We start from the raw sequence: 115,343 nt of genomic DNA on the forward strand, positions 1-115,343 counted from the left end.
AACCAAATCAAAACCATTTTCTACCAAAGGAATATAATTCTCTACAAATGCAGCACTCGCTGTATTATCAATCGCAATTAAATTCTCCATATTATGCTCATTGGCGTAAGCAATAACATCATTAATAGTATAAGAGAAACCGTTGGTTTGTATTTCATTACTCCAATTTGGCGTCACTCCGTCTTTATTCAACAAAACGCTTTTTGAATTCGCAATAGCAAAAACATTCAGTTTGATATCTTTTCGATTCTCAATAGCAACCGCTGATTCTAAAATTTGATTAATCAAAGTTCCTCCCACTAATCCATGACCAAAAACGGCAATATTAATTTTCTTAGCCACTCCAAAAATCTCTCCGTGAATTACGTTTAACGCTTTATTCAGTTCTGATTTTTTAACTACTAAACTCACATTTTTACCTGTAACCGTATTATTGAATAAAATAGGCACAATTTTATTGCGAATCAAAGCCGTGTAAGGTTTATGAAACGTACTCAAATCTTGTCCAATAATAGAAATTACCGAAACATCATCCGTAACTGAAATTTTATTAACATCCTTAGAATAGAAATCATTTTCAAATTCTTTTTCCAATTCAATCATTGCTTTAGTAGCTTCGCTAGAATTCACAACCAGACCAATTCCTCTTTCTGAAGAACCTTGAGAAATAATACTCACACTAATATCATTGTCTCCCATTACTCTAAAAATACGAGCATCAACTCCTGTTTTTCCAAGTAATCCGCGACCTTCTAAGTTTACCAAAGCTACGTTTTCTAAAACCGAAAGCGTTTTAATTCCTTCTTGATTTGACTTAGAGGTTATAAGTGTTCCTTTATTTTCGTTATTAAACGTATTCAAAATACGCAAAGGAATATTTTTTTCTAATAATGGAATTATCGTTTTGGCGTGCAAAATATTAGCACCAAAATTAGCCATCTCATTCGCTTCATTATACGACAAATGCTCGATTTTTTTAGCATCCAGAACCATCTCAGGATTGGCAGTATATATTCCGTCAACATGAGTGTAATTTTGTAATTCTTCGGCATTGATGTAATTAGCAATCAATGAAGCCGTATAATTACTTCCATTTCTACCTAAAGTAGTGGTTTCATTTTTGGAATTTGAACCAATAAAACCGGTAACAACCAAAACAGCATCTTTATTTTCTTTGAAAAATTGAATTACATTTTTCTTAGAAACTGCTTCTAAAGGTTGCGCATCACCAAAATTAGAATCGGTTATAATTAATTCTCTGGTATCAGCAAGTTTAGCAGGAATCCCTTTTTGATTCAACAAAAACACTAACAATTTAGCCGAAAGCAATTCGCCTTGAGCTAAAATTTGATCTTGAATCTTAGCACTAAAATCGCCAATCAAACTCACCCCTTCAAACAGTTTATCCAACTTAGCAAACTCCTGAGAGAAATCAACCGCATCAAAACCATCTTTTTGATAAGTTTTAAAACTTTCTAACAAAGGCTTGTAATTTCCATTTTTGGCAGCAATCATAAGAATATCATCCAACTCATCTGTTGCATTTCCTCTTGCAGAAACTACAATTGCAATTTTTTCTTCTTGCTTTATTTTACCAACAATAATATCTAAAACTTTGTTGATACCTTCGCCGTTGGCTAAAGATTTACCGCCGAATTTTACTACTTTCATCTGTTTTTTATTTTTAAAAACAACCTCTAACAAATTGTCTAGTTGTTCATATTCCATCAAAAAGGCATCGTGCCCGTGTTGAGAATCAATCTCACTATAGAATACATTATTTTTAAATTTTTTAATCTCATTGTAGGTCTCTCTATTCTCTTTTGCTGTAAAAAACAAATCCGAATTAATCCCTACAATGTATATATTAGCTTCCACTTTTGAAATAACGGCTTCTAATGACTCTCTATTGCGAGTAATATCAATGGTTTTCAACAATTGATTCATCATTTTATAAGCCGAAAGCTGGAATCTTTTTTCTAATTTTTCACCATGATAATTCAACCAACTTTCCACTTGGAAGGTTTCCAGTTTTTCAGTAGTATTTCTATTGAATTTTTCTTTAAAAGATTCTGGCGTTCTATAACATAACATGGCATGAATACGAGCATCTTCAATTGGTTTTTTAGAATTGTTAAGGATTTTTTCTTGTAAATAACAATTCGCAATTAACCAATCTGTCGATTTCCAATCGGTTGCGATAGGAATAAAGTTTTGTGCTAATTTAGGTTCCAAAGCCAAAATTTCCCAAGCAATTCCTCCTCCTACAGAACCGCCAATAAGCGCAAACAAATTATCAATTTTTAAAATACGAAGTCCCTCGATAAAAATTCGAGCAATATCCCTAGCCATAAAATCATGATAATTTTCAATGATATCAGAGTTAAATCCATTTCCTGGCACATCAAAAGCAACAATAGTGTATTTTCTAATATCAATGGTTTTATCAATTCCTACCAAATCATTCCACCAACCCGTTTCACCAATAACCTGTGAATTCCCAGTTAAAGCATGATTGATTAAAATAATAGGTGCTGTATGTAAAGGTGCACCAAAAACCTGATACGAAAGATTCAGATACGAATATTTCGCACCGTTTTCGGTAACAAAATTAGATATGGTAAGATGTAATGGTTTATTTTCCAATTTCAAATCTTTAAATAGGATTGATGATGGAAACATTAAAAAGAAAGCTCAAATAAACTAGAAGAATTTGCGTTGTTATCTTTCCACAGCTTGTGGTAGAATGCAGCACCTTCTTCGATGAATCGAAGGGTTGCTAAGGCATCATCGGGTCTAATCCCTCGTCCTTTCTTTATAACATTTCAATACGTTTATGAACTTAAAGCCACAAAGTAACTACTATTTTTTCAAACAAACAAATTTTGCTGATTTAGTTTTAAACCAGCCACTATAAAACAAACAAACGCAAGTCATCACTGAACACAAAATCCAGAAATCACCTGCGTTTGAAGCCTATATTTACAAAACGATATTTAGATAAACAGTGTTTCATTTTCTTTAGAATACATCAAAAACGTTAATGAATTAGATGCCTTTTTTTGATCTTTAATATCAGCATCCGCGTTAATACCAAATCTTGTGTTTGTTAACTCTATCCTACCTTCTTTTTCAGTATTGTTATTAGTCCTTATTTCTCTAATAAAGTCTAATGCTCTAGTGATCATTCTCCTTGTGTTCATGATGTTTAAATTTAATTTATTTGACTTATTCTTGTTTGTTATTTATTTTATTCTAAAATTTTTATTCTAAATAAAAAAACCCTTTTGGTTCGTGTACCAAAAGGGCTTATATAATTATAAACGATACTTTTGGATATCAACAGACTAGCATCTGTGCGCAAAGCACAGTTACCGAGAATTGTTTGTTTTTCTTATTGTTAATACTAACCATTGTTTCTATTTTTTAAATTTTATTATTTGTTTTAACAAAAAAGCCTCCTAAATTACTTAGGAGGCTTTTGCTATATATTTTAATCTTACTTTGAATAAAAAATTAAGCTATCGCACTCCTGCAGATTTCTTTAGATTGAACCATCGATTTTTTACAAATAATAAAATTCATTTTCCTTTTTATTTAGTGTGACAAAGATATAAATTATTCTTTACCACACATTCTTTTTTTCTGTTTTTTTTTCACTCAACAATACTAATTAACAGACAATTATACTTTTTTAACAAATCATATAAAAAACAAATCAAACAAGAGTCTTTTTCTCAGTAAATCCATAATGAATTTAACTTTATTCCACCCCTATGATTTGATATTCCAAAGATACTATCTAAATTCACATTTATTGTTAAGCTAACTTTAAATTAGATATTACAAATTGTTAAATACAGCTTCTAAATCCGCTTTTAAATCTTCAACGTTTTCTAAACCTACGGAAATACGAATTAAATCTTTAGAAACTCCCGAACTCAGCTGTTGCTCCTCTGTCAATTGTTGATGCGTAGTACTTGACGGATGAATGATTAATGATTTTGTATCTCCAATATTAGCCAACAATGAAAACAACTTGGTCTCATCAGCCACTTTTTTAGCAGCATCGAAACCACCTTTTAAACCAAAAGTCACTAAACCGTTTTGACCTTTCGGCAAATACTCTTGTGCTAAATTATAATACTTGCTAGATTTCAGCCCTGGGTAATTTACCCAAGCCACTTGCTCCTGATTTTCTAACCATTGCGCTAATGCCAGGCCATTTTCACTATGTCTTTGCACTCGAACCGACAAAGTCTCTAATCCTTGTATAATTTGAAAAGCATTAAACGGACTCAATGCCGCACCATAATCACGTAAACCTTCAATCCTTGCCTTAGCAATAAAAGCCGCCGCTCCTAAAGCCTCGTGATACACCAAACCATGGTATCCTGAATTTGGTTCCGTAAACTCTGGAAAACGACCACTACTCCAATCAAAAGTTCCGGCATCAATAATAGCTCCTCCTAACGAAGTTCCATTACCCGCTATGTATTTTGTTAAAGAATGAATTACAATATTAGCACCATGAGCAATTGGATTTAACAAATATGGAGATGCCACCGTATTATCTACCACAAATGGTACTTTTAGTTTTTTAGCTACTACTGCGATAGACTTCAAATCTAAAACATCCAACTTTGGGTTCCCTAAGCTTTCCACAAAAATTACTTTCGTATTCTCATTTGCAGCTTTTTCAAAATTAGCCGCATCCGATGGATCGACAAATGTGGTTGTAATTCCTAATCTTGGCAAAGTGGAACTAAACAAATTAAATGTTCCACCATACAAACTGTTTGAAGCCACAATATGATCTCCGGTTTTTAACATCGTCAACAAAGCGGTTGTAATTGCCGCAGTTCCCGAAGCAGTAACCACAGCTGCAATTCCTCCTTCAAGAGCCGCCAGACGTTGCTCCAGTACATCATTCGTTGGATTATTTAAACGCGTATAAATATAACCTGCTTCTGCTAATCCAAATAAATTAGCGGCATGTTCCGAATTATTAAACACATAGGAAGAGGTTTGATAAATTGGAACCGCTCTAGTTCCAGCATGTTTAGTTACGTCGTGTCCTGCATGCAATGCATTAGTTTCAAATTTTAAAGTACTCATGTTATTCTTTTTTAGTGTTAGTAATAATTATCATTTAAAAAAAAAGCCTCCCAGTTAATCGGGAGGCTTTGCTATAGTAATATATTTTAAGTTTAAGCAATAGTGTACCCGCAGAAAAATTTCTGTTTGCACATACACATTGTAGACTTATTGATTGTTTCCATTTTCTTAATTTTCGAATTCGAATTTCTTAACTTATTTTCAATTATGCAAATGTTTAATTTTAAATTAACATTTGTTCATCGTCTATTTATACCTTTTTAATCTATAAGATAGATGTTCTACTTTTTAAATTAAAAAAAAATTAGTTAAGATTCATTTACAATTCGAAAATGGTTTCATACCTTTGCACCTCAAAATACAAGAGGAAAAATTTGAACTGATTGCAACCTCTTCATAATGAACCTAGTTGATTATGAGTACTGAACATTTTCAGTAGAAAAAAAATGCTAAAGCAGAAACCCTCCTTTAGTCCTTTTTTGCAATTATTTTTTCCTCGCTTAATATTTAAAAAAATATATTATGGCTTATTTATTTACGTCAGAATCTGTGAGTGAAGGACATCCAGACAAAATTGCGGATCAAATTTCAGATGCATTAATTGACAATTTCCTGGCATTTGATGCTGATTCTAAGGTAGCATGCGAAACTTTAGTAACAACAGGTCAGGTAATCTTAGCTGGAGAAGTAAAATCAAATACTTATTTAGATGTACAACAAATTGCTCGTGATGTAATCAAAAAAATTGGATACACTAAAAGCGAATATATGTTTGAAGCGAATTCTTGTGGAATTCTTTCAGCTATTCATGAACAATCAGCAGACATCAATCAGGGTGTTGACAGAAAAAACCCTGAAGAACAAGGTGCTGGTGACCAAGGAATGATGTTTGGTTATGCTACTAACGAAACAGCAAACTACATGCCTCTTGCATTAGATTTATCACACAGCTTATTGAAAGAATTAGCAGAATTAAGACGTGAAAATAACGAAATCACTTATTTACGTCCAGATGCTAAAGCTCAAGTAACTTTAGAGTATAGTGACGACAACACACCTGTGCGTATAGATGCTATTGTAATTTCAACGCAACACGATGATTTTGACGAAGAAGCAACAATGCTTGCTAAAATCAAGAAAGATATTATCGAGATTTTGATTCCAAGAATCATAGCTAAAAATCCAGAACACGCTCATTTATTTAATGACAAAATCAACTACCATATTAACCCGACAGGAAAATTCGTTATTGGAGGACCTCACGGAGATACTGGTTTAACAGGAAGAAAAATTATCGTTGACACTTACGGTGGTAAAGGAGCTCATGGTGGTGGTGCTTTTTCTGGAAAAGACCCAAGTAAAGTAGACCGTAGTGCCGCTTATGCAACTCGTCATATTGCTAAAAATTTAGTTGCAGCTGGGGTTGCTGACGAAATTTTAGTTCAGGTATCTTATGCAATTGGAGTTGCTGAACCAATGGGTATCTTTATTGACACTTACGGAACCTCTAAAGTAAATTTAACCAATGGTGAAATTGCTAAAAAAGTAGAAGCTATTTTTGATATGCGTCCTTACTTTATCGAGCAACGTTTAAAATTAAGAAACCCTATCTACAGCGAAACAGCAGCTTACGGACATATGGGACGTACTCCCGAAGTAGTAACTAAAACTTTCTCTGCTCCTGGAGGAGAAGAAAAAACAGTAACTGTAGAATTATTTACATGGGAGAAATTAGATTATGTAGACCAAATTAAAACTGCATTTGGACTATAGTCCATTTATATCTTTACAAAACTAAAGTCATTCGTTTTTATGAGTGGCTTTTTTTATTGTAAAAACCAAAACAACCAAGTGAAATAAAGTTCTAAATCAATCTAATTTCCCACAACAAAGACTATTTTTTTTGCTATTTTTACAAAAAAGTAAAATACAAATTATAAAACGCTAACAACATAATGCACATAGCAGTAGCAGGAAATATAGGCTCAGGAAAAACCACTTTAACCGCTTTACTCTCCAAACATTTTAAATGGGAACCTCATTACGAGGATGTAGTAGACAACCCTTATTTAGATGATTTTTACCACCAAATGGAACGCTGGTCTTTTAATCTTCAAATTTATTTTTTGAACAGCCGTTTTCGTCAAGTAATGCAAATTCGCGAAAGCGGAAAAAAAGTAATTCAAGACAGAACCATTTACGAAGATGCTTATATTTTTGCCCCCAATCTTTATGCGATGGGATTGATGACTAATCGTGATTTTCAGAATTATTCGACTCTTTTCGAATTAATGGAATCTACGGTTAAAGCTCCTGACTTATTAATTTACCTCAGAAGTTCCATTCCTAATTTAGTAGGTCAAATTCATAAACGCGGACGCGAATACGAAAACTCCATTTCTATTGATTACCTGAGTCGTTTGAACGAACGTTACGAAGCTTGGATTCACACATACAACAAAGGAAAACTATTAATTATAGATGTCGATAAAATTAACTTTGTTGACAATCCAGAAGACTTAGGAAACATCATTGAACGCATCAATGCCGAATTGAACGGATTATTTTAAATCCAATCCTTCTTATATAAATATACAAAAGCCTCGAGAATTCGAGGCCTTTTTTTTTGTATAGTAGTATAAACAAACTATTTTAAAGCTTCTACCTTAGCTTTAACTAATTCAGACGAACCTTCAAAAATTTGACTTTTTTCTTTTCCATTTTCAATAGTAGTAACAGTCGCTTTTGAATTTCCCTTTTTCTCAATTATTTCGAATTTAACTTCTTTTTTTGACACTTTACTCGTTGCTATAAATTTACCATTGGCATCGTAATGCAACATACACATTTCTTTTTCTTCTGGCGTGCATCCCATCTCATCACACATTTTAGCACATTCCTCTTTGGTCATTTTGGCACAATTTGACATATCACATTTACCCACCATTGCTTCATTGGCATACGATTTCACAGTTGTTGTGCTTGTCATTGTTTGAACTTCAGAAAGATTGCCGTTCCCTAAAATTGGAGCTATCACTAATCCAATTAAGCAAGTTAACTTAATTAAAATATTCATGGAAGGCCCAGAAGTATCTTTAAAAGGATCCCCAACAGTATCACCTGTTACTGCTGCTTTATGTGCATCAGAACCTTTATAGGTCATTTCGCCATTAATCATTACTCCTGCTTCAAAAGATTTTTTTGCATTATCCCAGGCACCTCCCGCATTGTTTTGAAAAACAGCCCAAAGCACTCCGGAAACTGTTACACCAGCCATATAACCTCCAAGCATTTCGGCAATTAGCTGATTATTATCGCCATAGACTAATTTACCTAGTAAAACAATTGCTATTGGAAAACCAATAGTCAAAACCCCTGGCAACATCATTTCGCGCAAAGCAGCTTTGGTAGAAATATCAACACATTTAGCATATTCTGGTTTTGCCGTTCCTTCCATAATTCCAGGAATCTCCTTGAACTGACGACGCACTTCGTACACCATATCCATCGCTGCTTTCCCTACCGAATTCATAGCTAATGCAGAGAAAACTACAGGAATCATTCCGCCCACAAACAACATCGCTAAAACTGGTGCTTTAAAAATATTAATTCCGTCAATTCCTGTAAAAGTGACATAAGCAGCAAATAAAGCTAACGAAGTTAATGCCGCTGAAGCAATAGCAAAACCTTTTCCTGTGGCTGCGGTAGTGTTTCCAACAGAATCTAAAATATCGGTACGGGTACGTACTTCTTTAGGCAATTCACTCATTTCAGCAATTCCTCCTGCGTTGTCAGATATTGGTCCAAAAGCATCAATTGCCAATTGCATGGCTGTAGTAGCCATCATTGCCGAAGCCGATAATGCTACACCGTAAAATCCAGCCAAACTATAGGACACCCAAATAGCCCCTGCAAACAATAAAACCGTTGGAAATGTAGAAACCATTCCGGTTGCCAAACCTGCAATCACGTTGGTCCCAGCACCTGTACTCGATTTTTGCACAATTGCCATTACTGGTTTTGTCCCTAAACCAGTATAGTATTCTGTTACCGAAGAAATTACTCCGCCAACAATCAATCCAACTATTGTAGCATAAAAAACACGCATCGATGAAATTTCCTGGCTTCCTTCTCCAAAAAACTCCATTCTCATGGTTTCTGGCAACAAATATTGTACTAAAAAGAAACAACTCACAGCCGTTAAAACAATAGCGACCCAGTTTCCTTTATTTAATGCTTTTTGCACCTGTGCTTCCTTGGCATTATCATCAGTAATTTTTACTAATAATGTTCCAATAATAGAAAATAGAATTCCAAAACCGGCAATTGACATTGGCAATAAAATTGGACCAATACCTCCAAAAGCATCCTGAATATTTCCTCCCATATCTTTGATAACATAATTACCAAGAACCATAGCAGCTAAAACTGTAGCTACATAAGAACCAAACAAGTCGGCTCCCATTCCGGCAACATCCCCAACATTATCCCCAACATTATCTGCAATAGTTGCTGGATTTCGAGGATCATCTTCTGGAATTCCAGCTTCTACTTTTCCTACTAAATCGGCACCTACATCGGCCGCTTTGGTATAAATACCGCCACCTACGCGGGCAAACAAAGCAATAGACTCTGCACCTAAAGAAAAGCCTGCTAAGGTTTCAAGCACAACTGTCATTTCTTCTGTTGAAGTCCACGAACCATTCATGAAAAAATTATAGAAAAAGATAAAAAAAGAAGTCAAACCCAAAACAGCCAAACCAGCCACTCCTAATCCCATTACTGTTCCACCACCAAAAGAAACCTTTAAAGCTTGTGGCAAACTAGTGCGAGCAGCTTGAGTAGTTCGAACATTGGTTTTAGTCGCGATTTTCATTCCCATATTTCCCGCTAAGGCAGAAAAAAAAGCACCAACTATAAACGCAATTACAATTAACAAATGTGTTTTAACCCCGGGTAAAAAAGTAATCCCCGCTAAAACGATACTGGCAAAAAACACAAAAACTGCCAACAATCGATATTCTGCTTTGAGAAAGGCTAAGGCGCCTTCGTAAATATAATCCGAAATAGCGGCCATTTTACCGTCGCCGGCATCTTGTTTTAAAACCCAAGCTCTTTTTAAAAACATAAAAGCTAGTCCTATTAATGCCATAATCACAGGCACCCAAATCATAATTGTATTCATAAATTCGTTTTTGGTTAAGGTTAATAATCAACAGCATAGAAACGAATTTAAACAAAAAAAGCAATACTCTTATCGAATATTGCTTTTTTTATAAAATATAGGAGGAAAAATTATTTAATACTAAATAAGCCTTCCGGTTTGTTTTCAATTGCATTGAAACGATCTGTACACTCTTTAATGATTGCTTTAGCTTCCGCTAAATCTCCCCAACCTTCTACATCTACCTTTTTATTCTCAAGATCTTTGTACACTTGGAAGAAATGCTCGATTTCTTTTACTAAGTGAGGATTAATATCAGATAAATCATTTAATGAATTCCAAATTGGATCAGAAACAGGCACACAAATAATTTTCTCATCCGGTCCTTTATCATCAGCCATGTGGAAAACACCAATTGGTTTTACTTCCATAACACATCCAGGAAAAGTTGGCTCGTTAACCAAAACTAATACATCCAAAGGATCACCATCTAAAGCCAATGTTTCAGGAATAAATCCGTAATCAGCAGGATACATCATTGAAGAGAATAACATTCTATCAAAACGCATTCTTTTGATTTCGAAATCATATTCATATTTGTTTCTACTTCCTCTTGGAATTTCGATCAAAACATCGAAAGTGTTTATTTTGTCTGCAGTCATTTTATTTATTATCTTAAGTTGAATTTATTTGGGCACAAAAGTAATTTAATTCCTCATTTATAGCAAAACATTTCCATTTAAAAAGAAGAACTAAACTTTTACTGCTTTTTTCGTTATTTTTTAGAAATAGAAACCAAATGAGCCCTTTATAGAAAATTTCTGTGTATCGGGTGTATTCAAATAGTTTCCTCGCCAAGCAAAATCGATTCGGAATACCTTAAATATATTTCCAATTCCCGCACTGTATTCCCAATACACATCTTCTGGTGCCACGTATGTTAATCCCGAAGCATTAATAGCCCTATTAGCATCCGTAATCGTACCATAAACTGCTCTTGCTCCTACAATTTCTCTCCAGTTTAATTTTCGCATAAAGGGAATTCTAGAAAACAAACGTCCCTGAAAATTGTGCTCCCATTGCAAAGTAGCATATTGATCCGTAACGAATTCGTAGAAATTAAGATTACTAAAGGTATTTTCAATAGTAAAATAGGATTGATTCCCAGGAATTACACTCATTAAACCTAACGGTATTGTTCCAAATGTTTTTCCTAATTCTAAGGTAAGATTCGTGCGTCCTAATGGCCCAATAATAATAGGTTGCTTGTAATACAACTGTACTTTATCATAATCAAAATCACTATTAAACATCCCTTTAAATCCATGACTGTAATTAATATAAAAACGACTAAACGGACTATCAACATTACTTCTTTCTACACCAAAACCAATTGTTTTTCTGTTAGGCGTTAGTTCGACCTGAAAATTCACTTCAGATTGCTTCACATCACTTTTGGTCGTTGTATTAGTCGCATCAGTATAATAATCCAAACTAAATGTATCCGATGCCGACTCTAAAGTTCGATATGAAAAACCAGCTTGAAAAGTCAAGTTCTTAACTGGCTCAATTTCTATCGCCAAATTAGATAAATTTATATTGGTCAACTTGCCGTTACTTCCTGTCGAGAAAAGAGAAGAGGAAGCAAAACTTCTGCCCAAAACATCATTTGTTGTAGTTAAGCTGGCGCCAATTTGTTCTACATCCCGCCTATTTCCTCCTGAAATAATAATTCTATTTTTCTTATCCACCATCCATTTCCCAGATAAGCCATATTTGAATTTATTATCATCAAAACCATAAGCAGTATACCCTTGTAATCTCCAAGGATCATTAGGACCAAAATACGTTCTACCTCCAGTACGAATTCGGATTCCTTCCACCTGATTGTATCCAAATGTGGAAAATATAGGGCCATAATCAAAATGTCCAAATTGAATATAACCACTTCCTAGAATAGAAACTAAATTATACAATTGCCTGAATTTTTTAACCGTTTGTAAAGTATCCAGCATTTTATAAACACCTCTTTCGTCTTTATTTAAGTTTTCAAAACGGTTTTCCTCCCAGTATTTGTCTGATTTATTATAAACCTCATTATCAATATAATTGACTTCGTCTTTATAAAAAGAAGCTGGTTTTTCGATATTGAATTGATGATTTTGATATAAAGTGGTACGTTTTCCGTAAACTCCTTTGGATTGTTCTTTTTTATTCAAAGCAAAATCCGACATCATATAATCTCTAGTCAAAAGAAAAACAGAGTCATTTTCTACCTCAAATTCCTGCTCGATATAAATATCTTTTACCCAGTTAATATTAGCGCTTTTGGTCACTGCCATATTAATTTTTTTGATGGCAAAAGTGGTATCGTTCACCCAAAAATCCCCTTTAAAAGTCAGCTCGTTTTTTCGCCTTGGGTAAAACAAAATATTATAACACCATTTTTCACCAATAAAAGCACTGTCTTTCAAAATATAATTGTACACATCAATTCCTGTTTTAGACAATGGACTAGTAAAGCTCTTATCGAAAAAAGTCAAGTGATTGTTGTAAATATCATAATCAGAATACAAATCTTTTACAAAAGACAAAATTTGTTGGTTATCACTAAAGCCCGAATTCTTATTAGCTTTCAGTTTCTCTTTTACTTTATTTAATTTATTACTTCCATAAACATCCGATAAAGACTCATTGATAAAAATAGGCAAATAGGTTTTCCCCGTAACTCTTGATGTATCAATATGTTTAAAAACAAACTCCATTCCTTTAAACAACTTACTTTTCATAAAAGCACTATCAATAGTATTCATATCAAATTCTACTTTTTCGTACTTCTCCATTTGATACTGATCAAATTGATACAAGCCATTTTTTCGCTTTCTTTCCCAAATTTTTCTAAGGATATCTAATGCCGGATTGTTCTTTTTAGAAGTTTTACCGGTATAAATAACTACTTCTTTTAACTCTTCAGCATCTTTCAACAAGACTTTAAAATTATAATTCACCGCTTTATCTAAAGTAATTTCTCTATCCGAAAAACCTACTGAAGTAACCACCAATGTATTGTATGTTTTAGGCGATTCAATATAAAAACGTCCGTCTTCATTAGACATCACCCCTACATTAGAGCCTTTTAAAACAATATTTGCAAATGGAATCGGCTGATTAGATTTATCAACCACCATACCGCTCACTTTTGTTTGAGCAAAAATTGTTGAAAAAACAGACAATATAAAAACCAAAACTAGAAATAGGTATTTCTTATTCATATATGTTGACATTTATTGCTTCTCTTTTAGATCATTTAAGATACGCTATTTGATTATAAAGACAGTATCTGACTCATTCAAACATTTATTTTAAAAAAAAAGCTTCATCAAACTAACGTAAGATGAAGCCTTAATAGTATTTGCTATGTATTATTTATACATTACTTTCTTTACTGCCTTAACAACATCAGTTGCATTAGGCAACCAATCTTTCAACAATACTGGAGAGTAAGGTGCTGGAGTATCCGCAGTTGTAATTCTTTGAATTGGTGCATCTAGATAATCAAAAGCCTGTTCTTGAACAATATAAGTAATCTCAGAAGAAATACTTGCAAATGGCCATGCTTCTTCAAGAATTACCAAACGGTTTGTTTTCTTAACCGATTTTAAAATAGCTTCATTATCCATTGGACGAACCGTTCTTAAATCGATAATCTCACAAGAAATTCCTTCTTTAGCTAATTCATCAGCAGCAATAAAAGCTTCTTTGATAATTTTACCAAAAGAAACAATTGTAACATCCGTTCCTTCTCTTTTTACATCAGCAACCCCAATTGGAATTACATATTCACCCTCTGGCACTTCACCTTTATCACCATACATTTGCTCAGATTCCATGAAAATAACTGGATCATTATCACGAATAGCAGCTTTTAAAAGCCCTTTAGCATCGTAAGGAGTTGATGGAACAATTACTTTAAGCCCTGGCGTATTAGCGAACCAGTTTTCTAAAGCCTGAGAGTGAGTAGCTCCTAATTGCCCTGCAGAAGCAGTTGGCCCACGAAAAACAATCGGCACATCAAATTGTCCTCCTGTCATTTGACGCATCTTAGCAGCATTATTAATAATTTGATCAATACCTACCAAACAAAAGTTGAAAGTCATATATTCTACAATAGGACGACAACCGTTCATTGCACTTCCTACTGCAATTCCTGTAAATCCTAACTCAGCAATTGGAGTATCAATTACTCTTTTTTCGCCAAATTCAGCAAGCATTCCTTTTGAAGCTTTGTATGCTCCATTATACTCTGCAACTTCTTCTCCCATTAAATATATGGATTCATCGTGACGCATTTCTTCGCTCATCGCTTCGCAAATGGCCTCTCTAAATTGTATTGTTCTCATATTAATTTTGTATGTTGAATTTTCTGAAGAGCAAAAATAAATATTTTAAACCATTTAAAACACAAATTAACTTAAATAATCCGTCCTAAAATCTAACATCTTATAATAGGTATGTGAATATCTCTTATTTATCTTGCTATTTTACACTTATAAAAACAATAAAAAATGCAAGCTAAAAACCCGAAGTAGTTATTGATACCCAATTATTCGAAATATTATTCTAATTTTGTAACTCAATCTACGAAATTTATAAAATATCCAAACATGAAAATACTAGTTTGCATCAGTCATGTTCCTGATACTACCTCAAAAATCAATTTTACTAACGGCGACACCGAATTTGACACTAATGGTATACAATATGTAATCAATCCTAATGATGAATTTGGATTAACTCGTGCTATCTGGTTCCAAGAACAACAAGGAGCTACGGTTACCGTTGTCAATGTTGGTGGACCAGAGACCGAACCTACATTAAGAAAAGCTTTAGCAATTGGAGCTAATGAAGCTATTCGTATCAATGCTACTCCTACCGATGGTTTTTTTGTTGCTAAACAGCTAGCCGAAGTCATTAAAAATGGTGCTTACGATTTAGTTATTGCTGGAAAAGAGTCTTTAGATTATAATGGAGGAATGGTTCCAGGAATGATTGCTGGTATTTTAGAATATAATTTTCTAAATGCTTGTATCAACATTACAGTTGACGGTACAAACGTAACAGCAGTTCGCGAAATTGATGGAGGAAAAGAAACTGTTTCAACTTCATTGCCTTTAATCATTGGTGGACAAAAAGGAATTGTAGAAGAAAAAGATTTACGTATTCCAAACATGAGAGGCATCATGACTGCCAGAACAAAACCACTAAATATTGTAGAACCAACTGATGCAGCAGCAAACACTAAAGCAGTGAAATTTGAAAAACCTGCACCAAAATCAGCAGTAAAAATGGTTTCACCAGACAATTTAGACGAATTAATAGACTTATTACACAACGAAGCGAAGGTCATCTAGTGATCAGTTTTTAGTATTCAGTTCAAAAAATCTGAAATCTAAAATCGTTAATCTAAAATCTAAAATCATCATGTCAATATTAATATACGCAGAATCTGCAGAAGGAAAATTTAAAAAAGTAGCTTTCGAAATCGCTTCATATGCCAAAAAAGTGGCTGAAACATTAGGAACTACTGTAACTGCCTTAACCATTAATACAGAAAACGTTTCTGAATTATCAAAATACGGAGTTGATAAAGTCCTAAAAATTAACAACGACAAACTAGCTGGATTCAACGCTAAAGCTTATGCTGACGTTATCAAACAAGCGGCTCAACAAGAAAACACCAAACTAGTTATTTTGTCTTCTAGCACTGACAGCATTTACTTATCATCATTAGTTGCGGTAAATTTAGAAGCTGGATTTGCATCAAATGTAGTGGGATTACCTGTTAGCACTACTCCTTTTCAAGTAAAAAGAAATGCTTTTTCTAATAAAGCATTCAACATAACCGAAATCAATACCGATGTAAAAGTTATTGGTTTAGCTAAAAACTCTTATGGTCTTTTCGAAAATACTTCAAGTTTAACAGAAGAAGCTTTTAACCCAAGTATTAGCGACAATGATTTCGGAATTAAAGTAGAATCAGTAGAAAAAACATCAGGAAAAGTTTCTATAGCCGATGCCGATATTGTCGTTTCTGGTGGACGCGGATTAAAAGGTCCTGAAAACTGGGGGTTAATCGAAGATTTAGCCGCAATTCTTGGTGCTGCAACTGCTTGTTCAAAACCCGTTTCCGATTTAGGTTGGAGACCACACGGAGAACACGTAGGACAAACCGGAAAACCTGTTGCTACCAACCTTTATATTGCAATTGGAATTTCTGGAGCAATCCAACACATTGCCGGAATTAATGCTTCTAAAGTAAAAGTAGTTATCAACATTGACCCTGAAGCGCCTTTCTTTAAAGTTGCCGATTATGGAATTGTAGGTGATGCTTTTGATGTTGTTCCTAGATTAATTGAAAAACTAAAAGCATTTAAGGCGCAAAACGCATAATTTAATTAGCTTACAAAATATCTGTCCAATAAAATAAGATAATCGTATCTTTGCTTATTGGCAGATTTTTTAATTAATATTGCATCCTAAAATTTAGTCCAACAGAATTCAAAAAATAAAAAACCTACATTTTCATTTCAACAATTATGAGCTTAGTCAAATTATCCATAAAAGGAATTTCATACAGCCAAACACAAAATGGAGCCTATGCTTTGATTTTGAATGAAGTAGACGGCGAAAGAAAACTACCTATAGTCATAGGTGCTTTCGAAGCCCAATCCATCGCTATTGCTTTAGAAAAAGAAATAAAACCACCACGCCCGCTTACCCATGATTTGTTTAAAAATTTTGCCGAGCGTTTTGACATTGTAGTAAAACAAGTTATTATTCATAAATTGGTTGACGGTGTCTTTTACTCCAGTATTATTTGCGAGAGAGATAAAATCGAAGAAATAATAGACGCCAGAACATCCGACGCTATTGCATTAGCCTTGCGTTTCAACGCACCTATTTTTACGTACAAAAACATCCTTGATAAAGCAGGAATTTATCTAAAAACAAATCCTTCTGAAGCCGATAAAGAAAACCAAGTAATGGATGATGTAATTTCAAATCCAGAATCTTTTTCTACAGAAGCCGAAAGTGGAAGAGCTTACATCAAATACAGCTTACAAGAATTAAACGATTTATTAATTCAGGCTGTAGAACAGGAAGATTACGAAAAAGCAGCAAAAATAAGAGACGAAATTTCAAAAAGAGAATCATAATTGGTTAATTGTAGATTTGTTTATTCACATAATCGATTAAACAATTTACCGAATAACCGAATAACCGAATAAACAGTTATGAAGCAATATTTAGATTTAGTTAAACATGTGATGAAAAATGGCTGCCAAAAAGGCGACCGAACAGGAACGGGAACTAAAAGTGTTTTTGGATACCAAATGCGCTTTGATTTAAGCAAAGGTTTTCCGATGGTTACCACAAAAAAATTACATCTTAAATCAATAATCTACGAATTGCTTTGGTTTCTAAAAGGAGAGACAAATATTGGCTACCTTAAAGAACATGGAGTTAAAATTTGGGATGCCTGGGCTGACCAAAATGGAGACCTAGGTCCTGTTTATGGACACCAATGGCGTAACTGGAACAGTGAAGAAATAGACCAAATATCAGATTTAATTCAAGAATTAAAAACCAACCCTAACAGCAGACGCATGCTAGTTTCTGCCTGGAATCCATCAGTTTTACCTGATACCACAAAATCATTCGAAGAAAACGTTGCCAATAACAAAGCAGCTTTACCGCCTTGTCATGCTTTCTTTCAATTTTATGTTGCCGACGGAAAATTATCATGTCAACTCTACCAAAGAAGTGCTGATATCTTTTTAGGTGTTCCTTTCAACATTGCTTCCTATGCACTATTAACAATGATGATTGCACAAGTATGCGACCTAGAAGCAGGAGAATTTATCCATACTTTTGGAGATGCACACATTTATAACAATCATTTTGAACAATTAGAACTGCAATTATCGCGCGAACCAAAACCATTACCAAAAATGATTTTAAATCCAGCGATAAAAAACATCTTTGATTTTGATTATAACGATTTCACTCTCGTAGGTTATGAACCACACGAGACCATTAAAGGAAACGTTGCCGTTTAAAATAAAAAAGCGTTTTAGACTAAACCTCTAAAACGCTATTTTCTGTTCCTGCAAATTCATTCCATTTAAAAGCATCTGCCTCACTCTCGTTGATATATTCACCATCAACCAGGTATTTAAATTCGTAAGCGGCATCTTTATCTAAATCAAAAGCCCCCTTAAAAGTACCATTTTTTAATTTACTCAAAGCTCCTTCTTCAGGATTCCAATTGTTAAAATCTCCAACAACTGAAGCTTGAGTTGCTTCTTTAGCTTCGATAGAAAATGTAACTTTACAAACTGGCTTTGACTTTATAAATTGTTTCTTAATTGACATAACTGATTCATTTTTAGAATTATGAAACAAAGTAAATGATTTTAATTGAAGTAGAAATACCCCAAAGTAACTTTTAGGATAATGCTTAATAAAATGTTAAAATCTAGATGAATTGTCAAATATAAAAGGATTAATTTTTAAATAAACAAAAAAGCAAAGAGCTAAAATTTAAATATTCTCTAGCACTAATAGCCATTTCGAAATTAAATTTTATCTTTATAAACAAAAAAAATAACCTATGAAATCCGAACAACATGAATTATACGAATATGCCAGAAAACGTATAAAACAAAAAAAAAGGGTTTATTTTCATTTTGTTTTATTATTCTTAGCTAGCTTATTCTTATTTGTTTCAACCAAAGTTTTCAACTTCAACCAAGATGCAAATTGGCACATTTGGGCCATTACTTTTTGGTTATTTTTATTTATTTTACATTTTATAAAAGTTTTCATTACCGATCGTTTTATGAATAAAAATTGGGAAAGAGAACAAATTGACCGATTAGTAGCACTACAAGAGAAAAAAATAGCTGAATTAAACAGCCAAATCAACGAAGAACCTTCTACAAAATAAATACAAATGATTATAATGATTGCTGCTGCCGCAGAAAACAGAGCTCTTGGAAAAGATAACCAATTGGTTTGGCATTTACCCAATGATTTTAAACGTTTTAAAACCTTAACTACGGCTCATCATATCATTATGGGAAGAAAAACTTTTGAAAGTTTCCCTAAACCATTACCCAATCGCACCCACATTATTATTACCCGTCAAAAAGATTACAAAGCAGAAGGTTGTATTGTAGTAGACAGCATTGAAAAAGCAATAGAAAAATGTCCTAAAAACGAAAACGCTTTTATTATTGGCGGAGGTGAAATATACCAATTAGCAATGCCTTATGCTGATAAAATTGAGCTTACAGTAGTACATCATACTTTTGAAGCTGATGCCTTTTTTCCTAAAATAGATTTAGAAAACTGGGAATTAATTAGTAGTAGTTTTCAAAGTAAAGATGAGAAACATAAATACGATTACAGTTTTGATACGTATATTAAAAAACAAAAAACACCTCAATAAAAATGAGGTGTTTTTTTTGATTTCTATATCACAATGATGATAATGAATTGTGTTCTAACCTTGAAAAATAATTTGACATAACAATACCAAATTCGCAAATAACAAACTCAATCCCGAAACAAGAATGATTTTATTTGCGATTTTTCGAGAAAACATCTCAAAAAAGCCTTTAATACCAAATACCACGAAGATACTAAAGGAAATAAAAATTAAAATTTCCAAAAAAAAATTTAATCCTAAGAACGTATTTTGCGCTTTTAACCTAGTACCACTCTTAATAAAAGCAGCACCGTCAAAATAAATAACAAGAATAAATGATATTGCCAACGCAAAAGACAACCATTTAAGCTGAAGCATCCATTCTTTATTCATCATTGTTAAGAAATTCATTACGTAAAATTCGATATTTCATTTACACTAAACAATACCCACTTTTAGTGATATTTTAAAAAAGGAAAATCTGAATTGAAAGACAATTTGAATATAAACTTAAAAGGCATTATAGTATATTTGTCAAAATTTAAAAAAAATGGCAAAAAACATCACCCCATATAAAGACTCAGAATTAGGTAAAAAAGAACAGGTTGCAAAAATGTTTGACACTATTTCTGGAAATTACGATAATTTAAATCGTGTTATTTCTTTTGGCATAGATGTTAAATGGAGAAAAAAAGTATTAAAAATAGTTTCCAACACACAACCTGAAACTATTTTAGACATTGCAACAGGAACTGGTGATCTTGCTATTTTAATGGCCAATACTAATGCAAAAAAAATAACAGGCTTGGACATATCGGCCGGAATGCTGGAAGTAGGTGTAAAAAAAATTGCTCAAAAAAATCTTTCCAACAGAATTGAAATGATTTTAGGAGACTCTGAAAAAATACCCTTTGAAGACAACTATTTTGACGCAATAACAGTTGCATTTGGAGTTAGAAATTTTGAAAATTTAGAAAAAGGTTTAACTGAAATCTTACGCGTACTAAAACCTAATGGAACTTTTGTAATTCTAGAAACTTCGATTCCTGAAAAAACACCATACAAACAAGGCTATCATTTTTACAGCAAAAACATACTACCAATAATTGGCAAATTGTTCTCTAAAGATAATGTTGCTTATGGCTACCTATCAGAATCGGCGGCCGCATTTCCTTATGGAGAAGCCTTAAACAATATTTTAAGAAAAATTGGGTTTATAGATGTAAAAGCGATGCCACAAACTTTTGGAGTAGCAACCATATATACAGCATCAAAAAAATAACCTAAGCTTACTTAAATGAAAAAAATAGTCGTTTTTATCTTACTCCTACTCTCTTTCAGAGGACATTCGCAGTCAAAAGGAATGTTTAGTAAAGACCCTATTATCAATTTAGAGAATTTCCAAAAACAACGTTTGTATTTTGGATACTACTTAGGTTTCAATTCTTTTGATTTTAAAATAGATTACAAAACTGTTGGACCCGATATTCAAGTAAAAAAAACTACGGGGTTTAATGTTGGAGTTGTTGCCGATTTAAAACTACAGGAATATATCAACCTGCGTTTTGAACCCGGTTTGTATTACACCAAAAGAACCTTAAACTATCCTAATTTTACACGTGAAATTGATGCGTTAAGAGACGTTAACAGCACCTATATACATTTTCCTTTGCTATTAAAATTCTCTTCGATGCGAACGGGTAATATTCGCCCTTATTTAGTAGGTGGATTATCAACCACTTTAAATTTATCTTCCAACTCAAAATCAATTGATGATAATTTGCAACAAAAATTCAGAGTAAAATCTTGGACAACCAATTATGAAATAGGTTTTGGAATTGATTTTTTCTCCGAATATTTCATCTTTTCTCCTTCCATTAGAGGATGTTTTGGACTTAAAGACGAACTTATTAGAGACAAAGACCCAAACAGTCCCTGGACCAGCAATATTGATTCTATGAAAAGCAGAGCTATCTTAATCAACTTTACTTTCCACTAAGAACTAGGCTAAATTTCGTTTAAATTCACTCAGAATAATTCCTGTTGCAGTAGCAACATTTAAACTTTCCGCTTGTTGTAAATCGCCAAAACGAGGAATCGAAAGTCTATTTTTAATAATAGCTTCCATAGCTTCCGAAATTCCATTGGCTTCATTCCCCATTATAATAATACCTTCTCGAGGCAAATTAGCTTTATAGATATTTTCACCATCCATAAAAGTACCAAAAACATCTTGGTTGGTTGTAGAAATATAATCGTATAAATCTACATAAGAAACATTCACTCTGGTAATAGAACCCATTGTGGCCTGAACTACTTTAGGATTATAAATATCAACAGTTTCTTTAGAACAAATCACTTGTTGTATTCCAAACCAATCACACAAACGCAAAATAGTTCCTAAATTACCTGGATCTCTTACATCGTCTAAAGCAATTATTAATCCCTTCTCTTCAATTGCTTTTTCCTGGGGAATTTTAAAAACAGCTAAACAACTATTAGGAGTCGCTAAAGCACTTATTTTCTTCAAATCATTTTCGTGAATTAAGGATTTTTTACTCCCTAAAACATCTTCAAAATCGTACTGTGTAGTATACAAATGTTCTAATTCAAAATTAGACTGCAAAAGCTCCTGAATTACTTTTACACCTTCGGCAAAAAATAATTGATTGCTTATTCTATACTTTTTCTGTTGTAAACTAGTTATAAGTTTTATTTGGTTTTTACTAACCATAAAAATATGTACTTTTGATTTAAATATTTTAGACCTCTTGAAAAAAATTTCAACAAAAATATCACTATTTATTCTAATAGGAATAATAATATCTGCCTGTAACGCCGAAAAAAGAGTTCCAGATGGAAAACAGCTCCTTGCAAGCAATCAAATATTAGTAAATAGTAAAAAAATTAACGACGAAGACGTACACAATCAACTGTACCAAAAACCCAACGGAACTTTACTAGGATATCGTTTACGTCTAAATTTATACAATTTAGCCAATTTAAATCCGGATTCTACTTACCAAGCTAAATTTAAAAATCATCCAGGCAAATACGAACGTAAAGCAAAATGGCTTTCAGCCAAACAAGTGGATCGTTTAGGAAAATCATTTTGGTATCACGGCATACATGATTTCTTAAAAAAAACGGGAGAGCCACCTGTGATTATCGACTCTACAAAAACTCAAAAATCTGTTTCCAGACTTAAATACTATTATTTTAACAATGGTTTTTTTGATGTAGCCGTCAATTCAGAACACGATACTATCAGCTTAAAAAGAGGAAAAATAAAATATGAAATCACAACAAAGAAAGCTTACTTTCTAGATTCTATTAAAGCCACAATTAGCTCGCCTGCTCTAGATTCTTTATACGCTAATGCTAAAGAAAATGCTATTATACAATCGGGACATCAATACAAAACCATTGATTTCTCTGATGAAAAAAACCGCCTTGCTAATTATTTTAGAAATCATGGCGCCTATTACTTTCAGCCTACTTCCATTGTTTTTGACATTGATACCATAGGTAAAAAACACAAAGCCAATGTCAATGTAAACATTAATGACTACAGTTATCAAGACAATGATTCAACTAAGACTGAGCCTTTTAAATTATACAAAATAAGCAGTGTAGATATTTATACAGACTACACCCCTAACACCAGTAAACAAAACATTACTGACAGCATTACTTATGAAAACTTCAACCTTTACAGCAGAGAGAAACTAAAATACAAACCTCATGCCATTACAGATGCTATCTTTATAACCAAAGGAACGTCATTTGCCGATTACAAAACGGTATTAACCTCGAGATATTTAACCAATCTTAAAATATTTAATCCACCAAGTATTCAATATGAAGTGGACACTAAAGACACGCTAAACAATTCGTTGATAGCCAAAATTTATTTAACCCCAAGAAAAAAATACAGTTTTCAGGCTTCTTTTGACCTTACTCATTCTAACATTCAAGACATTGGTATCTCATTTAGTCCATCGTTAACTATACGAAATATTTTTAATGGTGCCGAAACTTTAGAAATTTCTACAAGAGCAAACATAGGTTCTTCAAAAGATTTGGCAAACCCAAACAATCAATTCTTCAACGTATCAGAATATGGTGTGGATTTCAAACTGAATTTCCCTAGAATATTTATGCCTTTTTCTACCGAAAAAATCATCCCAAAAAGCATGATTCCGTCTACCCTAATTGGAATTGGTTATGCTACGCAAAAGAACATCGGATTGGATAAAGAAAATGTAACAGGAACCTTCTCTTACAATTGGAATCCTAAACGAAATAACACCGCTCGTTTTGACCTCTTAAACATCCAGTTTGTTCGCAACTTGAATTCTCCCAATTACTTTAACGTTTACGGATCTTCCTATAATGCGCTGAACGAAATTGGAAAAATATACAATACCAACCCCGATTATTTCAATAACAGTACCGATAAAGATTTAATTATAGAATCGGGAACAACTGGTTTTACCAAAGATGTTTTAACAGGAAACACCCCATTAACTCCATCTGACTCCGATTACAAGGAAGTAAAAAGTATTGAAGAAAGAAGAATTCGACTCACTGAAAACGATTTTATTTTAGCTACAAATTTTTCATTTAGCAAAACCACAAAAACCGATTTAGCCGATAATAACTTCTATCTTTTTAAAACTAAAATCGAATCAGCTGGTTCTATATTATCATTAATTTCAAATGCTACCAACCAAAAAGTAAATCAAAATGGCAATCATGAATTCTTTAATTTAGAATATTCAGAATACATAAAAACTGAATTTGATTACATCAAACATTGGGATTTAAGCAAGGAAAAAGTATTAGCCGTTAGAACCTTTTTTGGTATCGCCATTCCTTTTGGGAATTCTGATTACATTCCGTTTTCCCGAAGTTATTTTTCTGGAGGTTCCAATGATAACCGTGCATGGCAACCCTATAGTTTAGGCCCTGGACGTAGTGGCGCTACTAATGATTTTAACGAAGCTAACATGAAAATAGCCTTAAGCACCGAGTTTAGATTTAAAATCTTAGGTGATTTAAAAGGCGCTTTATTTGCCGATGCTGGAAATATCTGGAATGTTTTTGACAATGTAACGGACGAAAAGTCAACTTTTAATAATTTTGCAAGCTTAAAAGATACCGCTTTAGGTTCCGGATTTGGACTTAGATATGATTTAAGTTTCTTTGTTGTCCGATTTGATTTTGGTTTCAAAACCTACAATCCAGCCGATGAAACAGGCAAAAAATGGTTTAGAGATTACAATTTTGGACACTCTGTTTTAAATTTTGGAATAAATTATCCGTTCTAATCCTAATAAATTCTTATTTTTGCGGTCTTAATCTAAAAACAAAAATCTAACACTAAAAACAAAGAACAACATGGCACACAACATAAAAGCAGGTGTAGCAACTGGAGATCAAGTACAAGAAATTTTTAATTATGCAAAAGAAAAAGGCTTTGCACTTCCTGCGGTAAACGTTACAGGTTCTGACACTATCAATGGTGTTTTGGAAACTGCAGCTAAATTGAATGCCCCAGTTATTATCCAATTTTCAAACGGAGGAGCACAATTTAATGCAGGAAAAGGACTTTCTAACGCAGGTGAAAAAGCAGCTATCGCTGGAGCAATTGCAGGAGCAAAAGCAATCCATACTTTAGCAGAAGCATACGGAGCAACAGTAATTTTACATACTGACCACTGCGCAAAAAAATTATTACCTTGGATTGACGGTCTATTAGACGCTTCAGAAGAGCACTTTGCTGCAACTGGAAAATCTTTATTTAGCTCTCACATGATTGACTTATCTGAAGAGCCAATTGAAGAAAACATCGAAATTTGCAAAACTTACCTAGCAAGAATGAGCAAAATCGGAATGACATTAGAAATCGAACTTGGAATTACAGGTGGAGAAGAAGATGGTGTTGATAACTCTGATGTTGATAGTTCAAAATTATACACTCAACCAGAAGAAGTAGCTTATGCTTACGAAGAACTTTCTAAAGTAAGTCCTAAATTTACAATTGCTGCAGCTTTTGGAAACGTTCACGGGGTTTACAAACCAGGAAACGTAAAATTAACTCCAAAAATCTTGAAAAACTCTCAAGATTTCGTACAACAAAAATTCAACACTGGACACAACCCTGTTGACTTTGTATTCCACGGAGGATCTGGTTCAACTTTAGAAGAAATTAGAGAAGGAATTAGCTACGGAGTTATCAAAATGAACATTGATACTGATTTACAATTTGCTTTCACTGAAGGAATTCGTGATTTCATGGTAAACAATATTGACTACTTAAAAACTCAAATTGGTAACCCAACAGGTGCTGACGCTCCAAACAAAAAATATTACGATCCAAGAAAATGGTTACGTGAAGGAGAAGTTACTTTCAACGCAAGATTGGAACAAGCTTTTGCTGACTTGAATAACGTAAATACGCTTTAATTTTTAGGTTACGATTGCAGATTATAGAATCCTTTGTGGTATCTTTAATCTGCAATTTTAAATCTTAAATCTAAAACACTCAAAATGGCCTGGTTTAAAAGACAAGAAAAAGGAATCACAACTCCTACCGAACAAAAAATGGATGTGCCAAAAGGACTTTGGTACAAATCTCCTACTGGAAAAATTATTGATGCAGAAGAATTAGAACGCAATTTATTTGTTAGTCCTGAAGATGGTTTCCACGTGAGAATAGGCAGTGCTACTTATTTTGAAATCTTATTTGACAACAATGAATTTACAGAATTAGACCCTAACATTACTTCAAAAGATCCTTTGCACTTTGTGGACACAAAGAAATATGCAGATCGTTTGAAAGACGTTATGGAGAAAACCAAATTAAAAGACGCTGTTCGTACTGCTGTTGGTAAATCTAAAGGAAAAGATTTAGTGATTTGCTGTATGGATTTTGCCTTCATTGGTGGTTCTATGGGAGCTGTTGTAGGAGAAAAAATTGCCAGAGGAATTGATTATGCAATCAAACACAAATTACCATTTGTTATGATTTCTAAATCAGGTGGAGCCAGAATGATGGAAGCTGCTTATTCTTTAATGCAGTTAGCAAAAACATCTGTTAAACTTGCCCAACTTTCTGAAGCTAAATTACCTTACATTTCATTGTGTACCGATCCAACTACTGGAGGAACAACTGCTTCTTACGCTATGTTAGGAGACATCAACATTGCTGAACCCGGAGCCTTAATTGGTTTTGCTGGACCACGTGTTGTAAAAGACACTACAGGAAAAGATTTACCAGAAGGTTTCCAGACGGCTGAATTCCTTTTAGAGCACGGTTTCTTAGACTTTATCACGGCTAGAAAAGAGTTGAAAGACAAGATTAACTTGTATATTGATTTGATTCAAAATAATGAAATTAGATAGTTTTTCAAGTTTCATAAAACATATTAAATCGCATCTTGATAGCTATCGGGATGCGATTTTTTTTATCTTTATTTTAAATCATTCGAATATGAAAAGAATAGTCATAGGAATTATTGTTTGTTTGCTTTTTGCAAATTGTATTAAAAAAGAAAAGATTGCATCAAAAAGAAACTCTTACATTATCTCTTATGAAGACAAAAAACTCCAAAATTGCTATGATTCAATAGACAAAAAAAGCAAAATACCCCCTCCTCCTCCTCCACAAAAAGGGTTTTACGCAGAACATCAACTTATTATTGATAAAAACGACAATCTGTTTTTCTATCAAAACAAATATTTTATAAACTTTTGCAGCTTTGGACAAGAAAACGATACACTTCCACATTTTAAAGATTTACATCCAAAGGATTTTATCAAAATCCCTCAAAACAGTTTAAATGATTTTTTAACGGAAAACATTTTGTCTAAAGAAAAAGACAGACAAATTTTAATTATCGCATCGCAAAATGACACCATAAAAAACACCGCTTTCTTAGACTTTTTAAAACACAACAAAATTCCAACCTATCTCATTAGAAGAACAACACAAGAAGAAGACACAGTGCTTCACTACAAAAAAACCGAAAAATATTATTATTCAAATGAAATTAAATGGGACACAACAAGAATCAAACTCCCACATAAAACAAATTAAAACTTATTTGAGCCCCCCATGCTGACGCATGCATCTTACTTGTACACACAAAGAATTCCAATACTAAGCAGAATTTGATAATGAGATTGCTTCGTTCCTCGCAATGACTCTGCAATCTAAAACTACATCCCCGTTCTAATCGCTTCCACAGGATCTAATTTAGAAGCTGAAATAGCCGGTAAAATTCCAGAAATCAAACCTATAATTCCAGCTAATCCAGTTCCCAAAAGAATATTAAACATACCCAATACAAATTCAAAATCCAAGGCTTTGGTTAAACCAACAGCAATTCCCCACACCATCAATAATCCAATTACTCCACCGATAACCGATAAAATAATCGCTTCGAATAAAAACTGAAACAATATAAATCGATTCTTGGCTCCTAATGATTTTTGAATCCCAATTAAATGAGTACGCTCTTTAACCGAAACAAACATGATATTGGCTATTCCAAATCCACCAACTAATAGTGAAAATCCACTTATCACCCAGCCTCCTAATTTCATACTTCCGATGATTCCATCTATAAAATCAGTAAATCCAGAGAAAACATTAATAAAAAAATCATCCATTTCCCCTGCTTTAATTCCGCGATAAGCGCGCAACTTTTGGGAAATTTCAGCCTTATAAGCCTCCATATCTACACCGTCAACAGGCTTAAAAATAATAACATTAGTAAGCGAAGTATTATTATCTCCAAATTTTTGTCGGATAAAATTAACTGGAATAAAAGCAGAAGTATCGTTATTGTTGTTAAAAAGACTGGCTCCTTTTTTAGCCAAAACACCAATCACTGTAAAACGCTGCCCATAAACCCTAACATTTTTCCCAATTGGATTCAAATCATCAAATAAATTAGTCGCAATATCATTTCCTATCACAATAACCTTTGCTCCTGAATTTGCTTCCGACTCTGTATAGAAACGTCCTTTCTCAAACTCCAAACCCTGAATATCAATAAACTCCTGAGAAACAGAAACCATATTCACATCACTCACTACCTTGGAATCATACTTAATATTTTCTGTTTTGGTAAAAATTTGATAGCCTAATTCGGCTGTATTATTCATTGCACCTTTCAAATAAACATACTCATCGTACTTTACATTTGGAAAATGATCTCTTTTCCATTTTGGAATATCCGAGGGACCAAACGAAAATTTCATCAAGTAAATGGTGTTCTTATCCAAACCACTCAAATCACTGGTTATTTTTCTATCCAAAGAATCCACTGCAGCCAAAACCGCAATGATAGAAAAGATTCCAATTGTTACTCCAAGTAGAGAAAGCAAGGTTCTTAATTTATTATTTCGCAGTGCATTGATAGCAAAAGCAAAACTTTCTTTCAACAATCGAAGATATAACAACATAAAAACATTTTTTAATAAGGTAAAATTCTGTAAATAATTTTCAAAAACCTAATATAAAATTCTTTTAACACAATAAAATACAGCTATTTCACTCATATTAAAAAAAAGTTTATTAAATATAAATTATCTCATTTCTAGATAGCTACTTTTCACATTAAAAAACTATTTTTGCATTTTATAATTTAAACTATTCATGAGCACATCAAAAACAATTCAATCTGCATTAATTTCGGTATTTTCGAAAGAAGGTCTTGAGCCTATTGTTAAATTATTACACAGTCAAAATGTAACTCTATACTCAACTGGAGGAACAGAAGACTTTATAAAAAATTTAGGCATTCCTGTTGTTGCTGTTGAAGACATTACTGCATTTCCTGAAATTTTAGGTGGAAGAGTAAAAACATTACACCCAAAAATTTTCGGAGGAATTTTGAACCGTCAGGACAATGAAAGTGATGTTCAACAAATGAAGGAATTCAACATTCCTCAGATTGATTTAGTTATTGTAGATTTATATCCATTTGAAAAAACAGTAGCTTCTGGAGCCAGCGAACAAGATATTATTGAAAAAATCGATATCGGTGGAATCTCATTGATTCGCGCAGCTGCTAAAAACTTTAAAGACACCGTAATTGTGCCATCTATGAACGAATATGCTTTGTTCTTAGACATGATTACAAAACAAAACGGAGCAACTACCTTAGAAGATAGAAAATTATTAGCCACTAAAGCATTCCACGTTTCTTCACATTATGACGGAGCTATTTTTAGCTATTTCAACACTGACGAAACTATTTATAAAGCAAGTATTGCTGATGGCCAAGTATTACGTTACGGAGAAAACCCACACCAAAAAGGATTTTTCTTTGGGGATTTTGACGCAATGTTCAAAAAATTACACGGAAAAGAATTATCATACAACAACTTATTAGATGTTGATGCGGCAGTGAATTTAATTAACGAATTCAAAACTGACGGACCTACATTTGCTATATTAAAACACAACAACGCTTGCGGATTAGCTTCCAGAAATACAATTTCCGAAGCTTATTTAGCAGCATTAGCTTGCGATCCAACTTCAGCTTTTGGAGGAGTTTTAATTTCAAATACTAAAATCGATGTTGCAACAGCAACTGAAATCAATAAATTATTCTGCGAAGTAGTGATTGCTCCTGCTTATGAAGAAGAAGCTGTAACTATCTTACAAGAAAAGAAAAACAGAATTATTTTAGTTCAAAATGATATTGAATTACCACAAAAACAAGTTCGCACTTGTCTAAATGGATTGTTAATTCAAGAAAGAAACAACATTACAGACAATAAAAAAGATTTAACTACCGTTACCACTACAAGTCCAACAGAACAAGAAATTGAAGATTTAATTTTTGCTTCTAAAATCTGTAAAAATACCAAATCAAACACAATTGTTTTCGCTAAAAACGGAACCTTAATTTCATCTGGTACAGGTCAAACTTCAAGAGTTGATGCACTACAACAAGCGGTTGAAAAAGCGAAACACTTCGGATTTGATTTAACTGGGGCATCAATGGCAAGCGACGCGTTTTTCCCATTTCCAGACTGTGTAGCTCTTGCAAAAGAAGCTGGAATTACAGCTGTAATTCAACCAGGAGGATCAATTAAAGATCAATTAAGTATCGACTATTGTAACGAAAATAATTTGGCAATGGTATTTACAGGGACACGTCATTTCAAACATTAATTTGACTAACTTTGTACGCTCCTAATTTTTAACTTTTAAACCCCTAAAAATCGTATGGGATTTTTTGATTTCATGACCGAGGATATTGCGATAGACCTTGGTACCGCTAATACACTAATCATACATAATGATAAAGTTGTCATTGATAGTCCGTCAATCGTTGCTAGAAACCGAATAACGGGTAAGATTATTGCGGTTGGTAAAGAAGCCAACCTAATGCAAGGTAAAACACATGAAAACATTAAAACCATTAGGCCTCTAAAAGACGGTGTAATTGCTGATTTTGATGCTTCGGAACAAATGATAAAAATGTTTATCAACAGTATCCCTGCATTGAAAAAAAGAATGTTTACTCCGGCTTTAAGAATGGTGGTTTGTATTCCTTCAGGAATTACTGAAGTTGAGATGCGTGCTGTAAAAGAATCTTGTGAAAGAGTAAACGGAAAAGAAGTGTACTTAATTCATGAACCAATGGCAGCGGCTATTGGTATTGGAATTGATATCATGCAACCAAAAGGAAACATGATTGTTGACATCGGAGGTGGTACTACTGAAATTGCAGTAATTGCCTTAGGAGGAATTGTATGTGATAAATCGGTAAAAATTGCTGGTGATGTTTTCACAAATGATATTGTTTATTACATGCGTACACAACACAACTTATTTGTAGGAGAAAGTACTGCTGAAAAAATAAAAATTCAAATTGGTGCAGCCATAGAAGATTTGGAAACACCTCCAGAAGATATGTCTGTACAAGGTAGAGATTTGTTAACTGGAAAACCAAAACAAGTGGATGTTTCTTATCGTGAGATTGCAAAAGCTTTAGATAAATCTATTCAACGAATTGAAGATGCTGTAATGGAAACCTTGTCGCAAACTCCTCCTGAATTAGCAGCTGATATCTACAACACAGGAATTTATCTTGCGGGTGGAGGTTCTATGCTTAGAGGTCTAGACAAACGTATTTCTCAAAAAACAGATTTACCAGTTTATATTGCAGAAGATCCATTAAGAGCCGTAGTTAGAGGAACAGGAATGGCACTTAAAAATATTGGAAAATTCAAGAGTATTTTAATCAAATAATCTATTTTCTAAAATAAAATGTATTTGTGGCAAGAGCCACAAATACATTTAGCATATTCTGAAATTAATAACCAAACAAGAGAATGCAGCAAATATTTAATTTTATATTCAAAAACAGTAGCAAATTACTGTTTTTGCTGTTATTATGCGTTTCGCTTTTGCTTACGATACAGTCTCATTCTTATCATAAAAGTAGAATTATTAGTTCTGCTAATTTTTTAACGGGTGGCGTTTATGAAAAAATAAACAACATCACCGAATATTTAAATCTAAAAACTGAAAATGATGCTTTGGCTCTTGAAAATGCCAGACTCAAAAGTATTCTTTTCAACACAAAAGACACTTTAGCTTTAAAGAAACTGGAAAAACTAAAAGGTATTCCTCCAGAAGATGTTTTAGTTTCAAAAGTGATCCACAACACCTACAACACACACGAAAACTTCTTAACTTTGAATTCTGGCTCTAATGAAGGAGTAAAACCAGATATGGGAGTAATTAACAATTTAGGAATAGTAGGTATTGTAGACAAAACATCTCCTAACTACTCTACTGTAGTTAGTATATTAAATGTTAAAACACAGATTAACGCTAAAATAAAAAAATCCAATCACTTTGGTTCATTAAGCTGGAATGGTAAAAGTACTGGTTTTGTTCAATTAACTGATGTTCCCCGACTAGCTGCGATTAGAAAAGGTGACACTATTGTAACTGGAGGACAATCGGTGATTTTTCCCGAAAACATCAATATTGGCACTATCTACAAGTATTACTATGAAGAAGAAACTAACTATTATGTTATTGATGTCAAATTGTTCAATGACATGACTAATTTAGGTCACGTTTATATCATTAAAAGCAAAGATAGAGATGAAGTAAATAATCTAGAAAAAGGAAGCAAAAAAGATGAATAGCACTTTGTTAGTCAATATCTTGAGGTTTATTTTATTATTAGCCGTTCAAATTGTTGTATTCAACAACATGAACTTTTTAGGCTATATAATGCCATTACCGTACATCTTGTTCATAATATTATATCCTGTAAATTCTAATAGATCTGCTCTTTTATTAAGCAGTTTTTTACTGGGAATAATTATGGATTTATTTTCAAATTCAGGTGGAATTCATGCTACAGCTTGTTTACTCTTAGCGTATTACAGACCATATATTTTTAAATTTGCATTTGGTGTTAGTTACGAATACCAAACTATTAAACTAAACGATTCTTTAACCCCTGAAAGGTTCACCTTTATACTACTAGCGGTAGTCATCCATCATTTTAGCCTATTTATATTAGAAGCCTTTCAAGTAAGTTTTATTTTCGATATTTTAATTCGAACCTTACTAAGTACCGTTTTTACAATTATTAGTTGTATTATAATAATATATCTTATTAAGCCAAACAAACGATGAGAAAACTTCTGCTGCCTTCTATCATAATTGTTGCAGCATCTTTGCTACTAATTCGGATTTTTTATTTGCAAATTATCGACGATACTTTCAAATTAAAATCGGACAACAATGCTATTAAAATAAAATACGAATATCCTGAAAGAGGTTATATCTATGACAGAAATGGAAAACTACTTGTTGCCAATCAATCTTCATATGATATTATGGTTATTCCAAGAGAAATAAAAAATCTGGACACCATTGAATTTTGTCAATTATTAGACATCACTAAAGAAGATTTTTTAGAAAAAATAGCCAAAGCTAAAATTTATAGCCCCAGACTTCCTTCTGTTTTCTTACCACAATTAAACAAAAGCGAATATGCAGCATTTCAAGAAAAAATTAGGAAATTTGAAGGTTTCTATGTCCAAAAACGTTCCCTTCGTGATTATGAAGTAGATTTTGGCGCTAACATTTTTGGATTTATCACACAGGTTAACGAAAAAATAATCGAAAAAAACCCATACTATAAAAGTGGAGACTTAATAGGGAAACAAGGAGTAGAACAATATTACGAAGAAATCTTACGCGGAATAAAAGGAGTAAAATATTTTCAAAAAGACAAATACAATCGAGAAATAGGTTCGTACAAAAACGGAAAATACGATACCATTGCCGTACAAGGTGAAGACATCAATCTAACTATTGACTCTGAAATACAACGTTATGGAGAACAATTAATGATTAACAAAAGAGGAGGAATTGTAGCCATAGAACCCAAAACAGGAGAAATCCTGGCATTAGTAACTGCACCATCCTATGACCCTTCTATTTTAGTGGGTAGACAACGCTCTAAAAACTATACTTTATTGTACCGTGATTCTATTGCAAAACCATTATACGACAGAGGATTATTGGCTGAATATCCTCCAGGTTCTCCTTTTAAAATATTAACAGGATTAGTTGGGCTTCAGGAAGGAGTTATAGACGAACACACCACATTTATGTGTCATCATGGTTTTAGTTATGCACCAGGGCGATTCATGAAGTGTCACGGATTTGGTCCACATCAATTGAATAATGGTATTTACAATTCTTGTAATTCTTATTTTGCAAATGTTTATTTACGTATAATTGGAAAATACAAAAACACACCTTATGCTGTAGATACTTGGAGCAATCATGTTAAAAGCTTCGGACTCGGACAATTTATGGGCTATGATTTACCTACAGGAAGAAGAGGAAATGTTCCAACTTCTAAATTGTATAAAAAAATATACCCTGACTGGCATTATAGCGGAAAAACAATTATTTCCAATTCTATTGGTCAAGGAGAAGTTTTAATGACGCCTATTCAACTTGCTAATATGATAGCAACTGTTGCTAATGAAGGTTATTATTACACGCCTCATATCATCAAAAAAATAAAAGGCGGAACCATCGATCCAAAATTCACCACAAAACACCTTACAACTATTGACAAGCAATATTTTAAACCAGTCATTCAAGGACTATTTGATGTATATAACTACGGAACGGCAAGTTCCTTGCGTGTCGACGGAATTGATATTTGCGGTAAAACAGGAACAGCCGAAAATTTTGCTAAAATTGATGGAAAAAGAGTCCAACTGAAAGACCATTCCATTTTTGTTGCTTTTGCCCCAAAAGACAATCCTAAAATTGCAATTGCTATTTTAGTAGAAAATGGAGGATTTGGCGCCACAATTGCAGGTCCAATTGCCAGTTTGATGATTGAGAAATATTTGAGAAAAAAAATAACCAGAACTGATCTAGAAAAAAGAGTTTTAGGAACAAGCCTTAAAGATCGATATGCAATTTTAGGTGGAATGAAAGAAGCTAGTGCCATTGAAACAACTCCCAAAGACAGCATCAATAAATCAACTCTTTCTGTTCAAACAAATACAGTAATAGATACAACCAAAAAAAATAATTAAGAGATTCTTTTACAAATGAAAAATCAAAGTGTAAAGAAAAATATTGACTGGATATGTGTTATTATTTATAGCACCTTAGTAATTTTAGGATGGTTAAATATCTATTCTTCCTCTTTATCTTCTATGGAAGGAACTTCAAATAAACAATTAATGTTTATTATCCTTACCATTCCTTTGATTTTTGTTTTGCTTTTCGTTGATGGAAAATTTTATGAAAAATATGCAAGTGTTATTTATATTGTAGGACTACTCTCTTTGGCTGGTTTATTTGTATTTGGAAAAACAATTAAAGGACAAGCTAACTGGTATTCTTTTGGTTCTTTTGGTGTACAACCTTCAGAATTTGTAAAATCCGCTACCGCTTTAGCCTTAGCTAAATACTTAAGTGACACCCAAATTAATTTGAAAGATGTCAATAGGCAATTTCAAGTACTTTGCATTTTAGGATTACCTATTTTATTAATCGTTTTTCACGATCCTGGAAGTGCCTTAATCTACTGCTTCCTTATAGTAGTACTGTATCGCGAAGGCTTGCCAGCCTGGTACATTTGGACAGGATTTATTGCCATTTTGTTATTTGTATTTACGTTAATTTTCGAGCCTCAGTATGTTATTTTAATGGCTTTAATAACTATAATTATCGTTTATTTCAGATCAAGATTAGCCGATAGAAACATTATAGCCAGCAGCCTTATATTTGTATTGATTTCAGGATTTGTTTTATCTGTAAACTATGTATTTCAGCATGTTTTTCAACAACACCACAGAGACCGTTTTAATATTTTGCTAGGAAAAACAGTTGATTTAAAAGGAATTGGATACAATACCAATCAGTCAGAAATTGCCATTGGATCAGGTGGTTGGTTTGGAAAAGGATTCTTAGAAGGTACACAAACAAAAGGAGGATTTGTTCCTGAACAACACACTGATTATATCTTTACCACCGTAGGAGAAGAATGGGGCTTTGTAGGCTCAGTTGTCGTAGTAACCCTGTTTGTGACTTTATTTCTAAGAATTATCTATCTGGCTGAAAGACAAAAAACTAAATTCAGCAGAGTATATGGTTATTGTACAGCAGCCATATTATTTATCCATTTCTTTGTAAACATCGCCATGGTTGCGGGTATTTTCCCCACAATCGGTGTTCCTCTACCCTTCTTTTCTTATGGAGGTTCCGGTTTATGGGGTTTTACTATTTTACTATTTATTTTCCTTAAAATGGATGCCAATAAGGTGAACGAATGGTAATAGTTATATTGACTTAAACAATTCTATTTAGCAAACCAAGAACTTAGAGTAACATTCTTTTCTAAACTACTTTCAGTTTTATCGTCTAGTCTAGAAAAAAAATCAATCCCTGTTAAGGATTCGATTTCATCAACTGAAACCACATAATCGTAAATTGGTTTACTGCTTTTTTTATTAGGGATTAGAAAAGCAATCATCTTATAATTTCCATTTGATTGACTTAATGCTATCTTATAAAAATAATTAGGCACTACAACATGTTCTCGTCCTATAGATTTTGAACTCCCTTTTAAGACACCACCTGTTATCACAATCAAACCGTCATTCTTTACAGCCCAATAGCGAAATTTCTGCTCTAAACGATTCCAAATACCGGCATTAAAATCATGATTTTGTGGACTAATATTAGATGTGAAAAAAGTATCATTATAAGCATCTATATCAAATTCCATATCGGCAGCTGGACACAAATGCCCTTTGTCATAACCTGATTTTTTATAATTTTTCCAATCAGCAGATCGAGTAGTCACCTTTGGATCTTCAATAAAAAAAGGACGTTTAAAATCGTTATTCTTCACATACTCCTTTTTCAATTCATAAGCTACCCATTCGGCCTGTTCGGCTTTTTCATTATAAGAAAGAGTATAAAAATTATGTTTTACAATTTGAGAAGTTGTTGAAGTAGGTAAATAAAAATCTAATGTTTTCTTTGCTTTTTGAGACAAATTCAAATCAGCAGTTTTCATTAATTCATCTGTCTTTTCATTGAACTCTAACTCATTAATTCTATTTTGTTTGCAACCTAAAAAAACAAATCCAAGAGCAATTACAACAAAAATTCTATTTTTCATACGCTTTAAATTAAATAAAAACCGCTCTGAAAATCAAACTAATTTCCAGAGCGGTTTCTCAATACTATTTTATAATTTAAGATTTAGCCAACTTTTCTTTTTTACTGGAATTAGTTGGAATCGAATTATTTTTCAAGTTCACTTTTGTTTGTAAATCATCTAACACATTCAATGCTTCCTCCACATAAACATCTTTAGACAAACTTTCATGCCAACGGTCTCTTTTTTCTTTTAAAATATTATCCTTACTCATTTGCTCCACTTCATAAGGCAAAGAAGTAAATTTCAAATCATTTTTATAATCAAAAATGGGCTTGAACTTTTTGGCTTTTTCTTCAATAGCATTTTGAGCTTTTCTAAATTTGTCAATATTTAAACTATATTCATTTTCTTCGCTTCTTGTATCAATCCATTTTGCATTTTCCTCAATTAATTTGAACTGTGGATTAGCGGCAATGCGCTCTTTACTGTGTAAAATGGCTTTGTTAAAATTTTCATTACTTTTCCAAACAGTATATTCAGCAGCATCAATTTTATCCCAAGGCATCGCATTTTCCACATCGCGTTCTCCCATTTTTAAATAAGAATAACGGTCTGGCATCACTACATCACTACTTACTCCTTCTAATTGTGTAGAACCTCCATTGATTCTATAGAATTTCTGAGTTGTGGTTTTAAGCGCTCCTAAATCTCCCAACTCATTACTACGAACAAACTGATTCAAATCAATTACATTTTGAACAGTACCTTTACCATAAGTTTGTTTACTTCCAATGATAACACCACGCTTGTAGTCTTGAATAGCAGCTGCTAAAATCTCAGAAGCTGAAGCAGAAAAACTATTCACCATAATTACTAATGGTCCATCCCACTCTATTTTTTTATCCCTATCATATAGCACTTCTTTCTTTCTACCAGCCGATTTTATTTGAACAATCGGTCCTTGCTCAATAAATAATCCTGCAATATCAACAACGGTAGACAAAGACCCTCCACCATCATCACGAACGTCTAAAACAATTCCGTCAACCTTAGCTTGTTTCAATCTCTCAACCTCAAGAGCAATATCTTTTCCGGCATCTCTACCGTCTTTATTCTCAAAATTAATATAGAATTTAGGCAAATAAATAACTCCATATTTCAAGCCGTTTTTATTGACGATACTTGATTTTGCATAGGTTTCTTCAATTTCAACAATATCTCTAATAATTGAAATTACTTTGATTGTTCCATCTACTTTTTTAATAGTCAAACGAACTTCAGTTCCTTTTGGGCCTTTAATTTTTTTAACCACATCATCCAGACGCATTCCCACCACATCTACCGGCTGACCATCTCCCTGAGCCACTTTCATCACAATATCACCTGCCTCCAATTGTTTTCCGCGCCAAGCTGGACCTCCAGAAATCAATTCAGAAATCTCAGTATAATCGTTTTTCTTTTGCAAACGAGCACCAATTCCTTCTAAAGTTCCACTAATACTTACATCAAAACGCTCTTTTTCCTCTGGGGCAAAGTAATTCGTATGCGGATCAAAACGAGCTGTAATAGAATTGATATAAACAGAAAACCAATCGTTTCTATCCAAATCTTTCATAAAACCAAAGTATTCATCCAAAGATTTAGAAGTACTTTCACGGGTTTCCTTTTCTAATTCTTCAAAAGTTTTAGGTTTACTATCTTCGGCCGAAACGTTCTTCTTAGTCTCAACAGGAGATACTGCATCTTCGTCATTAGACAATGGATTTGAAATCAAATCCGTTTCTTCCTTGGAAATTTTACCTTTATTTTCCTGTATTTTCAAACGATCTGTCAAAGAAGAAAGTGTGGTTAATTTTAATTGTTTTCTCCAACGTTCTTTTAGTTCAGCTTCCGTTTTAGCGTAAGGTGCTTTCTCATAATCTGTATTAAAACTTTCGTCGACACTATAATCAAAAGGAGTTTTTAAAATTTCCTTATACAAACTTTGACTTTCTTTCATTCTTTGCATCAAACGATCATAAGACAATGTAAAAAAGCTTAAATCTTTATTTATCAACTCATCATCTAAGTCTAATTCGTACTTAGAAAACTCATCAATATCCGATTGAAGAAAAAAACGTTTGGACGGATCCAACGCCTGAATGTAATCTTTATAAACCCCTTTAGAGAAAGCATCGTCAATAGTTGCCGGACTATAATGTCCTTTTTCAATAACAAAAGTGAGTAATTCTAAAAGTAATTTATCCTTATCGGAAGGATCAGCAGCAGCTGATTTCATTTTAAATGCAAATAGTGTTACCGATAAAAAAGCAACAGCAATAAGTATTTTATAATTTCTTTTCATAAAGTTAAGAATAGTATTCATTCAAATTTTTGAACTAAGTTACGGGAAAATCCAAGCCAACAATAATAAGGCTTCCCCAATTTTTTGTTAAAGATATAAAAATGTTTTTTTTCTTAAACCCAATAATCCGAGAACTAAATAAATTTTATTTACTTTGTTTAATATCTCTCTTTTTTAACCTGAAAAGTTTCAAAAAATCCATTTTTCTTATGACTCAAAATAAACCTTTAATATTAATCACCAATGATGATGGAGTTACAGCACCCGGAATTAATGCTTTAATTGCTGTTATGTCCGAAATTGGAGAAATTGTAGTTGTGGCACCTGATAAACCACAAAGCGGGATGGGACATGCTATTACCACAAACGAAACTTTATATTTAAATAAAATATCAACAGAAAACGATTCAATTCCTATTTACAGCTGCTCAGGAACACCCGTAGATTGTGTCAAAATTGCCGTTAACGAGGTTCTTAAAAGAAAACCTGATTTATGTGTTTCTGGTGTAAATCATGGTTCTAATTCGTCGATAAACATTATTTATTCGGGAACTATGAGCGCTGCTATTGAAGCTGGAATTGAAGGAATTCCAGCCATCGGTTTTTCGCTTTTAGACTTTGATTGGAACGCTAATTTTGAAGAAATAAAGCCATTTATTCGAAAAATAACCTTAGAAGTATTAGAAAACAAACTACCGAAAGATGTGGTTTTGAATGTCAATTTCCCAAAATTAAACCAAGAAGAAATCAAGGGAATTAAAATTTGTCGTCAAGCGAGGGCACTTTGGATGGAAAAATTTCACAAACGCAAAACACCACAAGGACGCGATTATTATTGGTTATCCGGTGAGTTTGTCAACCAAGACCACGGCGAAGATACGGATGAATGGGCCTTAAAAAATGGCTATATTTCTATTGTTCCTGTACAGTTTGACTTAACAGCCTATCATGCTACGCAACAACTTAACAGCTGGGATTGGAACAAATAAATTATTTTAGAACAGAAAAACTTAGATTTTAGCAAGTACAAATCCTTTTAACTTAACGACTTTAAACTTTCGACTTACATATTTGATTCCTGAAGTTGGAATAGTTAATTTTGATTACTGATTTAAATTAAGCAGCACACAATGAAATACTACATTATAGCCGGAGAGGCATCAGGTGACTTACATGGTTCTAATTTAATTAAGGAAATCCTTAAACAAGATAAAGAAGCTCATATTCGTTGCTGGGGTGGTGATTTGATGCAAAATGCGGGAGGAGAACTTGTTTCTCATTATAAAGACAGAGCTTATATGGGATTTTCGGAGATTATTAAAAACCTATCTAAAATCCTTGGTTTCATTAAAGCCTGTAAAGAAGATATCAGCAATTACCAACCCGATGCTTTAATTTTTATTGATAACTCAGGATTCAATCTCCGAATTGCTAAATGGGCTAAACCAGCTGGATTCAAAACTTTTTATTATATCAGCCCACAAGTTTGGGCATCGAGAGCAGGAAGAGTAGAAACGATAAAAGCAACCATTGACCACATGTATGTAGTTTTGCCTTTTGTGAAGCCTTTTTACAAAAAGTACAATTATGATGTAACTTATGTAGGACATCCGCTAATTGATGCCATTGCACAACGTCCAGAAATTGAAACAACTACTTTTAAGGCTGAACATAATTTAAGCGAAAAACCAATTATAGCCATATTGCCTGGAAGCAGAAAACAAGAAATCACTAAAATGCTTTCGGTAATGCTTAGTGTAGTAGATGATTTTCCAGATTATCAATTTGTGATTGCCGGCGCACCAAGCCAAGAATTTAGTTTCTACCAAAGCTTTATTACAAAAAACAACATCAAATTCATTTCCAATAAAACCTATGATTTATTGAAAATTGCTCATGCTGCTTTAGTTACATCGGGAACCGCTACCTTAGAAACGGCACTTTTTAAAGTTCCCGAAGTAGTATGTTATAAAGGAAGTTGGATTTCGTACCAAATTGCCAAACGTATTATTACCTTAAAATACATTTCATTAGTAAACCTTATTATGGATGAGGAAGTAGTAACTGAATTAATTCAAGACGATTGCAATACTAAAAACATCAAAAAGGAGTTAAATAAAATACTTGATTCCGAATACCGCAAAAAACTGTTGGTTAAATACGACAACTTAGAACAAAAATTAGGAGGAACAGGTGCCAGTAAAAAAACAGCTCAATCAATTATTGCCAATTTGAATGCCTAAAATAAGCCTTTTAAAACCGTTATTATTTTTAATTCTAATTCCTATCCTTTTTGCTTCTTGTAAATCAACAGCAGTAGCAACATCTAAAACGGATAAAAAAAACCACAACACACTTGTGGAACAAATCATTCATACCGCAACCGAAAACATGGGAGTTCCGTACAAATATGCAGGAACAACCAAGGCTGGTTTTGATTGTTCAGGATTAGTTTTTACTACTTTTAACCAATACGACATCAAGTTACCGCGCAATTCGACTGAACAATCCAAAGTGGGAATTGACTTAGGTAAAAACATATCGAAAGCTCAAAAAGGTGATTTAATCTTTTTTAAAACCAACAACCGAAGCCAAATTAACCATGTAGGGATTGTAATTGAAGCTAAAGAAGATGAACTGCAATTTATTCATTCTTCTACTTCCAAAGGAGTCATAATATCCTCCACCAAAGAATCTTACTACCAAAGAACTTTTGCACAAATCAATAGAATTTTACCTTAAAAAAGATTAAAATTTGCCGAAAATTCGTACTTTAGAATTATGAAAGTACTGCAATTTCCTTTGGCAAAAATCACATTGGGTTTCCTTTTAGGAATTCTCACCGCTTTCTATGTTCAAATAAATCCAAATTGGATTTTTGGACTCCTTCTCTTTTCGTTAATTCTATTAATTTTTTCCTTTTTTGGAGCTAAAATAAGCCTTGAAAAAAAACTATATTTTTCCATCCTAACTTACTTCATTTCTTTTTTAATTGGAATTAGTAGCTTGATTATACAAAACGATTCTTTTAAAAAAGACCATTATTGTCACGACGAATCTCTTTTTGTAAAAGAAAATTTAATTCACATCGTTATACGAGAAAAACTAAAAAACAGCAATTACAACCAGCGTTACATTGCCCTTGTTAAATCTATAAATCACAAAAACTACAGTGGTCGTATTTTACTGAATATCCCCAAAGAAAAAAGCGCTCAGATACTAGAAGTTGGATCAATTTTAAAAATCAAAGGTTATTTACAAAAAAACAAAAAGCCTGATAATCCACATCAATTTGATTACGGAAACTATCTTAAGCAAAAACAAATTTATGCCCAATTATATGCCAATCCTGAAAACATAAAAATTAGTACTGAACCACAAAAAGACCTTTGGTTTTATATTGCTAAAATTAGAAATCGGATTATCCATAATTTAGAAAAAACAGACTTTAACAAAACGGCATTATCAATCACTACCGCTCTAATCTTGGGCCAACGTCAAGACATAGCTCCCGAAATTATCCAAGATTATCAATATGCTGGCGCTATTCATATGCTGTCTGTATCTGGCTTGCATATTGGTTTTATCTTCTTATTTCTAAACTTCATCCTAAAACCAATACCAAATACAAAAAAAGGTTCTTTTACAAAACTAAGCATCATACTCATTTGCTTGTTGCTATTTGCTTTCATTGCAGGCTTATCGGCATCTATCGTTCGTTCGGTTACTATGTTTTCATTTGTTGCAATCGGTTTACACCTCCGAAGAACTGTTAACATCTATCATACCTTATTAGTTTCAATGTTATTGATATTACTTTTTCAGGCAAATTTTTTATTTGATGTTGGTTTTCAACTCAGTTATCTGGCCGTGTTTTTTATTGTTTGGTTTCAACCTATTTTAGCCTCTTATTGGAAATCTAAAAATAAAATAGCCAACTATTTTTGGGACATTCTCACTGTTTCTATTGCTGCACAAATAGGTACATTACCATTAAGCTTGTATTATTTTCATCAATTTCCTGGTTTATTCTTCATAACTAATTTGGTTGTAATTCCGCTCCTAAGCATAATCATGTTTCTAGGAATTGCAACAATGACTTTAGCAGCCATTGGTTTTTCAGTCCTTTACCTTAGCAAACCTTTAGAATGGAGTATTCTTCTACTTAACAAAATCATCAATAACATTGCTTCTTTTGAACAATTTATCATCAAAGATGTTCCGTTTAACTTTAGCTTACTTAGTTGCAGCTATATACTAATAATTGCATTAATTCTTTATTTACAAGAAAAACGCTTCAAGCAACTTTGTGTTGTTTTAGTATCTATTATTAGTTTACAATTGGCTGTTTTAATGAACAATTGGCAAGTTGAACACCAAGAAGAATGGATCGTTTTTAATCTCATAAAAAAAACAGTAGTGCTTAAACGTCTGGGAAAAGAAGTTTTCCTTTATTCGAATGACAGTACTGCTTTCAAAAACAAAATTTTGAATTCATATTTACTTGGAAATTTCAGTCACATTCAAAAACAAGAATCACTAAAACATACCATTTATTTTAAAGGAAAAAGAATTCTGGTTTTAGATAGCAATGGTGTTTTTCCAAAAAACATAAAACCAGATATTGTTGTACTGACACAATCGCCCAAAATAAACATAGACCGAATGCTTTTTTCTCTAAAACCAAAACTAGTTATTGCCGATGGTTCAAACTACAAATCAATTTTACAACAATGGAAAATAAGTTGCAGAAAACAAAAAATCCCTTTTCATGCTACTGCCGAAAAGGGATACTTCCAATTAAACTAAATTATGATTTTCTAATTTTATTTTTGATTCAAAATTCCATTAGCCACTTCTAACCAAGCTACAGGACCACCAGGAACATAACCTGTTTTCCCTAATCCTTGAAAATTAACTTTACCTTCGGGAGTTGTAGCCGCAGTAGCAAAATAAACCGTTGGATATCCTTGAACTTGAAATGCATTTTGTATCTCAAAATTTTGCTTCTTAATTTCTGGAGTCTGAGGCACACTTCTAGGATAATCTAATTCAACTAAAACCACTTTTTCATTTGCCCATTTAGTGAATTCCGGCGTTTTCAACACTTCTTTTTGCAAACGAATACACCATCCGCACCAATCACTTCCTGTAAAAAACAACAGCAAAGGTTTGTTTTCTTTATTGCCAATTGCAATAGCTTCCTTAACATCAGTATGCCATTTTAATTCCTGAGCCTGAGCCGAAACAAGACCAATAAAGAAAATAGCAATCAAATATATTTTTTTCATAACTAATTTTATATTCACAAATTTACACAAAAATAATACCACTAAATGTCAGCTAGCTTACCCCATGCATTATTTTTTTCATTAAAGGAGACAATAATAACATTAATACCCCTAAACCTACGGGTATAATGGTAAATATTAAGAAAAAAGTAGACAAACTATATTGTTCAGTGATGGTTTCAATTAATCCTCCCATAGAACCAGCCAATTTATTTCCCATTCCTAAGAACAAATAATACACTCCAAACATAATTCCAATCCAGCTTGCAGGCACTAATTTGCTAATATAAGACAAACTTACAGGTGAAATACATAATTCTCCCAATGTATGAAACAAATAAGCTGCAATAAGCCAAACCATACTAACACGAACTACTGAATCAGCAGTAATACCCATACTTCCATAAGCCAGAAAACCAAAACCTAATCCTAATAAAGCTAGCCCAAGCCCAAATTTCATTGGCCCTGAAATATTATATTTACTCTCCCACCATTTTGAAAAAAATGGAGCAAAACAAATAATAAACAATGAATTCAAGATTCCAAACCATGAAGCCGGAACTTCAGTTTCTGTAGTTGAAAAATCTCTTTTAATTTTCCAGATAACTATCCCCCAAATAATTATAAAACTCAACGACAAAATACTATTCCCTAAAGCATATTCTTTTACTGTTTTTGAAAACAATTTCAACAAAACATAACTTATTACTAACAAAGGAATAATAGTCAATAAAGCATCGGTAATTTTAAAAATCAAAGCCGAATTACCAAATAATTCACGCTGTGTAAATTTTTCTGCAAAAATGGTCATAGAACCTCCCGCTTGTTCAAAGGCTGCCCAAAAGAAAACAGAAAAAACAGAAAAAATGACTACTGCAATAATCCGATCACGAATAATATGTGAGGCAACATTTTCTTGTGCCTCTTTTTCTTTAGACGCTATTTTGGTTTCAGATGTAGGCGGTAAGCCGATACTTCCAAAAATATTTTGCGTAAAATAAAATTGAAGCATCCCAAAAAACATAAAAATACCCGCTAAACCAAAACCTAAACTCCAGGAAACTTTTTCACCAATATAACCGCAAAGCATGATTCCTAAAAAAGCTCCGGCATTTACTCCCATATAAAACAAGGAATATGCGCCGTCTTTTTTTTCTGGGTGTTTTTCGTAAGCATTAGAAATTATCGATGTCATATTAGGTTTAAACAAACCATTACCAATCATCAAACAAACAATCCCGATATATAAAAAAGTTGGCGTTTCAACCGCCATAGAAGCATGTCCCAAGGTCATTACAAAAGCACCAATTACTACTGCCCAGCGATAACCTAAAAATCTATCGGCTAAATACCCCCCAACAATAGGCGTAAAATAAACTACCATAGTATAAGTTCCATACAATGCCATAGCATCTTCTACATTCCATGCCCATCCACCTTTAGCTATTGAAGTGGTTAAAAACAAAACCAACAAGGCACGCATTCCATAATAAGAAAAACGCTCCCACATTTCAGTAAAAAATAAAACAAACAAACCTGCCGGATGTCCTAAAACAGAACTCTTAAAAAAATGATCTTGACTATCTTGATTCATAAATGACCTATAATTTTGTTAGTAAATCTAGTTTTTCCTTGAAAATTTAAAAAACTCCATTCCAAATATAGTTCTAAAATCTAACTTCTGAATTCAATTTATAAATTTTCATGAATAAAATTAGTCATTTTATTAAATAATTGAATTCGCGTCATTCCTCCGTAAATTCCATGATTACAATCGGGATAAATTTGAGAATCGAATTGTTTATTAGCTTGGATTAAGGCGCTCATCATTTCCATCGAATTTTGCAAATGCACATTATCATCAGCACTTCCATGAATCAACAGATATTTCCCCTTTAATCTGCTGGCAAAATTAATAGGTGAATTATCATCATAACCACTGGCATTTTCCTGAGGCGTTTGCAAGTATCTTTCGGTATAAACCGAATCATAAAATCGCCAATTAGTAACTGGAGCAACAGCTATGGCCATTTTAAAAATATCACTTCCTTTCAAAATACAATTGGAAGCCATAAATCCGCCATAAGACCATCCAAATATTCCTATTCTAGTTTTGTCAACATAAGGATAATTTCCAATAACTTTAGCCGCATCAATCTGATCTTCTACTTCATATTTCCCTAATTGCAATTGCGTCATTTTCTTAAAATCAGCTCCTTTAAAACCAGTTCCCCTACCATCCACACAAACTATAACATAGCCTTGTTGGGCTAACATCATGTACCAATAATCATCAATTGTATTCCATTTATTAGCTACTTGTTGTGAGCCTGGTCCAGAATACTGCGTCATAAAAACAGCATATTTTTTAGTTGAATCAAAATCTTTTGGTTTAAGTATCCAAGCATTTAATTCATTTCCTTTTTCGGTTTTTAAAACAAAAAACTCCTTAGCTGGTAAATTGTACTCTTTTAGTCGGCTGGTTAGCGCAACATTATTTTGTATTATTTTTAATTCTTTGCCTGATTTAGCTTCGTTCAAAGTATAAGTAGTAGCCTGATTAGCACTTGAAAAAGTACGAATATAATATTCAAAATTGGGACTAAAAGCTGCTTCATTTGTTCCCAATTCATTTGACAAAGCCACTTTATTTTTCCCGTTTAATCCAATTTTATATACCCCTCTATTGATTGAACCATTTTCAGTTGACTGATAAAATAACGTATTGTTTTTTTCGTCAAATCCATATAAAGCGGTGACTTCCCAACTGCCTTTTGTTACTTGATTTTTCAATTTCCCTGTTTTATCATAACAATAAATATGATTGAAACCATCTTTTTCACTCGTCCAAATAAAACTATTGTCTTTTAGAAAAGTAAGATTATCGGTAACATCAACGTAGGCTTTGTCTTTTTCGTTCAAAACCACTTTTTTATTCGCTGTATTTCCCTCAATAAAAAGTAAGTCTAAATTATCTTGATGACGATTTAAAACTTGAGCTGACAACACCTTAGCATCATTAGTCCATTGCAATCGAGCAATATAGAAATCAGAATAATTGCTCAAATCTACCATTTTTGTATCTTTAGTCTCAACATCATAAATTTTTAAAGAAACTGTTGAGTTTTTCTCCCCTGCCTTTGGGTACTTAAAAGTCTCCACCTCAGGATACAGTTGTTTATTAAAAACAGTCATGGAAAACTCAGGAACTTCAGACTCATCAAATCGAATGAAGGCAATTTTTTTACTGTCTTTAGACCAATCAAAAGCACGCACAAATGAAAATTCCTCCTCATAAACCCAATCACAAATTCCGTTTATAATTTCATTTTTCTTTCCATCAGTCGTAATCTGAGTGGTTATTTTTGATTCAATATCATAAACATACAAATTGTTTTCTCTGGCAAAGGCAATCTTTTTTCCATCAGGCGAAAAAGTAGGTTCTTGAATTTGAAAATCAAATAAAGGAGTCAATTCCTTTTTTGAAATATCATACAGGTAATAATTAGCTGTAAAAGAGTGACGGTAAATTTGGTTAGAATTACAAGCCAACAACATCATTTTCTCGTCCGAATCAAAGCTATAACTATCAATCATTGGCAAACCTTCAAAATCTTTGGTATTGATAATTGTGGCTTTTTTTTCCAAACTGGCATAATCAAACAAGTCAACTTGCGCAGACTGACTAGCTTGATTGTAATTCAAAACGGTGTATTGATTGGACTTTTTTAACGCATGAAACTCATCCATATCCTGAGTTCTAAACATTCCTCGATAAATAGATTCAACGGTAATTTTTTGTTGCCCAACAACAACAAAACTCAACAAGAACAAAACGGATGCTAAAAACTTATGCTTCATAATTTAAGGATCTAATTTAAATGAATTCAATTTTAGTGAAAAATAACAATAATCTCACATTTAAACAATTAAAATACAGTGGACAAATTACAACAATCTTATTTATTGACACTAAATTAATGGCAAATAAAAAGGCTAAAACGTATATTTGCGCCTCATTACATTATAATCCATTGAAAATGAATAAAGCCGTCGCAGGTTTCTCAAAACTAACAAAGGAAGAAAAAATTAACTGGATTGCATCTGCTTATTTTTCGAATCCAACAAACGCCATTGAATTATTAAAAAAATATTGGAATTCAGACGAAAAACTCCAAAAACTACACGATGAGTTTATAGAAAACACCATAAGTAATTTTTATATTCCACTCGGAGTTGCTCCTAATTTTCTAATTAATGACAAGTACCACACCATTCCAATGGCTATTGAAGAAAGTTCAGTAGTAGCTGCTGCTTCAAAATCGGCTAAATTTTGGGCCACACGTGGTGGTTTTAAAACAACGGTTATCAATACCGAAAAAATTGGTCAGGTACATTTTATGTATAAAGGAGATATTTCAAAATTAGAATTATTCTTTGCTCAAACCAAAGCAAAGTTTTTCTCAGAAACAGAAAATCTCACCAAAAACATGCAACAACGTGGTGGAGGAATTCTAGACATTACACTAGAAGATAAAACCATGTTACTGCAAAATTATTTTCAACTGCATGCTACTTTTGACACGAAAGACAGCATGGGCGCTAATTTTATCAACTCCTGTTTGGAGCAATTTGCTAGTATTCTAAAATCTGAAGCACAGCTATATGAGCTTTTTACAGAAGAAGAAAAAAACATCGAAATAGTAATGAGTATCCTTTCTAATTATGTTCCAAATTGCATAGTTAGAGCAGAAGTTTCATGTGCTGTTGAGGAACTAGCAGAAAAACATATTCCAAATCCGCAAAACTTTGCAGAACGTTTTGTTCAAGCAGTACAAATTGCCGAAGTAGAACCTTTTCGTGCTGTAACACACAACAAAGGCATCATGAATGGGATTGATGCAGTAATCTTAGCAACCGGAAACGATTTTAGAGCTGTGGAAGCAGGAGTTCATGCTTATGCAGCAAAGTCTGGACAATACAGCAGTTTATCGCATGCTAAAATAGAAAATGGAATTTTTAGTTTTTGGCTCGAAGTTCCTTTAGCTTTAGGAACTGTTGGCGGATTAACGAGCTTACATCCTTTAGTTAAACTTTCATTAGAAATGCTCGAAAATCCTTCGGCCAAAGAATTAATGGAAATTGTTGCCGTTGCAGGATTAGCGCAAAATTTTGCTGCTTTACGTTCGTTGACTACAACCGGAATCCAAGACGGACACATGAAAATGCATTTGAATAATATTTTGAATCAATTTGAAGCTACGGCTAACGAACGCACTTTAGTACAAAAACACTTTAAAAACCATGTGGTATCACATAGTGGAGTAGTTAATTTTATTGAAGGTCTAAGAAAAAAATAATAGCATCGCTATTAATTCAATTTGGAAATGGATACAAAAAAAACATTTTACAGCAACGGAAAGTTATTGATTACCGCTGAATATTTGGTTTTAGATGGCGCAAAAGCATTGGCATTGCCAACAAAATACGGTCAAAATTTAATTATTGAAGAAAGCCAAAAACCAGGAATAAGTTGGAAAAGCTTTGATTCCGATGGCAGCATTTGGTTTGAAGATCATTTGAATTTTTCAGAAATTGAAAACCCAGTAGAATCACCTGAAGAATCCGTTAAAAAAACCTTGCAAAAAATTCTTCATGAAGCCTTTCTTTTAAATCCAAGTTTTATAACTAAAATTATTGGTTATGAAATTAGCACTGAATTGACTTTTCCAAAAAAATGGGGACTAGGCACTTCTTCTACACTAATTAACAACATAGCCCAATGGCTGGCAATAGATGCATTTGAGCTACTTAAAAATAGTTTTGGGGGCAGTGGTTACGATATTGCTTGCGCACAAAACAACACCCCTATACTTTATCAATTAAAACATGGAAAAGCAAAAGTAGAAACGATTCAATTTCATCCAAACTTTACAGATAACATTTATTTTGTGTATTTGAATAAAAAACAAAGTAGCAAAACGGCGATAGCCAATTACCAAAAAAATAAAACCACAGACACGGAGAAAAACATCGCAAAAATAGACAAGCTTACTCAGGAAATTCTTCATGCAAAAAACAGCAATGCTATGGCAGTTGCTATCAGTAAACACGAAGCTATTATGAGTAGTATTTTAGAAACAAACACCGTAAAAGAAGATTTGTTTTTTGATTTTATTGGCGAAATAAAAAGTCTTGGTGCTTGGGGCGGAGATTTTATCATGGTGGTTTCCGAAGTGAGCCCTATTACTTATTTTACTTCTAAAGGTTATAAAACTATCATCCCATACAAAGAAATGATATTGTAAAAGCCAAAAAAAAAGATATAAAAAAACCGTTTTGAAATTTTATCAAAACGGTTTTTTTTATGAAATTAAAATTAATCTAATACTATAAATCTAGTAGTTGAATTGTTTTCTGTTGTCTTTTATATCAGCAATATCTTTAAGAGCAGGCAATACTCTATTAACATCAGCTGCTGACTGTGCTTTAACTTTAGCAACATAAGGAGCTACATCTTTTACAGCTGGAGCTTTTACAATACTAGTTGTTTTTACAACATAAACACCTGTATTTCCTTCAATAGGAGCTGACATTTTGTTAGCTGCTAAAGCAAATGCAGTCCCTACTACTCTTGGTTCTTGTCCTACACCACCATTCAATACTGGATTATCTAAAGTTACATCAGCAACTTGTTCAACTTTACTTGCTGTAGCCTTAGCGATAGCATCCAAAGAAGTAGCAGTCATTTTAGCTTTTAGCATTTCAGCTTTTTTAGCTTTCTTCAATTTTGTTTCAATAAATGGTCTTACTTGATCAATTGGAGCAAATCCTGAATCATCAACATTTTTAACTGTAGCAATTATGTGACCTAAATTAGCAACTTCAAAACGTTTTACCGAACCTACTTTGGTATCATCATCAAATGCCCATCTTACAATAGCTCTTTGATTTCCTAAAGCACCAAAATTCTCATCCATTGCTCTTACTGAAACCGCAGGAGCAACTGTTAAATTCATTTCTTTTGCTACTTTATTAAAATCTTTATCAGCAGCTTCCATTTCAAATTTAGTTGCTTGAGTAAATACTTTATCAGAAGTAGCTTCTGAAGGCTCTAATTTTATAGCAACAGTAGCTAAACGAATTCCGTCTTGTTTATCAGTAATTTTGATAATATGGAATCCAAAAGGAGTTTCTACTAAACCAATTTTTCCAATTCCGTTATTGAAAACAAAATCATTAAATGGTTTCACCATTTGGTTTGGACCAAAATAACCTAAATCACCACCTTGTTGAGCAGATGAATCATCAGAATATTGGAAAGCCAACATCATGAAACTTTCTGGATTAGCATTTACTTGTGCTAAAATCTCTTCAGCCTTAGCTTTTGCTTCCTCCTTAGTTCTTTTTTCTCTTTGATTTGGAACTTGAGCCCCTTCATAACTAATTAAGATATGGCTTGCTTTAGCATTTACTCCTAATTTTTTACCTAAAGATTTTGAAATACAGTAGTAGTTTCCAAAAACATAAGGACCATATACTTCACCTGGAGCTAAATTGAATAATTGATCTGCATCTACTGCAGGTAAATCTTTCTTAGCAACATAAGTTGAATCATAAGGAACATCAGAATTTGAATTTACAAACTCAACAACATTTTTAGTGGTTTTAAATCCTGCCAAAGTATCGTTTTTACCAGTTGCCTGATTGTAAACTACGCTACCTTTTAATAAACCTTGTATTTTAGCTTTAACGTCAGCTTCATCTTCTTTAGACGCTTTATCTTCAATTAAAACATATTCCACAGCACGAGATTCCTCCGCTTTATATCTTTTTTCGTTTTTCTTCATGTACTCTAAAATTTCAGCATCAGTCACTTTTACGTCACTGTCTTTGATTGAAGAATACAAAGCCCCAACATATGAAAAGTTAGCTTTATCAGCTTCCATTTTATATTTCAATTCACCTTCAGCTTTTGTAGTATATGAAGCTGCTTTTACCAATGTGCTATAGATTTGGTATTTTGCATTTAATTCAGCATCTTTTTCTCTTTCTTTCAAGAATTCTGCTTGAGTCGGATTAGCTTTGAAATATTCTTTAAACTTAGCCAAGTCAAACATTCCTGCAGCATTTAAGAACATTGGATTTTTACCAATATTTTGATCTGCTTTTAAGATTTCGATAATGTGTTTTTCACCTACTCTTAATCCTAATTTATCAAATTCAGAAGTTAATAAAGCTACAGAAACTTCTTGTTCCCAAACTCTATTTGCAGCTGCTGTAGCAGTGATTCCCTGACCACTTTTTTCAACATTACTTACTTTAATTCTAAAATCTTCAAATGAAATATCTTTTCCATTGATGCTACCTACATCTTTTGAAGTACGGTTAAAACTTCCGCTTTTGAACAAATCTCCAATGATAAATGCAAATAAAGCTAATGCTATTACTGCAATCATTAAAGCAGATCGTTGTCTAATTTTTGATAAAACTGCCATTTTTATTGTTGTTAATTTTATATTCAGTTTGCGAAAATACAATTATCTAGTTAATAATAATACAAGTAACGTTTTATTTTAAAAGATTTTTTGTTTTTCTAAAAAAATCACTCTTTTACTGTCATTTTTACTAATTCAATTTTTTTATTTGTCGCTTCTTCTATCACAAAATGATAGCTACCAATGCTGATTACATCGCCTTTTTGAGGGATTTCTTTGGTAAAATCGACAATAAAACCGCCTAAAGTCCCATAAGAATCACTTTCTGGAATTTGAAGTTTATAGGTTTGATTTAAATATTCTACATCAAAACGGGCTGAGAACAGATAAACATTCTCTTCTAGCTCTGTTTCTATCAATTCTTCGTCCAAATCATGTTCATCCTCAATCTCACCAAAAAGTTCTTCTACAATATCTTCAACCGTAATAATTCCTGATGTTCCGCCATATTCGTCTAAAACTACTGCTACACTTTTTCGCTTTTTGATAAGCAAATCCATCACCTCTTTTATATAAATGGTTTCAGGAACAAATTCTACCGAAATGACGATTGACTTGATATTTTTTGGTTTCTTAAACAAATCAAAAGAATGGACATATCCGATAATTTCATCCAATGAATTCTCGTAAACAACAATCTTAGAATACCCTGTTTCAACAAATAGTTCCTTTAATTCAGATACCGAATCGTATAAATCCACCGCCACAATTTCGGTACGTGGACTCATAATATCTCTGGCTTTTACACCTGAAAACTCTAAGGCATTTTGAAAAATTTGAATTTCAGAATCTACTTCCTCATCATCTTCTACCGTACTCATTTGCTCAGTAATATAATTCCCTAATTCAACTTTAGAAAAATACAATTGAATTTGATCGCCTTCAGTTCTAAAAAAACGTTTTAAAATAAAATCTGAAACCCAAATAATAAATGTGGAGATAAAATAAAAAAGTAGGTAAAAAACATAAGCTGGAACAGCAAAAAATTTAATCAGCACATTAGAATAAATCTGAAAAAAAACTTTTGGAAAAAACTCCGCAGTAATCAAAACAATTAAAGTTGAGAGCAGCGTTTGAACAAACAAACTCAACATATCCGAAAAATGAAAACTCAAAGAATTAATCCACTCCATCAAAAGATCACCCATAAAAAAACCATAAACAACCAGGGCAATATTGTTCCCAATAAGCATGGCTGCAATAAACTTGGATGGTTTTTCGGTAAGTTTAGTTAGAATTTTAGAAATAAAACCATCTTGTTTTTTTTCGATTTCAAGATAAATTTTATTCGAAGAGATGAATGCTATTTCCATTCCTGAAAAAAACGCAGATAGTATTAAGCATAGTATTATAATACTAATTTCCATAAATTAAGATTTACGGTTACGGTCTTGCATTTTTTTAGCAAATCGTCTTCTGAAGAAAAACATAAAAACACCTAAACCTGCAATCAAAAGACTTAATACTGGAGTTGCCGTAGGATCATTCCATTTTACGATTGCATCGTACACAAAAAAAGCTGCAAAAACTAAATAGATATAGGGTGTGTATTTTAAATAACTCATAGTTGTAGTATTGAAATTTATTCGGCGGTTTCTACTTCGCCTGTTATTCTTTGGGAATTAATTACTTTAAAATCTTTACTAAAATCAATTCCCTGACCGTTTGAACCTCCTTTTAGATCCGTAAATTTATACTTTTTCTCAGTGAAAAACCATTCATTTTTTTGGTCAAAATACAATTGTTCAGTCTCAAGCATTTGTCCATCTTGCGAAACAATTTTTACTTTTCCCTGCAGATCGATAATATTTGTCTTTTTATAAGAAACAGCATAATTAGCCGTCACATGGGTTTTCTTTGCTTTATTATCATACAAAGTTACATCAACACCTTTTGGAAATTCCGTAAAGGGAAAATCAACCGTTGCATAATCTAACATTTTAGAACTTACTAAAACCACTTTTATAAGTCCCGAATCAGTGTATTTTAAATTTACATTATCAGCATCACCTGAAGGTGTGAATTCAGTAAAATTATTCTTTTGTACTTTTTTAAAATTACTTTCGCACCCAAAAAACAGAGTCACGGCTAAGGCCATGACTACTGGAAATAGTTTCTCTTTTTTAAATAAAAACATAGACACGATGATACTAAATAAGAATTATTATTCTTGAACGATTATTATTCAAACTTCCTCTTAACAAACCATCTGTCATTGAACGAAAGTCCTACACTAAATTTAGCATAATTTTCCTGAATTAAACCAGCAGAAGTTGTTCCGCGTTTTCCAAGCTCAAAACCAAAGTTAATATTAGAAAAACTTCCTGTAATAGGCAATCCAATTCCTAAACTAATGCCTTTATCTTTGATAGATTGAGAGTCTACAACCAATCCTGTTTCTTCATATTTGATCCCCGCTCTGTAGACGATTCTTTTAAAATAACCTGAAAAAGAACTATAATTAGGAATAAAATAACCCCCTAAACTATACTTCATTGCCTTCTCATAAGAAGCTCTTGTTGATGCATTATAGGTATTAACCAGATCTCCTTGACTTGCAGCAACAACTTGTGCCCCTACCAACCATTTTCTTGATTCACCAATTCCTAAACCAACTTTCAATTCACTAGGCAAGGTTAATTTTCTTTTTTCTGTATCGTCATCTAAACTTTGAACAATAGAATAATCTAAGTCATTATAAAAAGTAACTGCCGAGATATTTCGGGTATTGTTAGAAGTTAATTTACTTTCTAATTTATAGCTCACACTACTAAACAACTTTAGCTTTTCATTCAGTTTTGCTTGGTACATAGCACCAAAATTAAAGTTTACCCCAGACAAATCAGCTTTATTCAATTCGCGACTACCTGTTGATATTCCGTTTACAGCCTGTATGTTTGTCAACTCAATGGTACCAAAATTATAATCTAAACTAGCACCTAAATTAAAATTCGGCTTAATTTTATAAGAAGCGCCAAAAAACGCTTTACTCATTCCGCCCGTAGCATATTCACGAGAACTTGGCTCACCTTCAACAGTAGAAAATGAATTAATTTTATATCCTACAGAAGAATATGGTGTAACTCCAAAAGCCACACCTAATTTCCCCATAGGCAAACCTACAGCGATATAATCAAAAGTAGTTCTCTTAGCTTTTTCTGAACCAGTATCGTTTTTTAAAGTAGTTAAATTGTAAGTTCCCCCAACAGTAAATGTAGTTAACTTTAGATTAGAATAACTTGCCGGATTATCTAAATTCAAATGAATACTATCTTGTTCCACTTGAACACCTGACATTGATCGACTTTCGATTGTTCCTTTGAACCTTACATCACCAATCCCGTAAAAAGAATATGGAGACGAAGTTCCTTCCTGAGCAAAAGACACTAACGAAAAAAGCAAACAAAGGCTTGATATAATTTTTCTAATCATTTTTGATTTTATATTGAAATGTTTGATTCAAACTCTCTAAAAGGAAATTTGAATTGGCAAATATGGTATTTTTTAATCGTTTAGCCAAAAAATCTGCATCACCACCCGTTAAAATTATGATAATTTTTGTACAAGCTGCTTTATATTCATCTATAAAACCGTCAATTTCATAGACCAATCCGTTGACAACGCCCGAATGCATCGATTCTGAAGTAGACTTTCCCACATATGATTTTGGACTCTCTAAAGCTAACAAAGGGAGCTTTGCTGTAAAATGATGCATCGATTTGTATCGCAAAAGCAAACCTGGCGAAATAGCACCACCCTGATACACATTATTTTCATCTACAAAATCATAAGTAACACAGGTTCCCGCATCAATTATTAATCTATTTTGATTGGGATACAACAAAGTTGCGCCGGCTGCAAGAACCATACGGTCAATTCCTAATGTTTTTGGAGTATCATAATTATTGCTAAAGGGAAAAACATCTTGATTAGAAACAAAATGAATCTGAAGCTTTGACTCAAAGACTAAAAAAGATTTTTTATCTATCTCACCAACAGAAGAAACGACCAAAACATCTAATAAAGGGAAATCTTCTAAAATTTTCTTGATATTTTCAGCAAGCGCTACTTTATCAAAAACAAAGCTAGCTAAACTAGTACTTTGCTCAAATACAGCAGCTTTAATCCGGGTATTCCCTACATCAACAGTTAATATCATATTATGGCTTTTGCTTTTGCGAAGGTACGAATAGATTTTTTCATAAAAATGTTTTGGATATATTAAAAATGGTTCTATATTTGCACCCGCAATACGCACGGTACCTTAGCTCAGTTGGTAGAGCAATGGACTGAAAATCCATGTGTCCCTGGTTCGAACCCTGGAGGTACCACAAAACCCGAATAGCAATATTCGGGTTTTTTGTTTTTATAGTTTTCGGAACGTGAATGAAGCTGAAAAAAATGGATTTTTTTTAATTTCAATCTGTTTTATCTGTGTTCCATTATTTTTTAAAAACCTATAAAAAACAAAAAAACCTCCCGTTTCCAGGAGGCTTCTTCACTACAACTTAAAATTATACTATTTTAAATTATTTCATCAAACGCACTTCGTAAATACCAGTAATAGACGAATTCGGTTTTGCCTGAAATTTCACTTCTAACAATTTTGAATTCGATTTTAAAACTTCGAAAGGTATTTCAATTGTTTTATCAACAAACTGATTTCCTTCTTTTCCATCCATTGCAATAGAAGCCACTAAAACAGAGTTCAAATACACCTCAAAATCTTTGTTTTTATCCGAACCAAAATAAGTGATTCTTAACTTACGCGCTTCTAATTTTGGATTTTTCAACTCATAACTAAAAGAACCTTTTCCGTTTCTATAATGACGCTCTTGATATACTCCTGTATCGGTTTTATCCCCTTTAAAATTATGATCATTTTCTGGTTGTTGTTCACCAGCTGTTACCATATCAACCGTCATAGCTTCCAATTTCATTTTAGCACCTTCCCTTTCTTTCATCGCTGCTTGCATTTCAGATAATTTTTCCTTGGTGGTATAAGGCCAATACAACATGTATCTCGCATCGTGAATTTCGAAAAAAGGAATCAGTTTTAGATTTTTAAATTTATCCTGATAAGTAACATCCGAAACCGAATAACTAAAAGGCTGATTTTTTATTTCTTTTAAAGACTGTGCCAAATCAGTAGTATTTGAAACCAACATAGGCGCTTCTTCAATTGGATAAATAGGTCCACTGGCAATATGCCCCATTCGACTTCCATCGGCTTTTAAACCTACTAAATCAGTTGTATCTGTAACGGCAGCCAAAACTATTGGACCATGTAAAAAAGAAACCCAAGCGGAATGATCTGGAAGTTGTTCCGAGGTATTGTGCATTGGTAAAACAACCGAAATCACATCTCCTGATTTCCATTTTCTATCAATTGCAACATACGAATTAGCGTCTTTTTCAGCCGCTACTTCTTTACCATTTACCGTAAGCTTTAATTGACCATCTGTTACCCAAGAAGGATATCTAAATTTAACTGCAAACTTTTCTGCTTTTTTTAAATCCAATGTAAAAGCAGATTGCTCTTCAAAAGGAAACTTAGTACTTTGAGTAAGTTTCAATCCTTTTTCTTTCCATTCTAAAGTGGAAGGAATAAAAAGATTCACATACAAATCGTTCGCATCATGAGCATAAATCATTTCGCCATATTTTCCGTGATTTTCTAAACCAGAACCCACACAACACCAAAAAGATTCCTGCGGTTGTGAATACACACGGTAATGACGCGGACGTATTGGAGTAAAATAAACAAAACCTCCATCAGGATGTTGTGTTGACAAAATATGATTGTAAGTCGTACGTTCGTAGTAATCCATATATTTTGCATCCGGATACGCTAAAAACAAATGCTTACTTAATTTAAGCATATTATAACTGTTGCAGGTTTCAGGCCCTTCTCTTGATTCCAGCATGGACGAAAAGTCATTAGTAGGATTAAAATGTTCTCTCACACTATTTCCTCCTATCGAAATGGTTCTATTTTCAACTACTGTTTTCCAAAAAAAGTTAGCTGCATCCGCCCATTTGGCATCACCACCTACCTCAGCAACACGCATAAATCCAATTACTTTTGGAATTTGGGTATTAGCATGAATTCCGTTTAATTTATCTTCATTTTTCAACAAAGGATCTAAAATGGTTTTGTGTGAAAATTTTTCAGCCAAAACCAAATACTTTTTATCTCCAGTAATTGCAGCCACATCGGCCAAAACTTCATTCATCCCGCCATGCTCACTTTTGAGCATCATTTGTATTTGTTCGTCAGATAAATTAGCTGTAAGATTCAAACACCAATCAGACAATTGAATAAGCATTTTTTTAGCTTTTTGATTCCCTGTTAAACGATAAGCATCATCTAAACCTGCAAAAATTTTATGAATATTATACCATGGCACCCATTTCCCGTTTAATGAAAAACCGCCCGCATCAATTTTGCCTTTAGCAACATCAGCCCACAAAGCTTTACTTCCTGGAACCCCGCCAATATATCCGTTACCATTTTTTATCTGACATTTCTCCAACCAGTTCAGCATGTAATCCAGACGTTCTTTGATTTGCGGATTCCCGGTTGCAGCATACATCTCAGACAAAGCCGAAATGTAATGTCCTCCAATATGACCGTCTAAACCGGTATTTTCCCAATTGCCGTAATTGTCTTTTAAAGGAGTCAACCCAGCTTCTTTTAAGTATGGCGCTAATAACCTATCGGCATCGAGTTCTAAAATGTATTTCATATCCATTTGTTGCGCCTTAAAAAAAGGACTCTCTAACAAACGAACATCTGACAAAGGAAAAGATTGCAATTGCCCTGACTGTCCGTAAACTGAGGCACAAATAACGAACAATGCCGCTGCACAAAACGTATTTCTAAAATGCTTTAATACCATAATTTTTCTTGTTGTTTATTTTAAAACACAAACGCTCCCTATCTGTTTTTTAAAATTTGGTTTATTTATTAATTACTCTTAGTTCATAAAAAAGAAAAAGTCCGAATTAACAAATGTAAATAAAACATTTATTAATTTGGACTTAAATTATTTAAAAAATCACCCTCAAAAAGTAAATTACAATTTGAGGGTAATTTAAAAGCTAAATCATTTTATAAAACTAATAAGCTCTTAGTTTGTATATCCTGGGTTTTGCCATGCTTTTTTCTGAGCATCCGACAAATTAGAACCATCATCATTTAACAAACCATCAATAAAAGTCTGGGGAATTGGTCTGTATTCATGTTTATTAGCCGTAATATTAGTCGCTGCTTCTGGATTAAATGCTTTTGCACGTGTAATCAAAGTTCCTGTACGAGACAAGGTTTCCCAACGTTGCCATTCACCCAATAACTCTCTAGAGCGTTCGTTAAGAATAAAGTGTAAAGCACGCTCAAAAGCACTTGACGCTCCAATTTTAGCAATTACCTCCTCATCTTCAGCTGGTAAATTAGCAGGAAAAGTAGTTAGCTGTAAACTTGAAGCTGCTGTAGTAACACCAACTGTTGGATTTGACAAATAATATGTATTCATATCTAAATTTGAATTCACATAATTAGTAGCAGCTGTACCCGTATTTAAAGCATTCACTTTAAACGCTAAGGAACCATCGCTATAGAAAGATCTATTTTCTCCATTTTTCCATTGTGCTCTAGCACGCACCACATTAACATCAGCCATTGCATTAGCATATTGCCCTTTACGCACGTAGCATTCTGCACGAACTAGATAGGTCTCTGCTAAACGAGCCATAATCACATCTCGGTGTGCATCACCTTTTTCAGCAGTACGAGAACCATCATCTGTTTTATTAATTCCTGCAAAGAAATTACAAATTGGTTGATTTTTAAATGTAGGTGCCACATAAGTCCCATTTTGGTACAACACTAATGAATTTGGGACATATTGCCCTACTTTAGTAGTCAAAGAACCAGCTGTAGCAGTTTGACGGGCAGCTTTATTCCATTCAGGCAATCGGCTATTGTCATCTTTCCAATTAGGATTTTGTACATAAGCACCAAAAGTATAACTATCATAAGTATGATCTGTTTTACTATTTAAAATCATAACAATGCCAGGATCTCCAACTGCCACTCCTTTACCTGAAGCAGCAACATTATTAGTTCCATAAACTGTTTTAAATGTTTTCCACATACGAGCATCATTTACGTGATCATAAACAGCATAGCTATATTCAGTAGGGCGACAACGTTGAAAATCCATTCCTCCAATCCAAACACCACGTTTTACCCATCCACCAGAAAAACTTGAAAATTGTGGATTAAAATAATTATAAGTTCTATTTCCATAACGCCCTACAGTACTTGCATCTGCATTATGCGGAGCAGCCATTAATATTTCACTCAATTGTTCGTTAGCACAATCCACCCCTGTCCAATTTGCATATAAATCACTATAGTTAGCTGTAAGTGGTCCACGGGCATTAATTGCATAAGTACAAGCATCAATAGCTTCAACTAAATCAGCATCCTTATAAGCACTATTCCATGCATCACAACGTTCTGAACAACGAAACAATAAAGCTTTTGCTAAAAAATGTGCCGCAGTTGCCTTAGTCCAAGTAACTCCTTTACCATAAGTATAAACCTCACCTTCAAAAAGATTATAGGCATTCCTAAAATCTGAGATAACTTGTTCCCAAGACTGTTCTTCTGTTGAACGGGTAAAATTTCGCACAATTCCTTTAACAGGTACAGTTTGAAGTACTACACCACCATATTGCGCAGTTAAACGATAATAATTGTAACCTCTTAAAAAATAAGCATGCGCCAAACAACGATTTCTAATTTGTAAATCATCAATTTTATCAGCATTGGCAATAATCGTATTAGCTGAAGCTATCCCATAATACATTTCGTCCCAAAGCGCAGCTGGGGAAGTGGCATTTCCATTAGCGGCTCCTGTAGCAGTAGTTGCACCTGCTGGCCCGAAACGGTTATCATAAGTATTCCACATTTCATTGGTTAAATCATTAGCATTAGTAAACTCATCCGTACCATAAAGTGTAGTACCGTAAGCCCATTCGTAACCAAAATGCCAACGTATATTCCCATAAAGAGAAACAGTCAAGGCCTGAATACCTTCAGAAGTTTCGAAATAATCTGTAGAATTTTGAGTTGTTAACTCTTCATCTAAAAAATCTTTAGAACAAGAATTTAATGACAAAACCGTCACTAATAAAAGACCTATTTTTATATTTTTAACTATATTCATTTTTTTATTTTTTAACATTAATCCTTTACTTAGTTACAATTTAAACTATTAAAAACCAACCTGAAGCCCTAACACAAAACTTCTGTTAAAATAAGTCGCATTAGTATCAAAATCATACCAATCTAAAGATTGATAAATACTTCCTGGATTAACTGCTTGCGCATATAATTTTAAATTAGACACACCAATATTCTCACAAAGCTCTTTAGGAAAAACATAACCCATTGAAATATTTCTAATTTTCACAAAAGATGCTTTTCTAAATCCTAAAAGACCTGAGAAATCATCCTGAGAACCAGAAGTAGCCTGTCCTAAGATAGGTTTTTGAAAATCTGCATTTGGATTATCTGGTGTCCAGTAATCTACTTGGCGCTGATTAGCATGAGCTGTTAAAGCTTCACCTCCTAATGAAGCCATATATCCCATGCGTCCATACAAATTCATACTTAATTCAAATCCTTTAAAACTAAAAGTATTATTCCATCCCATAGTCCATCTTGGATTACTATTCCCAAGAATCACTCTATCACTAGCATCCATTTTGTAATCTCCATTTTGATCTTTTGGACGCACATTTCCTGGCGTAAAATCATACCCATTGGCATTCCATTTATCCATTTCAGCTAAATCCTCTGACGTATTTTGCCATAAACCTAAATTATCATAACCATATTGAACACTAATAGACTGTCCAATAAACCATGCATTATCAATCATATCATTTTTACCATAAGCCAATTCCTCTATTTCATCTTTTTGCCAAGCCCCATTTAAACTAGACTCCCAAGTAAATCCATTCTCAGTTTCAACTGGTATAAAATTTAAAGTAACCTCTACCCCATGATTCTTTGTTTTCCCAATATTACCATACGTATTAGGAAACCCTGATAATGTTGGAATATTAACTAACATTAACAAATCTTTTGTTCTGGATTTATACGCATCAATAGTACCACTCACTTTACCTTCAAAAAGACTAAAATCTAAACCAAGATTATATTGGGTTGTTTTTTCCCAACCTAAAGTAGGATTTGCCATAGTAAGCTGATCTTTTGTATAATAAGGTTCATTAGTTGTATAGCCAATTTGATTACTCAAACCATTAAACGGCAAATAAATAGAAGAAACACTTCCTTTAGTTGCATAAGGATCAACCGCGGAGTTTCCTGTTGTACCAAAACCAAAGCGGAGTTTTAAATTTTCAATCCAATTAGTCCCTTTTAAAAACTCTTCATTATCAATTCTCCAGGCTAACGCTGCTGACGGGAAAAAATCCCACTTATAACCTGGTGCTAATTGCGACGCACCGTCCCATCGGCCAGACATAGTCAACAAATAACGATTATCATAACCATAATTAGCACGAATCATATAAGAACTTAACTGACGTTCAGTAAGACCAGAACCCATTGAAGCTTTATTATTAGCATTAGTTATATCGACAGACCCCATGGCATTCCATAAAGAAGAAGGCAATGGAATATTATTAGCCGCCATAGATGAATTTTCAATATTCCATGATGATGCAGTTTGTAATAAAGTTGCTCCTAGTTTGTGTTTTTCAGCTAAAGTTCTATCATATGTAATCATATTATCCAAAGTCCATGAAAAATCTCGACGATTTTGAAGACGAGCATAATTAGCTCCAGCACTTCCATCTGAATTAACTTTTAAAGAAGAAGTCCCGTCAATATACACTCCTTCTCTCCAATGACGAAAATCAGGACCAAAATTAATTTTATAACTCAACCCTTTAACCGGTTCCCAGATTTTTCCAATATCAAATGTTGCTGAAAAATTACCCAAAGCACGCATGGTTTGAGACAATTGTGTACTCTTATTCCATTCATCCATAATGGTATAAATACCAGTTTCTCCTCCAGGATTAATAACCAAATTCCCCTCAGAATCATAGGGAACGGCAAAATTATAAATAGACTTAGCTGCGCCGTAGATCGCATTAGGTGAGGTACCACTTCGGGCTCCCAAAGTTGACATCCCATAATTTTGTTCACTCCATGAAACATTGAATGAAGCAGTCATTTTAAACCATTCAGCAGGAGTAATATTAGCACTTAACTTAGTAGTATAACGATCATAAGATTGTCCTTTTTGAGTACCTTCATTACTTAAATATCCGAACGAACCATAAGCATTTACTTTCTCTGCCCCCCCACTTGCACTTAAAACATGCTCCGTAGTAATCCCTGTTTGAGTTACAAACTTAGTCCAATCTGTATTAGTCACTTTTGAAGGATCCCAAACTCCATTTACCCATCCACTCAATACATTATCACGAGAAGTCTGACCATCTAATGCACTATCAAAAATTAACTTATCATTATCATAAGTAGGATTTTTAGGGTCTGCATAAGTATTTGGATCAAGATTATAAGCAGATGTACGTCTGAAATTAATAAAATCAGCAGCACTCATTGAAGGCGAACGATCAACTATTTGAGAAGTCGTAATTGTTCCTGCATAATTTAAACTAAATTGCCCTGCCTTACCCTGTTTAGTGGTAACAATGATAACCCCATTAGCACCACGCGAACCATATATTGCAGTTGCTGAAGCATCTTTAAGAACATCAATAGATTCAATATCTCTAGGGTTTAATGTTTCAATAGAAGAAGCAGACATCAAAGGAACACCATCAACTACATAAAGCGGAGAGTTACTCGCAGTTAACGAACGGTTTCCACGAATACGAACAGACCCTAAAGTCCCTGGTCGTTCACTTGTAGTAATATCAACACCCGCAGCTTTCCCTTGCAAAGCCTCAAGAGCATTATTTACAGGACGATTCATCAGAGTTTCTGCATTAACACTTGCAATTGCTCCTGTTACATCAGATTTTTTTTGAGTACCATATCCTACCACAACAACTTCATTTAAGGTTTGCGAAGACTCTTTTAACGTTATTTTGAAATCTGTTTTGTTTCCAATAGGAATTTCCACTGTATCAAAACCAACATAAGTAATCACTAAAATAGTATTTGCATTATCAACCTTAATAGTAAACTTACCATCCAAATCAGTCGAAACAGCAGTAGAAGTTCCTTTTATTAAAACACTAGCTCCCGGTAATCCCATTCCACTCTCATCAACAACAAGACCTGTAAGTGTTTTTTGTTGATCTATTTTTGCTGTTACTATAGTGGAAATTACATCCTCTTTTTGATTTCTTTTTTGTAAAACAATTTGATTACTAACTACAGCATAAGTAATATTAAGCGGTTTTAACACTCTTGACAATACAGCTGAGAGCACTTCATTTTCGGCCTTAACAGTTACTTTTTGATCAAAAGAAACCATCCTCGAATTATACGAAAACTTAACATCAGCCGTTTTACCCAGTTCAGTTAATGCCTTATTTAAATTTACATCAGTAATGGAAATAGTTACTTTGGTATCTAATTTTCCTTGCCCATTCAAACTGTTTGCCATTGTGACGGTTGAGAAAATTAAGGCTAATACAAATTGATATAATGTCATCTTCATGAGTCGAATTAGTAATCGTTGTTTAACTACGTTTTTTTTCATAATTTTGATTTGTTTTGGTTAATACTATTTTGTTGTGTATTCAAGAAACATCTCAAACTCACTTTGCAGAGGGAGTTTGAAAAAAATTTGGCGTCGATAATGTTGCAGCATTTCGACGCTTTTATTTATTTTATCAGGTAATTTATTTAATTACAACCTGTTGACAATATCGTTATCTGATTTCCATTCATGGTATAACTAGAATTATTTCCGATACTTTTACAAATAATTTTTAATTTTTCAGGCAACGGTTGATCACTTAACGAAGTGGTTAGATGACATTTTTGCAACTCTTTTACAGGAAAATCTATTTCTACAGAATAAGCCTGCTCAATGGTTTTAAAAATCTGAGCCACCGGTATATCCGTAAATTCAAAACTCAATTGCTCTATACTTCTAACCGACCCGCTAATAGATTTATCAACCGTAATATCAGTAATTTTATCAAAAGTTTGTTCCTTACGCACAAAACGAAGGGCTTGATTAGGCAGCAAAACAATTTCTTTTTGATTGGATTTACCTGCTGTTTTTTCTGAATTCACTTTTACCTTTCCTGTTCTTACTAAAACTTCTACATCTGATTCATTTGCATAAGCTTTAATTCTAAAACTAGTACCTACAACCTTAGTAACAATCTCATTAGCATGAACAAAAAAAGGTTTTTTAGGATTTTTACTAATTTCAAAAAAGGCCTCTCCCGATAAATATACATTTCGTTCATTTCCTATAAAAATTTTAGGATAACTTAATTTACTTTTAGGCTGTAACAATACTGAACTCCCATCAGACAAAGTCACAATCTGTGGTTTATTAGAATTATTAATTTGTTCTAACAAACCATTTTCGTCTAAATTACTAACCACCTGATTATAGTCATAATAATAAGTCTCTTTCTCAGAATATGTTGTATACAAATACGTTGACAATAATCCAAAAACTAAAACCGCAGCAATTTTTCTAAACCAAGTTGTATTCCACAATTGTATTAATTTTTGCTCCATTTTACTTTCCTGTTCTTTTTGTTCAATTTTCATCCAAGTTGCCTGCAAAGCATCTTCAACTTGTTCTTGAGATAAATTATCCTGAGGAACTTTCATTGCCAACAACCACAACCGAGCTTCTTCAACCAATTTTGCTCGTTGAGCATGCTCTAAAGTCCATTCCTCCCATCCATCAATGTCCATTTTTGACTTCATCCACAATCGGAATGACTCATCAGCCAAAAAATCTTCTATTTCTCTATATTGATTTCGTTCTTTCATTTTCAAAGTGTTTCTGCTATCATAAAGGACAGCCACTGCATTACATACTCATTAATTCGTAACTTTTCTACTCTTGTTTAAATCCAATTTGTTAATAATACCATTAACACCATTAAATTCCCTTTCCATTCTTTACGTATATTCACCAATGCTCTATGCAATAAATTACTTGCGGACTGATAATTAACATTCAATATCTCCGCCACTTGATCTACATTCATTCCGTGATGATATCTTAAATACAAGGCTTCTTTTTGTCTGGCAGGCAAAGCGTTCAAAGCAGTATTTAACTGCAAAACTTTTCCAGTGACTAACTCATCTGAAATTAATTGTTGTTCCACTGAAAAATCAAACATAAAATCTATTGCATCTACTGATGTAGTTTTCTTAAAAACCCTATCTCGCTGTTGCAAACGCACAATGCGCTTACGAACACTTGACAATAAATAGGCTTTTACTACCACCGAATCATTAAGACTATTTCGATAGACCCATATATCAGTAAAAACATCCTGAACACAGTCTTGGATTTTTTCTAAAAACGGAGAAAATGAATTTCCATATTGAACCAAATACTTATAGTATCTTTTAAAAAGTTCCGAAAACGCTTTTTCATCACCCGCTTTTAAATCAGCCCACAATTCATTATCATCAAGCTCTGTGTTTTGTAAAATTTGTTTTTTCAAACTCAATAGTTTTTTTTGATTACAATTCTATTCCGTTTAAAAAGAAGAGTCACTACACAAAACAGCAACTCTTCTTTACGCACTAATATGACTAACCAAAATCACATATACAAAAAGTACTTTTATACATAAAGGACAGATTATTTATTATATACTCATTAAATTATAGTTTTTTTTTCATTTAGCACAAAAAATACAATTCAATATTACATTTTAACCATTGACTCAATACTTTAACACAATAGTTTAATCTAAAACAACAACAATTTAAATTTAAGCTAAAAACTTATTTGCTAATTTAATATATTTATGCAAAATTTATATACATGGAAGTTATCAGTTGTCCAAAATGCCAAAACAACAATATAGTTAAAAGCGGAATCATAAACGAAAAGCAACGCTATTTATGCAAAGACTGCAAGTATTTTTTTACTGTAAACAAAATTGGAAAAAAAATTGATGATTATTATGTTACTAAAGCACTACAACTTTATTTAGAAGGATTGAGTTATAGAGAAATTGAACGCATCATTGGAGTTTCTCATGTAAGCATTAGTAATTGGATCAAATCATTCAATATAAAAAAACCAACAAACACTAATTACCACCCCACTTACAAAATACTAAACCATTTAGAATTAATTGAATACATCAAAAACAAAGAAACACTTTCAGGAGCAGGAATGATTATAACTGAACTTGGCGACAAGTTCATGCTCATCAAATGGGAACGTTTTAAAAAATAACTATATTCTTTACAGCTATATATAGTCTATTTTTTTTTGTAAATAAAAAAACTGAATTTGCTACTCTATTTTAAACCAAAACCAATTTCTATTTATTAAATTTTATCAAACCTCTATGGAACAAATATTAAAAGACACCACTGCCAATGCTGCACCGTTAGGACTTTTTGGCTTCGGAATGACAACTATGCTATTAAACATCCACAATGCAGGATTCTTTGAACTTAATGCAATGATTATGGGAATGGGAATATTTTTTGGCGGAATGCAACAAGTAATTGCCGGAATAATGGAATGGAAAAAAGGCAACGGCTTTGCCATGGCCGCTTTTACATCCTACGGCTTCTTTTGGATATCTCTTGTAGCACTATGGCTTCTCCCACTAATAGGTGTTGCAAAACCTGACGGCGCTTCTATGGGCTGTTATTTGGGAATTTGGGGACTTTTCACATTAGCTTTTTTTATTGGAACACTAAACGGAAACACCATTGGAAAACTTATTTTTGGCTCACTTGTAATTCTATTTGCTCTTTTATCAGCAGCGAGTTTTACTGGAAACACCAATCTTCATACTATTGCTGGTTATGAAGGAATTTTGTGTGGCTTTTTTGCTTTTTACGAAGCTGCCGCAATTGTTATGAATGAAAAGCTAGGTAGACAAGTTTTACCTTTATAATAAATAAAACAACTAATTAACATACAATAGCTTTAAACCGAATTTAGAGCTATTGTATTTTTCATTTGAATGAAAAAAAGGCATGAACAAAAATTAATTATCCTTTCGATGCTAATGCTTTTAGCATTGAATATTCCACTTATGCTCTTATTTGATAGCTCGAAACCATTATTTGGATTTCCAATTATCTATATCTACCTTTTTTCAGCTTGGTTATTTTCAATTGGCATTACGTACTTTATAATTAAAAAATATTATGAGTAGTATTGGCCTTTTATTAATTTTAGCCATTTATGTAGTAATGCTTTTTTACATTGCACATTGGTCTGAAAAAAGAAGCCATTCCAAATGGACTAATAACCCCTACATCTACTCATTTTCACTGGCCGTTTATTGTACCGCCTGGACTTATTACGGAAGTATTGGTTTAGCCGCTAAGTCAGGATTGGATTACCTACCCATCTATCTCGGCCCAATTATCATCATCCCAACCTGGATTATTATTCTGAAAAGAATTATTCGAATTTCCCGAATCAATAAAATAACCAGTATTGCCGATTTTATTTCACTACGCTATGGAAACAGTCGTTCATTAGGAGCCTTAGTTACATTAATTTCTATTTTTGGCATTGTACCTTATATTGCATTACAGCTCAAAGCAATTTCAGATACTTTTCATATTGTTACCAAAACACATCCGAGTCCTAACATCTTTATGGACAACACCACTTATATATGTATTGCCTTAGCCTTATTTGCTTCTTATTATGGAAATAAATATGTTGATGCTTCTGAAAAAAGACGCGGAATTGTAACTGCTATAGCTATAGAATCCATTCTTAAATTAGTATTCTTTTCAATCATTGGCATTTATGTTACCTATTTTGTTTATGATGGTTTTGGAGACATTTATACCAAAGCTTCTGTTTTAGAAAATTTCGATAAAAAAAACACCATAGGAAGTTTAGCCAACGGAATTAACTGGTTCTTTTTATGCCTCATTTCTATGTTTGCCATTTTTATTTTACCAAGGCAATTTCACACTTCTATTGTAGAAAACAACCATGAAAAACACATTCGAACTGCTATTTGGTTACTTCCACTCTACTTATTGCTTTTTAATATTTTTGTTTTTCCAATAGCTTGGGGAGGAAATATTCTTTTTGGAACACAAGGACTCAATTCCGACACTTATTCACTACTAATTCCGCAACATTTTAACAATAATTTTTTAACCATTTTAGTATTTCTTGGCGGATTTTCGGCAGCAATTTCCATGATTATTGTATCCTCAATTGCACTGGCAACCATGCTTAGTAACAACCTTTTAATTCCTTATGGCTTTATTGGTTCTTTAGAAAACACTTCTCAAGAAAAAAACACCAAACGAATTGTCCTTAGTCGCAAAATTGGTATTTTTTCTTTGATCATTTTAGCCTATATCATCTATCGCGTTTTTGTTTTAGATTATACTTTAGTTTCCATCGGATTGGTTTCATTTGTCATTATCGCCCAATTAGCACCCGCCTTTTTCGGTGCCTTATTTTGGAAACGCGGATCAAAAAAAGGAGCTATAACTGGAATTATCCTTGGATTTTTAGTTTGTTTTTATACTTTATTGATTCCTTATGCTATTGGAACCACAAGATCAGCGAGTACTTTTGTACAAGAAGGTCCTTGGGGAATTGCGTTACTCAAACCTTTCCACCTTTTTGGATTGAACTATTTGGATCCAATTCCGCAAGCTGTTTTCTGGAGCTTATTGGTCAACTTATTAAGTTATTTAGCGGTCTCAGTTTGTTTTAGTGGCAACTACAGAGAACGCAATTATGCCGAAATGTTTGTTGATATAGACAAATACATCACCAATCATGAGAATGCGTATGTTTGGAAAGGAACAGCTAATATTTCGGATATTCAAAAAATACTGGAACGTTTTTTAGGTATCGAAAGAACCAAACGTGCCATGACTATTTTTAATTTGAAATACAATGTAGACAAAGACAACAAAATTGCCGATGCTCGTTTTATCAAATTTGCCGAAAATCTACTCACTGGACATATAGGCACGGCTTCTGCCAAAATTGTAATTTCAAGTGTTGCCAAAGAAGACAAAATTAGTCTTCCCGAAGTTTTGCGTATCTTAGAAGAATCTAAAGAAAATATTATTATCAATAAAAAATTGATTGAAAGTTCGAATGAATTAAAAACAATTTCCGAACAACTTCGAGTAGCTAATCAAGAACTCATTAATAAAGACATTCAAAAAGACGAATTCCTTGACACGGTAACACACGAATTAAGAACACCAATTACTGCCATTAGAGCAGCAACTGAAATATTGCACGACGACGAAGAAATCCCAACTGAAGTGCGTCAAAAATTTCTACAAAATATCATTGCCGAGTCAGACAGACTGAACCGTTTGATTGATAAAATTTTGGATTTGGAAAAATTTGAAACTGGTAAACAAAAAATTTACCTATCTAAAAACAACATTTGCCAAACCATCAACAACACTTTAGAATCATTAAACCAATTAATTCTAAACAAAAATATTAGTGTTAAATTCGAAAAAAAATCAGAGGAAATCAAAGCTTTTTATGATGAAGAACGGCTCATTCAAGTACTAAATAATCTAATTTCGAATGCAATTAAATTTTGCGATGAAGCAAATGGAAAAATAAAAATTGACATTAATGAAGACAATGAATATATAGCGGTAAGCATTCATAACAATGGAAAAGAGATTAAACTCGAAGATTTAGAAGCTGTTTTTGACAAATTCTACCAATCTCGAAATCAAAATATTAAAAAACCAATTGGAAGCGGCTTAGGATTAGCCATTTGCAAAAAAATAATTGAACACCATAAAGGAAAAATTTGGGCAAAAAGCTCTAATAGTCTAGGAACAACTATTACTTTTACATTGCCCAATTACAATACTAGCGAAAAATGAAAAGAATACTTATTGTAGATGACGAGCCTAATATTGTGATGTCGCTTGAATATACTTTTAAAAAAAACAATTTTGAGGTATTTATTGCTCGCGATGGACAAGAAGCATTGGACATTTTAAAAAATCAACTTCCCGATATCATTATTCTGGATGTGATGATGCCCATGGTTGATGGCTACAGCACATTGGAACAAATAAAAAAAGATGAACGATTAGAGAATTGCAAAGTCATTTTTCTATCTGCAAAAAACAAAGAAAAGGACATAGAAAAAGGCCTATCTCTTGGCGCTAATTTATATATGACCAAGCCTTTTTCTTTAAAAAAATTAGTGGAACAAGTAAATGAATTATTAAACTAACAAGAACTAAATACATACTAAAAATCATGAGTCGTTACAAAATAAATAATTTCGAAGAATACTTTAAAGAGTACAAAAAGTCTATAAAAGACCCGAAAAAGTTTTGGGACAAAATTGCCTCTGAAAACTTTACTTGGTATCAAGAATGGGACAAGGTAGTTGATTTTAATATGGCTGAAGCCGAAATAAAATGGTTTGTAGATGCTAAGGTAAACATCACTAAAAACTGTATCGATCGTCATCTTGCTAAAAAAGGAGACAAAGTAGCTATAGTTTTTGAACCAAATAATCCTGAAGAAGCGTCACAATCGATCACTTACAATGAATTGCACCAACGTGTAAGCAAAATGGCGAATGTTTTATTGAGCCAAGGCATTCAAAAAGGAGATCGTGTTTGTATTTATTTACCAATGATTCCTGAATTAGCCATTACCACTCTTGCCTGTGCACGAATTGGAGCTATTCACTCCGTAGTTTTTGCCGGATTCTCAGCATCTGCTTTGGCAGCTAGAATCAATGATAGTAAATGTAAAATGGTGGTAACTTCTGATGGAGGATTCCGTGGAAACAAAACCATTGATTTAAAAGGAATCGTTGACGAAGCATTAGTAAACTGTCCATCTGTTGAAAAAGTATTAGTAGCTCAAAGAACCAATACAAACATCAATATGAAAGAAGGTCGCGACCAATGGTTAGCACCTCTTTTAGAAAAAGCTTCAGACAACAATACCGCTGAAATCATGGACGCCGAAGATCCATTATTTATTCTTTACACTTCGGGCTCAACAGGAAAACCAAAAGGAATGGTACATACCACAGCTGGTTATATGGTTTATACAGCCTATACCTTCCAAAATGTTTTTAACTACGAAGAAAATGATATTTTCTGGTGTACTGCTGATATTGGCTGGATTACGGGACACTCTTATATTTTATATGGTCCATTATTAAACGGAGCAACCACAGTCATTTTTGAAGGAGTTCCTTCTTACCCTGATTTTAGTCGTTTTTGGCAAATTATAGAAAAACACAAAGTAAACCAATTCTACACGGCTCCAACAGCTATTCGTTCCTTAGCCAAAGAGAGTTTAGATTATGTTCAAAAATACCCATTAAGCTCCCTGAAAGTAATTGGTTCTGTTGGAGAACCTATCAACGAAGAAGCTTGGCACTGGTACAACGACCACGTGGGCGGAAAACGTTGCCCTGTGGTTGATACTTGGTGGCAAACCGAAACAGGAGGAATTCTAATCTCTCCAATTCCTTTTATCACACCAACAAAACCAACTTATGCTACTCTTCCTCTTCCTGGAATTCAAGCCGTTTTAATGGATGAAAAACGCAACGAAATTGAAGACAACCAAGTAGTAGGAAGCTTGTGTATCAAATACCCTTGGCCAGGAATTGCCAGAACAATCTGGGGTGATCATAAACGATATAAAGAAACCTATTTCTCTGCCTTTCCTGGAAAATACTTTAGTGGAGACGGTGCTTTACGTGACGAAGTAGGCTATTACAGAATTACAGGTCGCGTAGATGATGTAGTCATTGTTTCTGGGCATAATTTAGGAACAGCTCCAATTGAAGACGCTATCAATGAGCATCCGGCTGTGGCTGAAAGTGCTATTGTAGGCTTCCCTCATGAAATTAAAGGAAATGCTTTGTATGGTTTTGTAATACTTAAGGAAACTGGTGAAAAACGAGATAAAGCCAACTTAGCCAAAGAAATTAATGAACATATTTCGGCTCACATTGGTCCAATAGCAAAATTGGATAAAATCCAGTTTGTTTCTGGTTTACCCAAAACCCGTTCCGGAAAAATCATGCGACGTATTTTAAGAAAAATTGCTGAAGGTGATTATTCTAATTTTGGAGACACTACCACTTTATTAAATCCAGAAATTGTAGAAGAAATAAAACAAGGTAGACTATAATTTTATTTCAAATCTTATAATACAAAAGCTGCTTCTTAACAAAGCAGCTTTTGTATTTTAGAACAATTTATTCCAAATCAATTTATTCCAAAAACAGTTTATTTTTATTACATTCGCTATCAGGAATCTGTAACTGAAAGCTTAATTTCTCGTGAAATAGCCAATTAATTTCAACCCAAAAGCATCGGTTTTTATTTAATTATTTTAATTTTCTATTTTATGAATGAAGCGTTAAATTCACTAATCCAAAGAATAGAACCTCCTTTTTGGTTTTCAGACATGTACAATCCCGAACTTCAAATTTTGTTTTACGGGACAAATATTACCCAATGCCAGGTTACAATTGCTAATAGCAGTGCTATTAGCCATGTAAAACGTACCGAAAATCCTAACTTTCTTTTTGTGACTATTAACACCCAAAAAATAAACACAAATGAAATTGATTTTATATTCAAACTCAAAAACAAAAATCGTTTTATTCAAAAATATGAATTGAAGGAACGCAGAAAGAATTCAGCACTTCGCAAAAGTTTTGACGCTTCAGACAGTATCTATCTTTTAATGCCAGACCGTTTTGCTAACGGCAATAAAAACAATACAAACGATAGCAACACAAATGAAAAATACAATCGAGAATTAGCAGCTGGTCGTCATGGCGGCGATATCAATGGTATTATCCAACATCTAGATTACATCCAATCACTAGGAGTTACTGCTATTTGGAGCACACCATTATGCGAGGATAATGACAAGCAATACTCTTACCATGGATACGCACAATCAGATGTGTACAAAATTGATCCGCGTTATGGAACTAATGACGATTATCTACGCCTGTCAGAAGAGTTGCATAAACGCGATCTAAAACTAATCATGGATTATGTTACCAATCATTGGGGATTAGAACATTGGATGGTAAAAGATGCACCATCAAAAGACTGGATACACCAATTTGAAAATTACACTGAAACCAATCATAAAAGAAGTACTATCAGTGATACAAATGCTTCTACAATTGATCGAAAAATATGCTTGAACGGTTGGTTTGTCCCCTCAATGCCCGATTTAAACATTAGCAATCCTTTAGTATTTAACTACCTTTGTCAAAATGCTATTTGGTGGATAGAATATGCCAACTTAGACGGCTTAAGAGTAGACACCTACAATTATTCTGAACCAGAATATATTGCTAAATGGACAAAAGCTATTACTGACGAATATCCAAATTTCAATCTCGTAGGCGAAATCACCATGCGTAACCAAGGACTACTTTCTTATTGGCAAAAAGACAGCCCAATTGGTCAAATCCAAAATTTCAATTCTAACTTACCAAGTGTTATGGATTTTGCATTGTCTGATGCACTTCAAGTAGTTTTTAACGAAGACGATGATACTTGGGATCAAGGAATAACAAAAATCTACGATATTCTTTCTAAGGACTTCTTGTTTCCCAATGTCAATAATTTATTGATTTTTGGCGAAAATCATGATACCAGACGATTGAATCAGCTTTACAATAACGACATTCGCAAATACAAAATGGCCATGGTTATGCTAGCTACATTACGCGGTATTCCTCAATTGTATTATGGTTCTGAAATTGGGATGGCGGGAGATCAAAATTTAGGCGATGCCGATATTCGAAAAGATTTTCCAGGCGGTTGGGAAAACGATGAAAACAATGCTTTTCTTCCTGAAACACGCTCCGAATGCCAAAATGCTTATTTTAATTTCACCTCCAAACTATTCCAATGGCGAAAAACCAATGAAGCAATTCATTTTGGAAAAACAACCCATTATATTCCCGAAAACAATCTTTATGTTTACTTTAGATACAATTCAAACAAAAGTGTTATGGTAATTATTAACAACCATCCCGAAGAGCAAGAACTCTCTACATCTCGATTTAAAGAAAACATACGCAATTACACCATTGGAAAAGAAGCATTAGACCATAGGATTTTTAAATTAACTGCTCCTATTATTATAGAAGGAAAATCGGCTTTAATTTTAGAATTAGCATAATACCTAAGTTTGGTAATTATTATCTTTGCAAAAAATACAACTTATGCTCAAAATAGGTCATCGTGGTGCTAAAGGTTATGAACCTGAAAACACATTGAAAAGTTTTCAAAAAGCTATTGATTTACATGTGGACCGAATTGAACTTGACGTACATTTAAGTGCCGACAATGAAATTATTGTAATCCACGATGAAACCATCGACAGAGTTACCAATAAAACAGGCTTGATAAAAGAGTTGACGCTTCCGCAAATAAAACGTTTACGAATTAATAAAAAATACCAAATCCCTACTTTAACACAGGTTTTGAATTTAATTAATCAAAAGTGCGAAGTTAATATTGAAATAAAATCGTTTGAAGCGACTAAAAAAGTAGTAACATTAATCGAAAAATATATTGAAGAAAAAAAATGGAACTACAGCCAGTTCATCATTTCCAGCTTTGACTGGAATGCCTTACGTGAAGTTCATTTTTTAAATCACAACATTCGAATTGGGGTATTGACTGAAAGCGATTTAGATTTGGCTTTTTCTTTTGCTCAAAGTATTCATGCAAAATCCATTCATCCTTATTTTCATTTATTGACAGCCGAAAACACCGCTAACATTCAAGAATCAGGATTTCAAGTTTTCCCTTGGACGGTGAACGAAACAGAAGATATTAAGCTAATGAAATCCTTTAATGTAGACGGAATCATCTCTGATTTCCCAGATAGAATATGAATCAAAAATTTGATATAATTATAGTAGGCGGTGGTGCAGCAGGATTTTTTACTGCAATCAACATCGTAGAAAAAAATCCGAAATTAAAAGTCGCTATTTTAGAACGTGGTGCCGAGGTATTACAAAAGGTACGCATTTCAGGTGGAGGACGTTGTAATGTAACCCATGCTTGTTTTGAACCTAATGAATTAGTCAAATTTTATCCTCGTGGCGAAAAAGAACTGCGAGGTCCTTTTCATCAATTTTGCTCGGGAGATACCATAGAATGGTTTGAAAAACATGGAGTTGAACTAAAAATAGAAGAAGACGGCAGAATGTTTCCCGTTTCTAATTCATCACAAACTATTATTGATTGTTTTTTAAAAGCAACTCAAAAATTAGGAATAAGCGTATTTACGGGACAATCCGTTCAGTCTATATTTAAAAAAGATAATCTTTGGAAAATAGAAACCCAAAATGAGAATTATTTAGTTGAAAAACTTGTTTTAGCAACAGGAAGTAACCCTAAAATTTGGGAATTACTACAGACGTATGGTCACGCCATTGTGAATCCAGTTCCTTCATTATTTACGTTTAATATCAAAGACCCTCGCATTAAAGAATTACCGGGAGTTTCGGCATTGGCAACCGTAAAAGTCAAAGACACAAAACTGACATCAACAGGACCATTATTAATCACCCATTGGGGAATGAGCGGACCGGCTATTTTGAAACTTTCGGCTTGGGGCGCTCGAATTTTGCACGATAAAAATTATCAGTTTACGATTTTTGTCAATTGGTTGAACGATGTGGACACTGAAGAAGCCGAACAACTTTTGAAAGATTTAAAACAAGAACAAGCAAAGAAAATGGTGTCTAAAAAATCACCTTTTGATTTAACCAATAGACTCTGGGAAAGTTTAGTGCTAGCTTCTGGAATTTCAAGCGAAACCAAATGGGCAGATTTGTCTAAAGTTCAAATTCAAAATTTAACCAAACAACTCACCAATGCTAGTTTTCAAGTGAATGGAAAAAGCACCTTCAAAGAAGAATTTGTAACAGCGGGCGGTATTGACTTAAAAGAAATCAACTTTAAAACCATGGAAAGCAAATTACACGAAAACCTTTATTTTGCAGGTGAAATTGTAAACATTGATGCTATTACAGGAGGATTTAATTTCCAGAATGCTTGGACAAGTGGGTTTATTTTGGCAAATGCGATTTAGCATTAATTAACAAAAATTTACAGTAAAGCCTAAGAATACTCTAATACAAATACCGTAATTTTACTTACAAATTAAAATCAGATGAAATCAAAATTACTCCTATTTTTACTTGTTTGTATTAGTCAATTTATGCATTCTCAAAACCACAAATTGCTTAGAGGAAAAGTGATGTCTGATAATTTCTTTCTCCAAAATGTTGATGTTATTAATAAAAATACACAAACAGGCACAAGAACCAACGAAAAAGGAGAATTTATACTTTCGGCAAGCGTAAACGATAGTATTCTATTTTATGTCAAAGACTATACTTTGAAAGGAATAAAATTAAATTTAGAAGATTTAAACACTAATAACATCATCGTTCGAATTGATAAAACACCCGAAGAACTTAAAGAAGTTGTAATTCATCGAGTAGATATAGACTGGAAATTTGATGAAAAATGGGAGAAGGAAAAGAATCATGAAATTGCAATGCAAAAAAAGGCAAAAACTTTGAAAAATCCTGGCGTAAATAATGGAACGATAGAGAACGGAATGGATTTTGTTAAAATAGGCAAAATGCTTTTTGGAGGATTATTTAAAGGTAAAAAAGAAAAAGCGGTTAATCCCGAAGAATTTAAAGAAGTAGCGAAAGCAAATTTTGATCAAAAATTCTACACCGAAACTTTAAAATTAAAAAAAGAGGAAGTAGAATCTTTCCTTACTTTCTGCAATTTTGATCCTGAATCAAAAAATACCTTATCCGAAAATTCAAATGATCTTGTATTAATGGATTTTTTGTATAAAAAAAGTCTTGAATTCAAGAAGATACACGCTCCAGAATAAATTACATTTATTATTTTATGCAATGGAAAAACCTTTAGTTGATAAGGAATACCTTTTGGAAAAATTTTCAGGAAAAGGTGGTTGGACGTATGCAGTTATCCCCGAAATAATCCAAGATAAAAAAGCTCCTTTTGGCTGGGTAACTGTTTGTGGAAGTATTGATGATTACGAATTAAAAAACTACAAACTAATACCCATGGGCAATGGGAAATTGTTTCTTCCATTGAGGGCTGCAGTTAGAAAAAAGATAAAAAAGGAAGCTGGAGATTATGTTAAAGTCATTTTATACAAAGACAATTCTGATATTGAAATCCCAAATGAGTTGGTACTTTGCTTAAAAGACGAACCGCAAGCTTATGAAAATTTCCTAGACCTATCAAAAGGAGAACAAAAAGCATATATTGATTGGATTTATGCTGCAAAAAAAGACCAAACAAAAGTAGAACGAATAGCGTCTACGATTAACAAAATCATTAAAGGAGAAAAGTTTTAACTTAAATTATAAATCTATCTATTCAACCACCAAATACTAGCATTCAAAACCGCCGCAAAACTCACCCAAGCCAAATAAGGAATAAACAGATAACCCGAAATTTTATTGATTTTAGAAAATTGCAAATAGGTCTCATATATCATCAACCACAAAACGATAATTTCTAATCCTGCTAACATAGGATTGTGTAAACCAAAAAACAAATACGACCATAAAGCATTTAAGCCTAACTGAACGGCAAAGATTAGCAATGCTTTTTTTACTATTTCTTTATCATAATCGATTCGATCCCAAACTAATCCTGCAGCAATTCCCATCATAATATACAACATACTCCATACAGGTGCAAAAACCCAATTGGGCGGATTAAAACTAGGCTTCACCAATGTAGGATACCAATCTAAAATAGCCGAGCGTGTTACAATTCCTGAAAAATAACCAATAGCCAAACAAGTAACAACAACCGCAAGTATTTTAGTAATCTTATTCATTTTTCTTTTTTTTCAAAAATAATCAAAAACTTTATACCGATTGAACAAATAAAGAAATGTATGAATAAATCAAAAAAAGTATCTTTGCGCAAATTTTATCATTCATGTTCACAGCAAAGGATTTTATTCCAACTTCATATTCTCAAACTTTAGAAAGCGGTCAGTTTCAATGGAGCGCACCTAGTAACATTGCTTTAGTAAAATATTGGGGAAAAAAAGCCAATCAAATTCCAGCCAATCCATCGGTGAGTTTTACTTTAAATAACTGTAAAACAGTTACCAAATTGGCTTTTTCTAAAAAAACTAACAATGATAATTTCTCTTTCGATTTGTTGTTTGAAGGAAAAACCAAAGAAGATTTCAAACCTAAAATTCAAAAATTCTTTGAAAGAATAGAAATCTATTTGCCTTTCTTGAAAGACTATCATTTTACAATTGATACCCAAAACACATTTCCGCACAGTTCCGGAATTGCTTCTTCAGCTTCGGGAATGGCAGCATTAGCCATGAACTTAATGAGTTTAGAAAAAGTTTTAAATCCAGCAATGACTCAAGAATATTTTTATCAAAAAGCTTCTTTCTTAGCACGTTTAGGTTCTGGAAGCGCCTGTCGAAGTGTAAAAGGTCAAGTGGTTGTTTGGGGAAGTCAAGCTAATATTGAAGGAAGTTCGGATGAATTTGGTGTAGAACTTCCTTATACTATACATGAGAATTTCAAAAAATTTCAAGATACCATTTTACTGGTCGACAAAGGAGAAAAGCAAGTTTCCAGCACCTTAGGACATGACTTAATGCACAACCATCCGTTTGCCGAAAGACGATTTGCGCAAGCACATGAAAACCTGGATCAATTAATTTCAATTTTCGAAAACGGAAAACTGGCAGCATTTATCGAGATTGTCGAAAGCGAAGCATTGACATTACACGCTATGATGATGACCTCAATGCCTTATTTTATTTTAATGAAACCTAATACTTTGGAAATTATCAATAGAATTTGGAAGTTTAGAAATGAAACTAAAATCCCTGTTTGTTTTACGCTGGATGCAGGTGCCAATGTGCATGTTTTATACCCAAATAAGGACAAAGAAACAATATTGCAATTTATTAAAGACGAATTAGTTGGCTATTGTCAAAATGGGCAGTACATTTGTGACGAAATTGGAAATGGAGCTGCTCATATAGAATAAATTATTAGTATCTTTACTTTACATCTCTATTTTACACTTAAATCTAGAAAACTTCAATGAAAGGACCTTTATTTTACTCAAAAATATTACTCTTTGGAGAATATGGAATTATTCGTGATTCGAAAGGATTGTCTATTCCTTATAATTTCTATAATGGTGCATTGAAGAAAAACGAGAATCCTTCAACGGAGGCTATTGCTTCTAATGCCAGTTTGAAACGTTTTGCTGACTATTTGGAGGCCTTAGAAAGCGAAAAAACAAATTTAGTTTCCTTTGACTTACAAACTTTAAAGACTGACATTGACACTGGAATGTATTTTGATTCCAGTATTCCTCAAGGTTACGGTGTAGGTAGTAGCGGAGCTTTAGTCGCTGCTATTTATGACAAATATGCTCAGAATAAAATTACGGTTTTAGAAAATTTAACTCGTGAAAAATTATTAGAATTAAAAAATATATTTTCCCAAATGGAGAGTTTTTTCCATGGAAAAAGTTCGGGTTTAGACCCATTAAATAGCTATTTGAGTATTCCAATCCTAATCAACTCTAAAGATCATATCGAAGCAACTGGAATTCCATCACAAAGTTTTGATGGCAAAGCCGCAGTTTTCCTTTTAGACTCAGGAATTATTGGCGAAACTGCCCCGATGATTAACATTTTTATGGAAAATCTGAAAGACAAAGGATTCCGCGCCATGCTAAAAAATCAATTTGTAAAATATACGGATGCCTGTGTGGAGAATTTCCTTGGTGGTGATATGAAATCTTTGTTCAGTAATACTAAAAAATTATCTCGCGTAGTTTTAAATCATTTTAAGCCAATGATTCCTGAACAATTTCATGAAATTTGGCAAAAAGGAATTGAAACCAATGATTATTATTTAAAATTATGTGGTTCTGGCGGAGGAGGTTATATTCTTGGTTTTACAGAAGATTTGGAGCGTGCTAAAACTTCGTTAAAAGACTATAAATTAGAAGTAGTTTATCAATTTTAAAACTACATTTATAGTAAAAATCATTATAACTGTCTAAAATGTTTAGTAGAAAGCACAAACTTTTAGCGTTAAAAATCATCAGTCTGTTCTCTGTTATTAGAGGCTACAACATTCCTATCATTATTTTAGCGCAGTACTTATCGGCTATATTTATACTTGCTCCGGAAATAAGAGCTTTGGACATTTTGCTTGATTTTAACTTGTTCCTTATTGTTTTTGCTTCTTCTATAACCATCGCTTCCGGCTATATTATCAATAATTTTTACGACAGTAAGAAAGACTTAATTAATCGACCTAACAAGTCTATGCTAGACCGTTTAGTGAGTCAAAGCACTAAACTAAAGGTTTACTTTACACTAAATTTTATTGCAGCACTAATAGCCTTGTTTATTTCCTGGAGGGCATTTTTATTCTTTTCGGTTTATATTTTTCTAATTTGGTTTTACTCTCATAAAATAAAAAAATATCCATTGGTTGGAAATCTAATGGCTTCTTTAATGGCAGTACTTCCTTTTTTTGCCATACTATTGTATTATTATACTAAACTTCCTTTATACGAAATCGAAAGCTACAAAAGTCAATTTATGGTTATTTTTGCCCATGCTACATTTCTCTTTTTATTATTACTCATAAGAGAAATGATTAAAGATTTAGAAAATATAAAAGGTGATTTGGCGGATGATTACCAAACGGTTCCTATTGTTTTTGGAGAAACAACTTCAAAAACAATAATCAGTATTTTAACCCTTCTTACTTTATTTCCGGTATATATTTTAATTGAAATTTACGATGTGGGTTATATGGACATTTACTTCTATTCCAGTCTCATTATTTTAATTTTCTTTCTGTTGTATTTATGGAAATCCAATACTAAAATTCAATTTTTAGTACTTCATAATGTGCTGAAGTTTTTAATTGTTTCAGGAGTATTCTGTATTGTATTAATAGACCCAAGTGTTTTATGGCATGGCAAAAAACTATTGTTATCGTTCTAGACAATTCTAAATCATCCAAAAACATATCACAAAGACAGTTAGTGTTTTATAATTGTATTTAATCAATTAACAATTATATAAATACTATCTTTGCAAAAATTATAGATTATTATGAATAACAAGGAAGGCAATAATAAAAGAGGAGGTTCCAGACCAAATAGTTCTAGACCAAGCTCTAATAAGCCAAAACCTGCTATGCCTAAAAGAGCACAAGGGCCTAAAAAAGCAAAGATTAGTGCTAAAGCGGCCGAAGAAGCTGCTAAAAAAATAGAAAAAAAACCGAATCAAGCCCCTAAGAGAGCTAAAGCAAAAGACGAAATACGTTTAAATAAATACATTTCAAATTCGGGAGTTTGTTCCCGCAGAGATGCTGATATTTATATTCAATCCGGAAATGTAAAAGTAAATGGCGTTCCTGTAACCGAAATGGGATATTTGGTAAAACCTGGAGATGAAGTAAATTTTGACGGAGTAAAATTGACCCCTGAGAAAAAAGTATATATCTTATTGAATAAACCTAAAAACTTCACTACTGCATTAGACGAAGGACAGGAATACAGAAATGTTTTAGAATTAGTAAAAGGTTCTACTACAGCCAAAATTGCAGCTGTAGGAAGAATGGATAAAAACACTACAGGTCTTTTATTATTTACCAATGATACTGATATGATTAGAAAGTTTTCTCTGCCTAATCAAAAATCATCTAAAATCTATCAAGTTTCATTGGATAAAAACCTAAAATTTGAAGATCTTGAAAAAATAAACAAAGGATTAGTTCTAGATGGACACCGAGTTTATGTGGAAGAAGTTAGTTATATCGAAGGAGAAGCGAAAAGTGAAATAGGATTAAAATTAAAAACGTCTAATGTAAAAGTGGTTCGTAACATTTTTGAGCATTTTGATTATGATGTCTTAAGAATTGACCGTGTTGCTTTTGCCGGTTTGACTAAAAAGAACCTTCCTCGTGGCAACTGGAGACTACTTACTGATCAGGAAATCATCAATTTGAAGAATACATAAAGTACCCATATAAAATAATGAAACCGCCTTATTTTAATTTAAGGCGGTTTTAATATTTAATGTAGTAAAAGAAAAAAGCTGTTTCAATTAAATGAAACAGCTTTTTTCTTTACGAATTATTTAATCTATTATTACCAGATAAATGGCAAGTACCAGTTATTTGGATTCATTAATTTAGTTCGAACTTCAGTTGCTTCAGCATTGCCTTCTTTGTTCAATTTATCGTAAATTTTATCCGCTAAATACGAAGGATCATTTCTACGTCTAGCAATACGCACCAAATCTTCCCAACGGTTTCCTTCATAAGCTAACTCAAGTGCAGCTTCATCAATAAGATTATTTTCAATTGAAATTAAACTATCTCCTACTACAGGTGCAGCTACTAATCTTGCACGACCACGAATTCCTGCATTTCTATGCCATAAACCACTAATATCTGGATGTAACCCACGACGACCATCAAAATCATAAGGATAAGGCAACTTAGTCTGCATTACATTTGTAACATCATCAGTATCTGATTTCAAGCCCTCTCTATTATATTCTGATTGAATACCATTATTTAAAATAGCATAAGCAACTCTGTGTTTATTATCTCTATTAGCCGCTTCAGCATAACGCAAATGTAATTTAGCAGCACGGTATAAGAACCATTCTCCTTCTCTTTTAAACTGATCACCAGCAGCTTCAAATTTATAAAGGTACTTCATAATTACCGGATCACCACTTACCATCTTATAAGTAAATTTAGGTCCACGAGCATCATAAGGATATCCAAAGATTTGTCTATTAGAATCCCAACGATCAATTGCACTTTGAGAAGGTTTAGCTAAATAATCTCCTGAATTTTTAGAAAAGAAGGAGATAAATGGATTAGATGGAGCAAAATCACTATCAAAAGGTAAATTCCAAACCCATTCTGTATTCCATAACATATCCCTATCTCTTCCGAAGATAGAACGCCAACCTTTATTATTAACATCAACTAAGGTTGTTGCATCTTGTTCAAAATTTCTTAAGTAACCCACTGCTAAATCTTCATTAGTGATTACCTCTGCATATTTTACTTTGTAATAATCAAATTGATTTGCTCCTGAAGTTGGAGCACTATCCATTACATTTTTATAATGAGAAGCAGCCAACTGATAATTACCTTTCCAAAGCTCTAAATCCCCTAACAAACATTCTTTATTGATAAAGAATTTTAAAGTATCATAACCATCAACGGTAATTAACAAACTACTTTGAGAATCGTACATTTCCCTGTAGGTCAATCCTTCAGCAAAAGTAACAAGCTTATCTAAAAGCTGATTAAATGCAATTTTAGGATATTTATTAATATTCTTAACGTCTTCTACATTTTCAATAGGTTCAGTAATATAAGGTACACTTCCATATTGGATTCCTAATTGAAGATATATCCAAGTTCTAATACAAGCAATATCAGCATAACGTTGATCGTATTGAGATTGAGTAAATTTCTTATCAGCCAACATAATATCGAAATTTTTCAATGCATCATTACAAGCTTGAATAACTACGTAAAATTCTTTAGGACTAACATATGGATTTTCTGCTGTTTCAGTATGTAAAGATAATTGCTTTAAATAAGGACTAGAGTTTCTGGTAGTCGTCATTAAATCGGCGCGCATTTCGTTAAGAATAACATATTTTTCAGCTAATCCCATGAATTTTCCATAAATACCTATTACAGCAGCATCGGCATCGTAAACATTACGATACACCTGATCTCCTACTAGTTTATCTTCAGGTTTTACATCTAAAAAATCCTGGCAGGAACCTAGGCTTAATAGTAGTGTCATTGCTGACACTACTGATACAAGACCTTTAGTTGTTTTTGTTTTTATTTTTGTTATCATCTGTATATTGTTTCGTATTGTAAAAAATTAAAGCCCTAAACGTAATCCTAACTGAATTGTTCTAAACTGTGGCGCTAGACCAATATCCGTTCCTTGTCCAAAAATTGAAGAAGTAGCGCTGAATTCAGGATCATAACCTAAATATTTCGTAAACGTCAACAAGTTATCAGCACTAGCATAAAGCTTAACGTATTTAATATAATTCATATCATTTACTTTAAAATCATACCCTAACACTAAGGTTTTTAATCTTAAATATGAACCATCTTCAATCCATCTACTTGAAAACTCAGCATTTCCTATTGGATCTCCCCAAACTGCTTTAGGTATTTTAGTCTGTTGACCTTCGGCAATCCAACGGTTAGCTACAGCAGTACTTTGATTTTCATAACCACTCATTTTCTCTAAATTGTAACGTAATCCGTTATAGATATCATTTCCTATAGAGAAATTAAACAAAGCTTGTAAATTAAAACGTTTGTATGTAAAATTAGTCGAAATACTACCTGTTAAATCTGGATTAGGATTACCTATTACCATACGGTCACTATTATCAATTACGTGGTCATTATTAGTGTCCACATAACGAACATCTCCAGCTGTAAAAGGAACTAATTCTCCATTTGGAAGACGTCTATTTAAAGCAGCTGTTTCAGCATCTGCTGTTGTACTAAAAACTCCATTCGTTTTTAAACCATAAAATAAATTAGCATCTCTACCTTCTGAAGTTAAATAAGTAGCTCCTGCAAATTGCGTCAAAATATCTCCTCCAGGTAAACCTTGGATTTCGTTTTTGTAACGGCTAACATTAACACCTAAATCAAATATAAAATCAGTTGATTTAATAACACGCGTATTTAAAGCAAGTTCTGCACCAGTCGTACGCATTGCACCACTGTTATTCACTAAATAATCGAAACCACTTACATTAGGAACAGATTCGTAAATAATCATATTACGTGTTCTATTTGAAAACAAATCGATAGAAGCATTTAATCTTTCATTGAAAATTCCGAAATCAGCCCCTACATTGAATTTTTCAACCTTTTCCCATTGCAAGTTTGGATTACCAATATTACCTCTTACTAGACCTTGCATTCCTAATAAGTTTTGAGAAATATAATATTTCTGAGCTGTGAAATTTCCAATATCATCATTACCACTATAACCATAACCAGCTCTTAATTTTAAATAATCGATAACTTTTAGGTTTTTCATAAACCCTTCAGAAGAAACCATCCAAGCTCCAGAAATAGAAGACATCAATGCATATTTATTAGAACCATCAACTTTATCTCCAAAACGACTAGAACCATCTACTGCATAATTAGTTGTCAAGAAATATTTATTTCTATAATTATAATCAGCATTAGCATAAATATTTAACCAATTCCATTCTCCTAAAGCTCCACCTACTTGACGTAACAAGTTAGATCCAGCACCAACACTTGTAAAATCATCTGTTGATGCATTGTAACCTAAACCTAAATCACTTTCTGAATTATTTTTTTGTGCTCTTAAACCAAAACGAACATTTAAATTGTGATCGTTATTAAAGTTTTTTACATAATTAGCATATGTATCTGTGTAAAGACTATTATATCTTTGAACCTCACTTCCAGATCGGTTTCCAGCAAATGCAGTAGGCAATACAAGATCAGCTACACCATTATCTGGAATAAAGAATGTTTCACGCTCTTTATTCAAAGTCAATCCTAATATAGTGTTGATATCCCAATTTTTATTTAAATCATAAGTAAATTTAAGATTTCCGAAAAAACGATAGTTTTTATTTAAACCAAAACCATTTTTAAGAATTGCATTTGGATTACTAACATTAAAATAATCAACATCAGCTAAATTAGGAGAAAATTCCCCTGCATCATTAACATCGTTTGTAGCTAAAAAAGGAGACTTGGTTAATGCTAAATACAAAGGACTTGTTTTGTATGCATAACCTTGATCCCATTGATCTTGCACATTATTAATAAACGACAAGTTGGCATCAACAGAAAGTTTAGTAGTTAACTTTAAAGCTGCATTTAAACGAGTACTATATCTTTTACTATCTGTTTGCGCAATGATACCTTTACTATCTAAATAACCCACAGACAAACCAAATTTAGCAATATCATCCCCTCCTCTTACTTTCAAGAAATAATTTTGATTCACACTTGATTTAAAAACTTGATCCTGCCAATTAGTACTATTCTGATATTTAAAATACCCTGGTATACTTTGCACATCATTCATATATGGTAGTGAAGCAATTTGTGACTGTGACAATCCACGAGACACTTCTAATTGTGACATATGAGTACGATATGCATCAGCACCTAATAAAGGTAATTGATCTGGTGCTTGATTTACACCACCATACATGGTAAAGTCAATTTTTGTTGACAATTGGTCAGGACGAATTGTTGTAATTTTAATAATTCCATTAGCTCCTTTAGTACCATATAAAGAAGTTCCGTCTTTAATTACTGTAATATCTTCAATATCTTTTACATCAATATTAGCTAAAGGCGAATTAATGTTATTTTGAATTATTCCGGAACCATAATCTTCATCATCATAGATAACACCATCAACGATAATCAACGGCTTATTTGTAGCATAAAGCGAGTTAAATCCACGTAGTGATAAATAACTTCCTGCACCAGGAGTACCTGAACTACGAACAGTATTTAAACCTGCCACTTTACCTTGAAGAAAACCTCCAACTGACTCATGAACTGGATTAGACCATTGATCTTTAGTAAAATCTACAACAGATGCAGCATGAGTATTAGCATACTGCATTTTTGGTCCCTGTGCCATATTTGCAATTTGATAAGTTGCAGCGTAGTTAGGTTCACCTAAATAGATTTCAATTCCTTCCTCTTTATTTCTAAGTGCATGGACTTCCGTTTGAAAATTTTCACCACTAATTTTTAATAATGCTTCTAGGTTAGGAACTTTGATTTCAAAGCTACCATCATCTTTGGTTATCGCAGCAGAAAATCCTTCAACTGCAACATTTATTCCAGATAAACCTTGCTTATTTGCTGCACTTTTGACAACACCTTTTACAAGAATTCCTTTTGTTTTTTTATTTATTGTTTTAGCTGTTGTTGATTTCTGAGTATCCTGAGCATACAAAGGCGCATATAATTCCCCAGCAAAAAACACACTTACTAGACAGGTTAGTTTTATAATTTTTAGCATAACTATTTTTTTATAGAATATTATGGTTTAACTTGAGGAACAAATTTTAAATAATCAAGAGTAAGTTCACTTGAACTACTTGTTCCAGCAATTAATGATATCAAATCAATATTTCCTGATTTATCTAAAGTAACGTCTCCTATATATATATCATCAAATACATTAGGTTGAACACTTACATAACCTAAGTCTTTGATTTCATTAATGACATTACCATTCTCATCATATTCTCCTCCTACTCTTAATTTTTGTGAAATTGCACCAGACCTATTGTTATAAGCTCTCCAATAAACTTGATATGTTGTACTAAACATATCAGCTGCACTATAATTTAGTGTAAACTGACTCACACCAGGATTCGACACAAAGACATCATTAAAAAGCACACCTGCAGGGTCTATTCTATCTCTAAATAAAACATAAGATCTTTTATCTGATGGCATGAAATTTTTAAGCTTCTCTCCTTCAATCTGTGTAGTTACCAGTCTTTTATCTAAAGCAACATCAACTTTTTTCATGATATAAACAATTCCATTGCTTAAATGAATTGGCTCCCCTACAATTTGAGTTTTGTCAATAGCAACTTCAACACCATATTTAGTAGTCAAGGTAGCAGGCAAATCATCCTTTTCATATTTCATAGCAAAAGCCATATCACGAGTTGCAAAATAAGCAGAATAAATAGCTGTTGAATCAATTGCAGCATCATTAGATGCTTTTATCAAATACGGTTTTAACTTTGTAACCTCGCCATCATAACCAGTGTCTTCCATTAAAAATAATGTATATTCATTTCTTTCATTATTCAAATTATATACATTTTTAAGATACGAATTTGTCAATGAATCTGAAAGATAACCAGCTCCAATAGTTTTTGATAATGCTTTAGAAATACTATCAGATTTATAAATATTAAAATCTTTTAAACTTAATAAATAATCACTCATAGCTGAATTCCCCGCTTGAGATTTCACATACTCCCAGATATTCATTTTAGGAGCAAGAGCCTTATTTACAATATGAAAAACCCCATTTTTAGTATAATGATCCGCGCTAACAATTGTAGCGTCATCAATCATTGTACTTCCTTTAAACACTAAGTACTTTGTACCTAACATTCTAATTCGAGTTTCTTCTTCTTTTCTTACAGAAGAAAATATTGTTAATGCAATATGATTTCTAACAAACCTATTAAGAGCATCCGGATTATTTAAAATTTCTGAACCAACCTCAGCCATAGCATCATTAGTTGGGACAAAAACAGTATACGATTTTGAATCAGCTAGTACCTTATCATAACCAGATTGCACTAATAATGTTGCAAACTGAGATGTTTCCGGTGTATTCGAGATAGCTTCTGTTAAATTATAATTAAGGTTAGAATCGCCATTGTTTTCGCGATCATCCCATGGATTAGAACAAGAGATTATTGCTAGTGTCAAAACACTAGCGAATAATCTTTTATATTTACTTTTTATTGATATCATTTGTAATTGATTAAGTTTCTATTTATTTTATTGGTATCTCAAAGTACCTTTCCCTGCATCAAATTTAGGCCATAGTTGATCCATATCAACCGGACGGAACTCTGCAATATCTAACCAACAACTATCCCCAAAATTCCCTTGGCTTTGTAATGTCAACGTATGTCTAGAAGTAGTCGGAACTTCTACAACACCAACAAGTCTACAATTTACCCTGCTTGACCAAGGGTAAGCATATCTTTTATATCCTTGTGATTCTAAAACAGTTTCTGGTGTTCCTGAAGTATCAGTATTTCCACCTTCCATTAAATTCACCTGTCTAGGTAATTCAACTCCATCAAAGAAAACTTTAACATTTCCTAATTTAGCACCTTTTTGACGATAAGAAATCCAGATTTTATATTTCCCTTTTACTATAACAGGAGTAGTCAAAGCAATGTTTTGAACATTTGCATCTCTAAATCTAAATATTTCCATAACATCGCCATTCCAACAACCACCAACTCCTGATGTAATGCTTGTTCCAGATGCAGCTTTTGTATAAGCAATCCAACCGTTACTATCACTAGCTGTTTTTAAATCCCATGTAACATCAATGCCAGCTTGGCCTTTAAAAACCTTAACATCATCAGTAATAGGATAAGGTGTACCGATTGGTTTTCTCCAGTAAGTAGTCATTTTTCTAAACTCTGCTATGTCAGTAAACTCGAAATAAACAGGTGCAGGATTTCTCTTTTTAATTGCAAAGTTACCGTCAACATAATGCAATACCCCATTTGAACATGTTACATCACTTAAAGGTCTATTAATTGCAACACCTTTTTCTAAAACACCATTAAACTCATCTTCGTTTAACAAGATAGTTTCTACATCTAATTTAGTACTAATAATTTCTAAAGGAGCTTGAGTAACTAAGGCAGGTGTAGTGGCTATATCTGCTAAATACTTAAGTCCAGGTAAAACTCTATAAGCGGCATATAGATTTAAACTGTCTGCAGGATTTGTAGGATCAGCAACGGTTGCGGTACCTACAGGCTTGCTATATCTTCTTTTTAAATTTTCAATAGTATTTAAAGTAATTGTCTCTTCAGCAATTGGATCATACCAAGTAGTATTATCATAAACATCATTCGTTTGCGCTAATACAGTTAAATAACTTGCTACATTATTAGAATCATAAGTCAATGGTTTGTTTAATTTCTCAAACCAACCCGTAACTTTTAAAACCTCGGTAAACAAAGATAGATTAGGATCATCTTCAATAGTTTGAGCCAAAGTTTTCTTAGCTACACGAAGAACCTTATCAATCACATGAACAACTCCATTACCTAATTCAATATTTGATGCCACAATGTTTGATGTTTTATTTACTGTAACACTAGAAATTTCACCATTATTTGAAGCTCCAGTTATCAAATACTGTCCGTACATACTTGGAGTAGCAATTTTACCATCAGTAAAAGAAGTAGTATTAACTTTCACATCAATAATATGCAACTTAGCTAAATCTTTCAAATCATCAATTGGAACTTCTGCCAAAGAACTTACACCTAAATCATTCAAATAAGCTTGAACAGCATCATTTGTTGGAAGAAAAAGTGTATAGGTACCATAAGTATTCATATATGAGGCATAGTTAGTAAGATCCAATATTTCTAAAAACATAGAATAATCTGGATTTGCTCTTAAATATTCGGTAATATTAAGAGTTTCATCAGTACTTTCCTTGATTTTTTGTTCAGAACAACTTTGAAACACTAAAGCTATCAAAAACACTAAAGTAAGTCTCATCAGGCTAGGCAATCTTAAATATCTTTTCATGACTTAATTTTTTATTATTTATAAAATGGATTTTGTACAAGTGCTTTATTTGTATAAAGTTCAAAAGTATTAATTGGTAAATAGTGACTATTAGGATCTTGTAATTTTGCTTTGATAGACTGCTGTTGATCACTTGGAGCACTTAAAAGGGCAGCATCAATTATTATATCAATTCTTGCATAATTATTTCTTCTTGCCATTCGAAGAATATCGAACCAACGTTTTCCTTCAAATGCAAATTCTCTTCCTCGTTCTCTTAATATATAATTTAATATTTGATCCGGATCCTCTGAACTTACGTCTTCTGCCGTTATGTCAATAGCTTCACGTTTTAAACGTAGATCACTAACAATATCAAGTGCTTCTTGACCTTGTTGTGACAAAGCCAACGCTTCTGCTTTCATCAATAAAACATCAGCATAACGATACACAAACCAGTGCGTATCAGAATCTTGAAGTGCTTTACGAACATCATTCGTTAATCCAACATATTTGTATATTTGATTGGTTCCAGGAACTATGGATGCTCTTTCTCCACGGATATCTTTATTATTTGCATCATCATTGTCTATACCATAAAACTGCTCTAAGGCATCTGTTGCAGCTATAAACTGAGGTCTTTGTAGGAATATATTATAAAATGGCGGTAAATTTGCTGTAGTATATTGAAATTCAAAGATACTTTCTTTAGAATTTCCTTTAGCATACACTGTGTTAAACCAAGATCCTGAAGGATCAATTAAAGCAAACTTTTCAGATTCAATAATTTTATTTGTTGCATCAATTGCCCCTTGATAATTATCCGTCCACAAATATACATCTGCAAGCATTGCATTAATAGCATAAGTGGTAATACGTCCTTTGTTAGAAGCATTATCTCCATAATCTTCTACACTATATTGGTCAGCTAATTTTAAATCTTTTATTACCTGAGCAAAAACATCAACCTGTGATGAAGTAGCGATTTGAAAATTATCCTGATCACTCAAAGTTGGTTTCAATTTCAAAGGTACATTTTTAAAAGTACGAGCTAAAGTAAAATACAAGTAGGCTCTTATTGCCAAAGCTTCAGATAAATAATTATTTAATTGCGTTTGGGATAAAGTTGGGTCTAAATCTTTAACTGCTGGAGCTAAATCAATTACAGTGTTACAATAATTGATAGTTCTATAAAATGCCGACCAACTTGTCAATTCATTAGAAGCAATGATATTTGAAGTCATAATGGCTCTTTCATCCTCAGTAACATTACCACCAGGACCTATCATATCTCCACGTAATTCTCCGTACATAAACAAATATTCAGTCATAGTAAAATCACCAACACCTGGAGGTGAATTTAACATAGAGGAATAAATGCCTATCACGGCTGCTTGAACATCTTCTTTTGTTTTCCAAAACTCCTCACGAACTATTCCATTTTCTGGACGTAAATCCAAATAATTATCACAGGAACTTGCCGTAACAAAGAGGATTAAGATGGCTAATATTGTTTTTATTTTAGTTTGCATAATCAAAGTATTATTTTATTAAAAACGAGTTGTTAGACCGAAAGTAAAACGTTTTGTAGGTGGTGTAGCTGCATTATCTATTGCAATACCAAAAGGACCACTACTCATACTTACCTCAGGATCTTGTCCTCTATATTTAGTGAAAGTGTATAAATTATCTGCTGTAACATAAAAACGTACATCATCTAAGTTTAATTTTTTCAAAAGACCTTTACCTAAATTATAACTAAGTGTTACAGAACGCAAACGACAGAAAGAAGCATCTTCTACATAACGATCAGAACCTAACCAGTTGTAACCAGCACCATAAACAGCTCGAGGCATATTAGTTACATCGCCCGGATTACGCCATCTAGCTAATACAGCAGTACTTTGATTACTCCATCCATACATATTAGTAGTATTCATATCTGTACCATTAACTATATCATAATTCAAACGGTATGTGAAATAAAGTAATAATTTTAATTGATTATTAAAACTTACTGATGGACCAAAACCTCCAGCTAATTTAGGATTACTATTTCCTAAATACACAACATCACGCTTATCTATATTTCCATCATGATTGATATCTTCATAGATAGCATCTCCTGGTTGAAATACATAATCAACAGTTGGGTAATTAAAACGCATAAATACCTCTTGACCATTTGGACCTATGATTACATTACCTGAAGCATCTTTAGCTTTAGTAGCTTCTAAATCTGTATATACTCCTTTGAAACGATATCCATAAAAAGAACCAAATGGATTATCAACTTGAAGGAAACGCTTAAATTGTCCATTTCTATCTGTATTTCCACTTTCACTAGGATAATATTCAGATATTTCTTTAATCATGTTTTGATTGGACGAAATATTAAAATTAAAATCTACTTTCCATTTTTTTGTTTTGAAAGGCGTAGTATACAAACCTACTTCCCATCCTTGATTTTGCATAGATCCTACGTTTTGGTCTGATAATTTATCATATCCAGATACAGAACTTAAATCTAGGTTACTAAACAAAAGATCTTTAGTAGTATTTTGATATAAATCTACATCAATCATGATGCGTTTATCAAACATTTGCAAGTTAAAGCCTAAGTTCTTACCAATTAAAGTTTCCCAACGCAAATTAGTTAACTCCATGTTTGAAGGAAAAATTCCATTAAGTCCCAAATATTGTGTATCAAAATTACTATAAACATTAAAGTAACGATAATCATAACGAGGCGCCCTACCTGAACGTCCGTAACTAATACGCATACTTAAGTCATCAACAAAATCATATTTCTCCATGAATTTTTCACCTGAAATTCTCCAACGTCCAGAAATAGAAGGAAACAATCCATATCTATTATTTGCCGCAAATTTAGAATTCCCATCTCCACGTAAACCTACATTAATAATATAACGATCAAACAGACCATATTGAGCACTAATTAAAGCACCTACACTTCTAGATTGACTATTATTAGTATATAATTGTAATTCAGAATTTTGTGTTCTAGATGGATTAGAAGGATCAGTAAACAAAGAAGAAGCCGTATTAGAAGTCATTGCTTGATGCGAAACATATCTGTAATCATTAGATTGTAATGACAGTAAAGCCTGAAATGTTTGATCTTTACCAATATCTGGTGTATAGATAACATTCGTTTTAGTAATAATATTAGAGGAATCAAAATCAGCATCTGCAGCTCTATTCACAACAGTTTCTGTCGAAGGTCTTCCTGTAGCATTCTGAGGTAAAAATGATTTTGTTTTTGTACTATTATAATCAAATTGAAGATCAAATGTAGAAATCAATTTATTTGGAACAATATCAACTTTTAAATTAAAGTGAGGTACGATACGATCACTTGCTTGATCATTTTTGGCAAATTCAGCCATTGCCACAGGATTATAAGTACCTGAATACGTGCCTTGTACATTTGAAATTGGTGTAAAATAATTAGGTGTTAAATTCCCCATTTCATCATACTCGTAAATACTCATGTTTGGCATTTTAGTATAAGCAACACCTCTTAAACGATCTGCACTATCACTAGTACCATTAACATAGTTACGTTGTGTATCTGTATGCGTATAAGATATATCTGTTCTAAAACGAATACGATCAGAAACAACATAATCTAAGTTTAACCTAGTATTCAATCTTTCTAATCCAGTACCAATAGTTACCCCAGTTTGTTTGTAGTACCCAACAGAACTATAATATCTGGCTTTCTCTCCCCCTCCTTGTAAAGAAAGGTTATGGTCACCTACTAAACCTGTCTGAGTAATCGCATCAATCCAATTGGTATTTTGACCGTAATTTTTATAATAATATACTTCTTGAGGATCATATTGAAATTCTTTAACTGTAAGCGTGTTCAATGGCACACCATTTCTATTCATGAACTCTTCAGGAATTAATTGTGAATATTGATCTCCACTTAACATAGGAATTGTAGGAGGTAATTTAGAATAAGTCCCTCTAAAAGTATAAGTAATCTTTGGAGCACTAACACCTCCACGTTTTGTAGTAATTAATAAAACACCACTGGCAGCACGTGCACCCCAAACTGCCGTAGCTGCAGCATCTTTCAAAATTGTAATCGTTTCAATATCTGAAGGAGCAATATTCAATAATGCTGCATATCCCTGTGTATCAGCAGAACCAAAATTAAAGTCTTCAGGAATAGAAGTTTCATAAGGCATCCCATCAACAACGACAAGAGGATCTGAAGATCCCGTAATGGAAGAAGTTCCACGGATACGAATTTGCATTCCTGCACCGGGATCACCACTCACAGCAGTAATATCAACCCCTGGCATACGCCCTTGTAAGGCCTCATCGATGGAAGCTGCCTGAGTATTTTCTAAGTCAGCCGCATTAATGGAAACCGCACTCGTTGTTCTATTACGGTCTGCAATACTCAACAAACCATTATCAGACATTTTTTCTGATTTTACTACAATTTCCCTAAGTGATTCAACACTTGAAACTAAAGAAACTTTAATCGATGTTTTACCATTAATTGATACAACTTTTGATTTATAACCAATAGTAGATATCACTAATTTATTGTTTGGATTTTTAACACGGATAGCAAAATTACCATCAAAATCAGTAATCACACCACCTACGGTACGATTTTCTGAATCTTGCTCTGCAATTGTAGCACCAGGAATGGTTTGATTATCAGCAGCATCAATAACCTGTCCACGCACTAATAACGAGGCTGCAGGTTGCTGTGCTAACGCTGGTAAAGTTGCCAGAATAAATAAGGCAAAAGTAAAGCTATAGAATATTTTTATAATATGTTGTTTCATCTTATTGCTGTGGTTTTTTAGGGAATTCAAGATAGTTATCTACTAAATGTATCAAAGACCTATCTGCCAAGTTATTACTGTTTGGTAAAATAATATTTGCTTTAGGATTAAGACCTCCTTCACTACCTTCAGTTGTTTCATCTTTAAAAGACAAAGTTCCTGGTGTAGTTGAAGTCCCAGCAGTACTTGATACGGTTACATATGTTTTATCACCTAAATCATCTTTTAATAAAGTTTCAAACTGACCAGTAGTAAGACCATCATTAGAAACTGTTTTGTTTACTAAAATATGGTAGCTAATAAAATCCGACACCTTGTCTTTATCTCCTTGTAAACCAGGATTATTAGAACTAGGCAAAAGACCATCAGTAATAGCCTTAGTCATTGCTGCATTGTTAGGAACTATAAAAGTATATGAAGTACCTAAACTAACACCCTGAATTGCTCCTGTAGCAGAATTATAAATTGTTGAATTTTTTAGATAATTAAAAAACATTAAAAATTCAGATCCTGGAGCAGTTGCTAAACGTTCTAGTCTTTTACCTTGTGGCTCTGGAGAATATAATAGTAAATTATCTACATAATAAGCAACTCCATTTGCTTGTACGTCTTTACCAATAATATTTACAACGTTACCATAATATTCGTTACCAGCTGCATACAATTTGTTATTATCCCATTTAATGTATTCTCCTGGAAGATCATAATCTCCTGAACGAATTATCCCTGAAGAGGTTGCTATATTATCTAATTCTCCATTTGGAGTATAAATAACACTGTTGTAAAGTATACGATATAAAGCACTTCTAGCACCACCACCACTTATGCTCACATTTGTTATAGGATCAGTATAAACCCATTGGGAATAATTTGCATCATAACGGAATCCCATTTGTTGGAGCAAACTATCAGATGGTAAAAAGATTACAAATTTATTATTAACATTACTAATCATTTCTTTTATACCAGAACCATCTTTATACAACAAAGTGGCTAGAGAAAATGATGGGTCTAAATAGGCCGAAGTATAAACACTGTAAAATAAATTAGATTTTTGAACTTTATTTGTCCCGTAAAAAAAACCATTACTTAATATTTTTTTGTCAACAATATCAGTATTAAAATCAAATCTTAAATCTTCTCCAATACCATTATCAAAAGAGGAAGCCTTTGTTGGCCAAACTGCATTTTGAACCATGTGTGCATTCACAAAATCTTGAAACACATACTTTGGAAGTTTATCCAAAGAGGTGTAATGTTTTAACAAAACACCATCTACAAATTCCTGTAATTTTGTATTTTCAGGAACCAATAATGTATAAGCATCCGATTGACCATCGTTATCACTTTCTTTTAAATAATTTTCATTATTAGGAGCAAATAACAATCCCGAATCATAAGTCTTCACAAAAACATCATCTGTTTTTCCTGAATAATTTCTATATGTATTTGTTGCATTTTGATTAAACACATAACTTACCAAATACTTCTCTAAAATATTACGAAAAACACTGAATTTACTGTTATCACTTGTTGCATCTGCTTCTAAATATTGATCTAAGTTTAGCAATGGCAGATTAACCTTATCTACTTCATGTATAATACCGTTTTCAGCAATAATATTAGATTCTGTTACTTTTGAACTGAACACATTAAAACCAGAATAAGTATCACTTGGATAAAAATAATTAAAATCAGTTGCTGTTAATCCTTTTGCTAAAAAATATTCTTCAGTAAAATAAGTAATGTACTTATTATTATTATCACCTGAAACATAATTGTTTGCTCCATTTCGATTTGAACTAGCAATTACCATGGGCTGACCATTAATTGTTTTGTTCAAAAACCCGTCATAGTAAGCCGTTCTTCTTCTAAAAGAATTATCAATTTCCCATCCTTTTGAACCTTGAAAATCTGAAAGTTGATCTTCTCTAAAGGCATTATAAACCAATGCATGTTTTACTATTTTACCTGCAGTAGTTTCATCAATCTTACTTACATCAGAAATTCCGTTTTCTTGAAAGTATTTTGTAAAAGCAGCATCATTAGGCGCAAATAAGGTCCAGTATCCTGATTTACTCAAAATATCTTTGTAACCTGCTTTTTCAATTAAGGCTGTGAAATTTTTAAAATTCCCTCTAGCATCTAATTGTTGATAGATTGGATCTTCAAGATAATCTGGACGTCCGTAGTATTCGTCAAATACGTCTCGACTACAACTGGCAAAGAAAGCCAGAAGAGGTAGAATTAATAAATAATAGTTAAATTTTCTCTTCATTATTTGGTTAGCTTATAAAGTGGTGAATAAATTATTTGTGTTTTTTTTAACTCTTTTTTGTTATTTTTTAACTTTTCAAATTTATGCGTTCAACTTAATACATCCATCCTGCTGTATCCTGTTTTTTTTATATATATATTAAAAAAAAGTAGGATTTTATAAACATATCATAATCATTTTGAAAATTTTTTAACAATCGAAAGCTATTGAATTTATTGAAACCACACCCAATTCACTGAAGTCTATCAAAAAGAAAAAATATATGTATATTAATTTAACATATATTTTTGAATTAACAACTATACAAAAGATTATTGAAGACAATAAGAAGTCTTAATTTTAAGAAAGCAACAAAACCAAAAATTTTATTAAGATTTTCACAACAAAAAAACATAAAAAAAAATTTTTATTAAAATAGAGCTCGAGAACTTTTCTACTAAAAGCTATACATATTTATAAGAAAATATTTTTATCAATTTCCCTTGATAATTACAAAAAAAACAATACACATATTTAACTAATCAATATTTAAAAAATAAATTACTTTTGACTTTATAAAAACATAAATTATTATGAATACTAAAACAGCTATTGTTACTGGAGGAAATTCAGGATTAGGTTTTGCTACGGCAAAAAAATTATGCGATAACGGAATTAAGACTTATATAATAGGGCGCTCGAAAGAAAAAACCGAAGAAGCTTGTGCCGAAATTGGCACAAACGCCATTCCTATAATTTTTGACCTTAACAATTTAGACGGAATTCCTGCTATGATTGCAGAACTTACTAAAGAAGCTCCAATTGACATCTTAGTAAACAACGCAGGAATAAATCTGAAAAAAGAATTTACCGATGTAACCGATGAAGATTTCCTTTCAGTTATACACACAAATCTCTTAAGTGTTTTTACCGTAAGCCGCGAAGTTGTTAAAAACATGAAAGAAAACAAAAACGGAAGTATTGTAAACATTAGCTCAATGGCGTCTCAATATGGAATTCCAAAAGTAATTGCTTATTCTGCTAGTAAAGGAGCTATTGAATCCATGACTCGAGCTATGGCGGTTGAGTTAGCACAATTTGGAATCCGTGTCAATTGTATCGCTCCAGGATTTATAAAAACTAAAATGTCAGCAAAAGCATTAGATAATGATCCAGAAAGAAAAAATAAAGTTTTAGGAAGAACTCCAATGGGATTCTTAGGAGAACCAGATGATATTGCAGATGCTGCTTACTTTTATGCCACATCAGAATCTAAGTATGTAACAGGAACTGTACTTCCGGTGGATGGAGGAAACAGTATCGGATTTTAAAACTCATCATTTATGATACAAATGCAACAAACAATGCGCTGGTTTGGACCTACTGACGCTATCGCATTACAAGACATCCGCCAATGTGGTGTTACAGGAATTGTAACGGCTTTACACCAAATCCCTGTTGGAGAAATCTGGACAGTTGAAGCCATACAGGAAAGACAAAAACTTATTCAGGAAGCAGGAATGGAATGGACCGTAATTGAAAGCTTACCTGTTCACGAAGAAATCAAAAGAGCCTGCGGGGATTTTAAATTATACATCGAAAATTACAAAACGAGTCTAAGAAACATTGCACAATGTGGTATCAAAGTGATTACTTATAACTTTATGCCAATTTTAGACTGGGTTCGTACCAATCATAATTTCGAGAATCCAGATGGTACAAAAGCATTATTATATAACCACATTGCATTTGTCTATTTTGACATTCATTTATTAAAAAGACCAAATGCTGAAAACGAATACACTGCTGAACAAAAACAACAAGCACTTGCTTTTGGCGCAAATCTTTCAACAGAAGAAAAAGAGCTTTTGTTTAAAAATGTCCTTTTAGGATTACCGGGAAGCAAAATCAATTTTACTGCTGAACAAATTTTATCCTTATTAGGCAATTACAAAGATATTGACGACAACAAATTAAGAGAAAATCTAATTTATTTCCTTTCTGAAGTCGCTCCAGTTGCAGAAGAATTAGGTTTAAAATTAGCCATACATCCTGACGACCCTCCATTTCCAGTAATGGGACTACCACGAGTAGTTTGCACAGCCGATGATATAAAAAAAATAACAGAAGCAGTACCCGTTAATGCAAATGGATTATGTTATTGCACAGGTTCACTTGGCGCCGATCCGAACAATAAATTAGTACAAATAATTGAAGATTTTGGTGATCGAATTCATTTTTTACATCTTCGAAACGTAATTCGTAGTGACGAAAATATTTTTAGAGAATCGGAACATCTTAATGGCGATAACCCAATGGAAGCCGTTATGGAAAAACTAATTCTTCTAATGAATGAAAGAAAAATAAGTTTACCAATGCGTCCAGATCATGGTTTTCTTCACACCTTAGAAGAAGGCAAAGAACAATATCCCGGCTATTCCTTAATCGGCAGAATGAAAGGCCTAGCCGAATTAAGAGGCTTAGAAATTGGACTAAAATACAAACTAGAACAAAACTAATTCGCTTTATCTTTCATTTAAAAACTCTCATTTGACAACCAAGCAGATGAGAGTTTTTTTTATACAAAAAACCCAAAATTATTTTTTATATAAAAATTAAATCTATATTTGCATACCGGAACAGAACAGTACGTTAAAATGGGAGATAATTTTACATTTCAAATCAATCACGAAAGCGATATTCCAAAATACCAGCAAATGGTTAACACCATACAAAATGCTATTTCGGAAAACATCTTAGCTAAAGGAGATCAACTGCCTTCGGTGAATAGCATTTGCAAAAAAAACCAGCTCTCTAGGGACACCGTTTTTAAAGCTTACTCTATTTTAAAAGAACAAAAAATAATCGATTCTGTACCTAACAAAGGTTATTTTATAGCTGGAGAAACTAGAAAAGTACTGTTAGTACTGGATACTTTCAAGGCGTACAAAGAAGTACTTTACCATTCATTTATCAACAACTTAACCGACAATATCATTGTTGATGTTCAATTTCATCATTACAACATTGATAATTTCAAAACCATTATTAATAATAGCATTGGAAAGTATATCAAATATGTGGTAATGAATTTTGACAACAAAGAAATCAGCCCTACTCTATCGGTAATTCCAAATGAAAAACTCTTGCTAATTGACTGGAATATTCATTCAAAAACGAAAAGCAATTATGTATTTCAAGATTTCGGAAAGGCTTTTTATAGCGCATTAAAAGATGGTGAAGCCTTGTTTAGAAAATACAACGAAATTGTATTTGTCTATCCAAAATTTACTTTTCACCCAAAAGAAACAGTGACTTATTTTAAAAAGTTTTGTACCGATTTGAATTTCAAACACAAAGTTATTACCAATCCAAATGAATTTATCATTCAGGAAAACAAAGCATATATTAGTGTTAGCGATCGAATTCTAGGAATGTTTCTCGAACAATGCCGACAAAAAAACCTAGAACCCGGAAAAGACGTTGGTTTCTTGTCTTACAACGAAACTCCTATGAAAAAATTCATTTACAAAGGAATTTCAGTTGTAACTACTGATTTTGAAGAATTAGGAATCAAAGCAGCTGAGTTTATCACCAACGAAGAACCCATGCAATATTATATACCTACAAAATTAACCATAAGAGAATCATTATAAATTATGTATTATATCGGATACGACATAGGAAGTTCCTCTGTAAAAGTTGCCATTGTTGAAGCTGCAACTGGAAAAAAAATTATCAGTTTGCATGAACCTGCAAACGAAATGACTATTACAGCCTATCATAAAGACTGGGCGGAACAGGATCCAGAAATGTGGTGGGAATACAGCTGTATCGCTACCAAAAGAGCCATACAAGAAGCTAACATCGATGCTTCTAAAATTGCAGGTGTGGGAATTTCATACCAAATGCACGGATTAGTGGTAGTAGACAAAGACGGAAAATCACTAAGAAATTCTATTATTTGGTGCGACAGTCGTGCTGTAGAAATTGGGGATAAAGCCTTTGAAGATTTAGGCGAAGACCAATGCGCTACTCACCTACTGAATTCACCAGGAAATTTTACCGCTTCTAAACTGACTTGGGTAAAAGAAAACGAACCTGAAATATACGAACAAGTATACAAATACATGTTGCCTGGTGACTTTATAGCCTTTAAATTAACAGGAGAAATTAACACCACAAAAAACGGTCTTTCTGAAGGTATGCTTTGGGACTACAAAGAAAATGAGGTTGCCGAATGGTTGTTAAAATACTATGGAATCGACCCATCATTAACTCCAACAATTGTAGATAATTTTACCCATCAAAGTTACTTAAACGAAAAAGGAGCTGCAGCATCAGGGCTTCCTGTTGGAATTCCAGTTGTTTATCGCGCTGGTGACCAACCCAATAACGCCTTATCACTAAACATTTTAAAACCAGGTGAAGTTGCTGCAACCGGTGGAACATCAGGTGTAATTTATGCAGTTACCGATCAATTAAAATCAAAAGAAACCTCCCGAATTAATAGCTTCGTACACGTTAATTACAGCAATGAAAAACCAACAGTAGGGAAATTATTGTGTATTAATGGCGCTGGAATTCAATACCGCTGGTTGCGCAATCATTGCGGAATGGATTCTTACGAAAATATGAACGTAAAAGCCGAAGAAATTGCGGTAGGTTCAGATGGTGTAGTGGTAATTCCTTTTGGAAATGGAGCTGAGAGAATGTTAAACAATAAAAACATTGGAAGTCATTTCTTGAATTTAAACCTAAACAAACACGGTCACGGACATTTGTACCGCGCCACTCTAGAAGGTATTGCTTTTGCTTTTGTGTACGGAATGGAAATCATGAAAGCTGATAATGCTCAAATTAATGTGATTCGTGCTGGAAACGACAATTTGTTCCGCTCAGAAATCTTTTCGAATACCGTAGCCACATTAATTGGTCACGAAATAGAAATTTACAACACCACAGGAGCTGTTGGTGCCGCAAGAGCTGTTGGCTTGATTGATGGCGACTACGAAACTTTTGGTGACAATATTATCAAAAACGATCACGTAATGACGTATATGCCTCTAAAAAACAGCAAACCTTATTTAGAAGCATATCAAAATTGGAAAAAAGAACTAGAACTCATTATAAACAAGTAAATTAAAAACAAAATGGCAATTATAGGTAACAAAGAATACTTTAAAGGCATTAGCGAAATTAAATTTGAAGGAAAAGAATCTGACAATCCGTTAGCTTTCAAATATTACAATCCGGATCAGGTTGTAGCTGGAAAAACCATGCGTGAGCATTTTAAATTTGCAATAGCGTATTGGCATACTTTCTGCGGACAAGGTTCTGACCCGTTTGGTCCTGGAACACAAAATTTTGCTTGGGATCAATCTAACGATCCAATCCAAGCAGCTAAAGACAAAGCAGATGCTGCTTTTGAATTCATCAGCAAAATGGGATTTGATTATTTCTGTTTCCACGATTATGACTTGATTCAAGAAGGAGCAACTTTAGCTGAATCAGAAAGTAGATTAGCTACTATCACTGAATATTTAAAACAAAAGAAAGCCGAATCAGGTATCAAATTACTTTGGGGAACAGCCAACTGTTTTTCAAATCCACGTTACATGAATGGAGCTGCTACCAATCCTGATTTTAATGTATTGGCTAGAGCTGGTGGACAAGTAAAATTAGCTTTAGATGCTACGATTGCTTTAGGTGGAGAAAACTATGTATTCTGGGGAGGACGTGAAGGTTATATGTCTTTACTGAACACAGATATGGGACGTGAATTAGACCACATGGGACAATTTTTAGTAAAAGCTAGAGATTATGCTCGTGCGCAAGGTTTTAAAGGAAACTTCTTTATTGAGCCAAAGCCAATGGAACCGATGAAACATCAATATGATTTTGATTCGGCTACTGCTATTGGTTTCTTACACAAATACGGTTTAGAGAAAGATTTCAAAATCAATATCGAAGTAAACCATGCAACATTAGCACAACACACGTTCCAACATGAAATTGAAGTAGCTGCTAACGCTGGAATGCTTGGAAGTTTAGATGCAAACCGTGGTGATTACCAAAACGGATGGGATACAGACCAATTCCCTAACAACATTCAAGAAACTACCGAAGCGATGTTAGTTTTCTTAAAAGCAGGTGGGTTACAAGGTGGTGGAGTTAATTTTGATGCAAAAATCAGAAGAAACTCAACGGATATGGAAGATGTATTCTTAGCTCACATTGGTGGGGCAGATACTTTTGCTAGAGCCTTATTGACTGCTGATAAAATCATTACTTCTTCTCCTTATGACAAATTAAGAACAGAAAGATACAGTTCTTTTGATTCTGGAAAAGGGAAAGATTTTGAAAACGGAAAATTAGACTTGAACGACCTATATAAAATTGCTTTAGAAAACGGAGAATTGGATTTAAAAAGCGGAAAACAAGAGCTTTTTGAAAACATTATCAATCAGTATATCTAAAAAACAACTTATTTTCAATATAATAAGTTGATTTTCCACAACAGCCAACAGTACATTTTTATACTGTTGGCTGTTTTTTTTTACGTTTATCTTATTGTTTTTTTTAAAGAACAGGACAGTACAGGATTCTAATATAGAATTAAAAGTTTAATATTGATGTATCAATACTATCTAAAATTAATTCGATTTAATGTATTGAATATTATAAAAAAAGAAAAAATCAATCCATTTAGGATAATAACAATTTAGTTTTTAGTTTAGTTTTAGAGTGAGTTTTTAGTTTTAAGCCCTAACATTTGTTGGGGCTTTTAAACATAAAAAAATATAGTCAAAACAAAGCTATTTTTATAAAAAACAACTTAATCAACTCAAATGATTGCAACCTATAAGACAGCTTTTTTTTGTAAAACAAATCAAAAACTACGTTTATTATTAATTGTAATCTTATTGATTAGCGGACAAGCTAAATCTCAGGACAATAGAAGTTTTCAGGTTTTTCAATTTCCAGCCAATAAAATTCCAACCATTGACGGAAATAGCGAAGATTGGAAAATCGTTCCTAAAAATTATATCGTAGGAATGGATCAATTATGGGATGACAGCGGAAAACAACACAAAGCCGACCCAAAAAACCTAGATGTTAGCGTAAAAGTAGGCTGGGTAAAAGGACTCAATCGTTTGTATTTTCTTTATGAAGCCTATGATGATTATTGGGATTTTTCTCTACCTGGATTACACAACGACACCTTTGAATTGATTGTAGATGCCGACCAATCTGGAGGGCCATTTATTGATCGTTTTCATCCTAATCCAAGCCTAACCAATACAATGGACGCCTACTTTTCATACCATGGTGTTCATGCACAAAACTATCATATTTTTACTCCTGCCCTAGAAAAAGATTGGACTATGGTTTGGGGAAGCCAACCTTGGATTAAAGACTTACCTTATGCCAATTCATCTTATCATTATGATTTCAAACCTGGACAAGGTGGAAAACTAACATTGGAATTTTGGATTACTCCTTTTGATTATGCTGGAAATGAACCATCAAGAGCAGTAGAATCTATCTTAACAGAAAACAAAAACGTTGGTCTTTGCTGGGCAATAATTGATTATGACGATGTTAATAAAACGGAAAACAATGGATTTTGGAATCTTTCAAAAGAACACACCATGTATGGAAATGCCTCTTTTGCGCTACCTTTTAAACTGATGCCTTTAGAACCTCAATTTATGAAAGAAATCGAGGCTAAATGGTCTCATAAAATACTAAATATGAACTTAAGAGAAGTGGCCTTCTTTGATGAATCGATTGGCGATATTGATACTTGGATTTGGGATTTTGGAGACGGAACTACTGCTACCACTCAAAATCCAATTCACCAGTATAAAGAAGCTGGAAAATATGTTGTAATTTTAAAAATTCGCGGACCTAAAGGCGAATCTAAACTATCTAAAGTTTGGGATGTAGCGGTAAAATAAAAAACTAATCACCAAAAACCAACCAAGATGAAAACAAACCAATTAACAACAGGATTTAAAACAATAAAAAAAATAGGAGTTGCTGCTACATTAATGGCCATTCCATACAATGCAATTGCGCAACAACCCGTAAATGACGCAACCACACCTTTGCATCTTTTGCAACCCGATTACCCAACTCCTTATGGGCCAAAATCAACCCAAGAAATCAAAGCAACAATAGATAAAGTATATACTTTTCTTGAAAAAACAACTCCTGCAAGCTTAATAAACAGCAAAACAAAACAAGAAATTACAGATCTCAAAAATCTAGACGAAAACACCATCTTTTCTCCTGGAGCTTTTAGACTAACTAGCTATGAATGGGGAGTAACTTATGCCGGAATGCTTCTTGCAACCGAGGCAACTGGTGATCCAAAATATGCCGATTATACTAACAAAAGATTAAAACTAATTGCTGATATTGCTCCTTATTACAAAAAAGAGCTGCAAAAAAACAATAAATTTCCTTCACCAATACATGGCTTTTTAATGCCTCATGCTTTAGATGACGGAGGTGCCGTTACTGCTGCAATGATTAAAGCGCAAAGAGCGGGATTAAAAGCCAATTTAAGACCTTTAATCGACCATTTTATGGACTATATCAGCAACCAAGAATTTCGTCTTACTGATGGAACTTTAGCTAGAAATAGACCGCAACCCAATACTTTATGGCTAGACGATATGTTTATGGGGGTTCCAGCATTAGCCCAAATGGGAAAATTAACTGGAGACGTAAAATACTATGATGATGCTGTTAAACAAGTAAAACAATTTTCGGAACGTATGTTTAACAGCCAAAAAGGCTTGTACATGCACGGCTGGGTACAATCAATGGAAGAACACCCTCAATTTCATTGGGCTCGCGCCAACGGTTGGGCAGTGATGACTTTAGTTGAATTATTAGAAACACTACCTAAAGAGCATCCTGGTTATAATACTGTTTTAAACCAATTAAGAGCACATATCAAAGGCTTGGTTTCTTATCAAGACGGAACCGGTTTTTGGCATCAATTAATAGACCGTAACGATACTTATTTAGAAACCTCAGCAACAGCTATTTATACCTACTCTATAGCAAGAGCAATCAACCGTGGTTATATTGACAAAGCCGCATATGCACCTACTGCTTTATTGGCTTGGAATGCTGTATCTACTAAGGTAAATGACAAAGGACAAGTAGAAGGAACCTGTGTAGGAACAGGTATGGGATTTGACCCTGCATTTTATTACTACCGTCCTATAAATACATTTGCCGCACATGGTTATGGACCAGTAATTTTAGCGGGTTCTGAAATTATTTTAATGCTTAAAAACAATGAATTTGAAATAAACGATAGCTCGTTACAACTAAAACCAAGTAAATAAAAAAACACTCATGAACAGTATTTTCATCAACAGCGTAGTAGCATTTTCAACATGTTTTTTATCTTTTGGACAACCAATAGAAAAGAAAACCAATCCTCCTACTACACCTAACTTTGTGATTATTGTTGCTGATGATGCGGGTTGGGATGATGTAAGCTACAATGGTTCTGAGATTCACACACCTAATATCGATTGGTTAGCCAAAAATGGAGCTCAGCTAAATCGTTTGTATGCCGCTCCTACATGTTCTCCTTCGAGAGCAAGTTTTTTTACAGGAAGACCTTCTAGCCGTATGGGGATTGTAGCTCCTATAAGTGACAAAAGTGAATTGGCTCTTCCCGATGATGTTACCACATTACCACAAGCTTTACACCAACAAAATTATCAAACCGCTTTGTTTGGAAAATGGCATTTGGGATTAAAGCCAAGTAGTGGCCCTAAAGCCTATGGATTTGATTATTCCTATGGTTTTTTGCACGGACAAATAGACCAATACAGTCATGAATACAAAAATGGTGATCCTAGTTGGCACCGAAATGGTGTATTCATCACCGAAAAAGGACACGTAACTGATTTAGTAGAAAACGAAGCCATTACTTGGCTTAAAACCAAAAGAGATCCTTCTAAAAACTTTTATATTCAATTGAGTTATAGCGCTCCTCATTTTCCTCTACAAGAAGAAGACAAATGGAAAAAACCTTATTTAAAAACCATCAAAAACAACTCTCGTAGAGATTTTGCAGCTGCAATGTCGCATTTAGATTATAGCATTGGGCAAATATTAAAAGCCTTAAAAAAACAGCATTTAGATAACAATACTATTATCATTTTCATGAGCGATAACGGCGCAATGAAAAATTGGTTTCCAACCAACCAATACAAAGGAAAACACGGACCAAATGACGTATTAGGGAGTAATTATCCTTTGCGCGATTGGAAAACTACAAACTATGAAGGTGCCGTAAGAGTCCCTGCTATCGTTTATTGGAAAAACAAAATAGGCCATTCTTTAAATAATAATTACTATTCGGTAACTGACTTAATGCCTACCATTTTATCATTGGCTGGAGCCAAATCAATTCCGGCAACTGTAGAAGGAAAAAACATTTGGAATGCCATTAAAAACAATGATTCTATACCCAATCAAGCCATTTATATTCGAGGACATTTGCAAGAAAGTATTATTGAAAAACCTTGGAAATTAATACGTACCAGACATAAAAATAGCCCAACGGTTTTTGAACTTTTCAACATCGAAAAAGATGCTGAAGAAAAAGAAAATCTGTTACAAAGTCATCCAAATGTAGCCCATAAACTAAAACAAGATTTAGAAGTTCAATTTAACAAAGATGCTAAAGAAGTAAATTTAGGCATCGAATAAAACAAACCAGCGTTAAACGATTCGAAAATCAAAACTAAATTATCCAAAACTATCTCATTTTTATCTATTCATACTATTTAAAATTAAAATCAGGCAAGTACAGGATAGCTTTTTCATTTAAAAAAGGGATTTTCGAAGTTAAAATCAATTGTAATGAAAAAAATATCTATCCTTTTAAGTTCGTTTCTTTTTTTGCTTTTTTCATGCAAAGAAACTGCTCAAGTTAGCAAGGGTTCTACCAATTTTGAACCAGATTGGATTAACAAAGTGGGAGCTAAAGAAAATACTTTTAAAAGTAAAATATACTATGCAAATGATTATGGAGCTGTTAGTGATGGCAAAACACTTACTACACAAAACATACAGAAAGCTATAGATGAATGTAGTAAAAATGGCGGTGGAACCCTTACTTTCAAACCAGGAAATTACCTAACGGGATCATTATTTATCAAAGAAGGCGTTCATTTTAATGTTCCCAGCGGAGTGACTATTTTGGGCAGCGAAAATATAGCCGATTATCTCGAAATTGATACACGAGTTGCGGGTATTGAAATGAAATGGCCAGCAGCTTTAATCAATGTTTTAGACCAAAAAAACGTCACTCTAGATGGCGACGGAATCATCGACGGACAAGGAAAAATCTATTGGGATTACTACTGGAATTTACGCAAAGAATACGAAACCAAAGATTTACGATGGATTGTAGATTATGATGCCAAACGTCCCAGAACAATCTTAATATCCAATTCTAAAAACGTATTCCTTAAAGACCTCAACATCCAAAGAGCCGGTTTTTGGACGGTTCAGGTATTGTATTCAGAATACATAACTGTTGACGGTGTCAAAATAAGAAACAATATTGGCGGACATGGCCCAAGTACGGATGGAGTAGATATCGATTCTTCAAGATGGATATTAGTTCAAAACTGTGACATTGATTGCAATGATGATAATTTTTGTCTAAAAGCAGGTCGCGATTGGGACGGACTAAGAGTCAATCGCCCTACGGAATATGTAGTAGTACGCAATTGCATTGCCCGTCAGGGAGCAGGTTTACTTACCTTGGGTAGTGAAACTTCAGGTAGCATTCGTCACGTGTACGCCTCAAATATTCAAGGATATGGAACTAAAAATGGTTTAAACATCAAATCGGCAACAAATCGTGGCGGAACGGTAGAAGATGTCTATCTTGAAAACATAAAAATGGAAAGTGTGGGTACTTTTATCACCATTTCAATGAACTGGAATCCGGCTTATAGTTACTCTAAACTGCCTGATGGTTATACAGAAGAAACCCTTCCCCCACATTGGAAAAAAATGCTAACTAAGGTTGAACCTGAATCCAAAGGTATTCCTAGTTTTAAAAACATTTACTTAAAAAACATTGACATTAAAGCTGCTAAAAAAGCCATCTCAGTTTCAGGATTAGAGGAGTCTATTGTAGAAAATGTAACCTTAAAAAATGTTCACATAACTGCCCAAACTGCTGGTAATATTAGCTATAGCAATAATTGGATTTTAGACGATGTTACGATCAATGCTTTAGATCATTCGACTATAAAAATAGAAAATAGCAAACAAGTAGATTTTTCAAAATCTAGCAGTAAATAATATCAAAATAACCCTTTATAATGAAATTTAAAGTATCCATTTCACTTCTCTGTCTGTCTTTTGCTGTTCCAAATGTAACGGCACAAAGTCAAAATGTTTGGCATGGAGAAAACCGAAAAATCCATTACGCTCCTCAAGGTAAAAGTTTTGTTCTAAAAAACGGAACCCGTAAATTCAATCGCGCTTTATACGGGAGCAATACCGCTTTTAGAGTCGAAGCTGGCGATTTACCTGAATTTGCCACTTACATGCCTGGCATGGGCGGTAATTTAAAATTGGGGATTAGCAATGGAAAAAACAGCAAATGGATTACCGAAGCCGATAAAATAGATACAAAATACACCCCAGGAACTGTTGAATACCAAATTAAAGATACCTTACTAGGTAACGGAACTTTAAGTGTTCAAATTGTAGCCATGGTGGATAGCGAAGGTTATATTATTAAAGTAAATGGAAATACGGTTCCTAAAAACAGCGTACTTTTTTGGGCTTTTGGAGGTGCTAGTGGTAAAAAATTCTCTAGAAATGGAGATATTGGTGGCGACCCAGAATCCGTGTTTTATTTACATCCTGAATATTGTATCAACAATCAATACCAAATTAATAAAAACAGTTTTGCACTTTCTTATGGTTCCGAAAGCAGTAAAAAAGTAACCGAAAACACTCAAGTAATTAATGCTGTTTTCCCTAATTCAAAGGTTCATTTAGGTAGTGCTAATTTTCAAAAAACACCTTTAGAAAATTATACTTCAAAAGCCGATTCGGTTCCGATGATAATTGGACAATTAAACCAATTTTCCAAAGAAGGAGATTATTGGTTATTTGAAAATACCACAAAAATTGATAATACAACTCAAAAATCAATAGCCGAAAAATTCCAAAAAGCCATTGCTCAAAGCGAACAAATGGCCAACCGAATAAAAGTAAACACTCCTGATCCTTACATCAATACTTTAGGTGGCGCTCTGGCGATGGCTGCCGATGCTATTTGGGAAAATCCAGCCTATCTTCACGGTGCCATTGCCTGGCGAATGTATCTCAATGCCTGGCGTGGTGCGTATGTTGCTGACCCATTAGGATGGCACGACCGAGCAAAAACACATTTTGAAAGCTATGGAAATTCGCAAGTAATAACTCCAGAAACAGGTCCAGTTGTTCCAGATACTACCAGAAATTATGCCCGCCAATTAGAAAAAATAGGCACTTCTATGTTCAGTAGCGGATATATTAGTCGCAATCCAAACAGGAATGACATAGCCCATCATTATGACATGAATTTGGTTTTTATTGACCAATTAATTCGTCATTTTAAATGGACAGGCGATGTAGAATTTCTAAAAAAAATGTGGCCTGTTATCAAAAGACATCTGGCTTGGGAAAAAAGAAATTACGACGTAGATGGCGATGGATTGTATGATGCCTATGCAGCCATCTGGGCAAGTGACGGATTGGGCTACAGCGGTGGCGGAGTCACTTATACTTCAGCATATAATTATTATGCCAATAAAATGGCTGCTGATTTAGCTCGAATTGTGGGTAAAGACGGTTCTTCTTATGCCAAAGAAGCGGCTCACATTTATCAGGCTATACAGGAAAAATTATGGAAAAATAACAAAGGGACTTTTGCAGAATACAAAGACCTTTTAGGCTACCAATTGACACATGACACTCCGGGAATCTGGACGATATATCACGCTTTGGACAGCGAAATTGCCAATCCGTTTCAGGCTTATCAGGCATTGCGTTTTGTAGACAACGAAATCCCTCATATTCCGGTAGCGGCTGAAGGATTAGACAAAGACCATCTGGAATTAATTTCCACAACAAACTGGCAACCGTATACCTGGTCTGTGAATAACGTGGCACTTGCTGAAATTCTACACACAGCGCTGGCGTACTGGCAAGGTGGACAATCAGAAAAAGCATACCAACTTTGGGAAAGTGGTTTAATCGAAAGCATGTACCTTGGCGCTTGTCCGGGTGGCTTTGAACAATTATTATTTCAGGATGCCATTCGTGGCGAATTATATCGTGATTTTGCCGACCCCGTAGGAATGGCAGGAAGAACATTAGTAGAAGGTTTATTCGGAATTCAGCCTGATGCGCTTAAAAATACTTTAACTATCCAACCGGGATTACCAAAATCATGGAATCATGCAGCTCTTGAAATTCCTGATGTAGCTTTTTCTTTCGAAAGAAAAAACAATACTGACATTTACCAAATTACACCTCATTTTTCGGCAAAAATGAATTTAAATTTAATAGTTAACGCTACTCATTCAACCATTAGCAAAGTGATTGTTAATGGAAAAGAAGTGCAATGGAAAATGATTGATGGAACTATTGGAAGTCCAAAAATCAGTATCGAAATCGCTTATGCTGATTTGTACCAAATAGAAATTTCCTGGAGTGATTCGTCACTGGAACAACTTGAAAATCCTTCGCCCATTTGCGAAGGCGAAAACATAAAAATCACAACCGCTAAAGCAACAATTTTAGAGCTAAAAGATCCTCAAAACGCTCTTAAAAATGCCGTT

Annotated in this window: 85 protein-coding genes, 1 tRNA gene and 1 riboswitch (2 of these 87 cut by a window edge); of the genes, 51 read left to right on the plus strand and 35 right to left on the minus strand. The window is 33.3% G+C overall.

All coding sequences use genetic code 11. The features are described 5' to 3' along the window. From thrA to AC4FRF_RS10415, 3 genes are all read right to left on the minus strand, one after another. Positions 1-2,646, minus strand: the 5' portion of a protein-coding gene (thrA, locus tag AC4FRF_RS10405) for a bifunctional aspartate kinase/homoserine dehydrogenase I (RefSeq protein ID WP_491159445.1). It extends 741 nt beyond the left edge of the window; only the first 2,646 of its 3,387 coding nucleotides appear in the window; its start codon is at positions 2,644-2,646; the stop codon falls past the left edge of the window. Positions 2,647-2,718: 72 nt separating this feature from the next. Next, a riboswitch (SAM riboswitch) is annotated at positions 2,719-2,824 on the minus strand. Positions 2,825-2,996: 172 nt separating this feature from the next. Continuing rightward, on the minus strand, positions 2,997-3,203 hold the full coding sequence (locus tag AC4FRF_RS10410) for a hypothetical protein (RefSeq protein ID WP_491159446.1): 207 nt from the start codon (positions 3,201-3,203) through the stop codon (positions 2,997-2,999). Positions 3,204-3,843: 640 nt separating this feature from the next. Further along, complete coding sequence (locus AC4FRF_RS10415; protein WP_491159447.1) at positions 3,844-5,118, minus strand: O-acetylhomoserine aminocarboxypropyltransferase/cysteine synthase family protein; 1,275 nt, start codon at positions 5,116-5,118, stop codon at positions 3,844-3,846. A 522-nt stretch (positions 5,119-5,640) separates the two neighbouring features. On the opposite strand from AC4FRF_RS10415, the gene metK reads away from it, so the two are divergent. Both metK and AC4FRF_RS10425 read left to right on the plus strand, forming a co-directional pair. Continuing rightward, complete coding sequence (gene metK / locus AC4FRF_RS10420; RefSeq protein WP_491159448.1) at positions 5,641-6,891, plus strand: methionine adenosyltransferase; 1,251 nt, start codon at positions 5,641-5,643, stop codon at positions 6,889-6,891. A 182-nt stretch (positions 6,892-7,073) separates the two neighbouring features. Then, entirely contained in the window at positions 7,074-7,688 is a 615-nt protein-coding gene (locus tag AC4FRF_RS10425) for a deoxynucleoside kinase (RefSeq protein ID WP_161644347.1), read from the plus strand. A gap of 77 nt (positions 7,689-7,765) precedes the next feature. On the opposite strand, the gene AC4FRF_RS10430 is transcribed toward AC4FRF_RS10425, so the two are convergent. The 4 genes from AC4FRF_RS10430 to AC4FRF_RS10445 all read right to left on the minus strand — a co-directional run bounded on the left by AC4FRF_RS10430 (position 7,766) and on the right by AC4FRF_RS10445 (position 14,682). Continuing rightward, a complete protein-coding gene (locus AC4FRF_RS10430; protein ID WP_491159449.1) occupies positions 7,766-10,303 on the minus strand; it encodes a sodium-translocating pyrophosphatase in 2,538 nt (845 codons plus the stop codon). A 110-nt stretch (positions 10,304-10,413) separates the two neighbouring features. Continuing rightward, complete coding sequence (locus AC4FRF_RS10435; protein WP_491159450.1) at positions 10,414-10,944, minus strand: inorganic diphosphatase; 531 nt, start codon at positions 10,942-10,944, stop codon at positions 10,414-10,416. Between the two features lie 120 nt (positions 10,945-11,064). Beyond that, the gene (locus AC4FRF_RS10440) at positions 11,065-13,554 is read right to left on the minus strand and encodes a DUF5686 and carboxypeptidase-like regulatory domain-containing protein (protein WP_491159662.1); all 2,490 of its coding nucleotides are present in this window, start codon (positions 13,552-13,554) and stop codon (positions 11,065-11,067) included. Between the two features lie 150 nt (positions 13,555-13,704). After that, the gene (locus AC4FRF_RS10445) at positions 13,705-14,682 is read right to left on the minus strand and encodes a pyruvate dehydrogenase complex E1 component subunit beta (RefSeq protein WP_491159451.1); all 978 of its coding nucleotides are present in this window, start codon (positions 14,680-14,682) and stop codon (positions 13,705-13,707) included. Positions 14,683-14,946: 264 nt separating this feature from the next. Here AC4FRF_RS10445 and AC4FRF_RS10450 point away from each other — a divergent pair, with 264 nt between their 5' ends. The 4 genes from AC4FRF_RS10450 (at position 14,947) to AC4FRF_RS10465 (ending at position 18,402) form a co-directional block, all read left to right on the plus strand. Then, complete coding sequence (locus tag AC4FRF_RS10450) at positions 14,947-15,693, plus strand: electron transfer flavoprotein subunit beta/FixA family protein (RefSeq protein WP_491159452.1); 747 nt, start codon at positions 14,947-14,949, stop codon at positions 15,691-15,693. A 70-nt stretch (positions 15,694-15,763) separates the two neighbouring features. After that, positions 15,764-16,732, plus strand: coding sequence for an electron transfer flavoprotein subunit alpha/FixB family protein (locus AC4FRF_RS10455; protein ID WP_491159453.1), 969 nt, complete (start codon positions 15,764-15,766; stop codon positions 16,730-16,732). A gap of 146 nt (positions 16,733-16,878) precedes the next feature. Then, positions 16,879-17,499 carry a bifunctional nuclease family protein gene (locus AC4FRF_RS10460; protein WP_491159454.1) on the plus strand — a complete coding sequence of 207 codons (621 nt, stop codon included), beginning with the start codon at positions 16,879-16,881 and terminating at the stop codon, positions 17,497-17,499. A gap of 78 nt (positions 17,500-17,577) precedes the next feature. Beyond that, positions 17,578-18,402, plus strand: coding sequence for a thymidylate synthase (locus AC4FRF_RS10465; protein WP_491159455.1), 825 nt, complete (start codon positions 17,578-17,580; stop codon positions 18,400-18,402). Between the two features lie 19 nt (positions 18,403-18,421). Here AC4FRF_RS10465 and AC4FRF_RS10470 read toward each other — a convergent pair whose 3' ends face one another. Then, the gene (locus AC4FRF_RS10470; RefSeq protein WP_491159456.1) at positions 18,422-18,718 is read right to left on the minus strand and encodes an isoamylase early set domain-containing protein; all 297 of its coding nucleotides are present in this window, start codon (positions 18,716-18,718) and stop codon (positions 18,422-18,424) included. Between the two features lie 238 nt (positions 18,719-18,956). Between AC4FRF_RS10470 and AC4FRF_RS10475 the strand changes: the two genes are divergently transcribed. After that, a complete protein-coding gene (locus AC4FRF_RS10475; RefSeq protein WP_491159457.1) occupies positions 18,957-19,292 on the plus strand; it encodes a 2TM domain-containing protein in 336 nt (111 codons plus the stop codon). Between the two features lie 6 nt (positions 19,293-19,298). Continuing rightward, a complete protein-coding gene (locus AC4FRF_RS10480) occupies positions 19,299-19,796 on the plus strand; it encodes a dihydrofolate reductase (protein ID WP_491159458.1) in 498 nt (165 codons plus the stop codon). Positions 19,797-19,850: 54 nt separating this feature from the next. Here AC4FRF_RS10480 and AC4FRF_RS10485 read toward each other — a convergent pair whose 3' ends face one another. Then, the gene (locus tag AC4FRF_RS10485) at positions 19,851-20,171 is read right to left on the minus strand and encodes a hypothetical protein (RefSeq protein ID WP_491159459.1); all 321 of its coding nucleotides are present in this window, start codon (positions 20,169-20,171) and stop codon (positions 19,851-19,853) included. A gap of 154 nt (positions 20,172-20,325) precedes the next feature. Between AC4FRF_RS10485 and ubiE the strand changes: the two genes are divergently transcribed. Together ubiE and porT are read left to right on the plus strand one after the other, a co-directional pair. Next, on the plus strand, positions 20,326-21,057 hold the full coding sequence (gene ubiE / locus AC4FRF_RS10490) for a bifunctional demethylmenaquinone methyltransferase/2-methoxy-6-polyprenyl-1,4-benzoquinol methylase UbiE (protein WP_491159460.1): 732 nt from the start codon (positions 20,326-20,328) through the stop codon (positions 21,055-21,057). A 15-nt stretch (positions 21,058-21,072) separates the two neighbouring features. Continuing rightward, complete coding sequence (porT, locus tag AC4FRF_RS10495; RefSeq protein WP_491159461.1) at positions 21,073-21,774, plus strand: type IX secretion/gliding motility protein PorT/SprT; 702 nt, start codon at positions 21,073-21,075, stop codon at positions 21,772-21,774. Between the two features lie 3 nt (positions 21,775-21,777). Here the strand turns inward: porT and AC4FRF_RS10500 are convergent, their stop codons facing one another. Next, positions 21,778-22,509 (minus strand): TrmH family RNA methyltransferase, encoded by a 732-nt coding sequence (locus tag AC4FRF_RS10500; RefSeq protein WP_491159462.1) that lies wholly within the window; start codon positions 22,507-22,509, stop codon positions 21,778-21,780. Positions 22,510-22,546: 37 nt separating this feature from the next. On the opposite strand from AC4FRF_RS10500, the gene tamL reads away from it, so the two are divergent. The 4 genes from tamL (at position 22,547) to AC4FRF_RS10520 (ending at position 27,879) form a co-directional block, all read left to right on the plus strand. Further along, on the plus strand, positions 22,547-25,108 hold the full coding sequence (tamL, locus tag AC4FRF_RS10505; RefSeq protein WP_491159463.1) for a translocation and assembly module lipoprotein TamL: 2,562 nt from the start codon (positions 22,547-22,549) through the stop codon (positions 25,106-25,108). 70 nt (positions 25,109-25,178) lie between these two features. Next, the gene (gene fbaA / locus AC4FRF_RS10510; protein WP_491159464.1) at positions 25,179-26,246 is read left to right on the plus strand and encodes a class II fructose-bisphosphate aldolase; all 1,068 of its coding nucleotides are present in this window, start codon (positions 25,179-25,181) and stop codon (positions 26,244-26,246) included. Between the two features lie 84 nt (positions 26,247-26,330). After that, positions 26,331-27,185 (plus strand): acetyl-CoA carboxylase, carboxyltransferase subunit beta, encoded by an 855-nt coding sequence (gene accD, locus AC4FRF_RS10515; RefSeq protein ID WP_491159465.1) that lies wholly within the window; start codon positions 26,331-26,333, stop codon positions 27,183-27,185. An 88-nt stretch (positions 27,186-27,273) separates the two neighbouring features. Next, the gene (locus tag AC4FRF_RS10520) at positions 27,274-27,879 is read left to right on the plus strand and encodes a hypothetical protein (RefSeq protein WP_491159466.1); all 606 of its coding nucleotides are present in this window, start codon (positions 27,274-27,276) and stop codon (positions 27,877-27,879) included. 122 nt (positions 27,880-28,001) lie between these two features. Here AC4FRF_RS10520 and AC4FRF_RS10525 read toward each other — a convergent pair whose 3' ends face one another. After that, a complete protein-coding gene (locus AC4FRF_RS10525) occupies positions 28,002-29,252 on the minus strand; it encodes an ABC transporter permease (protein ID WP_491159467.1) in 1,251 nt (416 codons plus the stop codon). 193 nt (positions 29,253-29,445) lie between these two features. Between AC4FRF_RS10525 and purH the strand changes: the two genes are divergently transcribed. The 6 genes from purH to rodA all read left to right on the plus strand — a co-directional run bounded on the left by purH (position 29,446) and on the right by rodA (position 36,647). Beyond that, positions 29,446-30,972, plus strand: coding sequence for a bifunctional phosphoribosylaminoimidazolecarboxamide formyltransferase/IMP cyclohydrolase (gene purH, locus AC4FRF_RS10530; protein ID WP_491159469.1), 1,527 nt, complete (start codon positions 29,446-29,448; stop codon positions 30,970-30,972). 54 nt (positions 30,973-31,026) lie between these two features. Next, positions 31,027-32,055, plus strand: a complete 1,029-nt coding sequence (locus AC4FRF_RS10535) for a rod shape-determining protein (protein WP_026712801.1) — start codon at positions 31,027-31,029, stop codon at positions 32,053-32,055. 83 nt (positions 32,056-32,138) lie between these two features. Further along, positions 32,139-32,966, plus strand: coding sequence for a rod shape-determining protein MreC (gene mreC / locus AC4FRF_RS10540; RefSeq protein ID WP_491159470.1), 828 nt, complete (start codon positions 32,139-32,141; stop codon positions 32,964-32,966). Then, positions 32,959-33,465, plus strand: coding sequence for a rod shape-determining protein MreD (locus tag AC4FRF_RS10545; protein ID WP_491159472.1), 507 nt, complete (start codon positions 32,959-32,961; stop codon positions 33,463-33,465). Before mreC ends, AC4FRF_RS10545 begins: the two co-directional genes overlap by 8 nt. Next, the gene (gene mrdA, locus AC4FRF_RS10550; protein WP_491159473.1) at positions 33,462-35,399 is read left to right on the plus strand and encodes a penicillin-binding protein 2; all 1,938 of its coding nucleotides are present in this window, start codon (positions 33,462-33,464) and stop codon (positions 35,397-35,399) included. The genes AC4FRF_RS10545 and mrdA overlap by 4 nt, the downstream gene beginning before the upstream one ends. A gap of 15 nt (positions 35,400-35,414) precedes the next feature. After that, positions 35,415-36,647, plus strand: coding sequence for a rod shape-determining protein RodA (gene rodA / locus AC4FRF_RS10555; protein WP_491159474.1), 1,233 nt, complete (start codon positions 35,415-35,417; stop codon positions 36,645-36,647). Between the two features lie 23 nt (positions 36,648-36,670). Here the strand turns inward: rodA and AC4FRF_RS10560 are convergent, their stop codons facing one another. Continuing rightward, positions 36,671-37,498: a DNA/RNA non-specific endonuclease gene (locus AC4FRF_RS10560; protein ID WP_491159475.1), complete on the minus strand. Its 828-nt coding sequence runs from the start codon at positions 37,496-37,498 to the stop codon at positions 36,671-36,673. Positions 37,499-37,574: 76 nt separating this feature from the next. After that, a complete protein-coding gene (locus AC4FRF_RS10565; protein ID WP_491159476.1) occupies positions 37,575-39,845 on the minus strand; it encodes a carboxy terminal-processing peptidase in 2,271 nt (756 codons plus the stop codon). 188 nt (positions 39,846-40,033) lie between these two features. Here AC4FRF_RS10565 and surE point away from each other — a divergent pair, with 188 nt between their 5' ends. The 4 genes from surE (at position 40,034) to AC4FRF_RS10585 (ending at position 44,633) form a co-directional block, all read left to right on the plus strand. Then, positions 40,034-40,813, plus strand: coding sequence for a 5'/3'-nucleotidase SurE (surE, locus tag AC4FRF_RS10570; protein ID WP_491159477.1), 780 nt, complete (start codon positions 40,034-40,036; stop codon positions 40,811-40,813). 141 nt (positions 40,814-40,954) lie between these two features. Further along, entirely contained in the window at positions 40,955-42,067 is a 1,113-nt protein-coding gene (gene lpxB / locus AC4FRF_RS10575; RefSeq protein ID WP_491159478.1) for a lipid-A-disaccharide synthase, read from the plus strand. After that, entirely contained in the window at positions 42,060-42,566 is a 507-nt protein-coding gene (locus AC4FRF_RS10580; RefSeq protein ID WP_491159479.1) for a C40 family peptidase, read from the plus strand. Before lpxB ends, AC4FRF_RS10580 begins: the two co-directional genes overlap by 8 nt. 39 nt (positions 42,567-42,605) lie before the next feature. Further along, a complete protein-coding gene (locus AC4FRF_RS10585) occupies positions 42,606-44,633 on the plus strand; it encodes a ComEC/Rec2 family competence protein (RefSeq protein ID WP_491159480.1) in 2,028 nt (675 codons plus the stop codon). A 17-nt stretch (positions 44,634-44,650) separates the two neighbouring features. Here AC4FRF_RS10585 and AC4FRF_RS10590 read toward each other — a convergent pair whose 3' ends face one another. The 3 genes from AC4FRF_RS10590 to AC4FRF_RS10600 form a co-directional block, all read right to left on the minus strand. After that, entirely contained in the window at positions 44,651-45,115 is a 465-nt protein-coding gene (locus tag AC4FRF_RS10590; RefSeq protein WP_491159481.1) for a thioredoxin family protein, read from the minus strand. Between the two features lie 52 nt (positions 45,116-45,167). Then, complete coding sequence (locus AC4FRF_RS10595) at positions 45,168-46,709, minus strand: peptide MFS transporter (RefSeq protein ID WP_491159482.1); 1,542 nt, start codon at positions 46,707-46,709, stop codon at positions 45,168-45,170. A gap of 98 nt (positions 46,710-46,807) precedes the next feature. Further along, complete coding sequence (locus AC4FRF_RS10600) at positions 46,808-48,976, minus strand: S9 family peptidase (RefSeq protein WP_491159483.1); 2,169 nt, start codon at positions 48,974-48,976, stop codon at positions 46,808-46,810. A 179-nt stretch (positions 48,977-49,155) separates the two neighbouring features. Here AC4FRF_RS10600 and AC4FRF_RS10605 point away from each other — a divergent pair, with 179 nt between their 5' ends. Further along, the gene (locus AC4FRF_RS10605) at positions 49,156-50,475 is read left to right on the plus strand and encodes a hydroxymethylglutaryl-CoA reductase, degradative (RefSeq protein ID WP_491159663.1); all 1,320 of its coding nucleotides are present in this window, start codon (positions 49,156-49,158) and stop codon (positions 50,473-50,475) included. Positions 50,476-50,502: 27 nt separating this feature from the next. Further along, positions 50,503-51,423 carry a GYDIA family GHMP kinase gene (locus tag AC4FRF_RS10610; RefSeq protein ID WP_491159484.1) on the plus strand — a complete coding sequence of 307 codons (921 nt, stop codon included), beginning with the start codon at positions 50,503-50,505 and terminating at the stop codon, positions 51,421-51,423. A gap of 90 nt (positions 51,424-51,513) precedes the next feature. Here AC4FRF_RS10610 and AC4FRF_RS10615 read toward each other — a convergent pair whose 3' ends face one another. The 6 genes from AC4FRF_RS10615 to AC4FRF_RS10640 all read right to left on the minus strand — a co-directional run bounded on the left by AC4FRF_RS10615 (position 51,514) and on the right by AC4FRF_RS10640 (position 57,772). Beyond that, complete coding sequence (locus AC4FRF_RS10615) at positions 51,514-53,613, minus strand: peptidylprolyl isomerase (RefSeq protein WP_491159485.1); 2,100 nt, start codon at positions 53,611-53,613, stop codon at positions 51,514-51,516. Between the two features lie 107 nt (positions 53,614-53,720). Next, entirely contained in the window at positions 53,721-54,980 is a 1,260-nt protein-coding gene (locus AC4FRF_RS10620; RefSeq protein WP_491159486.1) for a hemolysin family protein, read from the minus strand. Between the two features lie 3 nt (positions 54,981-54,983). Beyond that, a complete protein-coding gene (locus AC4FRF_RS10625) occupies positions 54,984-55,178 on the minus strand; it encodes a hypothetical protein (protein WP_491159487.1) in 195 nt (64 codons plus the stop codon). A gap of 17 nt (positions 55,179-55,195) precedes the next feature. After that, complete coding sequence (lptC, locus tag AC4FRF_RS10630; protein WP_491159488.1) at positions 55,196-55,750, minus strand: LPS export ABC transporter periplasmic protein LptC; 555 nt, start codon at positions 55,748-55,750, stop codon at positions 55,196-55,198. A 44-nt stretch (positions 55,751-55,794) separates the two neighbouring features. Next, positions 55,795-57,045, minus strand: coding sequence for a BamG family beta-barrel-assembly machinery protein (gene bamG, locus AC4FRF_RS10635; RefSeq protein WP_491159489.1), 1,251 nt, complete (start codon positions 57,043-57,045; stop codon positions 55,795-55,797). After that, complete coding sequence (locus tag AC4FRF_RS10640) at positions 57,038-57,772, minus strand: type III pantothenate kinase (RefSeq protein ID WP_491159490.1); 735 nt, start codon at positions 57,770-57,772, stop codon at positions 57,038-57,040. Before AC4FRF_RS10640 ends, bamG begins: the two co-directional genes overlap by 8 nt. Positions 57,773-57,871: 99 nt before the next feature. On the opposite strand from AC4FRF_RS10640, the gene AC4FRF_RS10645 reads away from it, so the two are divergent. After that, positions 57,872-57,944, plus strand: a tRNA-Phe gene (locus AC4FRF_RS10645). A gap of 198 nt (positions 57,945-58,142) precedes the next feature. Here AC4FRF_RS10645 and AC4FRF_RS10650 read toward each other — a convergent pair. The 5 genes from AC4FRF_RS10650 to AC4FRF_RS10670 form a co-directional block, all read right to left on the minus strand. After that, a complete protein-coding gene (locus tag AC4FRF_RS10650; protein WP_491159491.1) occupies positions 58,143-60,515 on the minus strand; it encodes a beta-L-arabinofuranosidase domain-containing protein in 2,373 nt (790 codons plus the stop codon). A gap of 231 nt (positions 60,516-60,746) precedes the next feature. Then, complete coding sequence (locus AC4FRF_RS10655; RefSeq protein ID WP_491159492.1) at positions 60,747-62,849, minus strand: RagB/SusD family nutrient uptake outer membrane protein; 2,103 nt, start codon at positions 62,847-62,849, stop codon at positions 60,747-60,749. Between the two features lie 48 nt (positions 62,850-62,897). Further along, on the minus strand, positions 62,898-66,395 hold the full coding sequence (locus AC4FRF_RS10660) for a TonB-dependent receptor (RefSeq protein WP_491159493.1): 3,498 nt from the start codon (positions 66,393-66,395) through the stop codon (positions 62,898-62,900). 146 nt (positions 66,396-66,541) lie between these two features. After that, positions 66,542-67,657, minus strand: coding sequence for a FecR family protein (locus AC4FRF_RS10665; RefSeq protein ID WP_491159494.1), 1,116 nt, complete (start codon positions 67,655-67,657; stop codon positions 66,542-66,544). 77 nt (positions 67,658-67,734) lie between these two features. Beyond that, positions 67,735-68,343, minus strand: coding sequence for an RNA polymerase sigma factor (locus tag AC4FRF_RS10670; protein ID WP_491159495.1), 609 nt, complete (start codon positions 68,341-68,343; stop codon positions 67,735-67,737). A 326-nt stretch (positions 68,344-68,669) separates the two neighbouring features. On the opposite strand from AC4FRF_RS10670, the gene AC4FRF_RS10675 reads away from it, so the two are divergent. From AC4FRF_RS10675 to AC4FRF_RS10720, 10 genes are all read left to right on the plus strand, one after another. Then, complete coding sequence (locus AC4FRF_RS10675) at positions 68,670-69,089, plus strand: IS1/IS1595 family N-terminal zinc-binding domain-containing protein (protein ID WP_491159496.1); 420 nt, start codon at positions 68,670-68,672, stop codon at positions 69,087-69,089. A gap of 115 nt (positions 69,090-69,204) precedes the next feature. Further along, positions 69,205-69,765: an acetate uptake transporter gene (locus AC4FRF_RS10680; RefSeq protein WP_491159497.1), complete on the plus strand. Its 561-nt coding sequence runs from the start codon at positions 69,205-69,207 to the stop codon at positions 69,763-69,765. Positions 69,766-70,021: 256 nt separating this feature from the next. Then, positions 70,022-72,724: an ATP-binding protein gene (locus tag AC4FRF_RS10685; RefSeq protein WP_491159498.1), complete on the plus strand. Its 2,703-nt coding sequence runs from the start codon at positions 70,022-70,024 to the stop codon at positions 72,722-72,724. Further along, entirely contained in the window at positions 72,721-73,083 is a 363-nt protein-coding gene (locus tag AC4FRF_RS10690) for a response regulator transcription factor (RefSeq protein WP_491159499.1), read from the plus strand. Before AC4FRF_RS10685 ends, AC4FRF_RS10690 begins: the two co-directional genes overlap by 4 nt. Before the next feature lie 26 nt (positions 73,084-73,109). Further along, a complete protein-coding gene (acs, locus tag AC4FRF_RS10695; RefSeq protein ID WP_491159500.1) occupies positions 73,110-75,017 on the plus strand; it encodes an acetate--CoA ligase in 1,908 nt (635 codons plus the stop codon). Positions 75,018-75,236: 219 nt separating this feature from the next. Continuing rightward, positions 75,237-77,042 carry a glycoside hydrolase family 13 protein gene (locus tag AC4FRF_RS10700; protein WP_491159501.1) on the plus strand — a complete coding sequence of 602 codons (1,806 nt, stop codon included), beginning with the start codon at positions 75,237-75,239 and terminating at the stop codon, positions 77,040-77,042. A 43-nt stretch (positions 77,043-77,085) separates the two neighbouring features. Then, positions 77,086-77,763, plus strand: a complete 678-nt coding sequence (locus AC4FRF_RS10705; RefSeq protein WP_491159502.1) for a glycerophosphodiester phosphodiesterase — start codon at positions 77,086-77,088, stop codon at positions 77,761-77,763. Next, positions 77,760-78,968, plus strand: a complete 1,209-nt coding sequence (locus AC4FRF_RS10710; RefSeq protein WP_491159503.1) for a BaiN/RdsA family NAD(P)/FAD-dependent oxidoreductase — start codon at positions 77,760-77,762, stop codon at positions 78,966-78,968. Before AC4FRF_RS10705 ends, AC4FRF_RS10710 begins: the two co-directional genes overlap by 4 nt. An 81-nt stretch (positions 78,969-79,049) precedes the next feature. Next, on the plus strand, positions 79,050-79,793 hold the full coding sequence (locus tag AC4FRF_RS10715; RefSeq protein ID WP_491159504.1) for a BamP family beta-assembly machinery protein: 744 nt from the start codon (positions 79,050-79,052) through the stop codon (positions 79,791-79,793). A 22-nt stretch (positions 79,794-79,815) separates the two neighbouring features. Then, complete coding sequence (locus tag AC4FRF_RS10720; RefSeq protein WP_491159505.1) at positions 79,816-80,286, plus strand: DUF1905 domain-containing protein; 471 nt, start codon at positions 79,816-79,818, stop codon at positions 80,284-80,286. A 14-nt stretch (positions 80,287-80,300) separates the two neighbouring features. On the opposite strand, the gene AC4FRF_RS10725 is transcribed toward AC4FRF_RS10720, so the two are convergent. Beyond that, a complete protein-coding gene (locus AC4FRF_RS10725) occupies positions 80,301-80,777 on the minus strand; it encodes a TspO/MBR family protein (RefSeq protein WP_491159506.1) in 477 nt (158 codons plus the stop codon). Positions 80,778-80,881: 104 nt separating this feature from the next. Here AC4FRF_RS10725 and AC4FRF_RS10730 point away from each other — a divergent pair, with 104 nt between their 5' ends. The 4 genes from AC4FRF_RS10730 to AC4FRF_RS10745 all read left to right on the plus strand — a co-directional run bounded on the left by AC4FRF_RS10730 (position 80,882) and on the right by AC4FRF_RS10745 (position 84,977). Then, positions 80,882-81,967 (plus strand): diphosphomevalonate decarboxylase, encoded by a 1,086-nt coding sequence (locus AC4FRF_RS10730; protein ID WP_491159507.1) that lies wholly within the window; start codon positions 80,882-80,884, stop codon positions 81,965-81,967. A gap of 56 nt (positions 81,968-82,023) precedes the next feature. Beyond that, positions 82,024-82,962, plus strand: a complete 939-nt coding sequence (locus AC4FRF_RS10735; RefSeq protein WP_491159508.1) for a mevalonate kinase family protein — start codon at positions 82,024-82,026, stop codon at positions 82,960-82,962. Between the two features lie 38 nt (positions 82,963-83,000). After that, positions 83,001-83,957, plus strand: coding sequence for a geranylgeranylglycerol-phosphate geranylgeranyltransferase (locus AC4FRF_RS10740; RefSeq protein ID WP_491159509.1), 957 nt, complete (start codon positions 83,001-83,003; stop codon positions 83,955-83,957). 111 nt (positions 83,958-84,068) lie between these two features. Then, the gene (locus AC4FRF_RS10745; protein ID WP_491159510.1) at positions 84,069-84,977 is read left to right on the plus strand and encodes a pseudouridine synthase; all 909 of its coding nucleotides are present in this window, start codon (positions 84,069-84,071) and stop codon (positions 84,975-84,977) included. Positions 84,978-85,108: 131 nt separating this feature from the next. Here AC4FRF_RS10745 and AC4FRF_RS10750 read toward each other — a convergent pair whose 3' ends face one another. From AC4FRF_RS10750 to AC4FRF_RS10780, 7 genes are read right to left on the minus strand one after another with little or no spacing between them, the layout of a single operon-like run. Then, entirely contained in the window at positions 85,109-86,857 is a 1,749-nt protein-coding gene (locus AC4FRF_RS10750) for a RagB/SusD family nutrient uptake outer membrane protein (RefSeq protein ID WP_491159511.1), read from the minus strand. A gap of 27 nt (positions 86,858-86,884) precedes the next feature. Further along, entirely contained in the window at positions 86,885-90,067 is a 3,183-nt protein-coding gene (locus tag AC4FRF_RS10755; protein ID WP_491159513.1) for a SusC/RagA family TonB-linked outer membrane protein, read from the minus strand. Between the two features lie 20 nt (positions 90,068-90,087). Next, positions 90,088-91,554: a fasciclin domain-containing protein gene (locus tag AC4FRF_RS10760; protein ID WP_491159514.1), complete on the minus strand. Its 1,467-nt coding sequence runs from the start codon at positions 91,552-91,554 to the stop codon at positions 90,088-90,090. A 27-nt stretch (positions 91,555-91,581) separates the two neighbouring features. Further along, positions 91,582-93,372: a fasciclin domain-containing protein gene (locus AC4FRF_RS10765; RefSeq protein ID WP_491159516.1), complete on the minus strand. Its 1,791-nt coding sequence runs from the start codon at positions 93,370-93,372 to the stop codon at positions 91,582-91,584. Between the two features lie 14 nt (positions 93,373-93,386). Continuing rightward, positions 93,387-94,883: a RagB/SusD family nutrient uptake outer membrane protein gene (locus AC4FRF_RS10770; RefSeq protein WP_491159517.1), complete on the minus strand. Its 1,497-nt coding sequence runs from the start codon at positions 94,881-94,883 to the stop codon at positions 93,387-93,389. A gap of 18 nt (positions 94,884-94,901) precedes the next feature. After that, complete coding sequence (locus AC4FRF_RS10775; protein ID WP_491159518.1) at positions 94,902-98,186, minus strand: SusC/RagA family TonB-linked outer membrane protein; 3,285 nt, start codon at positions 98,184-98,186, stop codon at positions 94,902-94,904. A 1-nt stretch (position 98,187) separates the two neighbouring features. Beyond that, positions 98,188-100,464, minus strand: coding sequence for a fasciclin domain-containing protein (locus AC4FRF_RS10780; RefSeq protein WP_491159519.1), 2,277 nt, complete (start codon positions 100,462-100,464; stop codon positions 98,188-98,190). Between the two features lie 572 nt (positions 100,465-101,036). Here AC4FRF_RS10780 and AC4FRF_RS10785 point away from each other — a divergent pair. The 10 genes from AC4FRF_RS10785 to AC4FRF_RS10830 all read left to right on the plus strand — a co-directional run. After that, positions 101,037-101,774 (plus strand): SDR family NAD(P)-dependent oxidoreductase, encoded by a 738-nt coding sequence (locus tag AC4FRF_RS10785; RefSeq protein ID WP_491159520.1) that lies wholly within the window; start codon positions 101,037-101,039, stop codon positions 101,772-101,774. A 12-nt stretch (positions 101,775-101,786) separates the two neighbouring features. After that, complete coding sequence (uxuA, locus tag AC4FRF_RS10790; RefSeq protein ID WP_491159521.1) at positions 101,787-102,962, plus strand: mannonate dehydratase; 1,176 nt, start codon at positions 101,787-101,789, stop codon at positions 102,960-102,962. A gap of 138 nt (positions 102,963-103,100) precedes the next feature. After that, positions 103,101-104,099 (plus strand): GntR family transcriptional regulator, encoded by a 999-nt coding sequence (locus tag AC4FRF_RS10795; RefSeq protein ID WP_491159522.1) that lies wholly within the window; start codon positions 103,101-103,103, stop codon positions 104,097-104,099. A 3-nt stretch (positions 104,100-104,102) separates the two neighbouring features. Beyond that, the gene (locus AC4FRF_RS10800; RefSeq protein ID WP_491159523.1) at positions 104,103-105,584 is read left to right on the plus strand and encodes a xylulokinase; all 1,482 of its coding nucleotides are present in this window, start codon (positions 104,103-104,105) and stop codon (positions 105,582-105,584) included. A gap of 12 nt (positions 105,585-105,596) precedes the next feature. Next, positions 105,597-106,922, plus strand: a complete 1,326-nt coding sequence (xylA, locus tag AC4FRF_RS10805) for a xylose isomerase (protein ID WP_491159524.1) — start codon at positions 105,597-105,599, stop codon at positions 106,920-106,922. Positions 106,923-107,294: 372 nt separating this feature from the next. Then, positions 107,295-108,407, plus strand: coding sequence for a PKD domain-containing protein (locus AC4FRF_RS10810; RefSeq protein WP_491159525.1), 1,113 nt, complete (start codon positions 107,295-107,297; stop codon positions 108,405-108,407). A 27-nt stretch (positions 108,408-108,434) separates the two neighbouring features. Then, positions 108,435-109,814, plus strand: coding sequence for a glycoside hydrolase family 88/105 protein (locus tag AC4FRF_RS10815; RefSeq protein WP_491159526.1), 1,380 nt, complete (start codon positions 108,435-108,437; stop codon positions 109,812-109,814). Between the two features lie 10 nt (positions 109,815-109,824). Then, positions 109,825-111,195, plus strand: coding sequence for a sulfatase-like hydrolase/transferase (locus AC4FRF_RS10820; RefSeq protein WP_491159527.1), 1,371 nt, complete (start codon positions 109,825-109,827; stop codon positions 111,193-111,195). A gap of 153 nt (positions 111,196-111,348) precedes the next feature. After that, entirely contained in the window at positions 111,349-112,806 is a 1,458-nt protein-coding gene (locus AC4FRF_RS10825) for a glycoside hydrolase family 28 protein (protein WP_491159529.1), read from the plus strand. 20 nt (positions 112,807-112,826) lie between these two features. After that, positions 112,827-115,343, plus strand: partial view of a DUF4450 domain-containing protein gene (locus AC4FRF_RS10830; protein ID WP_491159531.1) — the 5' portion only. Its footprint extends 1,107 nt past the window's final position; only the first 2,517 of its 3,624 coding nucleotides appear in the window; its start codon is at positions 112,827-112,829; its stop codon lies off the right edge, out of view.

The organism is Flavobacterium sp. ST-158, from assembly GCF_058309975.1.

Coding starts and splice junctions, on each gene's coding strand:
- AC4FRF_RS10615 (WP_491159485.1), bottom strand. CDS start 53,613: ATGGCAGTTTTATCAAAAATTAGACAACGATCTGCTTTAATGATTGCA.
- AC4FRF_RS10445 (WP_491159451.1), bottom strand. CDS start 14,682: ATGAGAACAATACAATTTAGAGAGGCCATTTGCGAAGCGATGAGCGAA.
- fbaA (WP_491159464.1), top strand. CDS start 25,179: ATGGCACACAACATAAAAGCAGGTGTAGCAACTGGAGATCAAGTACAA.
- rodA (WP_491159474.1), top strand. CDS start 35,415: ATGAAAAATCAAAGTGTAAAGAAAAATATTGACTGGATATGTGTTATT.
- AC4FRF_RS10795 (WP_491159522.1), top strand. CDS start 103,101: ATGGGAGATAATTTTACATTTCAAATCAATCACGAAAGCGATATTCCA.
- AC4FRF_RS10690 (WP_491159499.1), top strand. CDS start 72,721: ATGAAAAGAATACTTATTGTAGATGACGAGCCTAATATTGTGATGTCG.
- AC4FRF_RS10760 (WP_491159514.1), bottom strand. CDS start 91,554: ATGATATCAATAAAAAGTAAATATAAAAGATTATTCGCTAGTGTTTTG.
- AC4FRF_RS10485 (WP_491159459.1), bottom strand. CDS start 20,171: ATGATGAATAAAGAATGGATGCTTCAGCTTAAATGGTTGTCTTTTGCG.
- AC4FRF_RS10755 (WP_491159513.1), bottom strand. CDS start 90,067: ATGCTAAAAATTATAAAACTAACCTGTCTAGTAAGTGTGTTTTTTGCT.
- AC4FRF_RS10730 (WP_491159507.1), top strand. CDS start 80,882: ATGTTCACAGCAAAGGATTTTATTCCAACTTCATATTCTCAAACTTTA.
- AC4FRF_RS10675 (WP_491159496.1), top strand. CDS start 68,670: ATGGAAGTTATCAGTTGTCCAAAATGCCAAAACAACAATATAGTTAAA.
- AC4FRF_RS10480 (WP_491159458.1), top strand. CDS start 19,299: ATGATTATAATGATTGCTGCTGCCGCAGAAAACAGAGCTCTTGGAAAA.
- AC4FRF_RS10700 (WP_491159501.1), top strand. CDS start 75,237: ATGAATGAAGCGTTAAATTCACTAATCCAAAGAATAGAACCTCCTTTT.
- AC4FRF_RS10455 (WP_491159453.1), top strand. CDS start 15,764: ATGTCAATATTAATATACGCAGAATCTGCAGAAGGAAAATTTAAAAAA.
- AC4FRF_RS10740 (WP_491159509.1), top strand. CDS start 83,001: ATGTTTAGTAGAAAGCACAAACTTTTAGCGTTAAAAATCATCAGTCTG.
- surE (WP_491159477.1), top strand. CDS start 40,034: ATGACTCAAAATAAACCTTTAATATTAATCACCAATGATGATGGAGTT.
- mrdA (WP_491159473.1), top strand. CDS start 33,462: ATGAGAAAACTTCTGCTGCCTTCTATCATAATTGTTGCAGCATCTTTG.
- lptC (WP_491159488.1), bottom strand. CDS start 55,750: ATGTTTTTATTTAAAAAAGAGAAACTATTTCCAGTAGTCATGGCCTTA.
- AC4FRF_RS10595 (WP_491159482.1), bottom strand. CDS start 46,709: ATGAATCAAGATAGTCAAGATCATTTTTTTAAGAGTTCTGTTTTAGGA.
- AC4FRF_RS10655 (WP_491159492.1), bottom strand. CDS start 62,849: ATGAATATAGTTAAAAATATAAAAATAGGTCTTTTATTAGTGACGGTT.
- AC4FRF_RS10800 (WP_491159523.1), top strand. CDS start 104,103: ATGTATTATATCGGATACGACATAGGAAGTTCCTCTGTAAAAGTTGCC.
- accD (WP_491159465.1), top strand. CDS start 26,331: ATGGCCTGGTTTAAAAGACAAGAAAAAGGAATCACAACTCCTACCGAA.
- AC4FRF_RS10580 (WP_491159479.1), top strand. CDS start 42,060: ATGCCTAAAATAAGCCTTTTAAAACCGTTATTATTTTTAATTCTAATT.
- AC4FRF_RS10745 (WP_491159510.1), top strand. CDS start 84,069: ATGAATAACAAGGAAGGCAATAATAAAAGAGGAGGTTCCAGACCAAAT.
- AC4FRF_RS10725 (WP_491159506.1), bottom strand. CDS start 80,777: ATGAATAAGATTACTAAAATACTTGCGGTTGTTGTTACTTGTTTGGCT.
- ubiE (WP_491159460.1), top strand. CDS start 20,326: ATGGCAAAAAACATCACCCCATATAAAGACTCAGAATTAGGTAAAAAA.
- AC4FRF_RS10785 (WP_491159520.1), top strand. CDS start 101,037: ATGAATACTAAAACAGCTATTGTTACTGGAGGAAATTCAGGATTAGGT.
- uxuA (WP_491159521.1), top strand. CDS start 101,787: ATGATACAAATGCAACAAACAATGCGCTGGTTTGGACCTACTGACGCT.
- AC4FRF_RS10775 (WP_491159518.1), bottom strand. CDS start 98,186: ATGAAACAACATATTATAAAAATATTCTATAGCTTTACTTTTGCCTTA.
- AC4FRF_RS10435 (WP_491159450.1), bottom strand. CDS start 10,944: ATGACTGCAGACAAAATAAACACTTTCGATGTTTTGATCGAAATTCCA.
- AC4FRF_RS10425 (WP_161644347.1), top strand. CDS start 7,074: ATGCACATAGCAGTAGCAGGAAATATAGGCTCAGGAAAAACCACTTTA.
- AC4FRF_RS10605 (WP_491159663.1), top strand. CDS start 49,156: ATGAATAAAGCCGTCGCAGGTTTCTCAAAACTAACAAAGGAAGAAAAA.
- AC4FRF_RS10685 (WP_491159498.1), top strand. CDS start 70,022: ATGAGTAGTATTGGCCTTTTATTAATTTTAGCCATTTATGTAGTAATG.
- AC4FRF_RS10470 (WP_491159456.1), bottom strand. CDS start 18,718: ATGTCAATTAAGAAACAATTTATAAAGTCAAAGCCAGTTTGTAAAGTT.
- AC4FRF_RS10560 (WP_491159475.1), bottom strand. CDS start 37,498: ATGAAAAATAGAATTTTTGTTGTAATTGCTCTTGGATTTGTTTTTTTA.
- AC4FRF_RS10810 (WP_491159525.1), top strand. CDS start 107,295: ATGATTGCAACCTATAAGACAGCTTTTTTTTGTAAAACAAATCAAAAA.
- AC4FRF_RS10430 (WP_491159449.1), bottom strand. CDS start 10,303: ATGAATACAATTATGATTTGGGTGCCTGTGATTATGGCATTAATAGGA.
- AC4FRF_RS10735 (WP_491159508.1), top strand. CDS start 82,024: ATGAAAGGACCTTTATTTTACTCAAAAATATTACTCTTTGGAGAATAT.
- AC4FRF_RS10450 (WP_491159452.1), top strand. CDS start 14,947: ATGAAAATACTAGTTTGCATCAGTCATGTTCCTGATACTACCTCAAAA.
- AC4FRF_RS10820 (WP_491159527.1), top strand. CDS start 109,825: ATGAACAGTATTTTCATCAACAGCGTAGTAGCATTTTCAACATGTTTT.
- lpxB (WP_491159478.1), top strand. CDS start 40,955: ATGAAATACTACATTATAGCCGGAGAGGCATCAGGTGACTTACATGGT.
- AC4FRF_RS10525 (WP_491159467.1), bottom strand. CDS start 29,252: ATGTTGTTATATCTTCGATTGTTGAAAGAAAGTTTTGCTTTTGCTATC.
- AC4FRF_RS10720 (WP_491159505.1), top strand. CDS start 79,816: ATGGAAAAACCTTTAGTTGATAAGGAATACCTTTTGGAAAAATTTTCA.
- AC4FRF_RS10665 (WP_491159494.1), bottom strand. CDS start 67,657: ATGAAAGAACGAAATCAATATAGAGAAATAGAAGATTTTTTGGCTGAT.
- AC4FRF_RS10600 (WP_491159483.1), bottom strand. CDS start 48,976: ATGAAGCATAAGTTTTTAGCATCCGTTTTGTTCTTGTTGAGTTTTGTT.
- AC4FRF_RS10650 (WP_491159491.1), bottom strand. CDS start 60,515: ATGGTATTAAAGCATTTTAGAAATACGTTTTGTGCAGCGGCATTGTTC.
- AC4FRF_RS10780 (WP_491159519.1), bottom strand. CDS start 100,464: ATGAAGAGAAAATTTAACTATTATTTATTAATTCTACCTCTTCTGGCT.
- AC4FRF_RS10410 (WP_491159446.1), bottom strand. CDS start 3,203: ATGAACACAAGGAGAATGATCACTAGAGCATTAGACTTTATTAGAGAA.
- AC4FRF_RS10565 (WP_491159476.1), bottom strand. CDS start 39,845: ATGAATACTATTCTTAACTTTATGAAAAGAAATTATAAAATACTTATT.
- AC4FRF_RS10640 (WP_491159490.1), bottom strand. CDS start 57,772: ATGATATTAACTGTTGATGTAGGGAATACCCGGATTAAAGCTGCTGTA.
- AC4FRF_RS10680 (WP_491159497.1), top strand. CDS start 69,205: ATGGAACAAATATTAAAAGACACCACTGCCAATGCTGCACCGTTAGGA.
- AC4FRF_RS10825 (WP_491159529.1), top strand. CDS start 111,349: ATGAAAAAAATATCTATCCTTTTAAGTTCGTTTCTTTTTTTGCTTTTT.
- AC4FRF_RS10520 (WP_491159466.1), top strand. CDS start 27,274: ATGAAAAGAATAGTCATAGGAATTATTGTTTGTTTGCTTTTTGCAAAT.
- purH (WP_491159469.1), top strand. CDS start 29,446: ATGAGCACATCAAAAACAATTCAATCTGCATTAATTTCGGTATTTTCG.
- acs (WP_491159500.1), top strand. CDS start 73,110: ATGAGTCGTTACAAAATAAATAATTTCGAAGAATACTTTAAAGAGTAC.
- AC4FRF_RS10440 (WP_491159662.1), bottom strand. CDS start 13,554: ATGAATAAGAAATACCTATTTCTAGTTTTGGTTTTTATATTGTCTGTT.
- AC4FRF_RS10660 (WP_491159493.1), bottom strand. CDS start 66,395: ATGAAAAAAAACGTAGTTAAACAACGATTACTAATTCGACTCATGAAG.
- AC4FRF_RS10500 (WP_491159462.1), bottom strand. CDS start 22,509: ATGGTTAGTAAAAACCAAATAAAACTTATAACTAGTTTACAACAGAAA.
- AC4FRF_RS10705 (WP_491159502.1), top strand. CDS start 77,086: ATGCTCAAAATAGGTCATCGTGGTGCTAAAGGTTATGAACCTGAAAAC.
- porT (WP_491159461.1), top strand. CDS start 21,073: ATGAAAAAAATAGTCGTTTTTATCTTACTCCTACTCTCTTTCAGAGGA.
- AC4FRF_RS10620 (WP_491159486.1), bottom strand. CDS start 54,980: ATGGAAATTAGTATTATAATACTATGCTTAATACTATCTGCGTTTTTT.
- AC4FRF_RS10465 (WP_491159455.1), top strand. CDS start 17,578: ATGAAGCAATATTTAGATTTAGTTAAACATGTGATGAAAAATGGCTGC.
- AC4FRF_RS10535 (WP_026712801.1), top strand. CDS start 31,027: ATGGGATTTTTTGATTTCATGACCGAGGATATTGCGATAGACCTTGGT.
- AC4FRF_RS10715 (WP_491159504.1), top strand. CDS start 79,050: ATGAAATCAAAATTACTCCTATTTTTACTTGTTTGTATTAGTCAATTT.
- AC4FRF_RS10710 (WP_491159503.1), top strand. CDS start 77,760: ATGAATCAAAAATTTGATATAATTATAGTAGGCGGTGGTGCAGCAGGA.
- AC4FRF_RS10415 (WP_491159447.1), bottom strand. CDS start 5,118: ATGAGTACTTTAAAATTTGAAACTAATGCATTGCATGCAGGACACGAC.
- AC4FRF_RS10765 (WP_491159516.1), bottom strand. CDS start 93,372: ATGAAAAGATATTTAAGATTGCCTAGCCTGATGAGACTTACTTTAGTG.
- AC4FRF_RS10475 (WP_491159457.1), top strand. CDS start 18,957: ATGAAATCCGAACAACATGAATTATACGAATATGCCAGAAAACGTATA.
- AC4FRF_RS10610 (WP_491159484.1), top strand. CDS start 50,503: ATGGATACAAAAAAAACATTTTACAGCAACGGAAAGTTATTGATTACC.
- AC4FRF_RS10545 (WP_491159472.1), top strand. CDS start 32,959: ATGAATAGCACTTTGTTAGTCAATATCTTGAGGTTTATTTTATTATTA.
- AC4FRF_RS10625 (WP_491159487.1), bottom strand. CDS start 55,178: ATGAGTTATTTAAAATACACACCCTATATCTATTTAGTTTTTGCAGCT.
- AC4FRF_RS10460 (WP_491159454.1), top strand. CDS start 16,879: ATGAGCTTAGTCAAATTATCCATAAAAGGAATTTCATACAGCCAAACA.
- xylA (WP_491159524.1), top strand. CDS start 105,597: ATGGCAATTATAGGTAACAAAGAATACTTTAAAGGCATTAGCGAAATT.
- metK (WP_491159448.1), top strand. CDS start 5,641: ATGGCTTATTTATTTACGTCAGAATCTGTGAGTGAAGGACATCCAGAC.
- mreC (WP_491159470.1), top strand. CDS start 32,139: ATGCAGCAAATATTTAATTTTATATTCAAAAACAGTAGCAAATTACTG.
- AC4FRF_RS10590 (WP_491159481.1), bottom strand. CDS start 45,115: ATGAAAAAAATATATTTGATTGCTATTTTCTTTATTGGTCTTGTTTCG.
- AC4FRF_RS10770 (WP_491159517.1), bottom strand. CDS start 94,883: ATGCAAACTAAAATAAAAACAATATTAGCCATCTTAATCCTCTTTGTT.
- bamG (WP_491159489.1), bottom strand. CDS start 57,045: ATGATTAGAAAAATTATATCAAGCCTTTGTTTGCTTTTTTCGTTAGTG.
- AC4FRF_RS10750 (WP_491159511.1), bottom strand. CDS start 86,857: ATGATAACAAAAATAAAAACAAAAACAACTAAAGGTCTTGTATCAGTA.
- AC4FRF_RS10585 (WP_491159480.1), top strand. CDS start 42,606: ATGAAAGTACTGCAATTTCCTTTGGCAAAAATCACATTGGGTTTCCTT.
- AC4FRF_RS10815 (WP_491159526.1), top strand. CDS start 108,435: ATGAAAACAAACCAATTAACAACAGGATTTAAAACAATAAAAAAAATA.